The organism is Brevundimonas sp. FG128, from assembly GCF_057809775.1.
Map to the genome: position 1 here is coordinate 1 of NZ_JBMDKP010000004.1, position 112,357 is coordinate 112,357.

At 67.2% G+C, this 112,357-nt stretch carries 107 protein-coding genes, 3 tRNA genes and 1 pseudogene (1 of these 111 cut by a window edge); 36 read left to right on the forward strand and 75 right to left on the reverse strand.

Going from position 1 to position 112,357, the window contains the following annotated elements:
• Positions 1-7 precede the first annotated feature (7 nt).
• The 10 genes from ACODSC_RS11515 to ACODSC_RS11560 all read right to left on the reverse strand — a co-directional run bounded on the left by ACODSC_RS11515 (position 8) and on the right by ACODSC_RS11560 (position 10,283).
• The gene (locus ACODSC_RS11515) at positions 8-1,429 is read right to left on the reverse strand and encodes a sensor histidine kinase (RefSeq protein ID WP_488814069.1); all 1,422 of its coding nucleotides are present in this window, start codon (positions 1,427-1,429) and stop codon (positions 8-10) included.
• Positions 1,430-1,828: an endonuclease domain-containing protein gene (locus ACODSC_RS11520; RefSeq protein WP_488814070.1), complete on the reverse strand. Its 399-nt coding sequence runs from the start codon at positions 1,826-1,828 to the stop codon at positions 1,430-1,432.
• A gap of 63 nt (positions 1,829-1,891) precedes the next feature.
• Complete coding sequence (locus ACODSC_RS11525) at positions 1,892-2,563, reverse strand: response regulator transcription factor (RefSeq protein WP_488814071.1); 672 nt, start codon at positions 2,561-2,563, stop codon at positions 1,892-1,894.
• An 81-nt stretch (positions 2,564-2,644) separates the two neighbouring features.
• Positions 2,645-2,827: a hypothetical protein gene (locus tag ACODSC_RS11530; protein WP_488814072.1), complete on the reverse strand. Its 183-nt coding sequence runs from the start codon at positions 2,825-2,827 to the stop codon at positions 2,645-2,647.
• A 532-nt stretch (positions 2,828-3,359) separates the two neighbouring features.
• Complete coding sequence (locus tag ACODSC_RS11535) at positions 3,360-4,904, reverse strand: Do family serine endopeptidase (RefSeq protein ID WP_488814073.1); 1,545 nt, start codon at positions 4,902-4,904, stop codon at positions 3,360-3,362.
• A 107-nt stretch (positions 4,905-5,011) separates the two neighbouring features.
• Positions 5,012-5,518: a cytochrome c-type biogenesis protein gene (locus tag ACODSC_RS11540; protein WP_488814074.1), complete on the reverse strand. Its 507-nt coding sequence runs from the start codon at positions 5,516-5,518 to the stop codon at positions 5,012-5,014.
• Positions 5,515-7,500, reverse strand: a complete 1,986-nt coding sequence (locus ACODSC_RS11545) for a heme lyase CcmF/NrfE family subunit (protein ID WP_488814075.1) — start codon at positions 7,498-7,500, stop codon at positions 5,515-5,517. Before ACODSC_RS11545 ends, ACODSC_RS11540 begins: the two co-directional genes overlap by 4 nt.
• The gene (gene ccmE / locus ACODSC_RS11550; protein WP_488814076.1) at positions 7,497-7,973 is read right to left on the reverse strand and encodes a cytochrome c maturation protein CcmE; all 477 of its coding nucleotides are present in this window, start codon (positions 7,971-7,973) and stop codon (positions 7,497-7,499) included. Before ccmE ends, ACODSC_RS11545 begins: the two co-directional genes overlap by 4 nt.
• Positions 7,974-8,043: 70 nt before the next feature.
• Positions 8,044-8,877: a c-type cytochrome biogenesis protein CcmI gene (gene ccmI / locus ACODSC_RS11555; protein WP_488814077.1), complete on the reverse strand. Its 834-nt coding sequence runs from the start codon at positions 8,875-8,877 to the stop codon at positions 8,044-8,046.
• A 17-nt stretch (positions 8,878-8,894) separates the two neighbouring features.
• Complete coding sequence (locus tag ACODSC_RS11560; protein WP_488814078.1) at positions 8,895-10,283, reverse strand: hypothetical protein; 1,389 nt, start codon at positions 10,281-10,283, stop codon at positions 8,895-8,897.
• Between the two features lie 164 nt (positions 10,284-10,447).
• Between ACODSC_RS11560 and ACODSC_RS11565 the strand changes: the two genes are divergently transcribed.
• From ACODSC_RS11565 to ACODSC_RS11585, 5 genes are all read left to right on the forward strand, one after another.
• On the forward strand, positions 10,448-11,380 hold the full coding sequence (locus tag ACODSC_RS11565) for an ABC transporter ATP-binding protein (RefSeq protein WP_488814079.1): 933 nt from the start codon (positions 10,448-10,450) through the stop codon (positions 11,378-11,380).
• A complete protein-coding gene (locus tag ACODSC_RS11570) occupies positions 11,377-12,144 on the forward strand; it encodes an ABC transporter permease (protein WP_488814080.1) in 768 nt (255 codons plus the stop codon). Before ACODSC_RS11565 ends, ACODSC_RS11570 begins: the two co-directional genes overlap by 4 nt.
• A gap of 41 nt (positions 12,145-12,185) precedes the next feature.
• Positions 12,186-13,223 (forward strand): hypothetical protein, encoded by a 1,038-nt coding sequence (locus ACODSC_RS11575; RefSeq protein ID WP_488814081.1) that lies wholly within the window; start codon positions 12,186-12,188, stop codon positions 13,221-13,223.
• A gap of 84 nt (positions 13,224-13,307) precedes the next feature.
• Positions 13,308-14,738, forward strand: coding sequence for a metalloprotease TldD (tldD, locus tag ACODSC_RS11580; protein ID WP_488814083.1), 1,431 nt, complete (start codon positions 13,308-13,310; stop codon positions 14,736-14,738).
• Positions 14,739-14,799: 61 nt separating this feature from the next.
• Positions 14,800-15,096, forward strand: a complete 297-nt coding sequence (locus ACODSC_RS11585) for a hypothetical protein (protein ID WP_488814084.1) — start codon at positions 14,800-14,802, stop codon at positions 15,094-15,096.
• A 7-nt stretch (positions 15,097-15,103) separates the two neighbouring features.
• Here the strand turns inward: ACODSC_RS11585 and ACODSC_RS11590 are convergent, their stop codons facing one another.
• A complete protein-coding gene (locus ACODSC_RS11590; RefSeq protein WP_488814085.1) occupies positions 15,104-15,991 on the reverse strand; it encodes a TraB/GumN family protein in 888 nt (295 codons plus the stop codon).
• 196 nt (positions 15,992-16,187) lie between these two features.
• Here ACODSC_RS11590 and ACODSC_RS11595 point away from each other — a divergent pair, with 196 nt between their 5' ends.
• Positions 16,188-18,260, forward strand: coding sequence for a TonB-dependent receptor plug domain-containing protein (locus ACODSC_RS11595; RefSeq protein ID WP_488814086.1), 2,073 nt, complete (start codon positions 16,188-16,190; stop codon positions 18,258-18,260).
• Between the two features lie 61 nt (positions 18,261-18,321).
• Here the strand turns inward: ACODSC_RS11595 and ACODSC_RS11600 are convergent, their stop codons facing one another.
• A complete protein-coding gene (locus ACODSC_RS11600) occupies positions 18,322-20,256 on the reverse strand; it encodes a peptide MFS transporter (protein ID WP_488814087.1) in 1,935 nt (644 codons plus the stop codon).
• A gap of 254 nt (positions 20,257-20,510) precedes the next feature.
• On the opposite strand from ACODSC_RS11600, the gene ACODSC_RS11605 reads away from it, so the two are divergent.
• Positions 20,511-21,662 (forward strand): N-acetyltransferase, encoded by a 1,152-nt coding sequence (locus ACODSC_RS11605; protein ID WP_488814088.1) that lies wholly within the window; start codon positions 20,511-20,513, stop codon positions 21,660-21,662.
• Here the strand turns inward: ACODSC_RS11605 and mscL are convergent, their stop codons facing one another.
• From mscL to aroA, 6 genes are all read right to left on the reverse strand, one after another.
• Positions 21,663-22,085 carry a large-conductance mechanosensitive channel protein MscL gene (gene mscL, locus ACODSC_RS11610; protein ID WP_488814089.1) on the reverse strand — a complete coding sequence of 141 codons (423 nt, stop codon included), beginning with the start codon at positions 22,083-22,085 and terminating at the stop codon, positions 21,663-21,665.
• Between the two features lie 35 nt (positions 22,086-22,120).
• Positions 22,121-22,411: an integration host factor subunit beta gene (locus ACODSC_RS11615; protein ID WP_488814091.1), complete on the reverse strand. Its 291-nt coding sequence runs from the start codon at positions 22,409-22,411 to the stop codon at positions 22,121-22,123.
• A 197-nt stretch (positions 22,412-22,608) separates the two neighbouring features.
• A complete protein-coding gene (rpsA, locus tag ACODSC_RS11620; protein ID WP_135193711.1) occupies positions 22,609-24,312 on the reverse strand; it encodes a 30S ribosomal protein S1 in 1,704 nt (567 codons plus the stop codon).
• Between the two features lie 194 nt (positions 24,313-24,506).
• A complete protein-coding gene (gene cmk, locus ACODSC_RS11625; protein WP_488814092.1) occupies positions 24,507-25,151 on the reverse strand; it encodes a (d)CMP kinase in 645 nt (214 codons plus the stop codon).
• Between the two features lie 123 nt (positions 25,152-25,274).
• Positions 25,275-25,556, reverse strand: a complete 282-nt coding sequence (locus ACODSC_RS11630; RefSeq protein WP_488814093.1) for a hypothetical protein — start codon at positions 25,554-25,556, stop codon at positions 25,275-25,277.
• Positions 25,556-26,878 carry a 3-phosphoshikimate 1-carboxyvinyltransferase gene (gene aroA, locus ACODSC_RS11635; protein WP_488814094.1) on the reverse strand — a complete coding sequence of 441 codons (1,323 nt, stop codon included), beginning with the start codon at positions 26,876-26,878 and terminating at the stop codon, positions 25,556-25,558. Before aroA ends, ACODSC_RS11630 begins: the two co-directional genes overlap by 1 nt.
• A 122-nt stretch (positions 26,879-27,000) precedes the next feature.
• On the opposite strand from aroA, the gene ACODSC_RS11640 reads away from it, so the two are divergent.
• The 3 genes from ACODSC_RS11640 to ACODSC_RS11650 all read left to right on the forward strand — a co-directional run bounded on the left by ACODSC_RS11640 (position 27,001) and on the right by ACODSC_RS11650 (position 28,143).
• Entirely contained in the window at positions 27,001-27,456 is a 456-nt protein-coding gene (locus ACODSC_RS11640; protein WP_488814096.1) for a TIGR02300 family protein, read from the forward strand.
• Between the two features lie 219 nt (positions 27,457-27,675).
• A tRNA-Ala gene (locus ACODSC_RS11645) sits at positions 27,676-27,751 on the forward strand.
• 140 nt (positions 27,752-27,891) lie between these two features.
• Positions 27,892-28,143: a DUF2171 domain-containing protein gene (locus ACODSC_RS11650; protein WP_488814097.1), complete on the forward strand. Its 252-nt coding sequence runs from the start codon at positions 27,892-27,894 to the stop codon at positions 28,141-28,143.
• Positions 28,144-28,162: 19 nt separating this feature from the next.
• Here ACODSC_RS11650 and ACODSC_RS11655 read toward each other — a convergent pair whose 3' ends face one another.
• The 7 genes from ACODSC_RS11655 to ACODSC_RS11685 all read right to left on the reverse strand — a co-directional run bounded on the left by ACODSC_RS11655 (position 28,163) and on the right by ACODSC_RS11685 (position 37,749).
• On the reverse strand, positions 28,163-28,813 hold the full coding sequence (locus ACODSC_RS11655; RefSeq protein WP_488814099.1) for a DUF1345 domain-containing protein: 651 nt from the start codon (positions 28,811-28,813) through the stop codon (positions 28,163-28,165).
• Between the two features lie 69 nt (positions 28,814-28,882).
• Entirely contained in the window at positions 28,883-30,544 is a 1,662-nt protein-coding gene (locus tag ACODSC_RS11660) for a carboxylesterase/lipase family protein (protein ID WP_488814100.1), read from the reverse strand.
• On the reverse strand, positions 30,541-31,869 hold the full coding sequence (locus tag ACODSC_RS11665) for a spinster family MFS transporter (RefSeq protein WP_488814101.1): 1,329 nt from the start codon (positions 31,867-31,869) through the stop codon (positions 30,541-30,543). Before ACODSC_RS11665 ends, ACODSC_RS11660 begins: the two co-directional genes overlap by 4 nt.
• A 32-nt stretch (positions 31,870-31,901) precedes the next feature.
• Complete coding sequence (locus ACODSC_RS11670) at positions 31,902-33,152, reverse strand: serine hydrolase domain-containing protein (RefSeq protein WP_488814102.1); 1,251 nt, start codon at positions 33,150-33,152, stop codon at positions 31,902-31,904.
• A complete protein-coding gene (locus ACODSC_RS11675; RefSeq protein WP_488814103.1) occupies positions 33,145-33,846 on the reverse strand; it encodes a TetR/AcrR family transcriptional regulator in 702 nt (233 codons plus the stop codon). Before ACODSC_RS11675 ends, ACODSC_RS11670 begins: the two co-directional genes overlap by 8 nt.
• 73 nt (positions 33,847-33,919) lie before the next feature.
• Positions 33,920-35,509, reverse strand: a complete 1,590-nt coding sequence (locus tag ACODSC_RS11680; protein WP_488814104.1) for an AMP-binding protein — start codon at positions 35,507-35,509, stop codon at positions 33,920-33,922.
• 65 nt (positions 35,510-35,574) lie between these two features.
• The gene (locus tag ACODSC_RS11685) at positions 35,575-37,749 is read right to left on the reverse strand and encodes a TonB-dependent receptor (RefSeq protein ID WP_488814105.1); all 2,175 of its coding nucleotides are present in this window, start codon (positions 37,747-37,749) and stop codon (positions 35,575-35,577) included.
• A 182-nt stretch (positions 37,750-37,931) separates the two neighbouring features.
• Between ACODSC_RS11685 and ACODSC_RS11690 the strand changes: the two genes are divergently transcribed.
• Positions 37,932-38,810, forward strand: coding sequence for an SDR family NAD(P)-dependent oxidoreductase (locus tag ACODSC_RS11690; RefSeq protein ID WP_488814106.1), 879 nt, complete (start codon positions 37,932-37,934; stop codon positions 38,808-38,810).
• A gap of 13 nt (positions 38,811-38,823) precedes the next feature.
• Here ACODSC_RS11690 and ACODSC_RS11695 read toward each other — a convergent pair whose 3' ends face one another.
• Genes ACODSC_RS11695 through ACODSC_RS11710 form a run of 4 tightly spaced genes read right to left on the reverse strand, consistent with a single transcriptional unit; the run spans position 38,824 to position 42,943 of the window.
• Positions 38,824-39,078 carry a hypothetical protein gene (locus tag ACODSC_RS11695; protein WP_488814107.1) on the reverse strand — a complete coding sequence of 85 codons (255 nt, stop codon included), beginning with the start codon at positions 39,076-39,078 and terminating at the stop codon, positions 38,824-38,826.
• A 55-nt stretch (positions 39,079-39,133) separates the two neighbouring features.
• Positions 39,134-41,674, reverse strand: coding sequence for a cytochrome c oxidase subunit I (gene ctaD, locus ACODSC_RS11700; RefSeq protein ID WP_488814108.1), 2,541 nt, complete (start codon positions 41,672-41,674; stop codon positions 39,134-39,136).
• Complete coding sequence (gene coxB / locus ACODSC_RS11705; RefSeq protein WP_488814109.1) at positions 41,671-42,648, reverse strand: cytochrome c oxidase subunit II; 978 nt, start codon at positions 42,646-42,648, stop codon at positions 41,671-41,673. Before coxB ends, ctaD begins: the two co-directional genes overlap by 4 nt.
• Positions 42,638-42,943 (reverse strand): c-type cytochrome, encoded by a 306-nt coding sequence (locus ACODSC_RS11710; RefSeq protein WP_488814110.1) that lies wholly within the window; start codon positions 42,941-42,943, stop codon positions 42,638-42,640. Before ACODSC_RS11710 ends, coxB begins: the two co-directional genes overlap by 11 nt.
• A gap of 328 nt (positions 42,944-43,271) precedes the next feature.
• Here ACODSC_RS11710 and ACODSC_RS11715 point away from each other — a divergent pair.
• A pseudogene (locus ACODSC_RS11715) lies at positions 43,272-43,730 on the forward strand (c-type cytochrome); the annotation flags it as partial.
• Between the two features lie 10 nt (positions 43,731-43,740).
• On the opposite strand, the gene ACODSC_RS11720 reads toward ACODSC_RS11715, so the two are convergent.
• The 11 genes from ACODSC_RS11720 to ACODSC_RS11770 form a co-directional block, all read right to left on the reverse strand.
• Positions 43,741-44,460, reverse strand: coding sequence for a cytochrome b (locus ACODSC_RS11720; RefSeq protein ID WP_488814111.1), 720 nt, complete (start codon positions 44,458-44,460; stop codon positions 43,741-43,743).
• Positions 44,457-45,185, reverse strand: a complete 729-nt coding sequence (locus ACODSC_RS11725) for a cytochrome c oxidase assembly protein (RefSeq protein WP_488814112.1) — start codon at positions 45,183-45,185, stop codon at positions 44,457-44,459. Before ACODSC_RS11725 ends, ACODSC_RS11720 begins: the two co-directional genes overlap by 4 nt.
• 3 nt (positions 45,186-45,188) lie before the next feature.
• Positions 45,189-46,481, reverse strand: a complete 1,293-nt coding sequence (locus ACODSC_RS11730) for a PQQ-dependent sugar dehydrogenase (RefSeq protein WP_488814114.1) — start codon at positions 46,479-46,481, stop codon at positions 45,189-45,191.
• On the reverse strand, positions 46,481-46,909 hold the full coding sequence (locus ACODSC_RS11735) for a DUF2231 domain-containing protein (RefSeq protein ID WP_488814115.1): 429 nt from the start codon (positions 46,907-46,909) through the stop codon (positions 46,481-46,483). The genes ACODSC_RS11730 and ACODSC_RS11735 overlap by 1 nt, the downstream gene beginning before the upstream one ends.
• A 110-nt stretch (positions 46,910-47,019) precedes the next feature.
• Positions 47,020-47,622 (reverse strand): response regulator transcription factor, encoded by a 603-nt coding sequence (locus ACODSC_RS11740; protein ID WP_488814117.1) that lies wholly within the window; start codon positions 47,620-47,622, stop codon positions 47,020-47,022.
• A gap of 27 nt (positions 47,623-47,649) precedes the next feature.
• Complete coding sequence (locus ACODSC_RS11745; RefSeq protein WP_488814118.1) at positions 47,650-50,394, reverse strand: M16 family metallopeptidase; 2,745 nt, start codon at positions 50,392-50,394, stop codon at positions 47,650-47,652.
• A gap of 70 nt (positions 50,395-50,464) precedes the next feature.
• Positions 50,465-53,911, reverse strand: coding sequence for a TonB-dependent receptor (locus ACODSC_RS11750; protein ID WP_488814119.1), 3,447 nt, complete (start codon positions 53,909-53,911; stop codon positions 50,465-50,467).
• Between the two features lie 106 nt (positions 53,912-54,017).
• Positions 54,018-54,971 (reverse strand): FecR family protein, encoded by a 954-nt coding sequence (locus ACODSC_RS11755; RefSeq protein WP_488814120.1) that lies wholly within the window; start codon positions 54,969-54,971, stop codon positions 54,018-54,020.
• Positions 54,968-55,444, reverse strand: coding sequence for an RNA polymerase sigma factor (locus tag ACODSC_RS11760; RefSeq protein ID WP_488814121.1), 477 nt, complete (start codon positions 55,442-55,444; stop codon positions 54,968-54,970). The genes ACODSC_RS11755 and ACODSC_RS11760 overlap by 4 nt, the downstream gene beginning before the upstream one ends.
• Positions 55,445-55,677: 233 nt before the next feature.
• Positions 55,678-56,415, reverse strand: coding sequence for a hypothetical protein (locus ACODSC_RS11765; protein WP_488814122.1), 738 nt, complete (start codon positions 56,413-56,415; stop codon positions 55,678-55,680).
• Positions 56,416-56,607: 192 nt separating this feature from the next.
• Positions 56,608-57,267, reverse strand: coding sequence for a hypothetical protein (locus ACODSC_RS11770; protein WP_488814124.1), 660 nt, complete (start codon positions 57,265-57,267; stop codon positions 56,608-56,610).
• A 237-nt stretch (positions 57,268-57,504) separates the two neighbouring features.
• Between ACODSC_RS11770 and ACODSC_RS11775 the strand changes: the two genes are divergently transcribed.
• The 4 genes from ACODSC_RS11775 to ACODSC_RS11790 all read left to right on the forward strand — a co-directional run bounded on the left by ACODSC_RS11775 (position 57,505) and on the right by ACODSC_RS11790 (position 60,819).
• On the forward strand, positions 57,505-58,584 hold the full coding sequence (locus ACODSC_RS11775) for a hypothetical protein (protein WP_488814125.1): 1,080 nt from the start codon (positions 57,505-57,507) through the stop codon (positions 58,582-58,584).
• The gene (locus ACODSC_RS11780; RefSeq protein WP_488814126.1) at positions 58,581-59,354 is read left to right on the forward strand and encodes a CPBP family glutamic-type intramembrane protease; all 774 of its coding nucleotides are present in this window, start codon (positions 58,581-58,583) and stop codon (positions 59,352-59,354) included. The genes ACODSC_RS11775 and ACODSC_RS11780 overlap by 4 nt, the downstream gene beginning before the upstream one ends.
• Positions 59,355-59,495: 141 nt before the next feature.
• On the forward strand, positions 59,496-60,215 hold the full coding sequence (locus ACODSC_RS11785; protein WP_488814127.1) for a hypothetical protein: 720 nt from the start codon (positions 59,496-59,498) through the stop codon (positions 60,213-60,215).
• 49 nt (positions 60,216-60,264) lie between these two features.
• Complete coding sequence (locus ACODSC_RS11790) at positions 60,265-60,819, forward strand: lysozyme inhibitor LprI family protein (protein WP_488814128.1); 555 nt, start codon at positions 60,265-60,267, stop codon at positions 60,817-60,819.
• Positions 60,820-60,830: 11 nt separating this feature from the next.
• On the opposite strand, the gene ACODSC_RS11795 is transcribed toward ACODSC_RS11790, so the two are convergent.
• The 14 genes from ACODSC_RS11795 to ACODSC_RS11860 form a co-directional block, all read right to left on the reverse strand.
• Positions 60,831-60,907 (reverse strand) — tRNA-Arg (locus ACODSC_RS11795).
• A 218-nt stretch (positions 60,908-61,125) separates the two neighbouring features.
• Positions 61,126-61,584: a chemotaxis protein CheE gene (locus tag ACODSC_RS11800; protein WP_488814129.1), complete on the reverse strand. Its 459-nt coding sequence runs from the start codon at positions 61,582-61,584 to the stop codon at positions 61,126-61,128.
• Between the two features lie 10 nt (positions 61,585-61,594).
• Positions 61,595-62,185 carry a response regulator gene (locus ACODSC_RS11805; RefSeq protein WP_488814130.1) on the reverse strand — a complete coding sequence of 197 codons (591 nt, stop codon included), beginning with the start codon at positions 62,183-62,185 and terminating at the stop codon, positions 61,595-61,597.
• 4 nt (positions 62,186-62,189) lie between these two features.
• Positions 62,190-62,531, reverse strand: a complete 342-nt coding sequence (locus tag ACODSC_RS11810; protein ID WP_488814131.1) for a DUF8776 family protein — start codon at positions 62,529-62,531, stop codon at positions 62,190-62,192.
• A gap of 1 nt (position 62,532) precedes the next feature.
• Complete coding sequence (locus ACODSC_RS11815) at positions 62,533-63,075, reverse strand: chemotaxis protein CheD (protein ID WP_488814132.1); 543 nt, start codon at positions 63,073-63,075, stop codon at positions 62,533-62,535.
• Positions 63,072-63,461, reverse strand: a complete 390-nt coding sequence (locus tag ACODSC_RS11820; RefSeq protein WP_488814133.1) for a response regulator — start codon at positions 63,459-63,461, stop codon at positions 63,072-63,074. The genes ACODSC_RS11815 and ACODSC_RS11820 overlap by 4 nt, the downstream gene beginning before the upstream one ends.
• Positions 63,462-63,475: 14 nt before the next feature.
• Positions 63,476-64,513 carry a protein-glutamate methylesterase/protein-glutamine glutaminase gene (locus tag ACODSC_RS11825; protein WP_488814134.1) on the reverse strand — a complete coding sequence of 346 codons (1,038 nt, stop codon included), beginning with the start codon at positions 64,511-64,513 and terminating at the stop codon, positions 63,476-63,478.
• Positions 64,510-65,373, reverse strand: coding sequence for a CheR family methyltransferase (locus ACODSC_RS11830; RefSeq protein WP_488814135.1), 864 nt, complete (start codon positions 65,371-65,373; stop codon positions 64,510-64,512). The genes ACODSC_RS11825 and ACODSC_RS11830 overlap by 4 nt, the downstream gene beginning before the upstream one ends.
• Positions 65,370-65,825 carry a chemotaxis protein CheW gene (locus tag ACODSC_RS11835; RefSeq protein WP_488814136.1) on the reverse strand — a complete coding sequence of 152 codons (456 nt, stop codon included), beginning with the start codon at positions 65,823-65,825 and terminating at the stop codon, positions 65,370-65,372. The genes ACODSC_RS11830 and ACODSC_RS11835 overlap by 4 nt, the downstream gene beginning before the upstream one ends.
• Before the next feature lie 2 nt (positions 65,826-65,827).
• Positions 65,828-68,035, reverse strand: coding sequence for a chemotaxis protein CheA (locus ACODSC_RS11840; RefSeq protein WP_488814137.1), 2,208 nt, complete (start codon positions 68,033-68,035; stop codon positions 65,828-65,830).
• Between the two features lie 23 nt (positions 68,036-68,058).
• Positions 68,059-68,424: a response regulator gene (locus tag ACODSC_RS11845; RefSeq protein WP_488814138.1), complete on the reverse strand. Its 366-nt coding sequence runs from the start codon at positions 68,422-68,424 to the stop codon at positions 68,059-68,061.
• Positions 68,421-68,696 (reverse strand): STAS domain-containing protein, encoded by a 276-nt coding sequence (locus ACODSC_RS11850; protein ID WP_488814139.1) that lies wholly within the window; start codon positions 68,694-68,696, stop codon positions 68,421-68,423. Before ACODSC_RS11850 ends, ACODSC_RS11845 begins: the two co-directional genes overlap by 4 nt.
• Entirely contained in the window at positions 68,696-70,624 is a 1,929-nt protein-coding gene (locus tag ACODSC_RS11855) for a methyl-accepting chemotaxis protein (RefSeq protein WP_488814473.1), read from the reverse strand. Before ACODSC_RS11855 ends, ACODSC_RS11850 begins: the two co-directional genes overlap by 1 nt.
• A gap of 37 nt (positions 70,625-70,661) precedes the next feature.
• Positions 70,662-71,594, reverse strand: a complete 933-nt coding sequence (locus tag ACODSC_RS11860; RefSeq protein ID WP_488814140.1) for a TorF family putative porin — start codon at positions 71,592-71,594, stop codon at positions 70,662-70,664.
• Positions 71,595-71,863: 269 nt separating this feature from the next.
• On the opposite strand from ACODSC_RS11860, the gene ACODSC_RS11865 reads away from it, so the two are divergent.
• The 4 genes from ACODSC_RS11865 (at position 71,864) to ACODSC_RS11880 (ending at position 76,676) form a co-directional block, all read left to right on the forward strand.
• Positions 71,864-73,084, forward strand: coding sequence for a two-component system sensor histidine kinase NtrB (locus ACODSC_RS11865; RefSeq protein WP_488814141.1), 1,221 nt, complete (start codon positions 71,864-71,866; stop codon positions 73,082-73,084).
• Entirely contained in the window at positions 73,081-73,692 is a 612-nt protein-coding gene (gene fixJ / locus ACODSC_RS11870; protein WP_488814142.1) for a response regulator FixJ, read from the forward strand. The genes ACODSC_RS11865 and fixJ overlap by 4 nt, the downstream gene beginning before the upstream one ends.
• A gap of 34 nt (positions 73,693-73,726) precedes the next feature.
• On the forward strand, positions 73,727-76,216 hold the full coding sequence (locus tag ACODSC_RS11875; protein ID WP_488814143.1) for a helicase-related protein: 2,490 nt from the start codon (positions 73,727-73,729) through the stop codon (positions 76,214-76,216).
• 184 nt (positions 76,217-76,400) lie between these two features.
• A complete protein-coding gene (locus ACODSC_RS11880) occupies positions 76,401-76,676 on the forward strand; it encodes an RNA-binding S4 domain-containing protein (protein ID WP_488814145.1) in 276 nt (91 codons plus the stop codon).
• Here the strand turns inward: ACODSC_RS11880 and ACODSC_RS11885 are convergent.
• The gene (locus tag ACODSC_RS11885) at positions 76,666-77,307 is read right to left on the reverse strand and encodes a YceI family protein (protein WP_488814146.1); all 642 of its coding nucleotides are present in this window, start codon (positions 77,305-77,307) and stop codon (positions 76,666-76,668) included. The two genes, ACODSC_RS11880 and ACODSC_RS11885, sit on opposite strands and share 11 nt — an antisense overlap.
• A 176-nt stretch (positions 77,308-77,483) precedes the next feature.
• On the opposite strand from ACODSC_RS11885, the gene fdxA reads away from it, so the two are divergent.
• Together fdxA and ACODSC_RS11895 are read left to right on the forward strand one after the other, a co-directional pair.
• The gene (gene fdxA, locus ACODSC_RS11890; protein WP_159846606.1) at positions 77,484-77,825 is read left to right on the forward strand and encodes a ferredoxin FdxA; all 342 of its coding nucleotides are present in this window, start codon (positions 77,484-77,486) and stop codon (positions 77,823-77,825) included.
• Positions 77,826-78,126: 301 nt separating this feature from the next.
• Complete coding sequence (locus ACODSC_RS11895; protein WP_008260268.1) at positions 78,127-78,657, forward strand: CarD family transcriptional regulator; 531 nt, start codon at positions 78,127-78,129, stop codon at positions 78,655-78,657.
• A gap of 69 nt (positions 78,658-78,726) precedes the next feature.
• Here ACODSC_RS11895 and ACODSC_RS11900 read toward each other — a convergent pair whose 3' ends face one another.
• Entirely contained in the window at positions 78,727-79,248 is a 522-nt protein-coding gene (locus ACODSC_RS11900) for a DUF3617 domain-containing protein (protein ID WP_488814148.1), read from the reverse strand.
• A gap of 206 nt (positions 79,249-79,454) precedes the next feature.
• Between ACODSC_RS11900 and rpmB the strand changes: the two genes are divergently transcribed.
• Both rpmB and ACODSC_RS11910 read left to right on the forward strand, forming a co-directional pair.
• Entirely contained in the window at positions 79,455-79,754 is a 300-nt protein-coding gene (gene rpmB / locus ACODSC_RS11905; protein ID WP_488814149.1) for a 50S ribosomal protein L28, read from the forward strand.
• 106 nt (positions 79,755-79,860) lie between these two features.
• Positions 79,861-81,588 (forward strand): M1 family metallopeptidase, encoded by a 1,728-nt coding sequence (locus tag ACODSC_RS11910; RefSeq protein ID WP_488814150.1) that lies wholly within the window; start codon positions 79,861-79,863, stop codon positions 81,586-81,588.
• Positions 81,589-81,592: 4 nt separating this feature from the next.
• On the opposite strand, the gene ACODSC_RS11915 is transcribed toward ACODSC_RS11910, so the two are convergent.
• Positions 81,593-82,369: a transglutaminase-like domain-containing protein gene (locus tag ACODSC_RS11915; RefSeq protein WP_488814151.1), complete on the reverse strand. Its 777-nt coding sequence runs from the start codon at positions 82,367-82,369 to the stop codon at positions 81,593-81,595.
• A gap of 158 nt (positions 82,370-82,527) precedes the next feature.
• Between ACODSC_RS11915 and ACODSC_RS11920 the strand changes: the two genes are divergently transcribed.
• The gene (locus tag ACODSC_RS11920; RefSeq protein ID WP_488814152.1) at positions 82,528-83,445 is read left to right on the forward strand and encodes a DMT family transporter; all 918 of its coding nucleotides are present in this window, start codon (positions 82,528-82,530) and stop codon (positions 83,443-83,445) included.
• 66 nt (positions 83,446-83,511) lie between these two features.
• On the opposite strand, the gene ACODSC_RS11925 is transcribed toward ACODSC_RS11920, so the two are convergent.
• Together ACODSC_RS11925 and ACODSC_RS11930 are read right to left on the reverse strand one after the other, a co-directional pair.
• Positions 83,512-83,715: a cold-shock protein gene (locus tag ACODSC_RS11925; protein ID WP_488814153.1), complete on the reverse strand. Its 204-nt coding sequence runs from the start codon at positions 83,713-83,715 to the stop codon at positions 83,512-83,514.
• 196 nt (positions 83,716-83,911) lie between these two features.
• On the reverse strand, positions 83,912-84,673 hold the full coding sequence (locus ACODSC_RS11930; protein ID WP_488814154.1) for an extensin-like domain-containing protein: 762 nt from the start codon (positions 84,671-84,673) through the stop codon (positions 83,912-83,914).
• A gap of 112 nt (positions 84,674-84,785) precedes the next feature.
• Here ACODSC_RS11930 and ppk2 point away from each other — a divergent pair, with 112 nt between their 5' ends.
• Positions 84,786-85,535 carry a polyphosphate kinase 2 gene (gene ppk2 / locus ACODSC_RS11935; protein WP_488814155.1) on the forward strand — a complete coding sequence of 250 codons (750 nt, stop codon included), beginning with the start codon at positions 84,786-84,788 and terminating at the stop codon, positions 85,533-85,535.
• Between the two features lie 6 nt (positions 85,536-85,541).
• On the opposite strand, the gene ACODSC_RS11940 is transcribed toward ppk2, so the two are convergent.
• The 3 genes from ACODSC_RS11940 to tsaD form a co-directional block, all read right to left on the reverse strand.
• Complete coding sequence (locus ACODSC_RS11940) at positions 85,542-85,919, reverse strand: Rieske (2Fe-2S) protein (protein WP_488814157.1); 378 nt, start codon at positions 85,917-85,919, stop codon at positions 85,542-85,544.
• Entirely contained in the window at positions 85,912-86,910 is a 999-nt protein-coding gene (locus tag ACODSC_RS11945; protein ID WP_488814158.1) for an NAD(P)H-dependent glycerol-3-phosphate dehydrogenase, read from the reverse strand. The genes ACODSC_RS11940 and ACODSC_RS11945 overlap by 8 nt, the downstream gene beginning before the upstream one ends.
• A 160-nt stretch (positions 86,911-87,070) precedes the next feature.
• Positions 87,071-88,273, reverse strand: coding sequence for a tRNA (adenosine(37)-N6)-threonylcarbamoyltransferase complex transferase subunit TsaD (tsaD, locus tag ACODSC_RS11950; protein WP_488814159.1), 1,203 nt, complete (start codon positions 88,271-88,273; stop codon positions 87,071-87,073).
• Here tsaD and hemC point away from each other — a divergent pair.
• The 4 genes from hemC (at position 88,272) to ACODSC_RS11970 (ending at position 90,587) form a co-directional block, all read left to right on the forward strand.
• A complete protein-coding gene (hemC, locus tag ACODSC_RS11955; RefSeq protein WP_488814160.1) occupies positions 88,272-89,225 on the forward strand; it encodes a hydroxymethylbilane synthase in 954 nt (317 codons plus the stop codon). The two genes, tsaD and hemC, sit on opposite strands and share 2 nt — an antisense overlap.
• Positions 89,222-89,941, forward strand: a complete 720-nt coding sequence (locus tag ACODSC_RS11960; protein ID WP_488814162.1) for a uroporphyrinogen-III synthase — start codon at positions 89,222-89,224, stop codon at positions 89,939-89,941. Before hemC ends, ACODSC_RS11960 begins: the two co-directional genes overlap by 4 nt.
• A 43-nt stretch (positions 89,942-89,984) precedes the next feature.
• Positions 89,985-90,060: transfer RNA gene (locus tag ACODSC_RS11965), tRNA-Thr, on the forward strand.
• A gap of 173 nt (positions 90,061-90,233) precedes the next feature.
• Entirely contained in the window at positions 90,234-90,587 is a 354-nt protein-coding gene (locus ACODSC_RS11970) for a helix-turn-helix domain-containing protein (RefSeq protein WP_488814164.1), read from the forward strand.
• A gap of 36 nt (positions 90,588-90,623) precedes the next feature.
• On the opposite strand, the gene ACODSC_RS11975 is transcribed toward ACODSC_RS11970, so the two are convergent.
• Genes ACODSC_RS11975 through ACODSC_RS11990 form a run of 4 tightly spaced genes read right to left on the reverse strand, consistent with a single transcriptional unit; the run spans position 90,624 to position 92,276 of the window.
• On the reverse strand, positions 90,624-90,974 hold the full coding sequence (locus ACODSC_RS11975; protein WP_488814165.1) for a hypothetical protein: 351 nt from the start codon (positions 90,972-90,974) through the stop codon (positions 90,624-90,626).
• 2 nt (positions 90,975-90,976) lie between these two features.
• On the reverse strand, positions 90,977-91,441 hold the full coding sequence (locus ACODSC_RS11980) for a hypothetical protein (protein ID WP_488814166.1): 465 nt from the start codon (positions 91,439-91,441) through the stop codon (positions 90,977-90,979).
• Between the two features lie 14 nt (positions 91,442-91,455).
• Positions 91,456-91,842 carry a hypothetical protein gene (locus ACODSC_RS11985; protein WP_488814167.1) on the reverse strand — a complete coding sequence of 129 codons (387 nt, stop codon included), beginning with the start codon at positions 91,840-91,842 and terminating at the stop codon, positions 91,456-91,458.
• Positions 91,830-92,276, reverse strand: a complete 447-nt coding sequence (locus ACODSC_RS11990; RefSeq protein ID WP_488814169.1) for a helix-turn-helix domain-containing protein — start codon at positions 92,274-92,276, stop codon at positions 91,830-91,832. Before ACODSC_RS11990 ends, ACODSC_RS11985 begins: the two co-directional genes overlap by 13 nt.
• Before the next feature lie 155 nt (positions 92,277-92,431).
• On the opposite strand from ACODSC_RS11990, the gene metK reads away from it, so the two are divergent.
• Positions 92,432-93,637, forward strand: coding sequence for a methionine adenosyltransferase (gene metK, locus ACODSC_RS11995; protein ID WP_488814170.1), 1,206 nt, complete (start codon positions 92,432-92,434; stop codon positions 93,635-93,637).
• Between the two features lie 6 nt (positions 93,638-93,643).
• On the opposite strand, the gene ACODSC_RS12000 is transcribed toward metK, so the two are convergent.
• From ACODSC_RS12000 to ACODSC_RS12020, 5 genes are all read right to left on the reverse strand, one after another.
• On the reverse strand, positions 93,644-94,912 hold the full coding sequence (locus ACODSC_RS12000) for a pentapeptide repeat-containing protein (RefSeq protein WP_488814172.1): 1,269 nt from the start codon (positions 94,910-94,912) through the stop codon (positions 93,644-93,646).
• Positions 94,913-94,965: 53 nt separating this feature from the next.
• A complete protein-coding gene (locus tag ACODSC_RS12005; RefSeq protein ID WP_488814173.1) occupies positions 94,966-95,595 on the reverse strand; it encodes a bifunctional diaminohydroxyphosphoribosylaminopyrimidine deaminase/5-amino-6-(5-phosphoribosylamino)uracil reductase RibD in 630 nt (209 codons plus the stop codon).
• A complete protein-coding gene (gene gpmA / locus ACODSC_RS12010; protein WP_488814174.1) occupies positions 95,592-96,305 on the reverse strand; it encodes a 2,3-diphosphoglycerate-dependent phosphoglycerate mutase in 714 nt (237 codons plus the stop codon). The genes ACODSC_RS12005 and gpmA overlap by 4 nt, the downstream gene beginning before the upstream one ends.
• A gap of 253 nt (positions 96,306-96,558) precedes the next feature.
• Positions 96,559-99,201, reverse strand: a complete 2,643-nt coding sequence (locus ACODSC_RS12015) for a TonB-dependent receptor (protein ID WP_488814175.1) — start codon at positions 99,199-99,201, stop codon at positions 96,559-96,561.
• Positions 99,202-99,374: 173 nt separating this feature from the next.
• Positions 99,375-101,930: a hybrid sensor histidine kinase/response regulator gene (locus tag ACODSC_RS12020; protein WP_488814176.1), complete on the reverse strand. Its 2,556-nt coding sequence runs from the start codon at positions 101,928-101,930 to the stop codon at positions 99,375-99,377.
• Between the two features lie 206 nt (positions 101,931-102,136).
• Here ACODSC_RS12020 and rpsT point away from each other — a divergent pair, with 206 nt between their 5' ends.
• The 5 genes from rpsT to gyrB all read left to right on the forward strand — a co-directional run bounded on the left by rpsT (position 102,137) and on the right by gyrB (position 109,309).
• Positions 102,137-102,406 (forward strand): 30S ribosomal protein S20, encoded by a 270-nt coding sequence (gene rpsT, locus ACODSC_RS12025; protein WP_135194610.1) that lies wholly within the window; start codon positions 102,137-102,139, stop codon positions 102,404-102,406.
• Positions 102,407-102,861: 455 nt separating this feature from the next.
• A complete protein-coding gene (gene dnaA / locus ACODSC_RS12030) occupies positions 102,862-104,349 on the forward strand; it encodes a chromosomal replication initiator protein DnaA (protein WP_488814177.1) in 1,488 nt (495 codons plus the stop codon).
• A 108-nt stretch (positions 104,350-104,457) separates the two neighbouring features.
• Positions 104,458-105,576 carry a DNA polymerase III subunit beta gene (gene dnaN / locus ACODSC_RS12035; protein WP_488814178.1) on the forward strand — a complete coding sequence of 373 codons (1,119 nt, stop codon included), beginning with the start codon at positions 104,458-104,460 and terminating at the stop codon, positions 105,574-105,576.
• Between the two features lie 29 nt (positions 105,577-105,605).
• Entirely contained in the window at positions 105,606-106,739 is a 1,134-nt protein-coding gene (gene recF, locus ACODSC_RS12040; protein ID WP_488814179.1) for a DNA replication/repair protein RecF, read from the forward strand.
• 143 nt (positions 106,740-106,882) lie between these two features.
• Complete coding sequence (gene gyrB, locus ACODSC_RS12045; protein ID WP_488814180.1) at positions 106,883-109,309, forward strand: DNA topoisomerase (ATP-hydrolyzing) subunit B; 2,427 nt, start codon at positions 106,883-106,885, stop codon at positions 109,307-109,309.
• 18 nt (positions 109,310-109,327) lie between these two features.
• Here gyrB and ACODSC_RS12050 read toward each other — a convergent pair whose 3' ends face one another.
• From ACODSC_RS12050 to ACODSC_RS12065, 4 genes are all read right to left on the reverse strand, one after another.
• Positions 109,328-109,774 carry a hypothetical protein gene (locus ACODSC_RS12050; protein ID WP_488814181.1) on the reverse strand — a complete coding sequence of 149 codons (447 nt, stop codon included), beginning with the start codon at positions 109,772-109,774 and terminating at the stop codon, positions 109,328-109,330.
• 84 nt (positions 109,775-109,858) lie between these two features.
• On the reverse strand, positions 109,859-110,254 hold the full coding sequence (locus ACODSC_RS12055; RefSeq protein WP_488814182.1) for a DUF6491 family protein: 396 nt from the start codon (positions 110,252-110,254) through the stop codon (positions 109,859-109,861).
• A gap of 26 nt (positions 110,255-110,280) precedes the next feature.
• Positions 110,281-112,125: a tRNA (5-methylaminomethyl-2-thiouridine)(34)-methyltransferase MnmC2 gene (gene mnmC2 / locus ACODSC_RS12060; RefSeq protein ID WP_488814183.1), complete on the reverse strand. Its 1,845-nt coding sequence runs from the start codon at positions 112,123-112,125 to the stop codon at positions 110,281-110,283.
• An 83-nt stretch (positions 112,126-112,208) separates the two neighbouring features.
• On the reverse strand, positions 112,209-112,357 hold the 3' portion of the coding sequence (locus ACODSC_RS12065; RefSeq protein ID WP_488814184.1) for a hypothetical protein. Its footprint extends 160 nt past the window's final position; the window shows 149 of its 309 coding nt (coding positions 161-309); its start codon lies off the right edge, out of view; its stop codon occupies positions 112,209-112,211.

A 112,357-nucleotide genomic window follows, 5' to 3' on the forward strand; every position in this document is an offset into this window, starting at 1 on the left:
AGCGGATTTACTGAGAAACCGAAGCTGGCGGCAGAACCAGCGCGACCCGTAGCCCCGGCCCGAAGTCGCCATAGGCGCCGGGGCCTTCGTCCAGAACGACCCGGCCGCCATGGGCCTCGGCCACCGCCGTCACCAGCGACAGGCCCAGGCCCGAACCGGGTTCGGTGCGGCTGTTGTCCAGGCGCACGAAACGCTGGACCACCCGTTCGCGGTCCTCCTCGGGCACGCCGGGGCCGGTGTCGGTGACGGAGTATTCGATCTCGCCGGACGACCGCCTGCGCGCCCGCAGCTTCACCGCCCCGCCGGCCGGGGTGTATTTGATGGCGTTGTCGATCAGATTGGCCAGGGCCTGGGCCAGGAAGGGCTGGTTGCCCTCGATCATCAGGCCGGTCTCGACCTCGGCGGAGAAGTCGATGTCCTTGTCCTCGGCGGCCGGCTCGTAAAGCTCGGCCATGTCGGCGGCCAGTTCCGAGGCGTCCATCACCTTGGGGTCAGGCGCGCCGCCAGCCTGAAGCCGCGCGATGGCGAGGACGGTATTGAAGGTCTTCAGCAGATGATCGGCTTCATCCAGGGCGATGCCCAGGGCGTCGACGCCGTCGATCTTGCCGGCTCCCGCGTCGATCAGCGCCACCTCCAGCTTGGCCCGCATCCGGGTCAGGGGCGAACGCAGGTCGTGGGCGATCGCGTCGCCCGCGTGCCGGATCGAGGCCATCGACCCCTCCAGCCGATCCAGCATGGTGTTGAGACCCTGGCCCAGTTCGTCCAGTTCGTCGCCGGAATGGCGGATGGGGGCGCGCTGTTTCAGGTCGCCGTCCTGCACCGCCTGGACCACGCGGTTCAGCCCGCCCATCGCCGCCTCGACCCGGCGGCTGATGTAGAGGCCGCCCGCCAGGCCCAGCAGCATGACCAGCGCCATCGCCCCCCACAGCGCCTGGGTCAGCCGGTTCAGATATTCCTCGATCCCGCCGATATCCTCGCCGACGAACAGGGTGTCGCCGCCGGTCAGGGGCATGATGACGCCGATGGATCGGCGGTTCTCGACCCGGCCGTCCGGATCGGTGCTGGTCAGGCGGAAGGTGCTCCACTCACCCCGCCCCACCTGCGGCGCTTCCTTCAGGTCGAAGGGCATGACGGACAGGTTGCCGGTGACGATCTTTCCGTCCGGCCCCGTCAGAAGATACAGATAGGGCCCGCCCCGGATCGTGCGTTCCACCAATGCCTGGTTCAGGGCGTCGATCCCGCGCGTGCGGTGAATGGCGGTCAGGGCGGACAGCTCGACCTCGACATCCGCCTGCGCCCGTCCCTGCGCCTCCGACGCCGAGGCGAAATAGACATAGGCCAGCACCGCGCCCGCCGCCGCCACGAAAAGCGCCAGGAACAGCAGCGTCAGCCGAAAGGGCGTGCGACGAAGGAGGGAGGGGAGGCGCAACTATTCTCCCTCCCCTTCATGGGGAGGGACGGCGGCGCGCAGCGACGCCAGGGTGGGGGAGTTCTCGAGCCTGACCACGACGAAATCCATCACATCGCCGATATTGTCGCGTATGGCCGCATTGTCGAAGCGCAAGGTGACGAACCCCTCTTTCGCCGGGACCGCATCCCTGATCCGATCATGGCGTATCTGTTCATCCAACTGATGGACCTGTCCATCGACCTCGATCACCAGACGATGCGTGAAACAGACGAAATCCAGATAGTAGCCCTTGAACGGCGCCTGACGGCGAAAATGGAAACCCTCGCTGCGGAGCCGCTTGAGATTGGCCCACAGTCGGGCTTCAGGCGGCGTCATGATCTTGCGCATGGCGCGAGCGCGATCTGTCTCCGAAGACATCAACACTTCCCCACCCTGATCGCTACGCGATCGTCCCTCCCCATAAAGGGGAGGGAGAGTTGATCACGCCTCCAGCCGATACCCCGCGCCGCGCACGGTCTGGAGCATGGCCTTGTCGAAGCCCTTGTCGATCTTGGAGCGCAGGCGGCTGATGTGGACGTCGATGACGTTGGTCTGGGGGTCGAAATGGTATTCCCAGACCTTCTCCAACAGCATGGTGCGGGTCACCGACTGGCCGGCGTGGCGCATCAGGAATTCCAGCAGCTGGAACTCGCGCGGCTGGAGGTCGATCTCGGTCTCGCCGCGATGGACGGTGCGGGCGATCAGGTTCATCTCCAGGTCGCCGACCTTCAGCACGGTCTGGACGCCGCCGGTCTCGCGACGACGGGCCAGGGCCTCGACGCGCGCGATAAGTTCGGCGAAAGCGTAGGGCTTGACCAGATAGTCGTCGGCGCCGGCCTTCAGGCCCGTGACCCGGTCCTCGACCTCGCCCAGGGCCGACAGGAACAGGACCGGCGTCTGATCGCCGCCCTTGCGCACCGTCTCGACCATGCCGACGCCGTCCAGACGCGGCATCATCCGGTCCACCACATAGACGTCATAGCCGCCCTTCTGAGTCTCCAGCAGGCCGAAGGCCCCGTCCACGGCGTGGGTCACGTCATGTCCCGCTTCGGACAGGCCCCGCACCATGGCGGTCGCCGCCTCGGCGTCATCCTCGACCACCAGAATCCGCATGAAACCCCTCCCGGAATCAAAATCGCCGCCGATGGTAGCGCATCGGCGGCGATAGAGTGAGTTACTTGAAAGTAAGTCGGATCAAGCCTGCGTCCCATCGCCAAGAGGGGTGCAGCCGTAAGGTGAACAAATCATGCAGGTCGTCACCAGCTTGCTGGTCGTGCAAACGATGCCCGCGCTCGCAGAGGTGGCAGGGATGGTCGCCATCAAAACAGTCCCCGCGAATGTGCTTGCGGCAATAGAAAAACGAACGAGCTTTTTCATGATAACCTCCTACGCGTCCCAACAGCAGCACAATCAAACATACTCTTCAGATTGCGCAAAACAACACCCTAAGGCACGCGATTGGTGACATACGGCACATGTCATGACCTACGGTCCAGATCAGCAGAAATGCCTCCGGTTGGCCCAAGGCCATGAATTGCGGGAGGCGCATTTCCATGCCGTTGACCTCAAGCCATCAGACCGAAGCCAGCGCGATCAAACGTTGTCGCCGTCGGCGTCAGCAAAGCGACGGTAATGCCCCCGGCCTTTGCCGAGGTAACCGACGTGTGTTTGGCGTGCTAACCCCTCGCAGCCGGATGGTAAAGCCGATGCCGACCGAGACGTCAGCGGGCGAAAGAACCGCGAATTCCCGCCGATGTCGAAGCCGTGAATGGCTTAACGTTGGACCGCTGGGATTGCCTCGGTGATGGCAGGATCAATCCGCATGGGTCGGTGTTAGGGCTTCGACGCCGCCGATGTTGGCGCATCGGCGGCGATAAAGGGAGCTAAGGCTTGGTCAGAATGCCGCCGATCATTCGTCTTCAGACAATGGCAGGACGATTGGTGCGTTGCCCTGCGGGGTGCGCACCAACAGCAGAACACCAGGGCGACCCGCCGTTCTCACCGCAGCGACGGCGGCTTTCAGGTCGTCAGAGGACCTGACTGGCCGGCCGTTGGCCTGAACGATCACCATGCCCGGCTGGAAACGAAGACGCGCAGCTCGTGAAGAAGATTCAACGGCTGTCACGACGAGGCCTTCCACATCGGTTGGCAGACTGTAACGGCTTCGAAGTGCGGCGTTGACCGGCGCGATAGTCAGGCCTTCCACCGTATCGCCAGCAGCGGCCCCTGGCTTTCCAGGGCCCTGCATACCCTCATCATCAGACTGCGGGCTTGTGGTCAGATTGGCAGGACGGGTGCCTGAGCGAACGTTCAGCGTCTGACGACGCCCTTCACGCAAGACCTCCAAACGGAGGGTGTCGCCAGGTTTGGCGCTTCCCACCGCGCGAGTAAGCTGGGTGGAACTGTCGATGGCGACGCCATTGAGCGCGACTACGACATCGCCTGGACGCAGGCCGGCCTGTGCAGCAGGGGCATCCGCAGTAACGTCCGTAATGAACGCTCCCTTCGTTGCCTCAGGCAAGCCAAGGCTTTCGCGGTATTCGTCTGTCAAAGTGCCTATCGTGACACCCAAATAGCCCCGCTCAATAGCTTCGCCGCTCATGAGGCGCTGGGTGATCGACTTGGCGGTTTCGGCCGGGATGGCGAAGCCGATGCCGACCGATCCGCCGGTGGGCGAATAGATGGCCGAGTTCACGCCGATCACGCGACCGTAGATGTCGAAGGTCGGGCCGCCCGAGTTGCCCCGGTTGATGGCGGCGTCGATCTGGATGTAGTCGTTGTAGCCTGACGGGTCGATATCGCGCGCCTTGGCCGAGACGATGCCGGCGGTTGCGGTGCCGCCCAGGCCGAACGGGTTGCCCACGGCGATGACCCAGTCGCCGACGCGGGGCTGGGCCGTCTCTTCGAAGCTGACGTATTTGAAGTCGTCGCCCTCGACCTTGATGACGGCCAGGTCGGTGCCGGCGTCACGGCCGATCAGACGGGCCGGCAGCTCGCGCCCGTCCGACATCTTGACCTTGATCTCGGTCGCGTCGGCGACGACGTGGTTGTTGGTGACGATGAAGCCGTCCTGAGAGATGAAGAAGCCCGACCCGGCGCCCTGGGTCGTCTGAGGCTCGGCGTCCTCGCCCTGGTCGCCGCGACCTTGCGGCGGCACGAACTGGAACGGCAGGCCGGGGATGGTGAAGGCGCCGCCCTGGGGCTGTTCGACCGGCACCGTCACATCGATCTGGACCACCGCAGGGGCGACCTGTTCGAAGATGGTGGCGAAGCTGTTGGGCGCGCCGGGCGGGGGCGAGAAGCTGTCGCCGTTGGCCGGGACGGGCGTGATCCGGTTCACAGCCTGCGGCTCGGCGTGTGCGCCGGGCCAGCTTATGACACCGCCGGCGGTCGCGGCCGCCGCCAGAGTCAGGCCGGCCGCGGCCCCGAGAATGAACTCCTTGCGCTTCAGCATCGTGGTCCTTGCGATCCTCTGTTCGGCGCCGAGCGGGCGCCGCGTTCGCGTTTGATATAGGCCGAATGGGCTGAGCGCCAATTCCGGCGTTCGATGGTTGATCCCGACTAGCGCCCGTCGTGAGGCGAGGTTGCGTCAGGATCGCGGCGAAGCTTCTCATTTCGGAGAACTTCGTCCAGTCGCGCCTCCTCCTCGGGCGAAAGCGGCGCGGCCTCGACCGGACGGCGGCGCGCGCGGAGAACCAAGACCAGGCCCGCCAGCGCCGCCAGGCCGAACGGCCCGAACCACAGCAGCCAGGTCCCCGCCCGCACCGGCGGGGTGAACAGGATGTAGTCGCCGAACCGCCGCACCAGGTCGTCGCGCACCGCCTGATCGGTCGCGCCCGAGGCGATCTCCTCGCGGATCAGGCGGCGCATGTCGCCGGCCACGCCCGCCGGACTGTCGGCGATGGCCTCGTGCTGGCAAACGACGCAGCGCACGTCTTCGAACAGGGCCTGGGCCCGGGCTTCCTGGGCCGGATCCGCCAGGGGGCGGTCGGGCGCGGCGGGCGGTTCGGCCCCCATCAGCGTCACCGCCAGGACCGGCGCGGCCATCAGGACGACCAGCCGCCTCATGAGGATTTACGCCTGCGCGCGCCGACGCCGAGCCGAAGGCGACGGTCCAGCAGGGACAGAAGGCCCCCAAGCGCCATGATCATCGGTCCCAGGAAGATCAGCCGCGCCCAGGGGTTCCAGTACAGCCGCACGACCCAGGCCGGCTGGGCCGGGCTGCCCGCCCGCTCGCCGATCACCACATAGACGTCGTCCAGACCCCGGAAATCCAGCCCGACCTCGGTGGTCGTCTGCCCCCCAGCTGGAAAGAAGCGGCGCTCCGCCGTGACGGTCTGCGCCTGGCCGCCGTTCGACGGACGCACCGTCAGCCGGCCCTGTTCGGCCAGATAGTTCGGCCCCTCCACCACACGCACCTCGTCCAGGGTGACCGTCCAGGGACCGGCGGAGACGCTCTGGCCGATGGAGAGGGCGCGCGCCGTCTCGGCCTTGAAGCCGGTCTCGACCACCGCCCCCAGGATGAAGACGCCCAGGCCCAGGTGCGCCAGGGTCATGCCCCAGGCGCCCAGCGGCAGGCCCTTGAGGCGACGCAGGGTCTCGGCGCCCGAGGTCCGGAACAGGCGCGCCCGTTCGGCGACCTCGGACAGGGATCCCAGGATCAGCCAGGCGCCGATGCCAATGCCGGCGGCGGCGAAGGCCTTCTTCGGCTCCCAAAGGGCGTAGGCCGCCAGGGCGCAGACCAGGGCCAGGCCCGCCGCGACGGCCAGCCTCTGTATCGCGCCGGGCAGGTCCCCGCGCTTCCAGGCCAGCAGCGGCCCGGCGGGCAGGATGATGAAGGCGACGACCATCAGGGGCACGAAGGTGGCGGCGAAATAGGGCGGGCCGACCGAGATGGTGGCGCCGGACGCGGCCTCCAGGATCAGGGGATAGAGGGTGCCCAGCAGCACGGTCGCGGCCGCCGCCGTCAGGAACAGATTGTTCAGCACCAGGGCGCCCTCACGGCTCACCGGCGCGAACAGGCCGCCGCCCTTCAGCTGGGGCGCGCGCCAGGCGAACAGGGCGAAGGCGGCGCCGGCCGTGACCCCCAGGATGGCCAGCAGCATCAGCCCGCGCTGCGGATCGACGGCGAAGGCGTGAACGGAGGTCAGAACCCCGGACCGCACCAGAAAGGCGCCCAGCATGGAGAAGGTGAAGGCCAGCAGGGCCAGAAAGACGGTCCAGCCCGCCAGCGCGCCGCGCCGCTCGGTCACCACGGCGCTGTGCAGCAGGGCCGCGCCGGCCAGCCAGGGCATGAAGGACGCGTTCTCGACCGGATCCCAGAACCACCAGCCGCCCCAGCCCAGTTCGTAATAGGCCCAGAAAGAGCCGAGCGTGATGCCGACGGTCAGCAGGGCCCAGCTGGCCAAGGCCCAGGGGCGCACCCACCGCCCCCAGGCGGGCCAGAAGGCGGTCTGGGCTCGACCCTCGATCAGGGCCGCGACGGCCAGGGAGAAACAGACGGAGAAGCCCACATAGCCGGCGTAGAGCAGCGGCGGATGCACGGCCAGGGCCGGGTCCTGCAGCAGGGGGTTCAGCGATGCGCCCTGGAAGGGGGCCGGGTCCAGGCGGGTGAAGGGGCTGGAGGTGAAGACGGCGAAGGCCAGGAACAGCGAGCCCAGCGCGCCCTGCGTCGCCACGGCCGAGGCCTTCAGTCCGAACGGCAGGCCGCGCGCGCGGGCCAAGGCTCCACCGAAGACCGTCAGGACCAGGCACCACAGCAGCAGCGAGCCCTCGTGGCTGCCCCAGGCGCCGGCGACCTTGTACAGCATCGGTTTGTCGGTGTGGCTGTTGGCCGCGACATTGGAGACCGAAAAGTCCGAGACGACGAAGGCGTAGATCAGGGCGGCGAAGCTCAGGGCGATCGCCGCCGCCGCACCCAGGGCCGCCCCCTGGCCCGCGCCCGCCAGAACCGGGCTGCGCCGCAGCCGCCCCGCCGCCGACATCGCCGTCTGAAGGATCGACAGCGCCAGAGCCAGCGCCAGGGCGAAGGCCCCAAGCTCCGCAATCATAGTGGGGTGTTCTCGCCGGCGGTTTCAGGCCGCCATTCGCCCTTCGCCTTCAGGCGGTCGGCGACCTCACGCGGCATGTAGTTCTCGTCATGCTTGGCCAGGACCTGGCTGGCGCGGAAGGTGCGATCGGCGCCGAACGATCCTTGCGCCACGATCCCCTGCCCTTCGCGGAACAGGTCGGGCAGGTCGCCGTGATAGACGACGCGGGTCACGCCCACATTGTCGGTGATGGAGAAGGCGACCACGCCGTCGCCGGACTTGTGAACGCTGCCCGTCTCGACCAGACCGCCCAGGCGGATGTTGCGCCCCTCGGGCGCCTTGTCGGCCGTGGCCTCTGACGGGGAGTAGAAGAAGGTCACGCTGTCCTGCATCGCCCACAGCGACAGGCCGACCGCCAGGGCCAGGATCGGCGCCACGGCGGCGACGACCCACAGGCGACGACGCGCCTTCGGCGATTTGGGCAGCCAGCTCATGCGACGGACGATCCGGGTTCGGAGGACAGACCGGCGGCGTATACCGTCGTCGAAGGGCGAGACCAACGCGTCATCGCGCCCCCTCCCCTTGCGCGTTGACGGCGGGCAGGCGTCTTTCCAGGTCCTGACGGCGGGGATCGGCCGGGTCGAGCGCGGCGATCAGAGGCGTCCACAGGGCCCGGGCCGCCGCGCCGTCGCCGCGACGCAGCGCCGCCTCGCCCAGGAAGAAGCGGGCGCCCAGCTGGTCCGGGTCCAGATCCAGCGCCTCGCGGAAGGCGGCCTCGGCGTCGCCGCCGATCTGGTTGTCATTGGCGACCACCAGGCTTTCGCCCAGCCGCGCCCAAGCCTGGGCGTCCTTCGGATCCAGCGCAATCAAACGTCGGAAGGCCGAGGCGGCGCCCAGCGGATCGCCGGCGGCGAACCGCGCCGCGCCCAGCATGGCCAGGGCCTGGCGATCCTGGGGCCGCTGCTTGGCGATGCGGGCGGTCACGGCCGCAAGTTGCGCCGGCTCCAGGGTGTCGAGATTGGCCGCCCATTGATCGACGCGCCGCTCAAAGCCCTGGTCCGGCAGGCCGGGCGAGCCGGTGAAGACATAGAGGCCCAGCGCGCCCGCGACCGTCAGGCCGATCCCGCCCAGCACCCACAACCGGTCCCTGGCCCCTTCGGCCGGGCGCGGCGCGGCGGTCACGGCCAGAAGCCGTCGCCCGGCCTCGGCCCGCGCGCCGGCGTAGGCGGCGTCGTCCAGAAGACCGCGCGCCTTCAGCCGATCCAGCTCCTCGATCTCGCGCGAACCGGCCTGGGTCTCAGCCTCGACGGCGGGGTCGGCGCCGCGCCGCGCGCCGGCCAGCACCAGCAGGGCGGCCAAGGCCGCCGCCAGTCCCGTCATCATCCAGAAGGCGATCATCCTCGCCGTCTAGCCCATCAGTGAACCAGGGGCGAGGCCCCTCTGTCCGTGGGGCGCGACACCCGCGCGGTTTCCGCCGCCGCCGCCCGTCGCCGCACCGCCCGCGCGGCCTCCAGCGATTCCACCAGGGTCAGGAAGCGCGCCGCGACCCCGACCAGCCGCAGCACATGGTCGGGGTCCTCGGCCTCGCCGTCTGACACGCTGTCCAACGCCTCATTGGCCCAAGTGGACAGATAGTCGGTCAGTTCGATCTTCAGCGCCGAACGGTCGGCCTCACATCCGAAGGTGTTGGCCGCGCTGCGCAGGGCCGCGACCGCGCCCAGCAGGGCCGCCGCCGCCTCGATCGGCTCGCCCTGGCTGGGCGCCTCCAGCCAGGGACACAGCCGGGTCATGCGCCCGGTGATGGTCCGGCGCTTCATCGGCAGGGCCGCGTGGACGGCGGCCGAGGTGGATTTCATCAAGCCTGACAACTGGCCCGAGACCTGAACCCGCGCCATCCGCGCCGCCTTGCCCCACGAGGAGTCGGGCCGGATCTGAAGGCTCATGTCCATTTCGGCCAGCACCCCGGCGCACCAGGTCACGTCTTCGACCACGCCCAGCATGGCGGTCTCGCCGTCGGACGGCCGCACAGCGGCGATGCCGCGCACCCTGGCCTGGACCGACGCCAGCAGCCGCTCGACGAAGACGCCCATTTCGGAATGGCTGAGGATCACCTCATGATCGGCGAGGCGGCTGGTGCGCGTCACGACCCGCAGCATGCGCTCGGCGTCCGCGACATGGGCGAACAGGATGTCGATCATGCGCCGCCCGCCTTCGGGCGACAGGGCCAGACAGTCCTGGATCAGCAGCCGCAGGCCCGCCAGCTGATTGTCGTCGGGCCGCTCCAGCCACACCGGCAGACGCGGCAGGGCGCCGCGCGCCAGGGGCGTCAGGTCGAAACAGCCGGCCAGTTCGAACGGGGTCGAAGGCGGCTCTCCGTCCGCCGGGCGCTGATAGTCTGGCCAGACGTCGCCGGGGCGGTCGCGCAGCACCGCCGCCGCCTTGGCGCACAGCCGGTCGGCGGCCAGGGTCCACTCGCCGTCGAGGGAGACGGCGCCGTCCAGCAGCGGCAGAAAGGCCTCTTCGCCGAGACGCGCCCGGCGCCAGACGCGGGCCAGGACCTGGGGCGGAAAGGTCAGGGCGGGCGCACCGTCCGTGCGCGGATGGAACAGGGGCAGCAGGGGGGCGAAGGCGGTGGCGCGGCGGGCGCGGTCGCGGCTCTCGCTCGCCACGATGGCGCTCAGCTCTTCCGCCTTGGACCCGCCCAGCCCCATCGCGGCGATCGCCAGCTGCGCCAGGGTCGCATCGGGACAGGCCTCGACGACCGCCGTCAGGGCGGCGTGGTGGGCGGCGGACAGGGACGACACGAAAGCTCCCGCCAACGAAGGGACAGCCTGCACCGTGCGGCAATCGGGTTAACAACGACTTGGCGCCCTGCGAACGGCGCCGCCCCCTTGAGTCAGGCGGCCGGCACGCCATATTGCCGCCACACCCGGAGCCGGCGCCTCATCGCCCCCGGAGAGGAGCGCCCATGCCGGTAATCGAGATCGACGGCCTGACCAAGACCTACAAGTCGGGGCTTCAGGCGTTGAAACGTGTCGACCTGACCATCGACAAGGGCGAGATCTTCGCCCTGCTGGGTCCCAATGGGGCCGGCAAGACCACATTGATCTCCATCGTCTGCGGCATCGTCACGCCCACCACGGGGACGGTGACCGCCGACGGCCACGACATCCGATCCGACTTCCGCGCCGCGCGCAGCAAGATCGGCCTGGTGCCGCAGGAGCTGACCACCGACGCCTTCGAGACGGTGCTGGCCACCGTCACCTTCAGCCGGGGCCTGTTCGGCAAGGCGCCGAACCCCGCCTTCATCGAGGGGGTGCTGAAGGACCTGTCGCTGTGGGACAAGCGCGACGCCAAGATCATGACCCTGTCGGGCGGGATGAAGCGCCGGGTGATGATCGCCAAGGCCCTGAGCCACGAGCCGGACATCCTGTTCCTGGATGAACCCACCGCCGGGGTGGACGTCGAACTGCGCCGCGACATGTGGGCGATGGTCCGTAAGCTGCGCGAGCGCGGCGTCACCATTATCCTGACCACCCACTATATCGAGGAGGCCGAGGAGATGGCTGATCGGGTGGGCGTGATCCTGAAGGGCGAGCTGATCCTGGTCGAGGAAAAGTCGGCCCTGATGAAGAAGCTGGGCAAGAAGACCCTGACGCTGAACCTGGTCGAACCGCTTCAAGCCGTGCCCGCCGACCTGTCGGACTGGGATCTGACTTTGAAGGCCGAGGGGGGCGAGCTGGAATACAGTTTCGACGCCAACGCCGAGGACACCGGGGTGCCGTCGCTGATCCGCCGGCTTGAGGCGCTGAACATCGGCTTCAAGGACCTGAATACCCGCCAGAGCTCGCTGGAAGACATCTTCGTCAGCCTGGTTCACCAGAATGGAGCCGCGGCATGACCTTCAACGGATATGGCGTCTGGGCCATCTATCGTTTCGAGATGGCGCGCGCGCTGCGCACCGTCTGGCAGAGCATCGTCACGCCGGTCATCACCACGGCGCTTTATTTCGTCGTCTTCGGCGGCGCCATCGGCAGCCGGATGCAGGAGGTCGGCGGCGTGCCCTATGGCGCCTTCATCGTGCCGGGCCTGATCATGCTCAGCCTGTTCACCCAGTCGATCTTCAACGCCTCCTTCGGCATCTACTTCCCCAAATTCACCGGGACCATCTACGAAATCCTGTCCGCGCCGGTGTCGTCGCTGGAGATCGTGCTGGCCTATGTCGGCGCGGCGGCGACCAAGTCGGCGGTGCTGGGGCTGATCATTCTGGCCACGGCGGCCTTCTTCGTGCCGCTGCAGATCCTGCATCCGTTCTGGATGATGGCCTTTCTGATCCTGATCTCTGTGACGTTCAGCCTGTTCGGCTTCATCATCGGGGTGTGGGCGAACGGCTTCGAGCAGTTGCAGATGATCCCGATGCTGATCGTCACCCCCCTGACCTTCCTGGGCGGCGCCTTCTATTCGATCGACATGCTGCCGGACGGCTGGCGCACGGTGACGCTGTTCAACCCGGTGGTCTATTTGATCTCGGGCTTCCGCTGGGCCTTCTACGGCCAGGGGGACGTCGCCATCGGGATCAGCCTGGCGGCGACGCTGGCCTTCTTCGCCGTCTGCCTGGCCATCGTCATGTGGATGTTCAAGACCGGCTATCGGCTCAAGAACTGATCCGTCACGAAACCGGCCAGATCGCCAGCGAATAGATGACCATGTCCGACGACCAGAAGACCCCGACGCCGCAGCCGACGGCCCGACCCGAACCTTTTGCGCGCAAGCCCGCGCAATGGGGCCGCATGCCGGCGACCACCTTCCACGTCGGACCTGTGCCCGTCGCCTCCAATCCGCTGGATCGCATTCCCGATCCGCCCGCGCGCAAGGCCCCGGCGGCCCAGCCGCGCGGCATCCAGAACCAGAGCCTGGCGTCCGGCCTCGCGCCCGGCCGGGTTCCAGACCAGGGGCAGGCCCAGGCGCCGGCGGCCCCCGCGCGTGCGCCCCGCCAACCCCGGACCGCGCCGGGCGCCATCCTGTCCGGCTCGCTGATCCCGCAGGCCCGGCCGGCTGCGCCCGCGACGCCGCCCCAGCCGACCCCGGCCGCGCCCAGGCCCGCCGCCGACCTGACGGTTCGCCCCCTGCCCGAGGCGTCCAGGCCGGTCGTCGCCGACGTCGCCCCGACGGCGTCGCCGCGCCCTGTCGCGCCTGTCGTCGAAAGCCCGGTGATCGAGCCTGCCGCGCCCGCCTATGCCCGCGCCTCGGCCAGGCCGGCGCGCCTGCCGCTTTACGCAGGTGCAGGATTGGCGGCGGTCCTGGTGATCGGCGGCGGCCTTTGGTTCGCGATGCGCCCCACGCCTGCGTCCACACCCGCGCCTGCGCCCGCATCCAGCGCCCCGCTGACGGCGCCTCCAGTCGAAACCGTCCCCGCCGACGCCGCGCCGGTCGAGGCCGCCACGGCGCCTGAACCCACGACGGAAAGTGTGACGCCCGCTGCACCGCCGGCCACGGCGTCCCCGGCGCCCTCCGCCGCCCGCCCGACGACGACCCCGCCGCGTTCGACGACGCGCGAGCCGGCGTCGTCTTCGGCCGCCGCGCCGCCGACGACCGCCGCACAATCCGCACCGACCCAGACCGCGCCGACGGTTACGACCGAACCGCTGGTGATCGTGCCGCCCGCCCCGGCGCCGACGGCTGCGCGGCCTGCGAGCAGCGATCCCGACGCCCCGGTCGTGACCCGGCCCCAGCCGCTGGACTGATCCCGGCGGCGGCGCGAAGGGCGGCTGCCGCCTTTCGCCGTCGGGGCAGGTGACGAAACGGTCCGCAGCCCCTACCTATCGCCCATGACCGTTCACGCCTCCCCGCCGCCCATCCTCGACACCGCCGGCGTCGATACCGACGAAGCCCTGTCGATCCTGAAGACGGCCCTGGCCGGCGCCGACGACGGCGAACTGTTCCTGGAGCGGTCCGAGAGCGAGAGCCTGGTGTTCGACGACGGCCGGCTGAAGTCCGCAGCCTATGACGCCACCGAGGGCTTCGGCCTGCGGGTCGTGGCGGGCGAGACCGCCGGCTACGCCCACGCCAACGAGATCTCGGCCGCCGCCCTGCGCCGCGCCGCCGACAGCGCCGCCCTGGCCAAACAGGGCCACGCCGCCCGCGTCGCCGAAGGGCCGCGCGCCACCAATCAGAAACTGTATGGCGAGGTCGATCCCCTCGCCTCGCCCGCCTTCTCCGACAAGATCGCGCTGCTGGCCGAGATCGACGCCTGGGCGCGCGCCCGCGATCCTCGCGTGGTCCAGGTCTCGGCGTCGCTGGTCGGCGAACGCCGCGCCATCGAGATCCTGCGCGCCGACGAACGGGTGGTGCGCGACGTGCGGCCCCTGGTCCGGCTGAACGTCTCCGTCACTGTCGAACAGAACGGCAAGCGTGAGAGCGCCTCGTCCGGCGCCGGCGGACGGGCCGGTTTCGAGACCTGGGTCGCCCCCGAACGCTGGCAGGCCCAGGTGGACGAGGCCCTGCGTCAGGCCCTGGTCAATCTGGACGCCATCGACTGCCCGGCGGGCGAGATGGACGTGGTCCTGGGCGCCGGCTGGCCCGGCGTCCTGCTGCATGAGGCCATCGGCCATGGCTTCGAGGGCGACTTCCACAGGAAGGGTTCGTCCGTCTTCAACGGCATGATGGGCAAGCGGGTCGCTGCTCCCGGCGTCACCGTGGTCGATGACGGCTCCATCGCCGGGCGTCGCGGCTCCCTGTCGGTCGATGACGAGGGCACGCCGAGCTCGCGCACCGTCCTGATCGAGGACGGGATCATGGTCGGGCTGATGCACGACCGGCTGTCGGCGCGCGAGATGGGCGTCACCGCCACCGGCAACGGCCGTCGCCAGTCCTTCGCCCACATGCCGATGCCGCGCATGACCAACACCTTCATGGAGGCCGGCCGGGACTCCAAGGCCGACATGATCGCCAACACCAAGCGCGGCCTCTACGCCGCCAATTTCTCGGGCGGCCAGGTGGACATCACCAACGGCAAGTTCGTCTTCCAGTGCAACGAGGCCTATCTGATCGAGGACGGGGTGATCACCGCACCCGTCCGCGGCGCGACCCTGATCGGCGACGGCGCCACGGCCCTGACCAAGATCCAGATGGTCGGCGACGATTTCGCCTTCGATCCCGGCGTCGGCGTCTGCGGCAAGGCCGGCCAGGGCGTGCCCGTAGGCATCGGCCAGCCGTCGCTCAAGATCGGCGGCCTGACCGTTGGCGGCACCGCCGTCTGAGCCAAAGCGGAACCGTATAGCGACGCAGGGTGTTTCCCCGCCACACTGGAGAGGAAACACCATGCCGACCGAACGTGAAGTCCAACATCCCGATGGCCGGGTTGAACGCATCACCGAAACCACCGCCGCCCCCACGACCGTAGTGGAGCGCCGCAGCGGCAGCGGCATGGGCGCCATCGTCGCCCTGGTCGTCGGCCTGCTGGCCGTGCTGGTGATCGGCTACTTCCTGTTGAACATGAGCCGTAGCGAAGAAGTCGAGTCCAACGCCATCGCTGGTGCGGCCGAAAGCGTCGGCAACGCCGCCGATAATGTGGGCGATGCGGCCCGCGACGCGGTTCCGTCGGCCCCGGCCGACTAAGACCCCGTCAGGGGGCGGATGGGCGCCAATCGGGACCCAGCGGTTCCAGCCCATCCGCCTCAAGACGATCCAGCACGCCGCCCGGCTCGGCCAACAGCCGCAAAGGCGCGATGGCGACCGTGACGCCGGTTTCGGCGAGGGCCTCGTCCACCGCCGTTTTCCAAATGGCGCGCAGGGTTTCACCCTGTCCCATAACCGACCAGTAGGAACAGGCGTTGGTCGCTCGGTCGAGCGGCGAAGCCAGAACGTCTGGCACCCTCCTCAGACGCCAAGCTTCTGCACGCTGTGCGGCTTCTTCCGGATCAGCCTCCGCAGCCGTCACCGCCGCCGTGATGCAATCGATATAGGCTTCGGGCGGGGTGGTCAGGATCTTGTCCACCATCTCGTCGCCACGAAAGACACCCACCGGCTCGGCCGGCTTACGGTTGGTCCGGGCGGCGCGACGCACCACCTCCGACACCGGCCGCGCCCGACGCGCATAGCCGCCATGTTCCATCAGATCCGCCGACAGCATCAGCATGCTCTGGCGGCTGGGGCCCTCGCCCGTCGCCTGTTCCACCCGAGCCTCAAGTTCTGGCGACAGATAGTCCGCGCTGGTGCGGTCGTCCGGCAGCCGGGTCAGGGTCCGCATCCGCCACAGCAGCCGCCCCACGTCCGCCAGCGACGCCCGCCCCTCGACCGGAAACAGCACCCGATCCGCGCGTTCCACGGCGGTGACCAGAGCGTCGGTGCGCCATTCCATGTCGCGCGGCAGACCGTCGATCGAGCCCACCAGGATCAGTACGCTGTCGCCGCGACGCACCTCCCACATCGGCCCTTCAATCCGGCGCGCCGTGACGACGATGTCCTCGACCTCAGCCGCAGGCGCGTCCTGTGCCGCAGCCGGCCAAATCAAGACCGTCCCCGCAAGCAAAGCCAACAATAGAGAAGATGCGAGCCTGATCATTACATCTCTGTAAGACGCATTACTGTCCAATGCGTAATGAAATCCCTGTAATGATGTCGTCGATTTAATCCACCTTGCCGCCTTGTAACTGGAGATGAAGACGCCGGATCGGCACACCTCTCGCCAACAACCCGAGGGGAAACCGATGACCAAGACCTTGCTGCTGGCCAGCACCGCCCTGCTCTTTACCGCCAGCGCCGCCTTCGCCGGGGACGAGCCCCAGGTCGCCCAGGCCCCGATCCCGACCGGCCCCACCGCCCAGGCGCCGCTGGCCGACGCCAGCCAGCAGGGCGTGCTGGTCTTCACCCCGGACTTCTTCGCCGCCCAGCGGCCCAACACCGCCCTGGACATGGTCAATCGGGTGCCGGGCTTCTCCGTGGACGACGGCTCTGGCGCGCGGGGCTTCGAGGGCGCGGTCGGCAATGTGCTGATCAACAATGCGCGGCCCGCCTCCAAGAGCGACACCGGCTCCAATGTCCTGAGCCGCACCCCGGCGGCGCAGGTCGAGCGGATCGAGCTGATCCGAGGCGGGGCGCCGGGCATCGACATGCAGGGCTTTTCGGTGGTGGCGAACGTCATCCTGAAGACCGAGAACAGCCATGAATCGATCCTGACCTGGAACACCACCCAGTTCGAGGGCGCCGGGCGGAACCTGTACGGCGGCAGCTATCAGTTCACCGCCAGAAACGGCGCCCGCAGCTGGGGCGTCACCCTGTCCGACGGCATCGGCATGAGCGATTCCAACGGCCCCGGCCGTCTGATCCGCCGCGACGCCGCCGGAAACCTCCTGCGCGACGAGGTCACCAACACCGACGGTTACGGCGGCGGAAACTCGATCCGCGGCACCTACGCCGGGCCTCTGGCCGGAGGCAAGATCGACCTGACGGCCCGCTACGGCATAATCGACTGGCAGGGCTACAACACCAACCGCTCGGCCATCGCCTTCCGCGAAAGCCTGGACAGCGAGGACAGCGACGGGGGCGAGTTCGGCGTGACCTGGGAACGGCCGCTGAACGCCCGTTTCAAGCTGGAAACGCGTTTCATGCACGACTTCGGCAGCTGGGACGGCGTCTCCACCTACAATGTCCGCGACGACGGCGTGGATCAGCCCGAGCAGATCTTCGATTATTCGGGCGAAAGCTCGGAAACCATCCTGCGCGCCCTCATCCGCCACGAACGCTCGCCCAAACTGACCCTCGAGACCGGCGGCGAGGTGGCCTACAACATGCGCGAGACCGACCAGGCCTTCACTGTCGGCGGCGAGAGCATTCCCCTGCCCAGCGCCTCGGTCAAGGTCGAGGAGACGCGCGGCGAGCTTTTCTCCAAGGGCACATGGCGCGCGCACAAGGATCTGACGCTGGAGTTCGGTCTGCGGCTGGAAGCCTCGACCATCAGCCAGTCGGGCGACGCGAACCAGGAGAAGAGCTTCTTCTTCGCCAAGCCCCGCTTTCTGGCCACCTGGACGCCGATGCCGAACAACCAACTGCGTTTCCGCTTCGAGCGGGAGCTGGGCCAGCTGGACTTTTCGGATTTCGCGGCCTCGGCGGACCTGGAGGAGGAACACGTCTATGGCGGCAACGTCAATCTGGAACCCGAGCAGCGCTGGATCTCGGAACTGACCTATGAGCGTCGCTTCTGGGGCGAGGGGATCGTATCCATCGGCTATCGCCACGACGAGATCGTGGACGCCATCGACCAGATCCCGCTGGACGACGACCTGTCGGCCGTGGGCAACATCGGCGACGGGACGCTGGATCAACTGTCGCTGAACGTCGTCGTGCCGCTGGACAAGCTGGGCGTGTCGGGCGCGCGCTTCACCTTCCGCAACGACTGGAACAAGACGGCGGTCACCGACCCGACCACCGGCGAGGAGCGCGAAATCTCAGGCGTTCGCGGCAGCCAGGCCAACATCGGCATCGAACAGGACATCACCAGCTGGAAACTGCAGTGGGGCCTCAACTGGCTGCCGCGCCTGCGTCAGCCGACCTACAGCCCGGACCAGACCTTCGTCTGGCGCGGCTCGCGCTATTACGAAATGTTCGCCGAGTACAAGCCGACCCCGACCCTGGCGATCCGCGCCCAGCTGAACCTGTGGGACGACTTCACCCAGCGGCGCACCGTCTATGCCGACCGCGACACGCGGGCCGTGGCCTTCGTCGAGGACGGCGTGATCGACCCGCGCACCTTCTTCTCGCTGCGGGTCAGGAAGACCTTCTGAAGCCAAAGAAAAAGGGCGGCGTCCGCACGGACGCCGCCCTTCTGTCGTCTTCACCGAAGGATCAACCGGCGGTGGAGGTACGGGGTGCGGCGATGTTGCCGTCCTCTTGGCCCCGGTCGGTCAGATCGGGTCCGGGGTGGTTGTCGGGATCGTTCGCCCCGTTCGCCCAGCCCTTGATGAAGAAGCTGGCGATCAGGAACAGGACGCCGGCGGCCATGCCGCCCCAGCCCAGCTTCTCGAACACGTCTAGCGAGGTCTGCAGCGCCAGCGCGGGGTTCAGGACCTCGCCGCCGACGGTCTCGGTGCCCGCCAGACCGGCGATCCAGCCGCCGACATACTGGGCGATGGACGAGGCCAGGAACCAGACCGCCATCATGAAGCTGACCACCTGGGCCATCGACAGTTTGGTGATCTCGGACAGGCCCACCGGGGACAGGAACAGCTCGCCCGTCGTGTGGAACATGTAGAGCAGGGCCAGCAGAATGATGGGCATCTGGAAGGCCGAATTGGCCAGGCCTGCGCCCCACACCACGACCATGAAGCCCAGACCGACCTGAAGCAGACCCAGGCCGAACTTGAAGGTGGGATCCGGATCACGCTTGGCGCGGCCCAGCTTGACCCACATCGCCGCAAAGATCGGCGCGAAGATCAGGATGAAGCCGGCGTTGAACGACTGGGTCTGGGAGGCGGTCATGGTGGTGTCGATGAACAGACCCTGGCCGACCAGACCGGCGGCGGCCACCTGGGCCGGGGTGCCGAAGGTCAGCGGGCCGAACTGCACCGCTGCGGACAGCAGGTTCAGATCGACGTTACGGTCGGCGAACAGGTTCAGCGACGTGCCGGCCTGTTCGAACAGGGTGAAGAACAGGACCGAGCCGAAGATCAGCACCACGGCCAGCATCATGCGCTGGCGCTGCGCCCAGGTCTTGCAGATGGCCACCATCACATAGCCGATGAAGGCCAGCGACAGGACGGTCGAAATACCCAGCACGGTGCCGACCAGAGCGTTGCGCTGGACCAGGAACCAGACCGGTATCACGCCCAACAGGCCGAAGAGATAGATCGAATATTCGCGGTTGATCGGTCCCAACAGCTTGGCTTTCAGCTTGGCCGTCACCGGCGGTTCGCCCTTGCCCTGAAGCAGAGGCTTGCCCAGCACGAAGACGATCAGGCCCGCCAACATGCCGACCCCGGCCAGGCCGAAGCCCGCCCACCAGCCGATCGTCTGACCCAGGAGGCCGCACAGCACCGCCGCCCAGAACGAGCCCAGGTTGATGCCGTAATAGTAGAGGGTGAAGCCGGAATCCCGGCGCGGATCGCCCTGCGGATACAGTTGGCCGACCAGGGTGGAGATATTCGGCTTCAGGAAGCCCACGCCCATGATGATCAGCGAGATGGCCAGGAAGAAGACGTTCTCGCCCACGGGATCGCGCTGGGCTTCCAACTGGTAGGAGCCGGTCGGCAGGGTCGCCGGAATGGCGGCGTTCGCAGGCAGGCCCTCGATCGCCAGGCCGCCGCCTTCGGCGGGGCTGAAGGCGTAGGTCTGACCGCCGACGACGATGCCGGTCGAGCCGCTGTCGCCGCGTCCTTCTGTGGCGACCTGATAGGTCTGGCCCGCATAGCTCAGGGTCTGGGTGGTGTCGCGGCCTTCATAGGCCATCATCCCGTGGCCGGCGACCAGCAGGACTGCGCCGAAGGCGATGGCTTTGCGCGTGCCGATGAACCGGTCCGCCAGGATGCCGCCGATCAGCGGCAGCAGATAGACCAGCGAGGTGTAGGAGCCGTAGATCGAGCCCGCCGCCCCGTCCGAAAACAGGAAGTGCTGGGTGAGGTAGAAGATCAGAAGCCCGCGCATGCCGTAGTAGGAAAACCGCTCCCACATCTCGGCGAAGAAGCAGATCATCAGGCCACGCGGGTGGTTCCTGAGAATCTGGAGAAGCACGGGAATCCCCGTGGCCAGGGTGATGACCACCCCCAAAAGAACGACGATGTTCATGCCTACCCTTTGTACTCGGGACCGTTTTTGGTCCGCGGTCGCAATGAGAGGAGGCGAAACGTCGCCTCCCCGCCCCCGTGGCGAAGCGGTGAAAAAACCACCGGGTCCGTGGGTTTACAAGCGCTAACGCGGCGTGACCGTAGGCCGCAGCCCAGCCGAAAGCCGAAATGCAATCTATGCGGGCATTATATGGCGTGTAATGTGCATTGCTGCGGTGAAGCCATGCAGCTGGTCCCAATAGGAGAAATCCGCCGATGCCCGTTCGGCCGATCCTCAGATCCGACTATGAGGCCATGAATGGCCTGCACCGCGCCGTGGGCTGGCCCGAGCGGTCGCCGGCGGGGTGGCGGTGGCTGGAGGCGAACCCGGCGCGTCAGGACATCGACGCCCCGACGGGATGGGTGGTCGTCGATGAGCAGGACGAGGCCGTGGCCATGCTGGGCAACTTCGTCCAGCGGTTTCATCACGGTTCTCGACGCCTGTATGGGGCGACCGGGTTTTCGATCATCGTGCCGCCCAGCCGCAAGGGCGCCAGTCGCCCGCTGATCCGCGCCTTCCTGAACCAGTCGGGGCTGTTCGCCCGCTACACCTTCAACGCCAACGCCCGGTCGGCGCCAATATACGGCCTGTTCGGGCTGAAGCCCTGGCCGGCAGAGACCCATGCGCTGAAGCTGTCGTGGGTGACGGATCGGCTGGCCTGCGCCAAGGGCCGGGTTCTGCGACGGCTGCTGGGGCGAACCTCGGCGCAGACCGCCGCCCGGTTCGGCGAGCAGTTGATGAATGGGCGGGTGTTTCGGCCCGGCGCCCTGACGCTGCCGGCCCAGGTGACGGTGCTGCGCGATCTTTCCGACGTCTCGCCCTATGGCGAGTTCTGGGCGCGCCTGTCGCAGCAGGATCAGTTGACGGCGGACCGCAGTCCGGCCGTCCTGCGCTGGCGAATGGCGGACCCGGACCTGACGCTGGTGCCGTTGCTGCTGGCCTGCGTGAAGGATGGGGCGGTGGTCGGCGTGGCCATGGCGCAGGTGACCAAGACCAGTCTGATCGAGCCCCCCTGCCTGGACATCATCGACCTGGTCGCGCTGGAAACGGCACCCGACGCCATCGAAACGCTCACCCGGACCCTGATCGACAACGCCCGCGCCATGGGCGCCGCCAAGGTCCGGTTGCAGACGGTGACGCCGCAGATGCTGGATCGACTAGGGGCGCTGGCGACGACCGCGCGGCGCGAAGGCGGCTGGGGCCATTGCCACGTCATCGTCGATGATCCGGCGCTGGCCGCCGCCTGGGCCCCGACGCCGTTCGACGGCGACTATGGCATCTGTTCGCGCACGCCGCCGGCGCCGCGACAGCACCGCCGTTGGTCTGCAGCGCCTTCTCCAGCGCCGGGCCAGGCGTCGAAGGCCTGATCAGGCGTTCGGACGCGCCTTCAGTTCGTCGCGGATTTCAGTCAGCAGGGTTTCGGTCGCCGTCGGCGCGGCCGGCGTCGAATCGGGCTGGGCCGCCTGTTGGCGACGTAGGGCGTTGATGCCCTTGACCACCATGAACACCACCCAGGCCACGATCAGGAACTGAATCACGGTGTTCAGGAAGGCGCCGTACTGGATGGCGACCTTCTCGATCGCCTCGGTGGCGGGGTTTTCGGGCCGCAACACCCATTCCAGTTCGGAAAAGTCGATCCCGCCCGTGACCAGACCGATGGGCGGCATCACCACCTGATCCACCAGGCTTTTCACGATGCCGTTGAAGGCCGCGCCGATGATCACGCCGACGGCGAGGTCGACGACATTGCCCTTGACCGCGAACTCGCGGAATTCAGACAGCAGGCTCATGGGTGCTCCTCGGACCTAGACGGTGTGTTTGGGGCTCAGGCGTCCCCGGAAGCGTTCAACCGCTCGCGCAGTTCCTTGCCGCTCTTGAAGAAGGGGACCGCCTTGGCGGGAACCTCGACCGTTTCGCCGGTGCGCGGATTGCGTCCCGCCCGCGCAGGTCGCGACCGGACCGAAAAGGCGCCGAAGCCGCGCAACTCGACCCGACCGCCGTCCGCCAGGGCCTCGGTCATCGTGCCGAGGATGACATTCACCAGCCGCTCCACCTCCGCATGGGTCAGGTGGGTGTTCTCGGTCGCCAGCTTCTCGATCAATTCGGACTTGATCATTACGGCCCCTGCCATCTCGAGATCGGCGAGCGAGCGCCCCCCGGTTCAAGCGGCAGTCTAACGACCACACGGCGCGTGAAAACCCCCTATCCACGCCTGATGCGCTTCGCTCGCAAGAAATATGTACGGTAGCCGACACGAAAAGGGCGGCGGGATCGCTCCCGCCGCCCTTCAGGCCTCACCGTTGAAGGTAAGATTTAGTCCTTGGTGCCGGCGTTCTTCAACGCGGCGCCCAGGATGTCGCCCAGCGAAGCACCGGAGTCGGACGAGCCGAACTGTTCGATGGCTTCCTGTTCGTCCTTCATTTCCAGCGCCTTGATCGACACCGAGACGCGGCGCGAGGCCTTGTCGACGGCGGTGATCATGGCGTCGATGCGATCGCCGACGGCGAAGCGTTCCGGACGTTGCTCGTTGCGATCGCGCGACAGGTCCGACTTGCGGACGAAGGCCGTGACCGGCGCGTCGTCTTCACCGAACTTGACCTCGATGCCGCCCGACTCGATCGACGAGACGGTGACGGTGATCTGCTGGCCGCGGCGATAGGTGTCGCCCTCGCCGATCGGATCGCCGCCCAGCTGCTTGATGCCCAGCGAGACGCGTTCCTTCTCGACGTCGACGTCCAGAACCTTGGCCTTGACCATCTCGCCCTTGCGGTAACGCTGGATGGCTTCTTCACCCGACACCGACCAGTCGAGGTCGGACAGGTGGACCATGCCGTCGATGTCGTTGTCCAGGCCGATGAACAGGCCGAACTCGGTGGCGTTCTTGACTTCGCCCTCGACGGTCGAGCCGATCGGGTTGTTGGCGACGAAGGCGTCCCACGGATTGTCCTGAGCCTGCTTCAGGCCCAGCGAGATGCGGCGCTTGGAGGCGTCGACATCCAGAACCACGACGTCGACTTCCTGCGAGGTCGAGACGATCTTGCCGGGGTGGACGTTCTTCTTGGTCCAGGACATTTCCGAGACGTGCACCAGGCCCTCGACACCGGCTTCCAGCTCCACGAAGGCGCCGTAATCGGTGATGTTGGTGATGCGGCCCGTGTATTTGGCGCCGACCGGATATTTGGCTTCCACGCCGTCCCAGGGGTCCGACTGCAGTTGCTTCATGCCAAGCGAGATACGTTGGGTGTCCGGGTTGATCTTGACGATCTGGACCTTGACGGTGTCGCCGACGGCGAGAACCTGCGACGGGTGCGAGACGCGCTTCCACGACATGTCGGTGACGTGCAGCAGGCCGTCGATGCCGCCCAGATCCACGAACGCACCGTAGTCGGTGATGTTCTTGACGACGCCTTCGCGGACTTCACCCTCGGCCAGCTGACCGACCAGTTCCGTGCGCTGTTCGGCGCGGGCTTCTTCCAGGATGGCGCGACGCGACACGACGATGTTGCCGCGCGGACGGTCCATTTTCAGGATGGCGAAGGGCTGTTCCTTGCCCATCAGCGGACCGACGTCGCGGACTGGACGGATGTCCACTTGCGAACCGGGCAGGAAGGCCGAGGCGCCGCCCAGGTCGACGGTGAAGCCGCCCTTGACGCGACCGACGATGGCGCCGTTGACCGGCTGGCCTTCGGCGAACACGACTTCCAGACGGGTCCAGGCTTCTTCGCGGCGAGCCTTGTCGCGGCTGATGACGGCTTCGCCCAGGGCGTTCTCGACGCGCTCCAGATAAACCTCGACGTTGTCGCCGACCTTGGGCAGGGCGCCGTCGTCGCCTTGGCCGAACTCGCGCATGGCGATGCGGCCTTCGGTCTTCAGACCGACGTCGATGATGACGATATCTTTTTCGATGCCGACGACGCGGCCGTGAACGACCTGGCCTTCGCCGAAGTCGCGACCCTGAAGTTGTTCGTCGAGCAGCGCCGAGAAGTCGTCGCGCGTGGGATTAAGAGTATCAGACATGAAGCTCTGGTGTTTCCGGTAGGGCTGTGGCGCGCGACCGAACGGCCCCGCGCGAGGTGGACCCCTGACGCAGCGAGACGCCGCGCACGAGGCGATAGGAGAAGATGAGGCAGGTCGTCAGGATGCGAGGCCGTTCAGAACGATCAAAACGCCCGCGGAAGCCGAGGATGGGAGCGTTGGATTTGCGAAATCGGTCAGAGACCCTGTTTCGCGCGCGCCGCCTCGACGATACGGCGGGCCGCATCGAAGGCCGCCTCTATACCCATGTCGGTCGTATCCAGCAAGACCGCGTCGTCGGCCTGGACCATGGGAGCGGAGCCACGCCCCGCATCGCGTTCGTCGCGACGCTGAATATCGGCCAGCATGGCCTCGAAGGCGATGTCCGATCCGCGCGCTGTCAGTTGCTTCCAGCGGCGGGTCGCACGGACCTGCGGCGTCGCGGTGACGAATAGTTTGGCCTGGGCGTCCGGCGCGATCACCGTGCCGATGTCGCGCCCGTCCAGCACCGCCCCGCCCGCCTGGGCCGCGAACGCCTGCTGCAGTTCCAGCAACGCCGCCCGCACGCCCGGATGGCTGGCGACGCGGCTGGCCGCCTCGCCTGCCTCGCCCGTCGTCAGACGCTCGTCTTCCGACAGGGCCGACGCATCCAGCCGCCTCGCCGCCTCGGCCGCCGCCGCCTCGTCATCCAGCGACCCGCCGTCCTCCAGCAGCGTCACCCCCACCGCCCGGTACAGCAGCCCCGTGTCCAGATGCGGCAGTCCATAGGTCTGGGCCAGGCGCGCGGCGATGGTCCCCTTGCCAGAGGCGGCCGGTCCGTCGACGGCGATGATCAGGGTCAAGCAGGTCTCCGCAGCGCGTGGCGCTTTCAATCTTGGTCCCGAACGCACGGGAGGGCGAACCTGATAGCGAGGATCGCCGAACCAATCCAGCCGCAGGTCTTCAGTTGAAACCCGCCAACCGGCTCACGTCCAGTCGTTCCAGCGCGCCAGAACGACGACCGCGAACGCCGCCAGGCCCAACCAAACAAGACAGGCGACGCCGTTCAGCGTCACTGTCGAATAAAAGAAGAAATCGCCCTCCGCCCTCAGATGGACGGCGCCGTGCTTGCCCGAGACCCTGCCGGTCATCATCCCCTGCCACACGGTCCAGGCCGTCCAGCCGCTCCCGCCCAGGCAGGTCAGAAGCGCGAGGACCGCGACGCCGCGATAGAAGACGTCGCGATAGAAGACGTCGTGCGTCGACATCAGTCGATCCGCCCGCCCAGCCCGTTCATCATCTCGACGAAGCCGGGGAAGCTGGTGGCGATCATGCCGGGTTCGTCGACCGAGACCGGCTGTTCGGCGGCCAGGCCCAGGACCAGATGGCTCATGGCGATGCGGTGATCGTGGGCGGTGTGGACGGTTGCGCCGCCGCGAACTGACCCCCCTGTCACGATGAAGCCCTCCGGCTCCTCCTCGACCTGGACGCCGCAGGCGCGCAGGCCCTCGACCATCAGCGAGATCCGGTCGCTTTCCTTGACCCGCATTTCGCCCACGCCGCGCATGACCGTGACGCCGTCGGCGAACGCCGCCGTCGCCGCCAGGATCGGATATTCGTCGATCATCGAGGCGGCGCGCGCCTCAGGCACCACCACGCCCTTCAGCGCCGAATGCCGGGCGGTGATGTCGCCGACATCCTCGCCACCGGCCTCACGCCGGTTCGAAATCGTCAGATCCGCGCCCATTTCGATCCAGGTGTCGAACAGGCCGGTGCGGAGCGGGTTCAGCATCACCCCCTCGACCGTGACTTCCGACCCCGGCACGATCAGCCCCGCCGCCAGGGGAAAGGCCGCCGAGGACGGATCGCCCGGTACGGCGACGAAGGTTCCGGTCAGCGGCTGACCGCCCTTAAGCGTCACCTTCCAGCCCTCGCCCCCAGAAGCATCCAAGTCTTTCACGCCGACCTCGGCGCCGAAGGCCCGCAGCATCCGCTCGGTATGGTCGCGACTCTTTTCCGGCTCGACCACCGAGGTGACGCCCTCGGCGTTCAGGCCGGCCAGCAGAATGGCCGACTTCACCTGGGCCGAGGCTACGGTCTGCACATAGTCGACGGCCTTCAGCGTTCCGCCCATCAGCGTCACCGGCAGCCGATCCTCGGCCGCCTGCCAATCGAACGCCGCGCCCATGTCGGCCAGCGGCCCGGTCACCCGTTTCATCGGCCGCTTCCTCAGCGAAACGTCGCCGTCGAAGGTCGCCGTCAGAGCATAGCCCGCGGCTGCCCCCATCAGCAGGCGAACCCCAGTTCCCGCGTTGCCGCAGTCGATCACCGACAGCGGCGTCCTGAAGCCGCCCGCGCCCTCGATCCGCCATTTGCCGTCGCCGGTCCGTTCGACCTTGGCGCCGAAGGCCTCGACCGCGCGGCCGGTGGCCAGCACGTCGTCGCCTTCCAGCAGACCTTCGACCTCGGTCACGCCCGACGCCATTCCACCCAGGATCATGGACCGGTGCGACATGGATTTATCGCCGGGCGCGCGCACGGTCCCAGCAAGGGCGGAAGATCGTCTGGCGGTCAGTTGGGACGGCATCATCACCCGCTTCAGGCTGTAGGGAACGAGGGCGCGCGCGGGCGGCGCGAAAGATGGCTTTTGACAGCGGGTCAAAGGGGTGGCAAGGGACCGCCCCGAATTCAACCCGTTGAAAGTGTCCTCACGTGGCCAATCCCGAACTGGGCGCCAAGCAGGTCTGCCCCAACTGCCAGGCGAAATTCTACGACCTGAACCGTCGCCCCGCCCACTGCCCCAAATGCGGCACGGACTTCGATCCGGAAGAAGCGCTGAAGCTGCGCAGCCGCCGCGCTCGCCCCGGCTATCCGGCCGACGACGAAGCCGAAGACCAGGTCAAGGACAAGAAGGTCGACGGCGACGAGGACGAGGAAGAAGACGTCAAGACGCCTGAGATCGACGAGGAAGGCCATGAGCCCATCCTGACGCCGGACGACGAAGACGAAGACGCGCCCGCCGACGCTTCGGAAGAAGCCGGCATGGGTTCGACCGACGGCGACGACGACCTGGGCGACGACGATGACGACTCCGTGCCGTTCATCGAGGACGACGACGATGACTCCATCGACGACGAGATCGCCAAGCCGTCGCGCGACGACGACTGATTTCGGTTGCGCCCGCCGCGTTTCGCTCTATGTGAAGCGCGGCGGGCAGCCGTAATTTCTTCCCGCTTGTGGTTGAAATGGTTGCAGGTTTTCGCCTCTGGAAGCGGGGCGAAAATAAATCTCGAAACGGGCTTGATCGCAGAAAAGGCCTGACCTAGTTTCCGCCGCCTCGCCGGGGGCCATCGCAAGATGAACCGGGCGATCCAGACCGACAGGTCCGGGGCTTTAGCTCAGTTGGTAGAGCGCTTGCATGGCATGCAAGAGGTCAGCGGTTCGACTCCGCTAAGCTCCACCATCAGCCTCCCTCTTTCACCGGTTCGACCGGGGAAGAGGGAGACTGGCCACCTCTCCCACATAACTTGACCATATCCGGGAACTGATCCCCGCTGGCCCGCGCTCATCCCTCGACATCATGTTCAACGAGGAGAGACGGCGATGAGCGAGATCAAGGAAGGCATGGAAGTCATCGGCGCGGACGGCGTCCACGTCGGCGTCGTGGACCGGGTCGAGAGCGACCGTATCAAGTTGACGCGGCGCGAAAGCTCCGGCGCCCACGCAGGGCACCACCACTATATCGAGAACGGCTTCGTCGCCGGGGTCGAGGGCGACAAGGTGCGCCTGTCGGCCAATGCCGATGTCGCCGTGACGCTGGAAGAAGAAGAATCCGGCCGACCCGTCGATCTGTAATCGAGACGGCGGCGACGCCTCAGAACAGCGTCGCCGCCAGATTGACCGTCAGCGCCAGGATGACGGCGTTGAAGAACCAGGCAACCAGAGAGTGGATGGTCGCCACTCGTCGCAGCCTGCGGCTGGATATCTGGATGTCTGCTGTCTGGTTCGCCACGCCGATGACCAGGCCGAAGTGCAGGAAGTCCCAGTAGGTGGCGTAATCCTCGCCCGGAAAGATCAGCCCGCCACGGTCGCCCCCTCCGTCTTCACGCGGCGCATAGAAGCCGTGCGCATAGTGAAGAGCGAAGATCACCTGCACATACAGCCAGGACAGGCCGACGGTGGCGATCGAAAACGCCGCCTGTCCCAAGGAAGATTGTGTCCCGTTCAGCGTGGCCATAACGATGACCAGAATACTGGCGATCGCGGCCGCCATACTGAGCGGCAAGACCAGCGCCCCCGCCTGGTCCAGCTCTGCGGCCCGCCGACGTATGTCCTGCTGCGACCGCGCCCGGGCGATGTGCACAAGGGTGATGACCAAAAACACCACAACGCCCGCGTCCCACCCCGCCGCGAGCCTGAGCGGCAAGCCGGCGCGGGCCGGTGTCGCGGCCGCCACGACAATCAGCACCGCCAGCCCCAGCCACAGGGCGAAATGGATCCGAAACGACCGCGCGACAGACCCCATGCCTCCGGATCGCGCATTTGCCCCATGCGGTCCAGCGCTTTCCCTCCCGCCAGGCGGGAGGGATCGGCCTCAGTCGCAGCCCTGCGTCCTTGCAGGCAGGACGGGCGACGCGAGGCCGACGTTCCAGTTCCAGGGCGCCTGGCCGGCCGCGCGGCGGCGGCACATCGTCTGTTCGTGCAACGCATACATGCCGGGCAAGAGGTCCGCTGCGGCGCGCGGCGTAGCTTCAAGGGTCAAATAGGCCTTCGATACGCCATAGGGCGCCCAAGGCACGCCGGCGGTGGCTTGCGGCGCGCCAGAGCGGGCGAAGCTGGTCCAATAGTCGATCATGGCGTCGGAAAGCGCCGCCTCTTCGGCCGTGTCCGGGATCTTGGGCCACAGAGGCGGCGTGCGGTCGCGGGCGCCGAACATGAAGGGCAGTTCGCTGGCGTGGAAGGCGTGCAGGCCTGCGGCGTCAGCGGCCGGATAGCCATGGTCGAAATAGTAGAGGAAGGACTGCTGTCCCTGAGCCGTCTGAGCGCGCACGAGCCGTTCGGAGGTCCAGCCGTAGAGGGCGTCCCGCGTCGTCGCCAGGATGCTCTCGGCCATGTCTGATGACGGATAGAGGCGGAGGAATTCATCCGCCAGATCGCCGTAGCGCTCGCGAATGGTCTGTTCATACGCGGCGGGGCTGGCCGGCGTGGGCGGCGCCAGGATCTTCAGCGAGCGGATCTCGCCGCTGTTGAACCCGGCCAGAATGGGAACGGGGGCCTGTTCGCCGCGATCGAAGATGTCGACGAGTTGACCCGGCAGAACCTTGCCGTCCACGGCGCCGAAGGGCGAGAACCCGGCGACGGCAGCGGAATCGGTCAGGGTCTGGGCGTCCATCGCCCGCAACACCCTGGGGCTCGGCGCCTGGAGCGCGCGCGCCAGTCGGGTACCGGCGCCGTCGGCCGCGGGCGCGCCGTATTTGGCCGCCTTCAGCTCGGGGGTGGAGATCATATAGGCGCTCTGGGCGATGGCCTTGGCGAACAAGCCCCGCGCCGGCGGGGAAGCCATCAGATACATGACGCTGAGGCCCCCCGCGGATTCTCCGGCGATGGTGACGTTGGCGGGGTCGCCGCCGAAGGCCGCGATGTTGCGCTGAACCCACCGCAGGGCCTCGATCTGGTCCAGCAGGCCGTAGTTGCCGGATATGCCGTCGGGCGATTCCGCGCTCAGGGCGGGATGCGCCAGATAGCCCAGGACGCCGAGGCGGTAGTTGATCGAGACCACCACCACGCCCTCGGACGCCAGACGGGCGCCGTCATAGAGGGGCTCTCGGCTGGAGCCCGCCACCAGCGCCCCGCCGTGGATCCAGACGATCACCGGCGCCTTGTCCGCGTTCGGGGCGCCCCAAATGTTGAGCGTCAGGCAGTCCTCGCTGGTCCGCCCCAGATCGGTCGAATAGATCGTGGCCATGCGCGGCGTGGGCTGAACGCAGGCTGGACCGAAAGCCCCGGCGTCGCGGACGCCCGCCCAGTGGGGCGCCGCCACCGGCGGTCTCCACCGCCCCTGCCCGACCGGCGGAACGGCATAGGGCACCCCTTTGAAGGCGCGCACGCCCTCTTCGATCCATCCCCGGAGATCGCCGGCCGGCGCGTGCACGGCGGCGTCGGCCTCGACCGGGACGGTCGCCTGCGCACCGGTCGCGCCGCAGAGCGATGCGGCGACGAGGGCCAGGCCGGCGAGGCGGTTGAAGGCGCGGATCATTGGCTGGCTCCAGTTTGCTGCGTTCTGCGGCCCAGCACGCGGGCCAGCCAGAAGAAGAGGCCGATGGCGAGAAGGTAGAAGGGCACCAGGGTGTACAACGCCATCTGAAGCGAATTGTCCGGATGGGTGGCGCGGAAGAAGTCGCTGGCCGCGCCGACATAGGTGGGGCCGAGCCCCAGGCCGATGAAGTTCATCACCAACAGCAGCAAGGCGCCCGACATCACCCGCTGGTTCGGACGGACCTCGGCTTGCACCAGGGCCACGGAGGAGGACAGATAGAAGTAGTTCAGGAAGGTCGGACCGGTCAGGAACACCAGCGCCAGAGGCCAGGTCGGGGCCCAGACGAAGGCGCAATAGAAGGGAATGGCCAGGATCAGGGAGATGGCGGGCACCAGGCCGTAGGCCTGTTTGGAGACGCGGGTGAACCGATCGATGGCCCAGCCCGAGCAGAAGATGCCCGCGCTCATGCCGATGCCGACGACAAGAGCGTACCAGATCGCCACATCGCCCAGGGCCATGCCCTTTTCACGCATCAGGAACAGGGTGGCGAAGTTGCCCAGGCCGTAGGTGATGAACTGGGTGGCCCCGCTGCCGAACGAGGCGAGCAACAACGCCGGGCTGGTGAAGAACATCTTCAGCGTTTCCAGGAAACCCGCGCGCGCCTGGACTGCGCCCACGGCGACCCCGTCCAGTCCGCCGCGACGCGGCTCGCGCACGACGAAGACGACGGCGATGGCCGCCACGATGCCGACAGCGCCTACCACCAGGAAGGCGTCACGCCAGCTGAAGGCCGCAGCGATCGAGGCCCCGAAGGCGATGCCGAGCGCCGCGCCGATGGGCGGCCCCAGATTGTAGAGGCCCAGCGCCATGCCGCGACGATGGGGCGGAAAATAGTCGGCGATGATGGCGTAGGACGGCGGCACCCCGCCGGCTTCACCGAAGCCCACCGTCATGCGCGCCACCGCCAGCTGGGTGTAGGTCCGCGACAGGCCGCACGCCACGGTCGCCGCGCTCCAGATACCGCAGGCGATCGCCAGGACCCGCACCCGATTGGTCCGGTCGGCCAGCCAGCCCACGGGAATGGCGATGAAACAGTAGAACATCGCGAAATACAGACCGCCCAGCAGGCCCAGCTGGCTGTCGGTGATCTGCAGGCTGTCCTGAATGGGCTTGGCCAGGATCGACAGCAGCTGCCGGTCGAGGAAGTTCAGCACATAGATGAACCACAGGGCGCCCAGCGCGACCCAGGCGCGGCCTCCGACCGACTGGCCGGCGGGCGGGGCTTCGATCGCGCCATCGGGAACGGTCGCTTCGGAGTGGCTCATGGTCGTTTCCTCCTGCGGACCTGATGGTCCGTCTATTTTTCGGGGTGGGTCAGGGCCTGGTAGACAAGGGTTCGCGCCCGGTTCCGGAATTCACTGCTGATGGGGTCGGCCATCCGCTGGATCATGCCGACGAAGACCAGATCGTTCTCGGGGTCGATCCAGAACCAGGTGCCGCCGCCCCCGCCCCAGCTCAGGGTTCCGCGTCCCTCGACCATGCCGATCCGGCGCGGGTCCATGGCCACGGACAGGTTCAATCCAAAGCCGAAGGCGGGGTTGAAGGGCAGCAGCCGCAGGGGATTGGTCACGGCCAAAATCGCGTCCGGAATGACGTTCGTGGACATAAGCGCGACCGCGACCGGCGACAGGATGCGCACCCCGTCCAGCGCGCCGCGATTCAGGATCATCTGACAGAAGCGGGCGTAGTCGCCGGCGGTCGATACCAGTCCCCCACCCCCGCCCTCGAAACGCGGCGGTCGGGTGAAGTCGTTGATGGGCATGTCGAAGGCCTCGGTCGCAGGCTTCAGCCCCCCGGCGCCGTCATCGAGATACATGGTCGCCAGGCGATGGGCGTTGTCCGCCCGCGTCTGGAACGCCGTATCGACCATGCCGAGCGGGCCGAAGATTCGCGACTGCAGGAAGTCGCCGAACGACTGGCCGGAAATCCTCTGGACGATCAGCCCCTGCAGATCCGTGGCGACCGAATAGAACCATTCGCTTCCCGGCTGGAACAGCAGCGGCAGCGAGGCGACGCGAGCGACCATTTCTTCGAGACTGTCGGAGGCCAGAACCCCTGCCTGGCGATAGGCGCGCTCGACCGGATGGATGTCGAACAGGCCATAGCCAAACCCGGCCGTGTGGCTCATCAGCTCGCGCATGGTAGGCGACCGGGCGGCGGCCGTGGTGCGCAGCGTCCCATCGCCTTCGGCGCCGTCGAATACCCGCAGGTTCGCCAGCTCGGGTAGGAAGCGGGTCACCGGATCGTCCAGACTCCAGCGGCCCTCCTCGAACAGGATCATCAGGGCGACGCCGGTCACCGGCTTGGTCATGGAATATATGCGGAAGATCGCATCGCGCGTCAGCGGGTCAGGACTGTCGAGGTCCGCCTTGCCGAAGGTGTCGAAGGCCACGATCTGACCATGCCGCATCAGCAGCGTCGAGGCGCCCGCAACATGACCGGCCTCGACCATGCCCGCCATATAGGCGTCGAGCCGGGCCAGCCGTCCCGCGTCGAAACCAACGGCCTCGGGGCTGTCGGCGAAGGGAAGGCCGCCGACGTCAGGCATCGCCCGGTCCCGCGCGCGCCGCTGCGCGGTTCTTGCAGATGCCGATGAAGCCGTGAGCCATGAACTCGGCCATGCGCGCCTTGATGGCCTCGAAGTCGTCCGAGCGGCACAGGCCGTCCGACAGCCGGTCGATCCGCCCCGTCCGCGCCAGGGTCAGCGTCAGGGCGCCGGTGACGAAATGGTAGCCCCAGAAGACGTCCTCGTCCGAACAGTCGGGCATGGCCTTCTTCAGCAGACCGATCAGGCGCAGCACGACCGGATCATAAAGCCGATCCATGATTTCGGCGCCCCAGGCCGGGGTGTTGTTGATCTGGGCGCTGAGCGCGCCGAAATTGCGCCACCCCTCCCCGCCCGTCGAATAGGTGTCAAGGTCGGTGTCGAGGAAGGCCCTCAGCGCGCCCTCGACCGTGGGCTTGCCGTCGACCGACCGCTCATAGGCGTCCAGGGCCTTCATGCGTCGACCGCTGGTGACCGGCGCGCGGCGCGCCATCACCTTGTCGAACACCTCCTGCTTGTCGGTGAAATAGTAGTGGACCAGCGACTTGTGGACCCCGACGCGGTCGGCGATGTCCTTGATGGTGACGGCTGAAAATCCGTGCTGGGAAAACAGCGCCTCGGCCGCGTCGAGCAACTGCTCCAGGGTTTCGGCGCGTTGCTCGGCCTTGCTGCGCGGCTTGCGGGGCGATTTCGACATGACCAGAACCTCGAGACGGTTCGGCGCGCACCCAAATCGACGCGCCGACTCCACAACGGAAACGGCGCTCATCCTATGCGCCTCCGTAGGTGGCGCGAAGCTGCGTCTTGTTGATCTTTCCCGTCGCCGCCAGCGGCATGGTTTCGACGCGAACGATGCGGTCGGGGATCCACCAGTCCGCGACCCGGCCTTTCAGACTGGCCTTCAGATCGCCGTCGTCGATGGCTGACCCCAGGGCGGGTTCGATGACCATCAGCGGCCGCTCGCCCCATTTCGGATCCGCGCGGCCGATCACCGCGACCAGGCCGACCGCCGGAAGGGCGCCGACGATGTCCTCGATCTCGACCGGGTTGATCCATTCGCCGCCCGACTTGATCAGGTCCTTGGACCGACCGGCCAGCGTCAGATTGCCTTCGTCGTCCAGCACGGCGAGATCGCCCGTATCGAACCAGCCGTCGGCGTCGACCGCATCGACCTCCGCGCCGAAATAGCGGCGGGTGACGCTGTGCCCGCGCACCTTCAGCCGCCCCACGGCGTTGCGCTGCTCCGGCAGGGGGGCGCCGGCCTCGTCCGTCAGCAGCAGGTCCAGCCCCATCGGCGGTCGTCCCGACGCCTTGGCCGCACCGGGGCGGTCGCTGCGGGGCGAAATGGTCCCTTGCGGCGACAGCTCCGTCATGCCCCAGCTGGTCTGTACCGTGGCGCCGAGGCGGCTCTCCATCCGCCGCAGCAGGGCGTCGGGGCAGCTGGAGCCGCCGATGATGACCCGCTCCAGGCTGGGCGTGTCCTCGCCCGCCGCGTCGAGGTGGTCCAGCAGGCCCAGCCAGACGGTGGGCACGCCGACGGCGACGGTGGCTTGATGTCGGTTGATCAGCCGCGCCAGTTCCCGGCCCTCGGTCACGCGACCGGGCAGGATGAGGCCGGCGCCGACGGCAGGCGCGGCGAAGGGCAGGCCCCAGGCGTTGGCGTGGAACATGGGCACGGCGACGAGGACCCGGTCGTCCGAGGTCAGCGCCATGGCGTCCGCCTGCAGCGAGCGAATGGTGTGCAGATAGTTGGACCGGTGGGTGTAGGCGACGCCCTTGGGCGCCCCCGTCGTCCCCGAGGTGAAGCAAAGCCCCGCCAGCTCCCGCTCGTCGAAACGGCCCCAGTCCGTCGCACGGCCTTGGCTGGACAACAGGGTCTCCAGGTCGTCGCTCGGCAGAGCGGCGTCGTGTGCGGGCTGATCTCCATCCAGCAGGATCAGGCGTTCCAGACACGGACAGGCGGCCGCCAGTTGCTCGGCCATGGCCGTCAGACCGGCGCCAACGACCAGAACCCGATCCTCGGCCTGGGTGATCATGGCCGACAGGTGCGCCACCGTCAGACGGGGGTTCAGGGTGTGGCAGACCAGGCCGACGCCCATGGCGCCATACCAGACCTCAAGATGGTGCTGGGTGTTCCAGGCCAGGGTCGCGATCCGCTCGCCGGGCGCGAGGCCCAGATCCAGAAGCGCGCCCGACAGCCGGTTCGCCCGATCCCGCAGATCGGCGTAGCCGACCACTGCGTCCTCCGCTCCGCCGGCCGTCGCCACCGTCTGGGTCCCATGCCATTTCGCGCCGTGATCGAGAAAGCGATCCACCGTCAGGGCGTAGTCTTGCATGGGACTGAAGGCGGAAAACGACATGCGGCGGGATGGTCCAGGCGACAGGGGCGGCAAAGACGACGACAGGCGCCGTCCTCGCCTGCAGACTAGAAGGTGCGGGTCAGGTTCAGGCCGTACTGCCGGGGCGGGCCGGCGTAGCGCAGGCCCGAGTTGATGGCGGCGATATAGGTCTGGTCCGTCAGGTTGGTGGAATAGGCGGCCAGCTTCCAGTCGCCCTTGGCGTAGGTGATCAGGGCGTTGACGATGTTGCGCTCTTCGAGCTGATCGCCCAGCGCCGCGTTGTTGAAGATGGTCGTATAGGCCTCGCCGATATGGGCGTAGTCCACACGCGGCGTCAGGGTCGCGCCGCCGCCCAGATCGAAGGCGTACTGCGCCCCGATATGGAAGGTGAACTCCGGCGCATAGCTCTGGCGGTTGCCGCTCAGGTCGCGGCAGTTGGCGCTGGATGGACCGGCATCGGCGTCGCACAGACCGGTGCGTCCCAGGCGCGGATCGGCGGCGAAGAAGTCGCCCAGTTCCGAGCTGGAGACCGAGGCCGCCACGTCCAGCGACAGCGGGCCGAAGACCGCCTGGGCTGAACCCTCGACGCCGGCCAGAATGGTGTCGCCGCCCACGTTCATGATCGAGGTGATCTGGGGATATTCCGGATCACCGATGTTGACCTGGAAGTCCTTGTAGATGGTGTAGTAGGCGCCCAGCTGGGTGCGCAGACGCCCGCCCAGCATGGTCGATTTCCAGCCGGCCTCGATGTCGGTCAGGTCCTCGGGCTCGAAGCTGCGCGCAGGGCGATACAGGTTGGCGGTGTTCAGCCCGCCCATCTTGTGACCCGTCGCCACGAAGCCGTAGACGAAGTTGTCGTCGTTCAGCTTCCAGTTCAGCGTGACCTTGCCGGTCACCTTGTCGTCCTCGATCTCGGCGTTCTGCAACAGGTCGATGCCGAACTGCGGATAGGTCGTGTGGACATCGTCATTGGTCGAGGTCGAGCGGGCGTAGCGCGCCCCCACCTGCAGCTGCAGCCGGTCGCTGATGTCGTAACTGGCCTGACCGAAGATCGCCGTCGTCTCCTTGGGCGTGACGCCCCACAGGTAGATGTCCAGCACGTTCTCGGGGAAGCCGATGTGGTAGTCCGCCGTCGGATACGGTCCGGCCGGGAACTCGACGCGATCATATTGGTAGTAGAGGCCCAAGAGCCAGGTCAGCCGCTGGTCGTCCGGCGAGATCAGGTTGAACTCCTGCGACCAGACCTGTTCCTCCACCGTGTCGTAGAAGGTGTTGTTCAACAGGCTCGTGCCGTCCAGATCGGTGGCGAACTTGGCCGTGCCGTTCTGATAGCCGGTGATCGACCGCACGGTCAGGCCGTTATCGAACACATAGCTGACGTTCAACGAAGAGCGGACGAACTCGTCGTGCGCCTCGTTCGGACCGTTGCTGGTGATCTCGAACGGATCGTTGGACGACAGGGCCGGATCGGCCGGATAGCCACCCATGTCGATGTTGTTGTAATCGGTCTTGAACAGCACCCGCAGCGCGTCGCTGGGCGTCCACAGCAGGCTCGCGCGCACGCTGTTGGAATCGATGTCGCCGGGCGTGCCCTCATAGGGGCCGGTGATGTCCCAGAAGCTGTCGCGGGTCTCATGGTTGAAGGCCAGGCGCGCCGCCAGGGTCTCGCTCAGCGGCAGATTGATCGCGCCCTGAAGCCGGATGTCGTCATAGTTGCCGGCCTGGGCGGACACATAGCCGTTGATGCCGCTGAAGTTCGGATTGGCGGCGGTAATGAAGACCGCGCCCCCGGTCGCATTCGCGCCGGCGAACGTGCCTTGCGGCCCGCGCAGGATTTCGAGGCTGGCGATGTCGTAATAGGGCTCGGTCTGGAAATAGCCGGGGAAGGCCGCGACGCCGTCGCGGTAGGTGATGACGCCCACGCCGACCGCCGTCGTCGCCTCGGACTTGCCGATGCCGCGCACGTTGAAGAAGTTGCCCTGGCCGAAGTTCTGGACCGTGACGGCGGGGGCGGCGAACTGGAGCTGGTCCAGCGAGGTGACGCCCTTGTTCTCCAGATCCTGGCCGCTCAGCACTGTGGCCGCGACGGCCGTCGTCTGCAGATTGCTGGTGCGGCGTTCGGCGGTCACGACCACCTCGCCCAACACCGTTGCGCCGTCGGTGTTCGCGTCCGTCTGCCGATCGTCGGCCTGCTGGGCCTGCGCGGCGCCGGCCCACAACAACACGGCTGCGGATGTCGATATCCAGAGCTTGCGGCCCATGGTCAGTCCTCCCTCGATGTTTCCTCGGCGCTCTTCGTCGCCATCGCAGCAAGGTCACACCGATTGCACGCGGAGTCAACTTCACTAGTCGCCGAGTGAATATTGACCTTTTGGCCAATGTCGCGCCAGGATGAGGAAACGTCGGCGCGCGTCCGGCGACCTGTGCCTCTGGAGGAAGTCTCATGACCATCGATCTATCCGGCCGCGTCGCCATCGTAACGGGGGCCGGCGGCGGTCTGGGCCGCACCCATGCCCTGGCCCTGGCCCGCTACGGCGCCAAGGTCGTGGTCAACGACATGTCGCCCGCCGGCGCTGATGCCGTCGCCGAGGAGATCAAGGACGCCGGCGGCGAGGCCCTGCCCTGGACCTGCAGCGTGACGGATCGTCAGGCCGTCGCCGCCATGGTCGATGGCGCGGTCGAACGTTGGGGATCCATCGACATCCTGGTCGCCAATGCCGGCATCCTGCGCGACCGGACCTTCGCCAAGATGGAGCTGGACGACTTCGCCGCCGTGATCGACGTCCACCTGATGGGTTCCGTCAACGTCGCCAAGGCCGCCTGGCCGCATATGCGCGAGAAAAACTACGGCCGCATCATCTTCACGACCTCGTCGTCCGGCCTTTATGGCAACTTCGGCCAGTCGAACTATTCCGCCGCCAAGATGGCGCTGGTCGGGCTGATGCAAACCCTGGCGCTCGAAGGCGAACGCAACGGCATCCGGGTAAACTGCCTGGCGCCCAGCGCCGCCACCCAGATGACGGAAGGCCTCTATTCCGCGGAAGATCTGAAGGGCCTGTCATCCGATCTGGTCAGCCCCGGCGTCGTCGCCCTGGCCGCCGAGACCGCACCGACCCGCGTCGTCCTTCTCGCCGGCGCCGGCGCCTTCGAACAAGCCCACATCACCATGACCCAGGGCATCTACATCGGCCCCGCCGCGGACGCCGCGGACCAGATTTCCGCGCAATGGCCCCAGATCGGCGACCGTACCGACGAGCAGGTCCCCGCCTCCGGCGCCGCCCAGTACAACCACGAGGTCCAGCATCCGGGGCGGTCCGCCTAACCCCGGGGACGCCCTATCGCACGATCAGCGGCAGGGTCTGGAAGCCGACGCCGATGCCGGCGATGACGCAGGCGCCGAGGGCGACGTGAAGCTCGAACCGCTCGCGCGCGTCTGCGGGGTGGCGGCGCAGCATCGTCGTCACAAGTAGACCCAGTCCCACCACGCCCGCCAGGCAGGTCAGGCTGAAGACGATCCCCGCCAGCACCCAGGCGGGGTCGTCGGCCGTTGCCGCGACGTCCGCCATGGAGGTGATCAGATAGACGCCCATGAACTGGGTCGCCCAGATCAGCAGTCCGCCCGTCAGGATCAGCCAGCGCCTGATGTCAGCCTCCCGGGAACAGGTGGGTCAGGACGGCGGCGTAGACGCCCTGGGCCGCCGAGAAGCCGATGAACAGGGCGATCAACTGATAGGTGGACGGCCGCTGGGGCGACAGCAAACCAGAACTCCAACGCGCCAAGGCGAACAGCCCCATCAGGCCGCAGATGCCGGCGAACATACCCTGCCAAGCCAGCAGGGCGAAGACGGTCGCCCCCTGGCTGTTGACGTCGGGCCGCAAGCCCGTGTCCCACCAGGCGGTGAAATCGACGCCCCAACCGGCCAAGATCGCCAGGCTGGCCGACAGCATCAAGCCGGCGGCGATCATCCCACTGCGGGGCCGATTAAAGGCCAGGGCCTTGACCGACAGCCAGGCCAAAAGCCCCGCCGCCGCCATCAGGGCGACCACCAGGAACAGCGACATCATCTCGGGCGGCGCCTGCCACAGGTCGGGACGTCGGCTCCACAGGAAGATGTAGGAGAAGCCCGCCATGACGGCGACCATGCCCGCCACGATCAGGGTGATGACCATGGCCCACCAGCCGTGGCTGCGAGGGCCGGAAACATAGGTAGGCACGCGCACGCCACCGCCGATGTCGATCGTGGTCTCGGCGTTCGGCAGATCCAGCCGCCAGCACCATTTCAGAATGCAGTACAGCGCCAGCAGGCCGCTGATCACCGACGCCAGATAGGCCTGGATGGTCAGGATCAGGAAGAAGCCGGCCGTAAACACGGCCGCCCAGACATACCAGCTGGAGGGGCGCGGCATCCGCAGCAGATACTGCGGTTCGGCGTTCAGGGGGCTGGTGACGATGGTCTCGCGTTCGCCACGCGGGGCGCCCGGCAAGAAATAGCGGCCGGCCACGACGTCGCGCGCCAGGGTCTTCTGATCCCAGCCGGGATAGAGGGATTTGATCACCGGAATGGAGCGCAGCGAATACAGCCCCGAGGGCAGCCACTCCAGCCCCGGTCCGTCGAAGACATTGCCCGCCTCCTTCTTTCCGAACGGACGGAAGTTGCGGATCATGTCGATGACCCACAGCAGCACGGCCAGCCCGAACATGAAGGAGCCGATGGTCGAGATCATGTTGGGCAGCTCCCAGCCCCGGTCCGGCAGATAGGTGTAGACCCGGCGCGGCATGCCCATCAGCCCGGTCAGGTGCATGGGCATGAAGGTGACGTTGTGGCCGACGAACATCAGCCAGAAGATCCACTTGCCCCACCGCTCGCTGAGCGGCCGGCGACTGGACATCGGGGTCCAGTAGTAGATGGCCGCGAACAGCGGGAAAACCATGCCGCCGATCAGGACGTAGTGCAGATGGGCGACAATGAAATAGCTGTCGTGGGCCTGCCAGTCGAACGGCACCATGGCGACCATGACCCCAGTCAGTCCGCCCATGACGAAAATCACCAGCCCCCCGACCGCGAACAGGCCGGGCGTGTTGAACCGCATCCTGCCCGCCGCCAGGGTGGCGATCCAAGCGAAGACCTGCACCCCCGCCGGCACGCTGACGGCCATGGAGGCGGCGCTGAAATAGTTGATGGAAATCTGCGGCATGCCCGTGGTGAACATGTGGTGCGCCCAGACGCCGAAGCTGATGAAGCCGGTCGCCAGCATGGCCAGAACCACCAACCGGTAGCCGACCAGTTTCGTCTGGGCGACGGCGGGAATAATCGTCGACATCGCCCCCGCCGCCGGCAGAAAGATGATGTAGACCTCCGGGTGGCCGAAGAACCAGAAAAGGTGCTGCCACAGCATGGGGTCGCCGCCCTTGGCCGCATCGAAGAAGGGCCAGCCCAGGGCGCGTTCCAACTCCAGCAGCAGGGTCGACAGGATGATCGACGGGAAGGCGATGATGATCATGCAGGCGAAGATCAGCATGGCCCAGGCGAAGATCGGCAGCTTGTCCAGCGTCATGCCCGGCGCGCGGGTCTTCAGCACCCCGACGATGATCTCAATGGCGCCGGCGATGGCCGAAATCTCGATGAAGCCGATGCCCAGCAGCCAGAAGTCGGCGTTGATGCCTGGCGAATAGGTCATGCTGGTCAGCGGCGGATACATGAACCAGCCGCCGTTGGGCGCCAGGCCGAAGAACAGCGAACAGAAGAAGGCCAGCCCGCCGATCAGATAGGCCCAGAAGGCGTAGGCGCTTAGGCGCGGAAACGGCAGATCGCGCGCGCCGAGCATCTGCGGCAGCAGGGCCACGCCCAGCGCCTCGACCGCCGGCACGGCGAACAGGAACATCATCACCGTGCCGTGCATGGTGAAGATCTGGTTGTAGGTTTCCTGCGCCAGGAAGCCCGTCATCGGCAGGGCCAGCTGGGTCCGCATCAGCAGGGCGAGCACCCCCGCCAGCACGAAGAACAGCATGGCCGCGCCGACGTAGTAGATGCCGATGAAGTTGTTGTTGATCGCCGTGATCCACTCCCACGGACGACGTGGGCCGCACCAGACCTCTTCGAGCTGTTCCAGCTCGCCTTCGGGCCTGGGCTCGGCGGTGGGGAAGCGTTTGTAGAGTTCGGGATCGAAGCCGGTTTCCGAACTCATTTCAGACTGTCCAGATAGGCGGCGACGGCGCGCAGATCCTGGCCCGTCAGCACGGGATAGGCGGGCATGCGATTGCCGGGCTTCAGGCTCTGGCTGTCGGAAATCCAGCCGGCCATGGTTCCCTGATTATTGGGCAGTATGCCCGCGCCTAACGTCTGACGCGATCCGACATGTGTCAGATCAGGCCCCGCCAGGCCGTTCGCCTCGGTCCCGCGAATGGTGTGGCAGGCGGCGCAGCCCGAGGCGGCGAAGACGTTTCGGCCCTGATCGATCAAGGCCATCGGGGCATGGGGCGACGCCACGGCGGCGACCGGACGGGCCTGTTTCTCGCGCCAGACGGCGTAGTCCTGCGGCGCATGGGCCACGACCACCAGCCCCATCAGGGCGTGCGGCCCGCCGCAGTATTCGGCGCACTGACCGCCATAGGTCCCCGCCTGATCGGCTTGCAGCCGCATGAAGTTCCGACGGCCAGGGATCATGTCGGTCTTGCCGCCCAGACGCGGGACCCAGAAGCTGTGGATCACGTCGGCGCTTTCCAGTTCGAACACCACCGGCTGTCCCACCGGAATATGAACCTCGTTGGCGTCTTGGATGATCTCGCGGCCCTGGTCGTCCAGATAGGCGACCCGCCACCACCACATTTCGCCGGTCACACGCACCCGCATCTCGCCGGGTCTGGGCGCATCCGCCACCCGCGCCGTCGTGGTCAGGCCATAGATCAGCAGGCCCGTCAGCACGACGACCGGAAAGACCAGGCCGGCGATCCAGACCAGCCGCTCGCCCCCGACCCGCCGCTTCCACTTGCGCGGCCCGAACAGGGCGACGCCCAGCGCGACCAGCACCACGACCATCACCACCGCCGCCATGACGAACAGCACCCAGGCCACCGTCTGGATCGGCCCGGCGAAGGGGCCGGCCGGGTCTAGCACGGGCGGTGGCCAACCGGCGGTTCCGGGCGTGGGGTCAGTCGTCATCGAGCGTATACAGATAGGCCGCGACATCGCGGGCTTGGTCTTGCGTCAGGGGCATGGGCGGCATGGCGGTTCCGGGGTCCAGCGACGGCGCGTCGATCAACCAGCGGATCAGGACATCGGGCTGGTTCGGCAGTCGCCCGGCGATCAGGGGGCGGGCGCCGAAGCCGGCCAGGTCTCCGCCGGTTCGCCCCTCGGGCCAGGCCACGCCCGGCGTCTTGTGACAGGCCGCGCACCCGACCGTTTCGATAAGGACCAGGCCGTGTGCGGGATCGCCCTGGGCCACGGGACGGGGCATATCCGCCTTGTCTGCGCAAGCGCCAAGCACCGGAGGCGCGAGCGCGAGCACGGCCAGCACGGCCGCCCTCATCCTGTCGCGTCCGTCGCCGAACCCATTCGTCCCCACCCTGAAGCTTCGGCTGTCCAATCCCTCGCCCGGACGGAGGTTCCGCCCTGCGACATGGCGACCTAGCGCAAGGGGCGCAGGAACCTTCGCCATACCGACGGGTTCGTTGGGCGTGCGCGCGCCCCTTTCGACCCTCGCGATCCTGATCCTGCTGGCTGGATGCGACTCCACAGCAGGCCAGACGGATCGCGCCTTTGCGGCCGACGGCGAGATCATCGCCATGAGCGGCGGCGCCGGCGGGGCCGCCAACGCCTGTTTCACCTGCCACGGTCTGGACGGCGGCGGAGATGGAGTGGCGGCGCCGCGTCTGGCGGGGCTGGATGTCGGCTATCTGCAAAAACAGATGGAGGATTACGCCTCAGGCCTGCGCCCCGACGACGCGATGACGCGGATCGCCAAGGCGCTGGATCAGAAGGGCCGGAGAGACGTCGCCGCCTGGTATGCGGCCATGCCGGCGCCGCCCGCCACCCCGGCGTCCGGCGCACCTGCGCCCTCGATCTATCTGACCGGCGACGCCTCACGCGGGATCGTCGCCTGCGCCTCATGCCATGGCGCGAACGGCGAAGGATCGGGCCAGGGCGGCAATCCGCAGATCGCCGCCCAGCCGTTCGCCTATACGCTGGAGCAGATCGATCGCTGGAAGTCGGGCGACCGCCGCAACGATCCGCGCGGCGTCATGGCCGCCGCCGTCAAATCGCTTTCGGACCCAGAAGCCCGCGCCATAGCGTCCTGGCTGTCGATGCAACCCGCTTCTCCAGCGCCCGCCAGCGCCGCTGCCACCGGGTCCGCTTCCGTTGACGCAGCGGCACGACCGGCAGCATCGCGTGAAACACGTCGTCCCTATCGATCAGATGGTGCTTGAGTGCGGCGCCCGCATGGATCGGGATCATCAGCAACAGGGTCACGACCAGGCCCCAGTGCATCCATTCCGCCGCCGCCTCGATCGCCCATAGCTGAGTGTTTGACAGGTCCTGAAGCGGCAGCAGCGGCCATTTGATGAAACCCAAGGTCTCCAATTGCCGCGTCCGATCCGTCGCCGAAATCATGGCCCAGCCCGACAGCGGCAAGCCGAACAGACAGATGTAGAAGACATAGTGGGTCACATGGGCGGCCATGCTCTCCCACCCCGGCTTGTCCGCATCGTTGATAAGATTGGGCGCCAGCAGCCGCCATGACAGCCGGCCGATCACCAGGATCAGCATCAGCACCCCGACCGCGAAATGCAGGTCATAGGCCGCCATCATCGCGCCGCCCACCGGCTGACGTCCCATCCACCAGCCCCAGCCGAGCTGGAAGATCACCAGCCCCGCCATGACCCAGTGAAACAGGATGCCGACGGGCGAATACCGCCCCTCGTCATGGTGCCCCGCCGCCCACTCCAGCAGCTGTCTGAACAGCCGTTCGATCATGCGGCGTTCGCCTGCACGTCGGGTCCCAGCATCTTGCCAAACCGCCACAGGGCGGCGAACAGATAGAGCGCCGACGCCGGAGCCCACATGATCAGACCCGCCGCCTGCTGATCCTCCAGCGGGGTCAAGCCCCAGGCGAGGGTCGAATAGGCGTGGGGAGCATAGACGGCCTGGCCGGCGAACGTCAGCACCGCCCCCAGCAGCCCCATGGCCAGCATGGCCGCCAGAAGCCCGCCGACCGCCGCAGGCGCGGTTGATCCTCGCACCACGGCCCAGAACCACGTGGCGCTGGCCAGTAGACTGATCTGCATGATCCAGTAGAGCGCGTCGTTGGACAGGGCGGCGGCATAGGCGTCGGGGGCATGCCAGCCCCAGAAGACAACTGCCTGCACCAAGGTCGCCAGCGCGAGAGACCCATAGGCGCGCCGTGGCAAGGCGGCGGCGATCAGGGGTGCGGCGACGGCGACCAGCAGGACATGGTGCACGGTCCGGGCCGAGAACAGCGCCGAACTGAGCGCGCACAGGGGCGAGACGAAGCCGACCCCCAGCACCGCCATCGCCGCCAGCCCATAGGTTCGCCGCGCCCCTTGAAGCCGGAACGCGATCAACACCGTGGCCGCCGCCATCAGCATCAGAAGCACCGGGTCAAGGTTCCAGCGCCAGTCGCCCGCCTCCGGCGCCGGGCCGCAATAGGGCGACCATATCATCGCAGGGTCGGTCACCATGGCCTACCTCTGCGGCGCGATCCGCCAGACGGTGTTGGACAGGTCGTCGGCCACCAGCAGGATGCGACGCTGGGCGTCGAAGGTCACGCCGACCGGGCGACCGCGCGCCTCGCCGTCCTTGATGAAGCCGGTGACGAAATCGACCGGCGGACCGGCCGGGCGGCCATTGGCGAAGGGCACCCAGGCGACCTTGTAGCCGGACAGGTCCTGGCGGTTCCAGCTGCCGTGTTCGCCAATGAAGGCGCCTTGGCTGAAGCCGCCGCCAAAGCCGCCGGCCGTGGCGAAGCTGAGCCCCAGAGCCGCGACGTGCGAGCCCAGCGCATAGTCGGGCGCAATGGCGCGCTCCACCATGTCCGGCTTCTGCGGGTGAACGCGCGGATCAAGGTTCTTGCCCCAGTAGCTGTAGGGCCAGCCATAGAAGGCGCCTTCGCGAACCGAAGTCAGATAGTCGGGCACCAGTTGCGGGCCCAGTTCGTCGCGCTCGTTGGCCACCGCCCATAGTGCGCTGGTGGTCGGCTCGATCGCCAGGGCGGTCGGATTGCGGATGCCGGTGGCGAAGGTGCGATGCGCGCCGGTCTGGCGATCGACGGCCCAGACGACCGCGCGATCCTGCTCGACGTCCATCCCGCGCTCGCCGATATTGCTGTTCGAGCCGATGCCGACATACAGGGTCAGGCCGTCGGCGCTGGCCGTCAGGGACTTGGTCCAGTGGTGGTTGATGGCCGACGGCAGCTTGGTCAATTCCTGACGCGGCGCGGTGATGCGCGTCTGACCCGGCTGATAGTCGAAACGCACCAGCGCGCCCTGTTCGGCGACATAGAGGGCGCCGTCCACGAACGCCATGCCGTACGGGGCGTCCAGATCGTCGATGAAGGTGGTGCGGACCTCGGGCCGGCCGTCGCCATTGGCGTCACGCAACAGGGTGATGCGGTTGCCGCCCTTCACGGAGGTTTTGCCTTTCGCCTTGATGACGCCGGCGATGATGTCCTTGGGCCGCAGTTTGGGCGCATGGCCGCCAGATCCTTCGGCGATTAGGATGTCGCCATTGGGCAGGACCAGGATCTGGCGCGGAATCTTGAGGTCGGTCGCCATCGGCGTGACCATGAAACCGGCCGGGACGGTGGGGGCCTCGCCGTTCCAACCGACCGGGGTGGCGATCTTCATCGGCGGGACCAGGGTCTCGTTGCGGCCGGGGAGATCGGGATTGGCGCCCGTCTGGTTCAGATTGGGGTCGCTGCGGCTGCAACCGGCCAGGGCCAGGACGACAGCGGTCGTGCAAAGGAGCTTGTTGATCATCACGCGATCTCCCGCACGGTCGATGTGGAATAGGCCAGCCAGCCGGCGATCAGCACCAGAATGGTCGACAGGATCGACAGGGTCAGACCAAAACCGCCCACGGAGCTCCAGGCGTCCTGGCTGTGTTTGAAGGCGTTGATCAGTCCGAAGATCCAGGCCAGCGCCAGGGCGACGACGTGGATGAGCGCTGACCGCTTCTGGCGGCTGCGCCATGACAGGGCCAGGTCGATGAGGGCGAACACGCCGGCCACGCCGCCGAACACCAGGGCGCCGACGATCAGCCAGGCGGAGAAGTTCGACCACTGCATCTGCGCCGTCCGCAAATAGGCGATGTCGCTGATCAGGGCCGAGCTGAACAGGGCGATGGGAAACGCCAGCAGAAGCCCGCGTAACGGATTAAGGCCCGCACGGATGTTGGACGCATGCATGATCGGCTCCCCCGACATCGCCAACGACAGCGACCCCGATCCAACTCACAGCTGAGCCGTTGGTTCATCGTCGCCGTTTCGAGCGACCTTTTGACGCCGAACGGATGTCCTCAGCGGCCCAGCAGCAGCGCCAAGCGGACGAGGGCGGACATGTCGCCAGCCGCCATCTTGGTCATGACCTTGCCGCGAAAGATTTCGACGGTCCGTGCGCTGATCTGGAGATCGAAGGCGATCGAACTGGTGGTTTGGCCTTGAACCAGGCCGTCGAAGACCTGCCGTTCGCGCGCCGTCAGGCTTTCGAAACGGAGGCGGGCCTGCTCCCGCTCGATGCGCCGTGGCGTTTCGCGGTCCAGAGCCAGGAGGCCGGCCTGGACCGTTTCGATCAGAAGGTCCGGATCAAGCGGCTTTGCCATGAAGTCGAGCACGCCCAGCTTCATCATCTTCACGGCGAAGGGCACGCTCGCTGACGCAGAGACGGCGATCATGTTCCAGGCCCTGCCCCTCAGGCTGGACAGACGCCGGACGAGGTCGGGCACGCCCTCATCGTCCGGCGACACATCGACGACCACGCAGGCGACGGCTTCATCAGGAAGGGCAGCGAACAACGTCGCCGCCTCTCCAAACCCTCGCGCACGCAGCCCCGCCTCCCTGGACCGCTGCACCAGGGTTTCCCTCCATGCGGCGTCCGTATCGACAACAAAGACCGAAGACATCCCGGCGTGTCCGGCTGGACCGTGGGTTCAGCGCAGCCGCGTTCCCTGTGCGTCCCACACCTCCACCTCGCCGAGCCCCAGAGCGCGCACGCCCGCCTCGATCTTGGACAGGTCGCCGACCACGACCCACGTCATGGCGTCGGGGTGCAGCATCGACGACATGGCGGTGACCGATTCCGGCGTGGCGCTGGCATATCGCTCGGGCAGGGTCGTGATCCAGTTGTACGGATGTTCGAAACGGGTGACGTAGCGCAGGTAGTTGACCATCGCGTTGTTGGTCTCGAACTGGTCCGGCAGGGTCAGCACCTCGCCGCGCCGCACCAGATCGAGTTCCTTCGCCGTCGCCGGTCGGGCGCCGCCGATATCGTGCAGCTCCTTGGAGATTTCGCTCAGCGCCTGGGCGGTCCGATCAGTCTGGATGCTGGTGGCGACGGAGAAGACCTGCGGTCCCCGCGCATCGCCCACGCCGCTGTTGGCCCCATAGGTCCAGCCCTTTTCCTCACGCAGGTTCATGTTCAGACGCGCGGTGAAACCGCCGCCCAGCACGCCGTTCAGCAGGCCGAAGTCGAAGTTTCGGGCATCCAGACCGTCCGGCATCACCTGCCCGACCCGGATCACCGACTGGATCGCGCCGGGTTTGTCGACCAGCACGATGCGCGGCGCGGTCTGGTCGGCCACGGCGGCGATTGTCTTCGTCCCCTTCGGCGTCGCCGGCGCCTGCCAGTCGCCGAAATTCTTCTCCAGCGTGGCCATCAACGTCGTGAAGTCTTCGTCGCCGGCGGCCAGGATCACGGCGTTGTCAGGCCGGATATAGCGCTGATGGAAGGCCACGAGATCGTCGCGGGTGTAGGAAGCGATGGTCTCCACACGCCCCGCCAGCGGCGCGCCATAGGCGTGATCGGCGCCGTAGATCAGATTGTTGAAGACGCTGCCTGCGATGCTGTCGGGATCGACCAGGGCCTGCTGCAGGCCTGAGAGCGACGCCGTCCGCTCGCGCTGCAGGTCGCTCTCGCGGAAACCGGGATCGCGGATATAGTCGGCCCACAGGGCGACCGTGTCCTCGAAGGACCGGCTCAGCGCCGAGACGGCGAAGTCGGTGGTGTCGGAATCGCTGTAGGCGTAGATGCGAGCGCCCAGCATTTCCTGCGCCTGGGCGAACTCCTGACCGGTCATGGTCTTGGTGCCGTCGTCCATCAGGCCGACGGTGAAGCCTTGCAGCCCCTCCTTCATGCCCAGATCGGCCGAACCGCCGGCGTCGAACGCCATGACCATGTCGACGGTCGGCACGCCCTCGCGATGCGAATAGAGCACCCGCATGCCGTTCGACAGGCGCCCTTCCTCCAGCGGGGGCAAGGCCAGGTCCGGCATCGGCCCCATGCCCGGCAGTTGGCTGCGGTCCGCCCCGTCAGGGCCGGCGGCGAACTGGGCCTGCGGGACCACGGTCAGGCGATAGTTCGGGCGCGCCAGCCAGGCCTTCGAGGCCGCCTTCACCTGATCGGCTGTCAGGGCGTCGAACTTCTCCTGGTCGATCTGGAATTGACCCGGATTGTCGTCGAACACGGTGCCGCCCGACAGCATCATCGCCCGGACGAACAGGGATTCGAGCGAACGGACGTTGTCGCCATAGGCGCCGATCTTGTAGCGCTGAAGCTCCTCGGCCGTCGGGCCCTGGTCGATGAAGCGGGTCAGCTCCTGTTGCAGCAGGGCTTCCGCCTCGGCGCGGTCGGCGTCAGGCTTGAGGCGGATGTCGATGGTGAAGGCGCCCGAGATCGCCGAGCTTTCATAGTTGGCCGACACGCTGGTCGCGAGCTGACGGTCGAGCACCAGCGCCTGGTGCAGGCGAGACAGCCGCCCGCGCCCCAGGATGGACGAGGCCATGCGCAATGCAGGACCTTCCTCCGCGCCGTGACCGGGCACCGGCCAGCTCCAGGCCAGCGCCGCCTGGGGCACATTGTCGGCGACGACCTCGGTCTTGACCCGGTCCAGCACGGGGGTCCAGTCGGTCATGCGACCGACCGGCGGACCTGCGGGCACGCTGGCGAAATAGCGGGTCATCAGCTCACGCGCCTGCTCCACCGTCACGTCGCCGGCCAAGGTCACCACGGCGTTCGACGCCCCGTAATAGCGGCGGAACCAGTCCTTCACGTCCTCCAGCGAGGCGTCGTTGAGGTCGTCCATCGAACCGATGACCGTGTGATGATAAGGGTGGTCGGACGGATACAGCGCCTCGCCGCGCAGCTCCGGCATCATCGCATAGGGGCGGTTTTCGTAGGTGCGCTTCTCGTTCTGGACGACGCCCCGCTGCTCATCCAGCTTGGCCTGGGTCACGGCGCCGAGCAGATAGCCCATCCGGTCGGACTCCAGCCACAACACGCGTTCCAGCCCCCCGGTCGGAACGACTTCATAGTAGTAGGTCTGATCCTGAGACGTGGCGCCGTTGACGGCCGAGACGCCGATCTCCTGCAGCGGCGGCATGTATTCATCGTCGCGGTGTTCCGAACCGTTGAACATCAGATGTTCGAATAGATGCGCGAAGCCCGACTTGCCCTGAGGCTCGTTCATCGACCCGACGTGATACCAGACGGCCACCGCCACCTTGGGCGCGGAATGGTCTTCGTGCACCACCACGCGAAGGCCGTTCGGGAGGGTAAAGCGCTCATAGGGCACCAGCGCCTGCCCCTGCGGGGCGGCCTGGGGAGCGGTTTGGGCGACGCTTGCGCTCGAGGCGGCGAGCACCGCCGCGACCGACGCCAGCAGCAGCATCTTCTTCATCGGGTATCCTGACATGCAAGGTAAGGTCGGCCGGCGCGCTCAGGCGCCGGCCGTGAACTGAAGGCGTCGATCAGAAGGTCGCGGACAGACCGATCTTGATGTTGCGACCGCCCAGATAGGTCCCCTGGGTGTAGTATTTGGGCGAACCGTTCTCGCCGCCGAACGTCTGTTCCAGATCCGGATCATCCGTCCCGTTGAGCAGGTCGTTCGCCTCGACATAGACGCGGAAGCTGCCGAAGGCCGGCCTCAGATAGTATTCGGCGCGGAAGTCCAGCGTCTGAACCCCTTCGGTATAAACGCTGAGGCCGCGCGGCTGGAACAAGGACAACGACCGCGACTGATAACCGTAAGTCAGCGTCGCATCGATGTCGTACTTGTTATAGGTCAGCGCCGCCGTGCCCGAATAATCGGGCTGCTGGGTGAACGGCAGGCCGCTGAACTCATAAACATGATCCGGGTCCGGATCGTAGGCCCAGTTGTAGCGGTCCGTCCGCGAGCTGTGCGTATAGGTGTGGTTGGTGAACACGCCGAACCCGCCCCAGAAGCCCGGTAAGAAGTCGAACCGCCGCTCGGCCTGGGCCTCAATACCCCACAGTTCGGCGATCTCGTCGCTGTTCACCGGACTGCCGCCGATGATGAAGGCCGAACTCGGATTGTTCGGATCGAAATAGGGCGCGCCGTTGAAATACGGGTGGTCCGGCAGGGTGACGGACGCCAGCACGGCCGGCCCGTTGGTGATGTTGGTCTGCAGCAGATTGTCGATCCGCTTGTAGAAGGCGCTGACCTTGAAGATGCCGACGCCGGAATAGTATTCGGCGCTGATGTCGAAATTGTCCGTCGTCGCCGGCTTCAGATTGGGGTTGCCGCTGTTGATCTGCAGGATCGGCTTGACCCCTTCCGGACCAGGGATCGGGAAATTGATGAAGGAGATGCGGGTCTCGCTGGACAGCTGACCGATCGAAGGCCGGGCCACGGACAGGAAGTAGCCGCCCCGGAAGATCAGGTCGTCGTTCCAGCGATAGTTGAACAGCACCCGCGGCAGGATGTCCTCGGCCGTCGTCTCTTCGGTCACCAACTTGGTGAATTCGTTCTGGAAGGTCAGATCGACGCCGATACCGCCGCCGTTCTCGGGCAGGATCGGGCCCGTATAGACGGGGAAGCTGAGGTTGGTCGCCGCCAGCTTGGTGCGATTGTAACGCAGGCCGCCGATGATCTCGAGCTTGCCGATGTCCACGCGCGCCTGGATGTAGCCGGCGAAGTTGTCCTCTACGGTTTTCTGATTGCCCTGATCGGGATGCGGCACGATGGGCGTGAGCGTCAGGCCGGACGGCCCGCCCGCGATGCTGTCCAGATTGTCGACGAGGTTGCGCAGGGCGCCTTCGCTCAAGGTCGAGAAGCCCGCGCCCGACAGGCCGATGCGCGACAGGTCCGACGGCACGAAGTCGAAGCCCAGCGCCGAGACCGGAATGCCGCCCCCGATCTGACTGCGGACCAGATCGCTGCGGAACTCGGTGCTTTCGTAAAAGGCGCCGACCTCGACGTAGTTCAGGAAGCCGCTGCCCCGCGTCCAGCGTGCGCTGCCGCTGGCGGTGTAGCGATCATTGCTGCCTTCGGTCTCGTCGAGCTGACCGCTCGCATTTTCGATGGTGAAGGCTGACGGGTCGTTGACCAGCGCCCAGCCCGCTGCGCTGAGCAGGGGCAAGGGGATGCCCTTGCCATTTCGCGGACCGAAGCCGGTGACGATATTGCCGGTTTCAGGATCGAAGGCCTCAGGCAGGAACAGCGCCGCGGTGGCGTCGGTGTCGGGCATACGCAGCTGGGTGCTGAAGCTGGCCGGATGGGTTTCGGTGCCGTGCGCGTAGCCGGCGAGGTATTTGAACTCGAACGCGCCCAGGGTGGTCTTGCCGTTCAGACTGTAGGTGTCGGTGATCTTCTCGACGTCGCGATCATAGCCATAGTTCTGGGATCGCTGGATGCCGGCGTTGCCCGGCGTCAGGTCCAGCATCAGTTGGGCGTTGGGACCCTGCCCCTGCACGACCGCATAGTCGGCCCCGGTTGAGAAGGTATCCGACAGGGAGAAGAAGTCGGTCGTCGCTTGCGAATGCTGAATGTCGAACTTCAGGTTGGTGTGGCTGGCGATCTGCCATTCGGCCGACAGGGTCAGCGCCAGGTTCTCGGTGTCGTCGTGATAGAAGTTGGTGTTGACGCCACGCGGATAGGCCCCGCTCTCGCCGTCGATGAAGGGGAAGTTCAGCAGGGGATCAACCGCATCCAGCGTCAGGATCGGATCGCCGTTGGCGTCCAGCGGCAGGTAGCGGCCGAAGCTCAGCGCACCGCCGTTGCTGCCCGCGTCGTAGGAGATCGAGCGGGTGCTCTTGTTGCGATACTGAACCGAGGCGCTCAGGCCGAAATTCTCGCCGAAGGTGCCGGCGATGGTGCCGGAGGCCAGGAAGTCCTCGTTGAACTCCTTGGGCGTGCGCCCGCCCTCGATCAGGAAGTTGGCGTAGCGATGCGGCCGGTCGAGCGGCGACATCGTCTCGATCTCGATCAGACCGCCCGTGCCGGAACTGTCCTGGCTGGGCAGCAGGGACTTGTTGATGGTGATGCGGCTGACGGAATCCGCCAGCAGGTTCGACAGGTCGGCGGAGCGGCCGACGCCGTTGCCGACGGCCAGGTTGACGCCGTTCAGCTTGACCGCGTTCATGTCGGGCTCCAGCCCGCGCACGATCACATTGGTGCCGTCGCCGGTCACCGAGTTGCGCTGGAAGGCGATGCCGGGCGCACGACGCAAAGCTTCGGCGAAGGTCGTGCCGGTGAAGTTGCCCAGGTCATCGGCCGAGATCACGTCGGCGCTGTTCTCGGCGGTGCGTTGCAGGTTCAGAGCGTTGGCGCGGGCGCTGCGCGAGCCGAAGACGACGATGTCGTCCACCGTGCCAGCGAGGGCTTCGCTCAGGGCGAAGTTCTGTTCCCGCGTTCCGCCGGCGGGAATGTTCACCGTCTCGGTAAGCGGCTCATAGCCCAGAAAGGTGATTTCGACCGTGTGATCTCCGGCGGTCAGTCCAGAGAAACGAAAGTTGCCGTAGCCGTCGACAACCGCCGTCTGATCGGTGTCCACCAAGCGCACCAGCGCTCCATCCAGTCCGCGCGAGTTGGAGGCGGCCGAGACACGGCCGACCAGAACGCCTTGACCCTGTCCGGCCGTCTGTGCAGCGGCGGGGCCGCTGACGATGAATGATCCGCCGTCGGTGACGCCCAGCCGTAGGCCCGAGCCGCGCAACAGGGTCTCGTAGGCGGTCTGCGCCGAATAGCTGCCCTGCAGCGCTGCGGCGGCCTTTCCGCGCACGAGGTCGCCGGAAAAGACCACATTGGTGTCCGTCTGCGACGCGACGGCGCGAAGCGACGCCTCTAGCGGCTGGGCGGGAAGACTGAATGTGTAAAGCGCCTGCGCATTGGCGCTGGTCGCCGACAAGACAAGAACGCTGGCGCTAGCGGCCAGGGCGAACGAACGTGAAAACATAGATCCCCCAGTGTCGGGAGCGCGATCCCCCGCCTCCCACTAGGGTAGACGCGTTTCAACCCGGAAACTGACACTATAGGGACATAAAAAGTTTAACTTTGCGCAATCATCGCACGACGTGCAAAGTTTGACCCTGTTTTTCGATGTGCAAGCCATGCAGAGCTGCCGCCGCCTCTGCGAAATCCGCGGCATTGGTCGAGAAGACGCCGGACACCGGAAGCGCCGCGACCCGAGGATCGTCGACCACGATCGGCGGCCCTCCATAGCGGTTGAGTTCGTTCACGGCCGAGCCCAGCGGCGTATCACGAAACACCGTCTGCCCCCGCCGCCATGCGGTCGCGACCTCGACGGACTCGGGCTCGATCCTTGACGATCCTTGCGCAGGTTCGGTCAGTTTTTCACCGGGGCTCAGCATAACGACACGGTTCAACCCCGCCTTACCGCGCGGCCCCTCGTGCGACACCGCCACCCTGCCCTTGATCAGGGTCACGACGACGTCGTCGCCCGTTCGCCGGACCGTGAAGACGGTGCCGATGGCCAGGACCTTGGTATCGCCCGCGACCACGACGAAGGGCCGATCCGCGTCATGGGCGACTTCGAACATCGCCTCGCCCCGATCCAGCTCGATCCGGCGCCGGTCTGCGTCGAACCGCACATTCACCTGGGTGTCGGTATTGAGCGCGATACGGCTGCCGTCTCGCAGGGTCGCGACCTTCTGCTCGCCCAATCTGGTGGCGTAATCCCCGGCGTCCTTCATCGACACCCAGATGACGCCGAGGCCGACCAGCAACGACAGACAGGCTGCGACGGCGAACGCGGGCAATGCGCGACGACGCGGAGCCGGGGCATGCATGAGCGGCTCATCCGCAACATGGGCGGCGGCGCGCGGCAGGATCGCCCAGACCTCGCTCGCCCGCTCAAAGGCCGCCGCATGCAGGGGATCCTCCTCAAGCCAGGCGTCCAGCGCCGGTTGGGCGGCGCCCCCCCGGTCGGCGTGCAACCGCGCCATCCAGGCGGCGGCCTCGGCGTCGACGCCGCGTGTGAACGCAGGGCCGCTCATGACTTCGCCATCCAGGCCATTAGCTGTAGCGTCGCGCGGGCGACCAGCTTCTCAACGGCGGCGACGCTCATGTCTTCCGAAGCCGCGATTTCGGAATAGCTCATATTGTCCAGCCGCCGCTTCAGCAGGATGCGCCGCGTGCGTTCCGATAGTTGATCCAGACCTGCCGCCACCTGCCGCAGCCGAACCCGCGCCTCAACGATCCGGGCGGGATCGGGCGCGGCGTCGGGGATTTCATATAGTTCGACGCCTTCGGAGATCGGCATGCGCGACCGGCTGCGCTGTCGATCGATCGACAGATTGACCGCCGCCTTGACCAACAGCGCTTCCTGCGACTGGACCTCGTGCGTCCGCTGATATTTCTCGACCTTCAAAAACGCCTCGTGCACCAGCTCGTCGGCATCCTGATCGGCGATCCCCTGCCGAAGCACGGCTCGCCGGGCCTTTGCCAGAATGTCTGCGAGCGTCGCCATGGATACCCCTGCCCTACTCTTCAGACGGCCGAGCACGCCAAACCTGACACGCAAGGCGAGTGGCGGGACGTATTTCTGAGTTCAACGAACAGGAAACGGCCGAACGGGATCATGACCCGACGCCATCCACGTTCCGGCCGCCGAAGTCCACCTCTGACGAGCGCGACCAGCGCTTGAATCGATCAGGGGCGGATAGACCGGACGTGTTCGCCGGATCGCGCCGCCGTCACGGCCTAGTTCGCCGGCTCCACATAAAGGACCTCGCCCGACCCGCTTACGCGGCAGGTCGTCCGGTAGCTGCCCGTGGCCATGGTGAGCGAATATTCGTTGCGACCCAGTTCGCGCATGCTGATCGGGACGCTCGATCCCGGCGCGCGGTTCAGATAGCTGTCGGCTCGGCGCACACAGGCCTCCTGCGCGGCGTCGGGCACGCCGCGCACCCAACGGCTGTTGGAATAGCGACGATTGGAGGCTTCGGTCTCTCCCGCCAGATACCCCTCGTGGTAGCCCTCGGTTTCGTGCCGATCGTCATAGGCCGCGCCATAGAGGGCCGCCTGGTAGCCGCGCTGATATTCGCGGTCGTGGTTGTCGTCCGCGTCATTGTGATGACTGTTGTGGGCCGCCAGCGCCGCAGCCAGACCCACCAGCGCCACGCCGGCGACGATGGCGCCGGTGTTGGACGAGGACGATCGTCCACCGCATTCGTCGCGCCCGGCCTGGTTGATGGACTGGTATCGGCCGTCTCGAGTCATGATCGACACGCATTCGTCGCCCCGACGCCAATAGGTCATGCGACCGTCGCCGACGACCTCGCTGCGATCCGTCGCCTGATAGCCGCGTCGCTGCAGTTCAGCCTCGGACTGTCCGGCCCTTGCGCCGACCAGATCGCTCAATCGCGACGGGGTCTGAGCCAGGACCGGCGTCGCCGCCAGGGTGAAAACCAGTGCGGCCTTGATCAGGCGAGACGTCATGGCATCCTCCGTTCAGGTGCGGTCGTCGATCCATGTCGCAGCCGCAGAGACAAAACCGTTGGTGTTGGAAACTGACACGGAAAATCGCGTTACGCGAGAGACGGTTCCCCATCCAACCGCCATTAAGGCTGAATTTTGGTTTCGAAGGCCTGCAAGACCGCGCGGCGTCCCCCGCCTATGGCCGACGACCCGTCAGATGTAGCCGACCGGGATGATCACCAGGAGCATATAGACGATCGCCCTCAGCGTGGCCCAGACGGCGATGACGGCCGCCTTCGGTCTGGAGATGTTGAGCTTCATTGAGAACCAGGCGGACTGAACCACCAGGAACCACAGCACGCCGCCGCAGATGATTGCGGTGCCGATGGCGTTGTTGAGTTCGGGCCGCCGCAGGAAGACATCCCCGGCCGCGACGAAGGCGGCGCAGAAGGCGGCCAGATAGCATTGCGCATAGAAGGGCGCTCTCAGCGTCTGGCGGCTCAACTTCTTGCCCTGTCGCGTCACCACGCTGGACGCCGCGATCAGGGGCACCAGGCTGAATATCAGGGTGCGGAACAGGGTCAGGTTCTGCTGGGTCGCGGTGATCGTCTTCAGCATCGACGTGGTCGCGTCCGGCGGAGCGACGTGGGCGGCCGCCGAGATCAGGTTGGACAGAAGGATCGTCACCATCAGCAGCAGCGGCGGGCTGAGCGCGTCGTCGTAACGATGCTCGTTATCGTCGCTCTGCTCCCGATCGGAATATTCCATCGCCTTCAGCGGGTGCAGCATGATGCGGCCGAGCGTCAGCGGATAGAAAATCAGCCAGCTTGCGGCTTCGAAGATAAAATCCTCGAAGCTCTTCAGGAGCTTCATGAAGTCCATGATCGCCTCGGATCGCCGGTCGATGGCCTGGGGCGAGCACAGTCGCAGAGCCGGGGCGGTTTCACAATCCAGAGACGATCGGCGCCGGCAGAGGGCGACGCTCACGGCCGCGGTTGACGCCAATCCAGAGATAGGGGCTACTGTTCGCTGAACGGCGACCGCTCATGCACGAGCGGCCAACCGTGACCTGACTGAGACAGATCGGCTGACGGTGTTCAGGAGAGCAGGATGAAGGGTTCGACCGAGGTCTGGCTGATCCGGCTTTCCGCGATCCTGTGGTTCCTGATCCTGGTCGGGATGCTGCTGAGCCTGCCGATCCTGTCCGATGTCGGCTGGTGGGCGGCGCCGGCCCTGGCGGTCGTCGCGGCGGTTCTGGCCTTCCCCATCGCCTGGGGCGTGCGGCGACTGTTTTCCGGACAGCGGCGACAGACGTGGCGAGCCTCGCTGCTGAAGACCGCTCTTGCGACCTTCGCCCTGCTGTCGATCCTGGCGGCGACCCCGATCTATTACCTGGCGTTCAACGCCGCCCTGCGCCCCGCGACCGTACCGCTGGCCACCCTGTCGAACGGCAGGAAGACGGTCGTCTTCCAGGGCATGATGCATATCGGCGCCGAGAGCTTCTACAAGGGCGTGGTCTACGACCTGGAACGCGCGCTGACCGAAGGCTACGTCCTCTTCTACGAAGGGGTCCAGCCGGACCCCAGCGCGGACGCCTGGTTCAGCCAGACCTTGGCCGGCGGCGGCGACCTGTCGGCCAACTACACCGCCCTGGGCAAGGCCTGCGGTCTGGATTTCCAGCTCAACTATTTCACCCTGCTGGACGTGGACAAGGCGGCGCACCCCGAGCGTCACGTCACCGCCGACGTCACCACCGGCGACATGAAGCGCGAATACGAGCGGCTCGTCCAAACAGATCCCGACTTCGCCGCCTACGCCCGATCCAGGGAGGTGAAGGCGGACGAAACATCAGGAGCCAAGATCGCGCAGGCTCTGGACTGGCTGAACCGCGCGACGCCGGGACAGCAGGCGCTGATCGGCACGGCCTGCCGAGGCGTCCTGACCATCGTCACATCCAACGATGATGCGAGCGATCCGATCAACAGGGTCGTGCTCGACTATCGCAATCGCGCGCTTGCGGCGAGGATCGCCCAGAGCCCGGCGAACAAGATCTATGTGACCTACGGCGCCGGACACCTGCCCGGCCTGCTGCGCGACCTGAAGGCGATGGACCCCGCCTGGGAGATCAAGTCCATCAAATGGGAGCGGACTATCGAAACGCCCGAAACCCTGAGCGGACAGTTGAAATGAACACTGCGATCCATGTGCGCAAGCGGCGAAGATCGCGGGCGCGCGACTTCCCCTACTACGCTGGTGATCCGGTCCAGATCGGCGCGCGCGGCTGGTTGGTCATCATGCTGGCCCTGGCGGTGGCCTTCGCGCAGTTGGAGCTGCTGCCGCTGAAGACCTTCCCCCTCGACTTCATCCCGACGCTGCTGTTCACCGGCCTTCCGCTGCTGGCCGTGATGGCGGTGACCGGATGGCGAGCCCCCGCCCTCTTTCGTCCGTTGGGATTCAGGGGTCTTTTCATAGCCCTGGGGTTCGCCGTCCTGACCATCGTCAGTTCGATGATCGCCGGCCTGCTGCTCACCCGCATAATGGAATTATCGTCGAACACGGCGGTGGCCGACCTTGCGGCGGCCGGCGTCGCCGATCTGCTGCTTTTCCTGGCGCGCACCTTCATTCAGCTCATCGGCGAAGAACTGATCACCATCCTGCCGCTGCTCGCCATCCTCTGGCTCTGCGTCTCCAGGTTCGGCATGTCGAGGCGTTGGGCGCTCGCTATCGCCGTCATCGTGTCCACTCTGTTGTTCGCGGCCCTGCACCTGCCGACCTATGACTGGAACGTCGTGCAGTGCCTCGGGACGATCGGCACGGCGCGCCTGGTCCTGACGCTGGCCTATGTCGTCACCCGCAATCTGTGGGTCTCGGCGACCGCGCACATCGCCAACGACTGGTCGCTGTTTCTCATGTCGTTCGCCGGCGGACATCTGCCCATCGGCACGGACGACCCGATTTAGAATCCAAGTGGCGCGCGGAACTCCTGCGCGTCATCGCCGCTCTAGCCTTGGGCCTGGACGCCATCCGCCTCCGCGCCGCCGGTGCAAGTGTTTTTCAGCGTCATCCGTCGCCCCAGCGCGGCCTTTGCAGGAGACTTTGAGATGCGACCTTCAGCCCTTGTCATGAGCCTGGCCCTGCTTTCGCCGCTCGCCCTTCCAGACGCGGCCTCGGCGCAGACCGCCCCGTCCGACGTTCGGGATCTGGTCGGCGCCCGAGGCAGCAGCGGGGAGACCGCTCTGGGCGCGCGCGGCTACGCCAATGTGGGGGCGGAAACCGGCGACGACCGGACTTGGACCTACTGGTGGAACGAGCGGCGCGGCGTGTGTCTGTCGGTCGTGACCATGAACGGCCGCTACGACTCCATCATGGCGACGCCGGCGCCCGACTGTCGGCGATCCCGCCCGACGACGCTTCCGGGGCCTGTCGGCGGCCCCGTCGACGGGCGTCCCACTACCTTGCCGGGCCCGGTAGGCGGCCCGGTAGCCAGCGGCCGGACCGAGACCATCCGCTTTGCGCGCGGCGCCTCGTCGGCGACCCGCCAGGGAACCGTGTCAGGCTATGAGACGGTGACCTATCTGGTCGATCTTCGAGCCGGCCAGATGCTGAACGTGGCGATGCGGACGTCGAACCGGTCGAGCTATTTCAACGTCACCGCGCCCGGCGCGAACCAGGCCCTGTTCATCGGATCGACCAGCGGCGCCCGGTATCAGGGGCGCACGACCGCCAGCGGAACCTACAAGATCGAAGTCTATTTGATGCGCAACGCCGCTCGTCGCGGCGAACGCGCCAACTATTCGATCGAGGTGGGCGCGCGTCGGTGACGACTGACCGCGGGCCCCGCCAGTCTGAGACGGCCGGTCGGACAACCCTATGAGCATCCTTCTCTGGGCGGTAGGACTGTGGATGACGGCGCAAGCGGTCCCGCCGCCGATGGAGCAGACGACGGCGGACTGCGAACACTCCGTCTATGCCTCCGACCAGTTCATTTGCGACGATCCCGCCCTGTCTGCACAGGAGCGCGACATCGCCGCGCGTTGGGCGGCGCTGGCGACCACTATGCCTTCAAGCGCCTGGATCGAGGATCAGCCCGCCTGGTTCAAGCGTCGCGCGCTTTGCGCCTTCCAGGCCGACCAGCGCGCCTGCTTGCGCGGAGCAAACCAAGAGCGTCTGACCGTCTTCGCCTCAACTTCTCGCCCCGCAAATGACGCCCTCAGCGCCGCTCGCTGCGTCGGCCCCCGTGTTCGCCAGACGCTGCAACTCCACCTCGGCGACGGAGCAATCTCGGCCTACGACGACACGGGCCTGGTCTGGATCGCCGGCCGACGAACAGCAGCCTGGTCACCGTTCAACGCCGTTATTTCTGAAAAGCACCTGACCATCCAGCGACAGGACGGCGCCCGGCTTTCGTGCCGGTGGTCACGCTGATCAGGAGGCTATGGCGACCCCGGCAGGACTCCAACCTGCGACCTCGGCTTTAGGAAAGCCTTGCTCTATGCAGCTGAGCTACGGGGCCACGGGATCGACCTAGCGGCTTGTGGCGATTTGGAAAAGCTTTCGCCGTGACGATGGGGGAATTTTTGGCGGTTGAGGCGTTCGCCAATCCTAGGGGCGGTTTGTGGTTAAGGGGCCTTAACCTACCAGATGTCGCAGTGAACAAAGGACGAATCAGCGGGTGTCGGCGATTCGGTCCTGATTCGTTTCGCGCTTGTTCCGCAGCCCGTCGGCGGGCCGTTAACCTGCGGGAGGGACGTGCGCGGTCAGGGTGCGCAGGCCCTCGAGCAGGCGTTCGGAAGCGGCCGTAACGCGGCCTTCGTCGGCCAGGGTCAGGGTCAGGACGCGGACGTGCACCTCGACCGAGGGCCAGGACCAGACCCCGGCCGCGCGCATCCGGTCGGCGATCTCGCACAGGCTGAACGCCGCCTCGAAGAAGGCCGGCACGTCCAGATAACCCGCCATGTCCACCATGGCGGAGGCGAGGGCATAGATCTGGGGTCCGGCGTCGGCGGGGCGCGTGGCGCACAGGGCGCCGACGGCTTCGACATTGGCGGCGAGCAGGGCGAGGACATGGTCGCGCTGGCCATCCAGCGCCTGTTGCGCGCGACTTTCGGCCTCGACCACCAGGCGCCCGCCGGGGCGGGCCATCTGGCGCTGAAGCGAGGTGCGAACCTTGCGGATCGTGGGCTGGGTCATTGATCGCCCTTCACAGGTTCACTCTTGTCGGCTTCATCAGCATGTCGATGGCGGCCTGGTCCATGTTTTCCTCGACGGCTGCGCCCAGTTCTCCGGACAGGTCGCTTTCGCGTCTTCCATCGGCGCCGGCCGGAGGCCCATAGTTGCGTACCCGGCGATCCGGGCCGACGTATTGATCGGCGTCGACGAAGTCGCGATCCTCTCCGCCCAGCCAGACGATCCGTTTCAGCAGGACGGAGGGCGACAGCGGCTTGGCGACGATGAAGCTGGCCCCGCAGTCGCGACCCTGATGAACCTTGGCCTGAGAGGCGTGGCCGAGGATCATGATGACGGGCAGGTAGCGGGCCGGCGTCGGCGCGTCGCGGCGCAGCCAGCGGACGAACTCATAACCGTCCATGTCCGGCATGATGCAGTCGATCAGGATCAGGTCCACGGCTCTGCGCGCCAGCAGTTCCGTGGCGGCCTGGGCCGACTGGCATTTGATCTGTTCCTTGACGCCGAAGCCCTGGACGATCGAGCCGAGCATATCCAGGGAGGTGGGCTGATCGTCGATCAGAAGCACCGTGGTGTGCGCCAGATTGACCCTGTCGCCCCCGGCCATTTGGTCAGAACAGCATCAGGTCGCCCGACGCGGCGGGAGCGGATGGCGGCTCCCCTGCGGCGGGGCGAAGGCGGCCGGCCATGTCGGCCAGGGCCAGGCGGCTGACGGCCTCGGAGGGACTGGCGCCGCCGCCCAGCATGCGCAGTACGCCGGACAACGCTTCCAGCCGCTGGGTCAGGGCGTCCAGCGCCTGGGCTTGGGTCAGAGCGTCGGGGCGCTCCTCGGGCGGAACGCGGCGGACCAGGTCGCTGACCAGGGCCTCGACCCCGTCGATGCCTTCGCGCACGCGCATCAGCTCATCGGCGACGGCGGCCAGAAGCTCGGCGTGTTCGGGCGGGGCGCTCATCTCAGAACAGCTCCAGAGCGCCGGTGTCGACGGGCGGGGCGACGGGAACCGGTTTGGGCGCGACGGTGTCCGTCACGGCGCGCTGAAGGGCGCGACCGGTGACGGGCCAATAGTGCAGACGGCGTCCGCCGTCGCCGCGCAGGCTGCCGCCCACGACCGGGATGGCTTCGTCGCGCAGGAAGCGTTCGGCGAAATCGGCGTTGGCGCGGCCCACGTCGCGCAAGGAATCGAACATGCGGCCGCCGCCGAACAGCTTGGCCTCAAGCCGTTCGCGCCGACCGCCGGCCTTCAGCACGTCGTTGATCAGAAGCTCCATCGCATAGGCGCCGTAGCGGCGGCCCGCGTCGGTGCCCGCCCCCGCCCCCTCGGGCAGCAGGAAGTGGTTCATCCCGCCGATCCCGGCGACCGGGTCGCGCAGGCACATGGCCACGCAGGACCCCAGGATGGTGCTGAGCACGACATTGGGATCGGACGTGATGTGGTGCTCGCCCTGACCGACGTGAACGCGCTTCTCCGCGCTGTCTCTCAGGGCGGCGAAACTCATGTCAGGGGACCGAAGACGGCTTCCAGCTTGCCTTTCAGCTGGGCGACCGTGAAGGGTTTGACCAGGTAGTTGTTGACGCCGAACTGCACGGCGCGCTGCACCAGCTCGCGGTCGGCACGGCCCGTCAGCATGATGAAGGCGGTCTTGGCCGTCGGCGGGTGGGCCCGCACGGCGCGCAGCAGGCCCAGCCCATCCAGATTGGGCATGTTGTAGTCCGAGATGATCAGATGCGCGGGCTTGGTGATGATGTCGCGCAGGGCGATTTCACCGTCGGCGGCTTCGCGGATCTCGCGCACGCCGAGCTGTTGCAGACTGGTGCGGACCAGTGAGCGCATCGTCATCTGATCGTCGACGACCAGGCAGTGGAGAGAGGCGGCGGCGGGCATATGTACGCTCCCGGTTAGGCGACTGGCCGCGCCGCCGGGGCGGCGCACAGCTCGAGGATGGCGGGGGACAGGCGGTGCAACGGCAACTGCCGCTCCACGGCGCCCAATTCGAAGGCGGCTTTCGGCATGCCGTAGACGACGCTGGTGGCCTCATCCTGACCGAGCGTATGGCCGCCGGCGTCGCGCATGGCCTTCAGGCCCTTGGCGCCGTCTCGGCCCATGCCCGTCAGGATCACGCCCGTCATCGGGCGTTTCAGGCGGATGACGGACTCGAACATGACATCGACGGACGGACGGTGACCGTTGACCGGATCGCTCGGAACCAGGCGGCAACGCGGCGTCATGCCGGACGAGACCTCCAGATGGGTCGCGCCGCCGGGCGCCACATAGATATGGCCCGGCTGCAGCGGAGCGCCCTCCACGGCCTCGGTCACGGTCGGCGCGCACACGCGGTCTAGACGGGCGGCGAAGCTGGCGGTGAAGGTCGCCGGCATATGCTGGGTGATCAGGGTGGCGGGGCAGTTGGCCGGAAAGCCGCTGAGCACCGTCAGCAGGGCTTCGACCCCGCCGGTGGACGAGCCGATGGCCAGGACGTGGCTGGGATCGGGACGATAGGCGCCGGGGGCCTGGGCGGCGGCGGGGGTGTCGCCGCGGGCGCGGACCCGCGAGCGGGCGGCCGTCTTCACCTTGCCGATCAGGTCATGGAAGGCGTCCACGCTGGCGACCGCCGGCTTGGCCACCGCATCGACGGCGCCCATTTCCAGCGCCGCAAGCGTCACGTCGGTGCCAGCCGCCGTCAGGGTCGAGACCATGACCACGGGCATGGGCCGCAGGCGCATGATCTTTTCCAGGAACTCCAGCCCGTTCATATTGGGCATCTCGACGTCCAGGGTGATGACGTCGGGGTTCAGGGCCTTGATGGCGGCGCGCGCCTCGATGGGATCGGCGGCGGTGCCGACAACCTCGATCTCAGGGTCCGACTTCAGCGCGGCCGAGATCAGGCCGCGCATGGTCAGGCTGTCGTCCACGACCAGGACACGGACCAGGCTCATGCTGCGCCTCCCAGTCGATAGGTGGTCAGGCCGGCGGTCTGAAGCTGGCTGGTCGCGGCGCCTGAGACGCGCTCGGAATGGCCGATATACAGGGTCGCGCCGGGGTTCATCAGCGGGGTGAACCGTTTCCACACGCGCTCCTGGGTCGCGTCGTCGAAATAGATCACGACGTTGCGGCAAAAGATGACGTCGAACCTGCCCTTCATCGGCCAGTCGCCGATCAGGTTCAGTTCCTTGAACGCCACCAAGCGCTTCAACTGCTGACCCGCAGTCCACTGGCCGCGATCCGCACGGTCGAAATATTTGCGCCACAGGGTGACCGGCGCCGGCTCCAGCGCCTCTTCGGAATAGGTGCCGTCGCGGCCCTGGGCGACCATGTTCGGGTCGATGTCGGTGGCCAGGATGCGCACATCCAGATCTGCCGCCTCGGGCAGGACGGACAGCAGGGTCAGGCCCATCGAATAGGGCTCCTGGCCATTCGAACAGGCCGCCGACCACAGGCGCACCCGGCCGCCGGCGCGCGCGCGGGCGGCCAGTTCGGGCATGACGCGGTCGTGCAGGTCGTCGAAATGGTGCGGCTCACGATAGAAACGGGTGACATTGGTCGTGAGGGCCGCCGTCATCTTCTGGCGCTCGTCCACGCCGTCCACGCCCTCGACCAGGGCGCAGTAGTCGCGGAAGCTGGTCAGGCCCAGGGTGCGCAGGCGTTTGGCCAGGCGCGAATAGACCAGCGCGGCCTTGCCCTCGTTCAGGGCGATGCCGGCGTGGGCGTGCAGCATTTCGGCGATGTGGCGGAAATCCTCGGCGGTGAAGACGAACTCGCCTTCAACGATGGATCCCCGGCCGGCTGCGGCTGTCATGCGGCTTCGGCCTCGACCTGCGGCAGGATGTGATCCAGTTCGATCAGGCTGATCATGCGGCCGTCGATCGAGAAGATGCCCTTGACGAAGGTCTTCACGTGATCGCTCGCTACGTCGGGCGTCGGCTGCACCGAGGCCTCGCTCATCTGCAGGATGTCGGACACGGCGTCGACCAGCAGACCGACCATCCGGCCGCCGATGTGGGCGACCATGATGACGTGGCGGGCCGTCGGCTCCGACGTCTCGAGCCCGAAGCGCGAGCCCAGGTCGATGATCGGCAGGACGGTGCCGCGCAGGTTGATGACGCCCTTCATATAGCCGGGCGAGCGCGGCAGGGGCGTCGCCGGGGTCCAGCCGCGGATTTCCCGCACCGACATGATGTCGACGCAGAATTCCTGACTGCCGATACGGAAGGCGATGAGTTCGCGCTGGGGGTCTTTGGCTTCGGTCATGTTCAGCTCGCGAGCTTGAGATCGGGGCGGATCGCCTTGCGGCGCATGTCGGTGACGAGGACGTCGACGTCGAGGATCAGGGCCACGCGGCCGTCGCCAAGAATGGTGGCGGCGGCGACGCCCTCGACCTGCTGGTAGTTGGTCTCGAGGCTCTTGATGACGACCTGGCGCTGGCCCTGGATGGCGTCGAACAGAAGAGCCGCCTGCTGGCCGCTCTCGGTCTCGACGACCACGGCGACGCCGTCGGTCGGGTTCATCGGCTGCTCGCGGAAGCCCATGATCAGGGCCACATCGATCAGCGGCAGGAAGCGGTCGCGGAAGCGGATCACCGGATCGACCCCCCCGACGAAATGCAGGTCGGCGGCCTGAGGCGTCAGGCTCTCGACGATGGCCGGCAGGGGCGCGATCAGCGTCTGTTCGGCGGCGGCGACGACCATGCCGTCCAGCACCGCCAGGGTCAGAGGCAGGCTGAGGGTAAAGGTCGAACCCTTGCCCGGAACCGAGCTGATGGAGATGCGGCCGCCCAGGGCCTGGATCGAGCGCTTGACCACGTCCATGCCCACGCCCCGCCCCGAGATGTCGGACACCACGGCGGCGGTGGAGAAGCCGGGCGCAAAGATCAGATTGTCGATCTGCTCGTCGGTCAGGGGAGCGTCGGCCGGGATCAGCCCCTTGTCGATGGCGATCTTCTTGACGCGTTCGCGGTTGATGCCGCGACCGTCGTCGGAAATCTCGATCACGATCCGTCCCGAGCGGTGCAGGGCGGCGAGGCGCACCGTGCCTTCGGCCGACTTGCCGGCGGCGATACGCTCGTCGGGCGTTTCCAGCCCGTGGTCGATGGCGTTGCGCAGCATGTGGGTGATCGGCTCGGCCAGGCGTTCGACCACGGTCTTGTCGACCTCGGTGTCCTCGCCGACGGTGACCAGACGCACCTGTTTGGAGACCATGTCGGCGACTTCGCGGACCAGGCGCGGCATGCGCTGGAACACCGACTTCACCGGCTGGGCGCGGATGGCCATGACGCTGTCCTGGATCTCACGCGTCAGGAGCTCGAGGTCCTCGAGACCGAGCGCGATGCCGGACGACCGGGCCAGGCCGCTCTCCAGCACGCGTTGCGACAGCATGGCCTGCTGGATCACCAGTTCGCCGACGACATTGATCAGGCGATCGACGCGGTCCAGATCCACGCGGATCGTCACCGGAGCCTGAGCGACCGGCGCATTGGCCGGCGCGGCGGGGGCGGGGGCGGGGGCCGGGGCCGGGGCTGGCGCGATCACAGGCGTGGGAATGGACTCGGGTTCGGGGGCGGCTGCGACGGCGAGTGCGGCTTCCGGAACCCCGCCGCTGGCCTTGGCCAGGAGGGCGGCGATGTCGAGATCGTCGCTGGCCGGCATGACCGCCGCAGGTTCGTCCTCGAACTCAAGGGTGTCGGGGCTGGGGTCGGATGCGCCACCCAGAGGCGTGATGGTCAGTTCGCAATCGCTCTCGACGAAGTCGAACACGTCGCGCACGGCGGCCTCGTCCACGTCTGCGTCCAGTTCAATGGTCCAGGTCAGGCAGCCGTCTTCGACCGACAGGGCGTCCAGCGTCGGGACCTCGCCTTCATCCAGCGTGACCGTGGTGGGACCCAGACGACCCAGCTCGCGCAGCAGAAGGCCGGTCTCGTTTGCGTTGGTGTACATCCGCCCCAGCGGCTTGAACACGATGCGCCAACCAGCGGCCGGGGCCCCGAGCGGCGCGGGCTCGTCCAGCGCCATGTCGAAGGCCATCGGCATGAAGCCGAAGTCGTCGTCGTCCTCCTCGACCACGGGCGGCGCCTCGCCGCCGTGGGTCAGCAGCTCCATCTCGGCGACAAGACCGGCGGAGCGGGCCTCATCGACGGGCGGAACCAGGCCTTGGGCCGCCTGGATATGGTCGGCCAGCACGTCGGAGGCGCGCAGCAGGGTCTTGATCGTGACGGTGTCGCAAGGCTTACGCCCGGCGCGCAGTTCGTCCATCAGCGTCTCGAAGACGTGGGCGAACCGGACCAGGGCCTCCAGACCGAAGGCCCCTGCCCCGCCCTTGACGGAATGGACGGCGCGGAAGACGGCGTTGATCGTCTCCAGATCGGTCTGACCTTGCTCGAGCAGCATCAACTTCGATTCCAGGTCGGCGATCAGCTCGTCGCACTCCTGGAAGAAGGTGGCTTTGATGGCTTCGAAGGCGTCCATGCGGCGGGGTTCCGGCGTTGGGATCAGGCGGCGACGCGGCGAACGGCGTCCACCAGCTTGACGGGGTCGAAGGGTTTGACGATCCAGCCGGTCGCGCCGGCGGCCCGGGCGCGCGATTTCTTCTCGGCGTCGCTCTCGGTCGTCAGCACCAGCACCGGCGTGGTGCGATGGTTCGGGTCGGCGCGAACGCCCTCGATAACGCCGAAACCGTCCATGCGGGGCATGTTGATGTCGGTGATGATGACGTCGGCGCCCCGGGCGGCCAGGGTCTCCAGGCCGTCCACGCCGTCGACGGCCTGGATCACGGTGTATCCCGCGTCCTCCAGCGCCATCAGCAGCATGTCGCGCATGGTGCGCGAGTCGTCGATCGTAAGAACGGTCTTGGTCATGCTGACGCCCCATCGATATTGAAGTCGGGCGCCCCATAGGCGGCCCATTGCTCAGCCAAGTCTTGCGACATAGAACCTAACCTGAGGTTGACGCCGTCAGCGGCCCAGGTCTGGCGCGCGGACAACAGAACCTGAAGACACAGGCCTCCCAGTCGCTGGACGGCGGAACCGTCCAGCGTCAGGTCCTGGCCGCGCAAGGCCAACAGTGCGTCCCGCAGCGGCTCGGCCGCGTTCAGGTCCAGGACCGGACCCAGGGCGAGGGCTTCGCTCATCAGAACTCCTCCCAGCCATCTTCGACGGCGGTGGTCTGCGGCTTGAGGGCAGCGCCCCCGCGGCCGACCGTTTTCAGGGCCTCGACCATCCGGTTGGCCGGGCGGGCGGCGGGCGTGGGCATGCGGACCGGCGCGGACGCGGCGGCAGGTTGGGCGGCGCCGACCCGGAACTGCGAGACCGAGGCCTGCAGGCTTTCGGCCTCCTGGGCCAGCGAATGGCTGGCTGCGGTCGATTCCTCGACCATCGCAGCATTCTGTTGCGTGACCTGGTCCATCTGGTTCACGGCCGTGTTGACCTGGGCCAGGCCGACCGCCTGTTCTTGAGCCGAGGCCGCGATTTCCGTGACCAGGCTGTCGATCTCGGCGACCCGATCGACGATCCGTTGCAGGGCCTCGCCGGTCTCGCCGACCAGTTTTACGCCAGCGCCCACCTGGCCGGTGGAGGCGGAGATTAGCGTCTTGATCTCTTTCGCCGCTTCCGCAGACCGCTGGGCCAGGGCCCGGACTTCCGAGGCCACGACCGCAAAGCCGCGACCGGCCTCGCCTGCACGGGCGGCCTCGACCCCGGCGTTCAGGGCCAGCAGGTTGGTTTGGAAGGCGATTTCGTCGATGACGCCGATAATCTGGCTGATTTGCGACGAGGACTGTTCGATGGCGGTCATGGCCGACACGGCGTCGCGAACGACGACGCCGCTCTTCTCGGCGTCGCCGCGCGCGGCCTGGACCACGTCGGAGGCCTGACGCGCGCCCGAGGCGGTTTTGTTCACCGTGGCGGTGATCTCGTCCAGGGCGGCGGCGGTCTCCTCCAGAGAAGCGGCCTGCTGCTCGGTGCGCCGCGACAGGTCGTCGGCGGCCTGGCTGATTTCGCTCGCGCCCGAGCGGATGCCCGACACATTGGCGACGACCACCGACACGGCCTGCTGCAGTTGGGAAATGGCGGCGTTGAAGTCTGTCTTCAGGGTTTCGGCGCGCGGGGCGACATCGGCGGTGAAACGATGGGTCAGGTCCCCGTTGGCCATGGCCGAGAGGCCGGCGGCCAGGGCATCCAGCGCCACCATGTCCTCGGCCGCCGTGCGGGCTTTTTCGGCTTCGTTGGCGGCGCGTTCCTGTTCGCTCATCGAACGGTTCGCGGCGGCTTCGTTCTCGACGCGGACCTTGTCCACGGCGGCGTCGCGGAAAGCGACGATGGCCTGCCCCATCCGACCGAACTCGTCCTTGCGCTCGGCGCCGACGACCTGGATGGCCGTGTCCCCAGCCATCAGCTTCTGCATATAGCCGATCATGGTGAAGATCGGCCGCACGATGGCGCGGGTCACGCTCCAGCCGGCGGCGAAGGCGATCAGCAGCGCCGCCGCCAGTCCAACGATCAGGCTGATCGTCGCAGTCCGGTTCGCGGCCTCCTGGCTCACCCGCGTCCCGTCTAGCGCGATGTCGTTGGCGTCTTTGAAACTTGCGATCGCCGTTTCAACGGGATCGATATAGGCGTCTGCGGCGCCGCTGCGACCGACCATCGCGACCGCCTCTGCGGTCCGTCCCGCCTTCACCAATTCCTGGCCGCGCACGACGATGTTGTCGTACCAACCGTCGGCCGCGGTTTCAGCGGCGTCGATCTGACCTTCGCGATCAGCCTCCAGCTCTGTGCGCAGTTCGTTCATCTCGGCCTTGAACTTGGCGCGGTGCGCGTCCAGGCGCTCGATGTAATAGGGGTCGCCCGACAGCAGATAGCCGCGGAAACTGTTCTCCTGACGCGCCATATAGAACTCGGCGTCCGCCGTTGCCCGGTTGACGCGATTCTCGGCGCTTCGCGCCTCGCCGGCCTGCGACAGCGCCATCAGGCTTGTGAACACGACAGCGCCCATGACGCCGATCGCCAGCAGCACTACGGCGAAGGCTGCGAACAGCTTGCGCCCCACCGGCAGGTTTTCCATCAGTTTCAACTCAACATCCCCCGACTGGATCGGTTATTCAGAACGAATAGGTGGCGGCGGCGACCAGGCGACCCTCATAGGGTTCGCCCAGGCTGTGGCGGTCGGTGTCGTACCAGCGCAGATCGACGGCGACGGCGTCGGTGAGGGCGTGTTTGGCGCCCACGTTCCAGGCGTTGTAGTCGGCGCCCCCGTCGGCCATGCGATTGGCGACCGCCGCCGAAAGCTTGGTCTTGTCGGCGACCGCGACCGTACCCTGAAGTTCGACCCACCAGGCCTCCTTGGTGGCGGCGAAGCCGTCGGGCGAATAGTTGACGCGCAGGCGCGTGGCGACCGCGCCCAGCTTGCGTGTCGCGTCGGCCTGATATTCCCAGTAGTTGGCGTCGATCCCGGCGCGCGCGCCGGGCAGGTCGCGGTTCACGACACCCAGATCGAAGGCGAAGCCCGCCGCCTTGGGCCGCCAGCCGGCCATGCTGACGATCTCCAGATCATACCCTTGCGACCCGGAAGCATCTGACACGAAGACGCTGGCGTAGCCGTCGCCAAACCCGACCTCGGCCTTGGCGAAGGGCGCAACCTTCTCATCGCTCTTGCCCAGTCCCTTGCCGGTGTACTGGCTGGCCACGCCGACATCCAAGCCGAGCGACTGAGCCGCGACAGGGCCGGCGAGACATACTGCCGCAGCAGTGATGGAGGTTGAGAGGAACGACGAGAGAGACATGGTGGTCCTTGAAGCTTCTGCATTCTGAAGCCCAAGGGTGAGGCGATGATTAATATTATTTCTGAACCACGCCTTAGGTAGGAATGCGTAAGAACGGCAAAGCTTTTCGCGGGTTGCGGATCGCTGGCCTGAAGCAAGCGAGTGCGGCGACTGGCGAGGCCGGAAATTACGTATTTCCACGCATCGAATAGCTGTTATACAAAATGGGTCGAAAAAGCGGCGGATGATCAGTGATAACTGATCCCATGCCATCGAGTTGAGCCATAGTGCAGTCACTAAACGCGACCTTATTGCGAGCGGTTCGCTTGAATCACGTGCTGCGATGCACAACAACCTTGCGTGGCGGTGTTTTTGTCGCGTGCTTATCCGTGCTTTTGGCTGTTGGCATCAGGGCAGCGCTCGAACCCTTCGGCCAGTTCTATTATCTACCGATGATTCTGGCGGTAATGGCCACCGCGTTACTCGCGGGCCGCCCGGCTATATTACTGGCGATCATACTCTCCGTCAGCATCAACCTTTGGTTGGTACGCCGGGAAGATGCGCTGGACGCCGCGATCAACGCCGCTCTGTTCGCCGTCACGGCCTGGTTCATCGGCGAGGTGTGCAGGCGGCTGATTATCGCTCTTCGCGCCGCCACTGCCCTGACCCGAAATCTGGCGATCCGCGAAGCCCTGTTGGACGCCATTCTGAGATCGGTCCCGGTCGTGACGCTGGACGATCACGGCCTGATCCAGCGCGTCACGCCCGCTGCGGCCAAAATTCTGGGGGCCGATAAGGAGGCGATGGACCGGCCTTTTCGATCCTTCGTGCAGGATTTCGATGAGGCCGCCCTGCTCAAGGCGCAGGAGGGTGGCGATGCGCCGCCCCCTCCCGGTTGCTGGACCGCGACGCGGCCGGACGGGGTCCGCGTTCCGCTGACGATCCACGCCAACGTCCTGCCCGACGACATCTCACCCGAACGCATCGTGTTGGCGCTCACCGATCAGACCCGGGCCGATGCAGTGCGCAAGCACGAGCGCGATCTGAACGAACAGCTCAGCAGCGTATGGAGGCTGAACTCCATGGGCGAGATGGCGGCGACCTTGGCGCATGAGCTGAACCAGCCGCTGACGGCCGCCGGTGTATATCTGCACGCCGGCCAGACGGACTTGGCGAGAGCAGGACCATTCGGCGACAGCGCAGGCCGCGCGCTCGATCTGGCCAAGACCCAGTTGCTGCGCGCCGGAGACATCATTCGCCGGATGCGCGAGCTGATCTCCACCGGCGCGCGTACCTTCACGGACGAACGCGCCACGCTGATGATCGCGGACCTGAACCCGGTCTTCGCCCTGATCAGCCGCGACACCGACGTCGCTATCGACATCCGGATGGATGATGGCGACGACCGCGTGCTGGCCGACCGCATCCAGTTCCAGCAGGCCATCGCCAATCTGGTCCGCAACGCCGTGGACGCCGCCGCCGGGCGAGCGGGTGGTCAAGTCGCGGTGACTGGCCGTTCCCTGGCCGCCGAAGGCTACGAAATCACCGTAGAGGACAATGGCGCGGGCATAGCCGACGATCAGTTGGACCGCATCTTCCAGCCGATGATCACCTCCAAGGCGGGGGGCATGGGGCTGGGGCTGTCGGTGACCCGGTCCATCGTCGAGAGCCACGGCGCCGCCCTGGTCGTCGGCCGCAGCCCCTTGGGGGGCGCCGCCTTCGCCTTCCGCCTGTCCCGCGTTCCGGAGCTTGAGATCGCATGACCCAGCATTCCGTCTTCGTCGTCGATGACGACCCGGCCATGCGGGACGCGCTCTTGCTGATGTTGCGGGCTGAAGGTTTCCGGGCGCGCGCCTTTTCCAGCGCGGGCGATTTTCTCGAAGCCCTGCCGCTCGACAAGAGCGCCTGCGTCGTCACCGACATGCGGATGCCCGGCGTGCATGGGACGGAGCTGGTGCGCAGGGTGCGGGAGTTACGAGGCGACAGCTGGCCCGTGATCGTCATCACCGGCCATGCCGACGTGCCGCTGGCGGTTCAACTGATGAAGGCCGGGGTCGTCGATTTCATCGAAAAGCCTTTCGATCCCAATCGGCTGCTGGAGTCGGTGCGGGGCTGCGTCATGTCGCTGAACAGCCGGGAAGCCGACCGTGAGGCGCGCGAGGCGGCGACGTCGCGACTGGCCACCCTGACCACGCGCGAACGTCAGGTCTTCGACGCCCTGATCGAGGGCTGTTCCAACAAGGAGATCGCGCTGCGGCTGGAGATCAGCCCGCGAACCGTAGAGATTTTCCGCGCCAAGGTCATGACCAAGATGCAGGCCGCGAGCCTGTCCGCCCTGGTTCGTATGGGAATGCGCGTCAGCGACGCTTGAGCCCGAGCAGAATCGTCTCCACCTTAAGGCGGCAATGAGCGACTGGTCCGCAGGCCTCGCCCCGTCCCGCGTCACCGCGGTTCTGGGGCCCACCAACACCGGCAAGACCCATCTGGCGGTCGAGCGGATGCTGGGTCACGCCTCGGGCATGATCGGCCTGCCGCTGCGTCTTCTGGCCCGCGAGATCTACGAGCGGATCGTCCGACAGCGCGGCGCCGCCGCCGTCGCCCTGATCACCGGCGAGGAAAAGATCGTCCCCCCGCGCCCCCACTATTTCGTCTGCACCGTCGAGGCCATGCCGCTGGAGCGGTCGGTCGAGTTCCTGGCCATCGACGAGATCCAGCTGGTCGCAGATCCCGAGCGCGGCCACGTCTTCACCCAGCGCCTGCTGCACGCACGGGGCCGGTTCGAGACCATGTTCCTGGGCGCGGGGACCATGGAGCCCCTGATCCGCCGCCTGGTCCCGGACGTGGAGATCGTGACGCGGGACCGGCTGTCGACCCTGTCCTACGCCGGATCCAAGAAGCTGACCCGCCTGCCCCGCCGCAGCGCCATCGTCGCGTTCAGCACCGAGCGGGTCTACGCCATCGCCGAACTGATCCGGCGTCAGAGGGGCGGGGCGGCCGTGGTCATGGGCAGCCTGTCGCCCCGAACCCGCAACGCCCAGGTCGCCCTGTATCAGTCGGGCGAGGTCGACTTCCTGGTCGCCACCGACGCCATCGGCATGGGGCTGAACATGGATGTGGACCATGTGGCCTTTGCAGGTCTGAGGAAGTTCGACGGGCGGCGGACCCGCTGGCTGCACGCGCACGAGATCGGCCAGATCGCCGGGCGCGCCGGGCGTCACCTTCGCGACGGGACGTTCGGCGTCACAGCCGAGGCCGAGGATCTGGATCCCGACCTGGTCGAACAGGTGGTCGAGCATCGGTTCGATCCGGTCGAGGCGGCCGAATGGCGCAACGCCAAGCTGGATTTCGACACCCTGCCCGACCTGCTACGATCGCTGACCGTCACGCCTCAGCGCATCGGTCTGAACCTGACCGGCGAGGCTCTGGACGAAACCCTGCTGCGGCGTCTGATCAAGGACGAAGAGGTGGCCCGCATCGGTCGCTCGCGCGGCGCCATCATGCGGCTGTGGGAAGCCTGCCAGTTGCCGGACTTCCAGAAGACGACGCTGGACGAACACGCGCGGCTGGCCAAGGACGTCTTTCATGCCCTGACCGGCAAGCGCGGCCGTCTGACCGACGACTGGATGGCGCCGCGCTTCGCCTTCGTGGACCGTGACGACGGCCAGATCGATCAGCTGTCGGCCCGGCTCTCGGCCGTACGCACCCTGTCCTACATCGCCAACCGGCCCGACTGGGTTCACGACGCGCAAGGCTGGCGCGACAGGACCCGCGCGTTGGAGGACCGGCTGTCTGACGTGCTGCACGAACGTTTGACCGCCCGGTTCGTGGACCGCCGCACGACCGCCCTGATGCGGGCCCTGAACGTCCGCGAGGATACGTTCGCGGGCGTCGCCGACGACGGCGAGGTCACCGTTGAGGGTCAGGTGGTGGGCCAACTGGAGGGCGTCCGCTTTCAGATGGAGAAGGGCGCCTCGGCGCTGGAGGACCGCACCCTGCGTCAGGCGGCGGTCCGCGCCGTCACCCCCGAGATCAACCGTCGGCTGGGCCGGCTGGCGGCCGAGACCGACGAGGCCTTCGCCGTGACGCCGGACGGCGCCGTCCTGTGGCGCGGCGTCCTGACGGCCCAGATTCAGGCCACGCCGACCAGCGCCGATCCGTTCTCGCCCGTCGTCCGCCTGTTGGGCGAACTGGGTCCGACGCCCGCCCGCGAGCGCGCCAAACGCCGGATCGAGGCCTGGCTGGCGTTCGAGGCGGGCCGTGCGCTTCGGGATCTGCGCCGCCTGCGCCAGGCGGTGGAATCGGGGACGCTGAAGGGCCTGCCGCGCGGCATCGCCTTCCGCCTGATCGAGGCCGGGGGCCTGATCGACCGGCGCGACGTGGAGCGCGACCTGGCGGCGCTCAGCCAGGTGGAGCGACGCACGCTGAAAAGCTTCGCCATTCGCGTCGGGGTTCATTCGGTCTGGTTGCTGGGCCTGCAAAAGCCCCGCGCCCGCCATTTCGCCCAGGCCTTCCTGGACGCGCCGCTGATCCCCGCGACGCCCGACCTGATCCCCGCGCCCCCCGAACCGCCCTCGCCGCGTCTGCTCTCGGCCCACGGCCTGCGCGTCGCCGGCCGCTGGCTGGCGCCCGTCGAGACCCTGGAGAAGATGGCCGACCTGCGCGCCGTCAACCACGGTCGGCTCTCCGACGAAGCCCTGACCGACCTGGGCTGGAGCGCCGATCAGGCCAAACAGGTCATCGCCGCCCTGAAGACCGAACGCGCCCGCCTGCCCGATAAGCCCGGCGCGGCGCCCAGACCGGTGAAGGATTCGCCATTCGCAGCGCTTGCGGTTCTGACGGAAGCACCGCCTGCACGACCCAAGCGTCGTCGCCCACGTCGAAAGTCCGCCTCTTGATGCCCCGTCCTTTCGTCATTTTCTGGCGAAGCGAAGCGGAGACCGGGGAACCCAGCGGCGCGCGCGAGCGCGAACATGTCGCGTATGAGATGCTTCCAACATTATGCGGCGGACAGATCGCCTTCGGCGCCGCTGGCTCCCCCGGTCTGCGCCGCAAGCGGCTTGCCGGAGGATGACGAAAGGGATGGAGACGGACGCCTGTCGCATCGATCTGTGGCTGTGGCGCGCGCGGTTCGTGAAGACGCGGGGGCTGGCCGCCGATCTGGTCGAGCGGGGCGCGGTGCGGCTGACGCATCATGGGCGGGAGACACGGCTGGACAAGCCCAGCCGCTGCGTCCGCCCCGGCGACTTGCTGACCTTCGCCCAGAACGGCCGCGTCACCAGCCTGATGGTCGAGGCGCTGGGCGAAAGGCGCGGACCGCCCGAGGAGGCCCGCGCCCTTTACTCGGTTATTGCTTAAGAACGAACTCGCCCTCGATGTGCAGCTTCACCTCGTCGGAGACGGCTGGCAGGGCGTAGTTGATGCCGAAGTCCGAACGCTTGATCACAGCCTCGCCGTCGAAGCCGGCCTTGTAGGCGCCCATGGCGGTTCCGGCCTGATTGAACTCGACCTCTATGGTGACGGGCTTGGTCACGCCGCGCAGAGTCAGGTCGCCGACCACGGTCCCCTCATTGGCGTCATCGGCGTCCACCGTCACCGAACGCGAGACGAATGTCGCGGTCGGGTGGTTGGCGGTGTCGAAGAAATCGGCGGTCTGCAGGTGGGCTTTCAGACGGTCGTCGTTGGGCGCCACGTCGGTCAGGGGGATGGTGGCGGTCAGAGTGCTGGCCGACGGATTGGCGACGTCCAGCTTCAGCTCCGCCTTCACGTTCACGAACTGGCCCGTGTAGGTCGAGAAACCGAGGTGATTGACCGACCAGGTGATCTTGCCGTGGCTGGGATCGAGGTCGTAGGCGCCGGCGGTCACTTCCGACGGGGTCTGGGTCAGGGCGGCCTGGGCCACGACGGCCCCGCCTGCGGCCAGGCTGAGCGCGAGAGCGCCCGCTATTGCGTATTTGGCGACGGCGTATTTCATGAAGGGCGTGCGCATGGAGGTGATCCTGTGATCGAGGGGATATATGCAATCATTACAGTTGCGAATAAGCGCGACCGTTGTCAAGCCAGGCTTTAGCGACGGACAAGGGTCTAAGCCCCGGTGTTGACAGTTGGTTGCCGTGCCGCCATGTCGCAGGCCTCCCGCCCACAACCGCGCCCGACCTCCGCCCCATGACCTACATCGTCACCGACGCCTGCGTGAAATGTAAGTTCATGGACTGCGTCGAGGTGTGCCCCGTCGACTGCTTCTACGAGGGCGAGAACTTCCTGGTCATCGCGCCCGACGAATGCATCGACTGCGGCGTGTGCGAGCCGGAATGCCCCGTCGACGCCATCGTGCCCGACACCGAGGACGAGCCCGACGGCAAGTGGCTTCAGGTCAACGCCGAATACGCCAAGGTCTGGCCCAACATCACCGTCAAGGGCACGCCCCCTGCCGACCGCGAACAGTACGAACGTGAAACCGGCAAATACGAGAAATACTTCAGCACCAAGCCCGGCAAGGGTTCCTGACTTTCGGCCCTGCCGCGCGCAAGCCTTGCCGCATTTCCACGTCCGCCCTGTGGACGTTTTGAAATTCCGCAAATTTGTGATAGGTTCTGTTTCATTGGATCGGGCGGTCCGCGAAACCTTCGCGCCGCCCGTGTTTGCGACAGAATCCCGCCCATAGACGGGATCGGCCAGAGGTTTGGTGATCCGTTTCCGCATTTGACGTCCAGCATCATCCCCTCCGACGGCGCGATCCGGCGGATGAGATTCTGTTTGCGTTTACTGCGCCTTCGCGTCGCCCGGCCCTGACCGGGAAAGGACGATTATGACGAGCAAGACTGGTCTGGAGTTCAAGGTTGGCGACGCGGTCGTCTATCCGGCGCACGGCGTCGGAAAAGTCGCGGCGGTCGAGACCCAGGAAGTCGCGGGCATGTCGCTGGAAGTCTATGTCGTGACCTTCGACCACGAGAAGATGACCCTGCGCGTCCCGACCAAGAAGGCCGCCACGGCCGGCCTGCGTTCGCTGGCCGCCGACGACGTCGTGACCAAGGCCTTGACCACGCTGAAGGGTCGCGCCCGCATCAAGCGCACCATGTGGTCGCGTCGCGCCCAGGAATACGAAGCCAAGATCAACTCCGGCGACCTGATCTCCATCGCCGAAGTGGTCCGCGACCTGCACCGCGCCGACACCCAGCCGGAACAGTCCTATTCGGAGCGCCAGCTCTATGAATCGGCCCTGGACCGCATGGCGCGCGAAGTCGCCGCCGCCAACAAGATCGACAAGGACGCCGCCGTCGAGTTGCTCGCCAAGTCGCTCAGCGCCAAGAAGCCGATCCCGACCGCCGAAGCCGCTTAATCTTCGGCATCGGACAAACGAAAAGGCCCTGGAGCAATCCGGGGCCTTTTTGCTGCTCGCTATACGGCCTCAGAAATACTCGGCATTGGCCGGGCACTGGGCGCTGATGCGGCGCGCGGTGATGCTGGCGGGGATGTAGGGGGTGCCTCGCACGATCTGGGCGCCGCCCCGGAAGGTGAAGCTGGTCTGCGTATAGTCGCCGCTGAGGCGCACGTTCACGCTGCGCCCCTTGTGGTCTTGGCAACTGCCCTCGAAGCGGGCGTCGCCGCCGCCCACCACGCGGGTGGGATAGGTGCAGCGCCACTTGCGGGTCGACAGGCCGCCAAAGAAGCGGTTGATCTCGCTGGGGCGCACGCACTTCTGTTGCGTGTCGCGCTGGCCCAGAGCGCTGGTCGTATATTCCCAGTAGCCAGGCAGGACCTCGGTCTGGGCGGCGGCCTGGCCGGCGGTCTGTGCGGGCGCCAGCGCCGGCGCGGCCAGCATGAAGCCGCCGGCGGCCAGCGGCGCCAGAACGGCCAGCGTCTTCATGGGCAGACGATCGATCAGGGACGGACGGGACATGGCGGCCTTCTGTTGAGCGTTGGTCTTCATGATATGATCATGCGGCGCTTCATTTGAACGACGCCTGAACGGCGGCAAGACACGCTTCGTTCGCCGGACGCGCCAGACTCGGCTTGACGCCGAACCGCCTTGTCCCTTATACGGCCCCCTCTCGCGCGGGACACCCTCCCGCGCGCACTTGTTTCATGCGTCTTCTCCCATGCTCGGGATGGACGCCGCACCTTAAGGATCTGACGATGTCGCGTCGTTGCGAACTCACCGGTATCGGCCCCATGGTCGGCCACAACGTGAGCCACTCGAACATCAAGACCAAGCGCCGCTTCCTGCCGTCGCTGAAGACGGTCAAGGTCACGTCGGACTCGCTGGGTCAGACCTTCAGCCTGCGTATCTCGAACGCCGCGCTGCGCACCCTCGACTACAAGGGCGGCCTGGACGCCTTCATCGTCAAGGCCCGCGACGAGCAGCTGTCGATCGCCGCCCAGCGCATCAAGCGCCAGGTCCGCGCCAAGATCGCCGAGCAGGCCGCCGCCGCCTGATAGGCGACGACGAAACGTTCTGGAAAAGGCCGGCGGAAACGCCGGCCTTTTTCTTTGCGCCTTCGGCGGACGGGAGCTAATCCCCAGGTCTGACCGGAGGGAAATCATGGCCGTCGTCCGCACCCTGAGCCTGGCCGCCGCGCTGGCGCTATCCGCCTGCGCCACCGACGGACTGCCCGCGCAGACGCCGCCGCGCGAATCGACGCCCTTCACCCTGGGCACCGATCAGCCGCGCGCGCCCGAGCAGCTGTCCATGCAGTTCGACAAGGCCGACCTGTCGATCAAGGTCCTGCCCGACGCCAAGGCCATCGAGGCCGTGGCCGTTCTGGACTTCACCGCGACCGCCCCGCTGGAGCAGTTGGTGGTCGAACTGGACACTCTACTGACCATCGCCTCCATACAGGTGGACGATGTCGAGGTCCCCGCCGATCGGTGGCGCAATCCCGAGGGGCGACTGACGGTCGATCTGCCCCGCCCCCTCGTCGCCGGACAGTCGGTCGCCCTGCGGATCGCCTATGGCGGCCAGCCGCGCGTCGCCCCGCGCGCGCCGTGGGACGGCGGCTTCGTCTGGTCCACCGCCCCGTCTGGCGAGCCGTGGATCGCCACCGCCGTCCAGGGCGAGGGCTGCGACATCTTCTGGCCGTGCATCGACCATCCGCATGGCGAGCCGGGCCGCGTGGATCTGCACATCACCGCGCCGTCGAATCTGGCCGCGCCCTCCAACGGCCGCTTCCTGGGCAAGACGGACCGCGGCGATGGCTGGACGACCTGGAACTGGTCGGCGGCCCGCCCCAACACCTATGCGATCGCCCTGAACATCGGCCCCTACGAAGAAGTTTCGGGCCTGTACGAGAGCCGGTTCGGCAATGTCGTGCCGATGAGCTACTGGCATCTGAAATCGGACGAGCCTGCCAAGGTCCAGGCCCTGTTCTCCGAGTTTCCCCAGATGCTGAACTTCTTCGAGGCGACCGTCGGACCCTATCCGTTCGCCGACGAGAAGATGGGGGTGGTCGAGACGCCGCACCTGGGCATGGAGCACCAGACCATCAACGCCTATGGCAACGGCTACAAGATCGATGGTCGCGGCTATGACTGGCTGTTGCAGCACGAGTTCGCCCACGAGTGGTTTGGCAACCAACTGACCAACCAGAACGCCGACGACATGTGGCTGCACGAAGGGTTGGGCAGCTATATGCAGCCCCTCTATGCGCGCTGGCTGCTGGGCGACCGCTACATGCAACGCGAGCTGGCCGACCAGCGCGAGGGACTGGCCAACAAATTCCCCGTCGTCTCGGGGACGCCCAAGAGCGAGGACGAGGTCTACAAGGGCGACGTCGGCCCCGGCAACGACATCTACACCAAGGGATCGCTGATCAGCCATTCGCTGCGCCTGCTGATTGGGGACGCCGCCTTCCACGAGGCGCTGACGCGGCTGGTCTATGGCCGGCCCGATCCCCGACCGGGCAATTTTGAGCCGCTGTATCGCTCGACGCAGGACTTTCTGGACATCGTCAACCAGGTGACGGGCGGCGACTACAGCTGGTTCTTCCGCGGCTACCTCTACAACGCCGACCTGCCGGTGCTTGAGGAGACGCACGAGGACGGTCGACTGCTGCTGCAGTGGACCACGGGCGACGGCGAGGTCTTTCCCATGCCGGTGGAGGTCGAGATCGGCGGGCGCGTCCAGACCGTGCCCATGACCGGCGGACGCGGCGAGGTCGCCGTGCCTCGCGGCGCCCATGTCCTGATCGATCCGCAGAACAAGGTCCTGCGCCAGATGGACGTGATCGACGCCCTGCAGGCCTACAAGGCAGAGCAGACGTCCAAACCCTAGGCCGTCAGGCCGCCTCCACCGTCACCAACTGTCGCACGAAGGTGCAGCGTTCCTGGGTGGTCAGGAAGGCGATGTCGGCGGCGTCGCGCCCGCAGGCGATCCGCACCAGGCCCTCGACCGGCGCCAGGCCCGTGGCGTCCACCAGCCACCAGCCGTTGTCCAGCCAGACCTCGAAGATGGCGTGGAAATCCGGCGGCTCCAACTGGTGGGCGAAGGCGCTGACGGCGCGCGCCGGAATCCCGGACGCCCGACACAGGGTCATGCCCAGATGGGTGAAGTCGCGGCACACCCCGGCCCGGTCGATAAAGGTCCGCGCCGCCGTCGTCTCGGTGTCGGACACGCCGTGCTCGTAATCCACGTTCTCGGTGATCCAGTTCAGGATCGCCAGCACACGGGCGCCGCCCGAGGTGTCGCCAAACTCGCGTGTGACGAAACGGCCGAACTGGTCCGACGGGCAATACCGGCTGGGCTGGAGGTAGGGCAGGACCTCGGCGGGCAGTTCGCCCCAGTCGTGCTGGGACACGCTGGGCGGCAGGCCCTTCAGCACGCCGTTCTCGACCACCGCCTCATAGGTCAGGGTTACGTCGCCCCCGACGTGGCACCGCAGGGTGCGGGCGCCGAAATCGACGTCCTGATCCTCGTGAAACTCCACCGGCGGATCGAATGTCAGGGTTTCTTCCAGAATGTCCTGGCCCGGCCAGTGCGCGACCTGAATCTTGTAGATGGCGTCCGTCGGCGGATCGAAACGATAGACGAGTTCGGCGCGCACGCGCAGTTTCATGAAGGACGACCGATCGGGCGAGAGGTGAGAACGACGAGGCTGCTCAACGCCATGCGACTTAGGCCGTTCCGTGTCCAGCGAGACGGGCCCTCGACATCGGCCGCCGCCTTCGACGTCTGATGTGGCGCAAGGTCGCAGGGCGGCGTAAGAGCCGCGCCATGTCCGCCCTCGTCTCGCGCGTCTCCCCTCGCGCCTTCGCCCTGATCGTGCTGCTGATCGCCGCCTGCGTGCTGGGGCTGGCTCCCATTCTGGTGCGTCTGGCCGAGACAGGACCGGCGGCGGGGGGGTTCTGGCGCTTCGTCTTCGCCCTGCCCCTGCTGACCATCCTGGCGTCGCGGGAGCCCGGCGCTATGTCGGCGCCGTCGAAATGGGCGCTGCTGGCGGGCCTGTTCTTCGCCCTGGACCTCAGCTTCTGGCACTACGGCATCGTCATGACGTCGGTCGCCAATGCGACGGTGCTGTGCAACCTGACGCCGGTCGTGGTGACCCTGTTCGGCTGGTTCGTCCTGAAGGAGACGCCGCACCGGCTGTTCCTGCTTGCCCTGGCCCTGGCCATGGGTGGGGCCTTCGCCATGGCGGCGGGCGCCGACGGCGGACAGGGGACCAATCCGCCGCTGGGCGACGCCTTCTCCCTGTCGGTGGCGGTCTGGTATTCGGGCTATTTCCTAGCGGTGAAGGCCGCCAGAAGGACTGCCGGCGCCATGCAGGTGACCTTCTGGGCGACTTTGCTCGGCGCCCCCCTGCTGCTGGCCGTCGCCCTGGCGCTGGGCGAGACCATTATCCCCGCCAGCCCGTCCGGCTGGGGCGCCTGTATCGCCATGGGGGTGATGCATGTGTTCGGCCAAGGGGGCGTGGCCTGGGCCCTGGGCCGACTGCCTGCCTCGGTCACCGCCGTCACAATCCTGATCCAGCCGGTGGTCGCAGGTCTGCTGGGCTGGTGGATCTTCGGCGAGACCCTGACGCCGATCCAGGCCCTGGGCGGCGCCCTGGTGCTGGCCGCCATCGTTCTGGCGCAGCGGTCGCAGCGGGTGAAGTCTTCGCCGGATAACGGGCTCAAGCAGCGCGAAACGCGGTAGCCCAAACAAAACAAGCGCGGAAGCCGAAGCCGCCGCGCCTGTCTCTGAGCTTCAAAGCTGATCGGCTTAAAGGACCTTGAGGTCGATCGCCGAGGTCTTGCCGCGCTGGCTTTCCAGCTCGTATTCGACCTTGGCGTTCTCATCGAGGCCTTGAAGTCCGGCCTTCTGAACGGCGGTGATGTGGACGAAAACGTCCTGACCGCCGGTATCGGGTTGGATGAAGCCGAAGCCCTTTGTGGGGTTGAACCACTTGACCGTGCCGGTCGCCATGTCTGCGTCTCCGTCAACGCGCTTTTCCAGGCGGATCCCCATCAGAGTGACCCGACAATCCATCTGGACAGCTCGTTCAGGCGAAGGAGCGAAACGCGGGTGTGGACCCCACGCAAAATCCGGACTGCATCGATGTTGTCACCCGGCTTTTCGAAGCGGTCAACAGCAAAGCGATTCGTACTGGGCGCATTGAAGATTAACGGCAGATACCCTGCCGGGCGCCGTCGATGTGAAGGTGGTTCTCGTGCGCGGCGTTGTAGTCGGGCGTCAGCACGGTCGAGAAAAGACGGCAGGCCCCGTCGCGGACGGCATGTAGAAAGCGCGATCCGGGCTCTCCAGCCGGGCCCTGACCTCGCCAATCTCTCAGTACACTGACGGTTCGCCCGTCCTTCAGAGTGATGGCGGCCACGTCCAGCGCATTGGCCCTGGCGTGCTCGCTGGGGCGCTCCTGGCTATCCTGCGAGCCATATATGCGGCGGCACGAATAGGTCCCGTAATTCTCGACCCGCGCCGGAGCCGATCCCAGGATGTCGCGCGACGCCGGCCGCAGAACCTGCCGATCCCAGATGACATAGCGCACCGCCAACGGGCACTGCATGACGACGTCCGCCGGGGCCAGCGGCGTCACCTCGCCGCCTGTGATCCGCACCGCGCCGCGCACGACGCAGAACCCGCCGTCGTCGCGGTCCGCAGCGCGCTCGACCTTAACACCCGCGTTGCGCAAGGCCTGCATGCAGGCTTCGGTCGCGCTCTCCACCGCCTGTGGCGACGCGGCGGCCGGCACGTCGAAGGCGGCCACCTTGGCGGTCGTCGCGCGTCCCAGGGGCCGATCCAGATCCAACGGCTTCCACGGCAGGTCCTGCGCCGGAGCGAAGACGTTCAACAGTGCAAAACCCGCGCAGACCAGCAGCGCGAGCTCCCACACCAGATTCCACATGTCCGCCAGATCGCGCTTCATTCCGCCCCGTCACGGGCCGGCAGGCCCCGCGCCTTAACGCCCAGCTTCGCCGTAGGCTCCCTGCGAACGCACACCCCTTGCCCGCAGGCCCCGTCCGGCCCACTCTTTCATCATGGGAAAGAAATCAGACGCCTATGACGCCGAGCTGGAGCAGATCCAGCTCGCCATCGTCCAGACCCAGGCCTGGAGCATCCAGCATGGGTCACGCGTGGTCATCGTGCTGGAGGGTCGCGACACCGCCGGCAAGGACGGGGCCATCAAGCGGCTGACCGAACACATGTCGCCGCGCCAAACCCGCGTCATCGCCCTGCCCAAGCCCAGCGACCGGGAGACCAGCCAGTGGTATTTCCAGCGCTATGTGCCCCACCTGCCGGGCGCGGGCGAGACGGTGATCTTCAACCGCTCCTGGTACAACCGCGCCGGGGTCGAGCCGGTGATGGGGTATTGCACGCCGGAACAGTACGCCCAGTTCATGACCGACGCCCCGCGTTTCGAGCGGATGCTGACCGACGACGGCATCATCCTGATCAAGATCTGGCTGGACATCTCGCGTGAGGAACAGGCCGAGCGGCTCAAGGCCCGCCGGGATGATCCGTTGAAGAAGTTCAAGCTGTCGTCGCTGGACGCCGAGGCCGAAGCGCGGTTCGACGCCTATTCCGACGCGCGCGACCGGATGCTGGATGAGACCGACCGCCCCTTCGCGCCCTGGACCGTCGTTGCGACCGACGACAAGAAGACGGCGCGGCTGAACATCGGCCGCTACATCCTGTCGATCCTGAACCACACCAGCGTCGAGGTGAAGAAGCCGGACCCGGACGTGGTCTTCAGCGCCGCCAAGGCCAAGGGCAAGCTGGCGCGCTGATCGGCTTCACGCCGTCCTGACGATCCCGCCCGTCGCCGCCACCGGCCACGGCGTCAGCCGCCCGCCCGCGCAGGGGCCGCCCTCGCACTCGCCGGTCAGTGGCTCGAACACCGCCCCATGCCAGCCGCACAGGATCAGCGAGCCGTCGGGCGTCAGATAGCGGTCGATCTCCATGGCGATGGGAAAGCCCGCATGGGGGCAGCGGTCGATCCAGCCGGCGACCTGGCCGTCCTTGCGCACGACGAAGCCGTGGAAGAAGGCCTCGCCGATCTGAAGAACGAAGCCGCGAGAGCCGGGGTCGGCGATGTCGCCCTCGGCGCACAGAGCCACACCCGGCGGCGTCTTCCAGACCCGTTTGCGCTCGGCCGGGACCTCCTCAGACACGTTCGGCCTTCAGCGGACGCGACAGCAAACCGTCGATCAGGCCGTCCACGTCGATCTCGCCGGCCAGCAGGGCGGCGACGCCTTCGGAGATCGGGATTTCCACGCCCAGACCCGCAGCCAATTCGCGCACGGCGGGCGCGCTTTCGTAACCCTCGGCCACCGACCGCTTGCCGGCAAGGGCCTGTTCCACCGTCTGCCCCTGCCCCAGGGCCAGACCCAGGCTCATGTTGCGCGACTGGGGGCTGGAGCACGTCAGGACCAGGTCGCCCAGGCCGCACAGGCCCGCCACCGTCTCGGCCTGCCCGCCCATGGCGACGGCGAGACGGGTCATTTCCGCAAAGCCGCGCGTGATCAGGGCGGCGTGGGCGCTGCGCCCCAACTGCCGTCCCTCGGAAATGCCGCAGGCGATGGCCAGCACGTTCTTCAGCGCCCCGCCCGCCTCGGCGCCCACCAGATCGGTCGCCAGATAGGGCCGGAAGCCCGGCGCCGACAGGGTGTTCAACAGGACCTGGCCCAGCGCCGCATCGGCGCAAGCCAGGGTGACGGCGGTGGGCAGGCCGCGTGATACCTCGCCCGCGAAACTGGGGCCGGACAGAACGGCGGCGGGGGCGTCCGGCAGGGTCTCGGCCAGCACCTCGGTCATCAGCTTCATCGTGCCGCGCTCGACCCCCTTGGAGCAAAGCACCACCGGCACGCCAGCGCGGTGATGGGGCGCAAAGGCCGTCAGGGTGGCGCGCATGTGCTGGGCCGGCGGCACCGCCAGGATCACGTCGCAGTGTGCCAGATCGGCCAAGTCCGCCGTGAACTTCAACGCCTCCTCCAGCGGCACGCCGGGCAGATACAGGTCATTGGCCCGCGTCGCCCGCAACGTCTCGACCAGCTTCTGCTCGCGCGCCTGCAGCGTCGTATCCAGCCCTGCCCGGACGCAGACCTGCGCCAGGGCCGTGCCCCAGGCGCCCGCGCCGATGACCCCTGCCGTGCGGAATTCCATACGCCCTCCCGAGGCTTTTTTATCGTTCACGCCTTGAGCCTGATCGGCTGAAGAGGAATCGCTTCGCGATTCCGCTGATGCCGTGAATCAGGCTCACGATTAATGCGAAAGCATGATTCACGTTTCTGTTTGAACCGCGAAGCGGTTCTCACAAAAACGATCATGCTTTTGCGCCCTTGCGGCCCGGCTTGTGCGAAGGATCGGACAGGGCGCGCGCCTCGTCCAGCGGCCATCGCGGCCGGGCGACCACGTCGATGTCGCTGGTCAGCCCCAAGGCCAGCCGCTCAGCCCCCGCCAGGGCGATCATCGCCGCATTGTCGGTGCAATAGGCCATGGGCGGCGCCAGGAAGTCGAAGCCGTGCCGAGTCGCCGTCACCTCCAGCGTCGCGCGGATGGTCTTGTTGGCGGCGACCCCGCCCGCGACGACGAACAGCCGGTGCTCATGCGTCTGGGCATAGGCCGCCAAAGCGCGCTCCGACCGATCCGACAGCTGGCGCGCGATGGCGTTTTGGACTGCGTCGGCCAGGTCGGCCTTGTCCTGATCGGTCTCGCACGTCTGGGCGATGCGGAAGGCGGCCGTCTTCAGGCCCGAGAAAGAGAAATCGCAATCCTTGCGGCCCAGCAGCGCGCGAGGCAGGTCGAATCGCGACCCATCGCCCTGCATCGCCAGCCGTTCCAGCGCCGGCCCGCCCGGATAACCCAGCCCCAAGGCCTTGGCGATCTTGTCGAAGGCCTCGCCGGCTGCATCGTCGATGGTGGCGCCGATCCGGCTCATGTCGCCGATGCCGCGCACCTCCAGGAGCTGGCAATGGCCGCCCGACACCAGGAGCAGCAGGAAGGGATAGGCGACCTCCGCCCCCAGCCGCGCCGACACCGCATGACCTTCCAGATGGTTGACCGCCACCAGGGGCAGGCCGCGCGCCAAGGCCGCCGCCTTGCCGAAGCTGAGGCCGACCATGACCCCGCCGACCAGGCCCGGCCCGGCCGTCGCAGCGATCGCGTCCAGCCCGTCATAGCCCATGTCCGCCTCGGCCATCGCCCGGCGCGTGACCTCGGCGATCATTTCGACATGGCTGCGCGCCGCGATCTCGGGGACGACGCCGCCGTAGGCCGCATGGTCGTCGATCTGGCTGTGAACCACGGAAGACAGGACCTCGGCCCGGCCGCCCATCTCAGAAGGGTGCAGGCGCACGACCGAGGCGGCGGTCTCGTCGCAACTGGTCTCCAGGCCCAGCACCGTCAGCGCATGACCGGGACGAGGGGGGACATCCCGTCCAGTTGCCGCATGGGCGCGGCTGCTATAGTCGGCGGAACTCTCCATCGGGTCGAGGTAGCGACCCGGCGACCGGTGCGCAACGCTCATGACCTTTCCTCTCCGCATCGGCACCCGGCGATCCAAGCTGGCCCTGGCCCAGTCCGGCATGATGCAGCGCGCCATCGGCCGCGCCCTGAACGTGCCCGAAGCCGAGATCGAGACCGCCATTCCCCTGGTCGAGATCGTCACCACCGGCGACCGCATCCAGGACCGCCGCCTACTGGAGCTGGGCGGCAAGGCCCTGTTCACCAAGGAGATCGAGGAGGCGCTGCTAGCCGGCCGGATCGACATCGCCATCCATTCGATGAAGGACGTGCCCGCCGAACAGCCGCAGGGCCTGTGCATCGCCGCCATTCCCGAGCGCGAGGACGCCCGCGACGCCTTCATCAGCCGCGACTTCGACAGTTTCGACGCCCTGCCCTTCGGCGCGCGCCTGGGCACCGCCAGCCTGCGTCGCCAGGCCCAGGCCCTGGCCCTGCGGCCCGACCTGAAGGTCGAGATGCTGCGGGGCAACATCGACACCCGCCTGCGCCGCGCGGCCGAGGGCGATTTCGACGCCATATTGCTGGCCGTCTCCGGCATGGCCCGGCTGGGCGTTTCCGAACATATCCGCGAAAAGCTGTCGCTGGACGCCTTCCTGCCCGCGCCGGGCCAGGGCGCCCTGGCGATCCAGACCCGCGCCGCCGACATCAACGCCCCCTGGGTCGTGGCCCTGAACCACCCCGAGACCGCCGTCTGCGTCGCCGCCGAGCGTGGGGCCATGACGGCGCTTGAGGGGTCGTGCCGCACCGCCGTCGGCGCCTACGCCCTGATCGCCAACGACACCCTGCACCTGACCACCGAAATGCTCAGCCCCGACGGATCCGCCCGCTGGCGCCGCGTCGGCGACCTGTCCCAACCCACCGAAGCCGACGCCCGCGCCCTGGGCCATCGGCTGGGATCCGAAGTCCACGCCTCCGCCGGCGATCAGGAGGTCGATCCCGCGACCCTGGACGGATGATCGCCCCCGACGCTGCAGCCAGGCCCGCCCGCGTCTGGATCACCCGCGCCGAGCCCGGCGCCTCACGCACCGCCGCGCGCCTGCGAGACAGGGGGTATGACCCCGTGGTCGCCCCTCTGCTGGCGATCGAATACCTGACCCCGTCCCTTCCCGACCTGACGGCGTTCGCCCTGGCCTTCACCAGCGTCAACGGCGTCGCCGCCTTCGCCGCCCTGACGCCCCGACGCGACTGCCCCGTCTTCTCGGTCGGCGACGCCACCGCCCAGGCCGCCCGCGACGCCGGTTTCGAGGTCGTGCGCTCCGCATCCGGCGACCTCGCCGCCCTCGCCCGCCTGATCGCGACGACGCTGAGCGACGCCGCTTTGCTGGTTCCGCAGGCCGAAACCCCCGCCGGGAACTTCGCGGCCTATCTGGCGGCGGCGGGCGCCGACGGCGTCTCGATCCAGCCGCTGACGATCTATCGCGCCACGCCTGCCGCGAGCGTCCCACCGGCGACGTTCGACGCGGTCCTTGTCCACTCGCCCCGAGCGGCGACGATCCTCGCGGCGTACGACGCCGCATCGCTAGACCGCGCCGTCATCGCCTGTATCTCGCCCGCCGCAGCGGCGCCCTTCGTGGCGTTGGGCCTGGCGCCAGCCGTGGCCGAAACGCCCGACGAAGCCTCATTGCTCGCGATCTTGCAAGCGGCGCTTGGCAAGCGCGATACGGCCGTATAAAGACCCCCTCTCGCGCGGGCGACTTTTAGTCCGTCGCAACCGGGCCGCTTTAGCTCAGCCGGTAGAGCACATCATTCGTAATGATGGGGTCAGGTGTTCGAGTCACCTAAGCGGCACCACTTCTTCCCGGCGCAAACGGCGTCAGGATGGGCCTGCACCGCTCCGGGGACATACCCCTGCGGTTGAATTTTCACTCACGGCGCACGTAGCACTCCCTAGACGGCCAGCTTTGTCTTGACGGCGCGGGCGTTTTGGGGCCATGGCGCCGCATTAGTCCTGTCCGTAGGCTCAAATGAACGACGCAGTAGATCCCGTAGACATCGCCATCGGCGGACGCATCCGCACCCGTCGTGAGGAACTTCGCATCACCCAGGCCCAACTGGCTGCGGGCGCGGGCGTGACGTTCCAGCAGATTCAAAAGTACGAACGCGGCGTCAATCGCGTCTCCGCCGCGCGCCTGCTGCAGATCGCCTCGGTGCTGAAGTCGACCGGCGCCGCCTTGCTGGGCGAGCTGGAGACCGCCGAGGGCGACGAGCTTGCGCTGGCCGCCCCGGGCGTCGCCGAACTGCTGGCCGCCTTCCGCGGCATCCAGGACCCCGCCCAACGCGACGCCCTGCTGACCGTGGCCAAGGGCCTGCGCGGCTGATCGGCTGACGGCTGATCGGCTGAGGCGTCTGACGCCTCAGATACGGGCCTGACGCAAGAGACGTTCGACGGGCTGAACGTCCTCGCCGCCCGAGGCGTGATCGGCAAGCCACCGTTGCACCGCCGACAGAGCCCTAAGGTCGAGGCCGTCCGAACGACCGGCGTCGACCATGTTCTGGCGCACGACTTCCAGCATGCAGGCCGCCTCGACCGCACTGTCAGGCGTGTGGTTGAGCAGACGAGGTTCGGCCTCGACCATCGGCCCCAGATCAAGTTCGGCCAGCAGATTTTCGGAACTGCCCGAAACCCCGACCTTTGCGGCCATGGTCGCGGTGTCGAACCACGAACGAAACAGCGGCAAGAAGCCCTTGTGAGAGTCGGTATTCATATTCATGTCCTTTGAGTTCTGACGCTGCGCGGTCTCGCCGACAGCGATGAATGAGATCGGGCGTAGGGAGCCGATCGCGCCTCCCAGACGCCGAAGATGGCCAGCAGCATGAGTTCGACCCAGATCGTCATCCGCGCGGTCACGATTGACCAGGTCAAGGCGCCGGGGCCGATCAGCGACGAGATGTGAGTGCCGAACGCCAGCAGTTGAGCGCCGGCGGCGAACAGCAGCCACCATCGGTCGTAACGCAGACTGAGGCGGACCAGCAGGACCAGAAGCCCCAGGGAAATCGCCGCGACAGCCCACCGGAACTGGCCGATGACCATATGGTCGACCCAGCCCGAGAACAGCTGAGCCAGGAAAAGCCCCACGCCGGCCTCGCGCTCGGGTCGCCTGCCCTGCCAGACCAGCAGGCCAAGCGCGATGACCGTCAGGCCCGTGCCGAATATCCACAGCGGCGAAGGCATTCGGTCGTGCTCCGTCAGGCGGCCAATCTTATCACATCAACGGGCAGAGCACCGGTCGGCTTGGCTTCCTTGCTTTCGCCCATGCCTTCCATGCGCCAACCAATCCCGTGGTTTTCGGCCACTGTTGCGAGGTCTGTATGGCCGGCGACGACGCTGGCGCGCACCGTCGCCAGTTGGCCCAATCCCGCCACGATGTTTTCGATCGCCGACTGGCCGACCTCGGCCGCGAGGCGGGATTCGACCCGTCCCTCGAGCGACGTCTGGATCAGTCGGCAAACTTCGATCATGGCCTGATCGATGGCGTGTTCCGCAGTCTGCACCTGACGCGCGACCCGGACCCCTACCTGCATGTTTCTCATTAGTTGGTCCTCCAGAATGATGCCCCGCGTCAGCGGGCCCATTCGGGAGAGATCCGGTCGAACAAGGAGGGAACCACCATGCCTGCCGTCACGATCCCGATGGCGAGCAGCAGGGCGACGACGGCGCCGGCGACCACGATCCCCACTCTCGCGCCGATCCCGCGAGGCGGGGGCGGCAAGAGCCAGGATGTCGGCGCCAGGGGACCGTCGTCGACCGACTGTCCAGCCGACGCCGGATCAACAAGCCTGTCTTGCGCCCGCTCTGGAATGAGTATCGGCGCCTCTGAGTAGTCGTTACTCAATCGGCGCGCCGCCAGTTTTCGATCCGACACGCCCAGTTTCGCATAGGCCCGGTGCAGGTGGTTGCCCACGGTGCGCGGCGAGATGCCCAGATGCGCGGCGATCTCCTTGTCCTCCAGCCCTTGACCGGCGAGGTGGACGCATTCGCTTTCTCTGGTCGTCAGGCTATCAGGCATCGGGTCCCCCGGACCTGTTTACCTCAAATTCCATCGGTGTCAGCCGATACGCTTGCGCCCGGACCACTTTCCGGGTCGCCGCCCAGCGTCAGATCACTTGAACATATAAGCATATCTTTATATGTCTGAACGCCTGACACAGACAGGAGCCTCTCTTGGCCGCTCGTTCCTCCTTCCTCTTCACCTCGGAAAGCGTTTCCGAAGGTCACCCCGACAAGGTCGCGGACCGCATATCCGACACCGTCGTGGACGCCTTCCTGGCCAAGGATCCCGAGGCGCGCGTGGCATGCGAGACCCTGGTGACGACCCAGCGCATCGTCCTGGCCGGTGAGGTCCGCGCGACCCAGCCGGGCAACACCAAGGAAGAGAACGAGGCCTTCACCCAGGGCATCATCGACAGCCTGGAGCCGCTGGTCCGGGCCGCGGTCAAGGACATCGGATACGAGCAGGAAGGCTTCCACTGGGAGACGGCCGAATACGCCTGCTACCTGCACGCCCAGTCGGCGGACATCGCCGTCGGCGTCGACTCGACCAATGAGAAGGACGAAGGCGCGGGCGATCAGGGCATCATGTTCGGCTATGCGTCGAACGAGACGCCGGAACTGATGCCGGCGACCCTGCAGTACAGCCACAATATCCTGAAGCGCCTGGCCGAGGTCCGCCACGCCGGCGGCTCCAAACTTGAGCCTGACGCCAAGAGCCAGGTGACGATCCAGTACGAGGACGGCAAGCCGGTGCGCGCCACCTCCATCGTCCTGTCGACCCAGCACGCCAAGGGGCTGAGCTCGGCCGAGGTCGCCGAAATCGTCAAACCTTACATTCTCGAGGTCCTGCCGGAAGGCTTCACGGACGAGAACACCGTCTGGCACATCAATCCGACCGGCGTCTTCGAGATCGGCGGACCGGACGGCGACGCCGGCCTGACCGGCCGCAAGATCATCGTCGACACCTACGGCGGCGCGGCGCCCCACGGCGGCGGCGCCTTCTCGGGCAAGGACCCGACCAAGGTGGACCGTTCGGCCGCCTACGCCTGTCGCTACCTGGCCAAGAACGTTGTCGCCGCCGGTTTGGCTGATCGCTGCACCATCCAGATCTCCTACGCCATCGGCGTGGCCAAGCCCCAGTCGATCCACGTCGATCTGCATCGCACCGGCAAGATCGACGAGGGCGTGCTTGAGGAAAAGTTGCTGGGCCTGATCGGCGGCGCGACCCCGCGCGCCATCCGCGAGCACCTTAGGTTAAACAAGCCGATCTACGCCCGCTCGGCCGCCTATGGCCACTTCGGGCGCGAACCCGATGCGGACGGCGGTTTCAGCTGGGAAAAGACCGACCTGGTCGATCAGCTCAAGGCCCTGGCCTAGGAGGCCTCAGGCGGCCTGGTCGATGACCAGGCCGCGCACGCCGGTCAGATTGGCGTCGGTCAGGTCGATCTGACGGGTGTGGGCGCCGTGCAGGATCGCCCGACCCAAGTCTGCGCCCACCAGGATCGCGCGCTTCAGATCGGCGCCCGACAGGTCCGCGCCACGCAGGATGGCGCCGGTCAAATCCGCCGGCATCAATCGATCGGCCGTGATCAGCAAGGGCCCCAACTGCGCCTCGCGCATGTCGGCCCCGTTGAGCTTGGCTCCGCGCAGTCGCGCGCCGCGCAGGTCTGCGCGACGCAGCTTGGCGGACCTTAAGTCGGCGTTCTCGAGCTGGGCGCCCTGAAGCTGCACCCCCTCCATGTCCAGGCCGTAGAAGACCGCGCCCTTGGCCGACAGGGCCGTCAGGTTCAGCCCCGTAATCGACTTCAACGGACGCAGATCGACGCCGTCGAACACCGAAGGCTGCCCCGCCGCCCCGCCCGTCTCGCACCAGCGCGCATGTTCGCGCAGCATTTCCGCCGCTGGCATCCGATCGACGGATTCGCAGGCGGACTTGTTGTCCGTCAGGGCGCCCTGCATGTCGGCGCCGTCGGCGCGCCACATGGTCATCTTGCAGCCCACCAGAATGGCGTCTCGCAGATCGGCCCCCGAAAGATCCGCCCCCGAAAGGTCCGCTCCGGCGAGATCGGCGCCCCGGAAGTCGGCCTGCTTCAGATTTGCGCGGACCAGCTTGCAGTCCTTCATCACAGCGCCGGAAAAATCGGCCTTCATGGCTATGACGCCCGACATCTTGGAGCGCTGAAGATTGGCGCCGGCCAGACAGGCGCCGTTGGCCTCGGTCTCCTCGCGGTGCCGGGGTTCGATGACCTTGAAGCCCAGCTTGGCGTCGGCGGCGGCGATGGTGCCCTCGCGCAGGTCGGCCTCGAACATGTCGGCGCCCGACAGGTCTGCCCCGCGCAGACAGGCCCCGCGCAGATCAGCGCGACGCAGGCTGGCCTCGGCCAGAACCGCGTCCTGCATGTCCGCGCCGAAGAAGTTGGCGTTGTCGAGCTTGGCGCCCGTCAGATCGCAGCCCTCCAGGCAGGCGGCGGCGAAATCGGCGTCGGAAAGGTTGCGGCCCTTCAGGCTGAGCCCCGAAAGATCCATCCAGGCGAAGACCGCGCGGGCGCCGCCGGGGCGGGCCTGAAACAGTCTGTCGTGCCGCGCACAGACCATGTCTAGCTCCGCCTGAGTCAGGCGTTTTCTCACGATTGGTTCTGCGGCCAGTGCCATTTCGACACAGTGCGCCCGCTGGACTTAAGAAAGCCTTGAGCAACAGGCGGTTGTCAGTCGTTCAACAGACCCTGGTCGCGCAGCGCGTCCGCCAGCTCTCCCGGCCCGGTCCACAACCGGGTGTAGCCCGCCTCGCCCAACCGTTTCAGCTCGGTGACCAGATCGGCCTTGGGCGACGCCACGAAGCGGCCGTCGAAACCGACGCCGCCTTCGCTGACCCGCACCATCGGGCGTCCGCTCTCCAGCCGGTGCAGGAAGCCTTCGCACAGGGCGGCGCCTTCGTCGCACATCAGGCCGGTCTCGACCGTCAGCCCCTGGGCGCGCAGGCGCTCCGTGCCGCGTCCGGCGGCGAAAGGCGAGGGGTCGAGGCAGGCGATGACGACCCGGGCCACCCCGGCCTCGGTCAGGAACTGGGCGCACGACTTGCGGCCGGACGACCGCGCGCCGCAGGGCTCCAGCGTGACATAGACGGTCGCGCCGACGACATCGGGGCCGGCGGCGGGGACGGCTTGTTCCTCGGCGTGCGGGCGGCCGCCCGGGGCCGTTGCGGCCTGGGCGATGACCCGACCGTCCTTGACGATGACGCAGCCGACCGCCGGATTGGGCCAGGTCTCGCCCATGCGGCCCGTCGCCAGCGCGATGGCCTGGGCCATGAAGGCCTGGTCGGCGTCGCTCCAGCTCATGAAATCGCCGGCAGCTCTTCGGCGCGGCCGGCGTCGAGATAGCGGGCGGCCGTGGGCTTCAGGTCCGCATCCAAGTCGATCTCCAGCGGATTTCCGGTCGGGATCTCGACGCCGACGATCTTGTCGTCCGGGACCCCGAACAGCAGTTTGACGATGGCGCGCAGCGAGTTGCCGTGGGCGGCGATCAGCACGTCCTCCCCCGCCTTTAGGCGCGGGGCGATCTCGGCGTCCCAATAGGGTTTGACGCGGTCCAGGGTCGTCTTCAGGCTTTCGGTGTCGGGGATAGCCTTTCCGGCGTAGCGCGGGTCGGCGTTGAAATCGAACTCCCCGCCCGGCGCCAGCGGGGGCGGCGGCACATCATAGCTGCGGCGCCAGACCTTGACCTGGTCCTCGCCGTGCTTTTCGGCCGTCTCGGCCTTGTTGAGGCCCGTCAGCCCGCCGTAGTGGCGCTCGTTCAGTCGCCAGTCCTCGATCACCGGCACATCGCTCAGACCCGCCGATTGCAGGGCCAGGGCGCCGGTGCGCTTGGCGCGGGTCAGGACGGAGGTGAACATCACCGCCGGCGTGAATCCGGCCTCGGCGATCAGTTCGCCGCCGTGGCGCGCCTGAGCCTCGCCCTCCGCCGTCAGGTCGACATCGACCCAGCCGGTGAAACGGTTTTCGAGGTTCCATTGGCTCTGGCCATGGCGGAGAAGGATCAGGCGCGGCATTGGGTCGGTCCCTGGCAAACAGTCTGTCGGGGTAAGCCGCCGTCAGAAGCCGGTCAAGGGAGCCCCCGGTCAAGGAGCGCCAGAGAGGGACAGGGCGGCCCTTCCTTGTCGCCGGGCCCGAGCGCAGGTAACAGACAGGCCATGTCCGACCGTCTCTTCTTCATCCTGACCGGCGTCGTCGCCGTGGTGATGGTGGCGACGGCGGCCGTCTGGCCCTGACGCGAGGCGGGCCGCAACCCGCCTCGCCGGCTGATCAGAACAGGATCTTGCGCAGATTGATGCGGAACACCCGACCCTGCGGGTCGAGATAGTCCGCCTGGTAGTTGATCGGCGTGGAGCCGTCGCTGGCGGTCACCGAGACGCGATCGTCGAAGATGTTCTGAACCCCCACGCCGATCCGCGTGCCCTTCAGGATCGGGAAGCGTTCGACCCACGACGTGCGCTGGGTCAGGTCGGCGAAGGCGAACAGATTGACGGTGGTCCGGCCCGAGAAGTCCAGGTCGGGCGACCCGAAGGCGTCGCCGTTGACCGTGGTGCCCGAACTCCAGTTGGCGTTGACGAAGGCGCCCAGGCCGTTTCTGAACATGCCGGTCTGCAGCTGCACCTCATGGCGCGACTGCCCGCCCGAGCCGGAGATGGAGTCGCCGTCCAGCAGGTCCAGCGGCGCCAGGCCGTCGCTGATCACCACCTCGTCCTGAACGCGCCAGGTGTGGGTCAGCGACAGGTTGAACATCCCCTGACCGGGTTGCATGCCGGCTCCACGGGAGCCCCGCATCCGGCCGCCGCCGCCAGGACCGCCGGGACCGCCGCCCCTCATCATGCCTCCGCCGCCCGGTCCGCCTGAGCGCGCGGCGGAGGCGGGGGACGGTTGGCCGAAGGGCCGCGAGAAGTTGAACCCCCACTGCACGTCCTGCTGGTCGCGCTGGAAGAAGTTCAGCGGGCGGGCGTCGATCGAGATCAGATTGCCGTCGGCGTCACGAACGAACCGGTCCGGCAGGGCCGCTTCCAGGTCGGGCGTGATGGTCGGGAAGCTGGAAATTTCGTTTTCCGCCTCGGTGCGGGTGTAGGCGAGGTTCAGCCGGAAATCCTTCTCGGAGAAGGGCTGCCAGTTGACGCCCAGCTTCAGGATGCGGCGATCCTCGGCCTTCAGATTGGGGTCGCCCCCGGTGACCTGCGTGATCTCAACGGTCTGACCGGTGCTGAAGTCGTAAACGGGCGTATTGGGCGTCGCCACCGTCGGATCGTTCAATTGCTGGATGGTCGGCGCCTTGCCTTCGTCCGAATAGTTGGCCGAGAGCGACAGCCGCTCGACCGGCGACCAGTTCAGCCCCGCCCCCACGGCGCTGACCCCGCCGAAGTCGGACAGCTCGTCATAGGAAAGGTTCAGATTGGCCGACAGGTCGCCGATCTTGGACAGAACGCCGCGATCCATGTTCGAGATCGGCAGGTCGAAGTTGGCCTGCAGACTGCCCTGGTCGCGCGACTGCGAGCGATCCACGGCCTCGCCCGAACGTACGCTTTCGGAATCCAGCGAACGGTGGCTGGCCCCGACCTTGAAGGTCGAGGTCACGTCGCCTGCCGGCAGCTCGAACGGTCGGCCGTTCAGAACCAGTTCGCCCGTCGCGGTCTGGGCGATCGAATGGGCGGTGTCTCGCGCGCTGGGCGTCACGGCGTCGTCAAGGTCGCCGAACGGATTGATCGCCGGGTCCCCGGCGCTGATCACGGTCTGAAGCGCCGTCGCGTCCACGCCCCGCCCGGTCGAGGTGTCGGTCTCGACGCGGCTGTATTCCCCCGTCGCCGTCCAGCGCCAGTCGCCGAGATAGCCGTCGAAGACCGTGCCCAGCTCAGCGGTGCGCGTGTCGGTTTCGCGTGTCAGGGCGTCGGGCAGGTTCAGATAGCGATACAGCAGGACGTCGTTTCCGAACGGCGACCAGGGGCTGGTGTCCGGCAGGGTCAGGGTCACGCCGGGCAGGCCCAGGTAGCTGAAGCTGCTGGAGTCCTCCAGGCTGCCGCTCAGGGTCATGCCGACCTTGTCATTCAGGTCGTGCTTGTAGGTGCCTGCGATCGAGGCCTCAGCCGTCTTGGGCGACAGGGTGCGATAGGCGGTCAGGTCGCTGGAATTGGCGATTCCGGCCGTGGACATGAAGTCTGACAGGGCGGGCGCGCCGCCCGCCGCAGAGACGGGAACGCCGGCCAGGTTCACCGTCGATCCCGCCATAGCCGAAAGCGCCGGGTCGATCTCGCCGCCGTCCAGGCCCGTGATGTTGCCGGCCCGGTCGAACAGGGTGCCGGAGCTGCTGCGGTCGATGTTGCGCTCGGTCTCGAACAGGGTGTTGGCGGTCGAGCCGTTGATGTCCAGCGACCAGCGGTCGGCGCCGGCGATCTTGAGGACGTTGTTCTCGCTGGAGGTCGTCGTGCGCCCGCCCTGCTCGGGCCGGCTAACGTTCACCGAAGAGGTCAGGGACTTGAAGTCTGCCTTCAGGACGATGTTCACCACGCGCTGGTTGGCGCTGTAGCCATAAGACAGCGCGGTCTCTTCGGGCAGGACGTCGAAACGCTCGATCGCTTCCGGCGGAATGCCGCGAATTTCACGGAAGCCCGAGATGCGGCGTCCGTTGACCAGGAAGACCGGCGACCCGCCGCGCGCGCTGCGGGTCTGGGCCTCCAGCAAGGTGACCAGTTCGCCGATATTGGTCGCGCCGAAGGCCTGGATCTGGGCGGTGTCATAGGAGACGATCGGCTCCTGTCCGCCCAGGGCGACGCCCCGCCGCGCCGCCGTGACCTCGATCTCCGGCAGCAAGACGGCGGGATCGTCCTGTTGCGCCTGAGGCGCGGCAGGCTGTGCGACGCCCGCAGTGGGGGCCAGGGCGAGCAGCATAAGGGCGATCTGGGTCATGGAACGGCGGTCCGGGAAAAGATATCAGCCCCCTCTGGGACGCGAAAAACATGGCCGGAAAGCGACGCAATTCATGAAGATTTTGAAAGCGTTGCCGGCTTTCAACACCCTCTAAAAAGCGGCGACGGAAAACGCGGCCTGGGCCGTTTAATCCCTCGCCCTGCGTTCAAGGACTATCGGGCCGCCAGCGGTTGGCGCAGCGTTTCAGGCGACGCCGCCTTCTCCCACGCGCGCGCCTTGTCCATGGCGGCCGCTACCCCGTCCAGCAACGATACCATCGTGATGGGCTTGGAGAGATGGCCGTCCGCGCCAGCGACGCGCCCCGCCTCGACGTGTTCGGGCAGGGCGTTAGCCGTCAGCATGATGAGGGGCGTCCGGGCGCGGCCTTCGTCGGCTTCCAGGCGACGGATCGCGGCCGTGGCGCTGAGCCCGTCCATCACCGGCATCTGCATGTCCATCAGCACCAGGTCGATGCCGCCGTCGCGATACGCCGCCACAGCCTGCTCCCCGTCCTCGACCACAACCAGTTCGGTCGGCATTCCGCCCAGCATGATGGCCATGACCTTGCGGTTCGCCGGATGGTCGTCGGCCACCAGCACCCGCGCGGGAAAGGCGAGCTCCGCCGCAGATTCGGCCGGCGTCGCCGCCTGAGCCTCGACCGCCCGAGCGAGGGGGATTTCGAACCAGAAACAGGCGCCGGCGCCGGGCGCGCCTTCGCACTCCAGTTCGCCGCCCATCAGTTCGACCAGATCGCGCGAAATGGTCAGCCCCAGGCCGGTGCCGCCGAACCGACGCGTGATCGATCCGTCCGCCTGCTGGAAGCGGGAGAAGATGCGGCTCTTCTGCTCGGCGTCGAAGCCGCAGCCGGTGTCGGTCACGGAAAACCGCACACGCCCGTCGCCGCCCGGCGCCACGCCGACGGCCACATGGCCTTCGTCGGTGAACTTCAGCGCATTGGAAATCAGATTGGACAGGACCTGGCGCACCCGCACCACGTCGCCTTCGACTACAGCGTCCAGATCGGGCTCGATCTCCAGCCGCAGCGACACGCCCTTTTCTTCGGCGCGAGGACGATACAGCGCCGCCACCCCGCGCACGGCGTCGCCGAGGTCGAAGACCGCCCGCTCCAGGGAAACCTGTCCGGCCTCGATCTTGGCGGTGTCCAGAATGTCCGACAGCAGGCGTTCCAAGGTGACGCCCGAGGCGTGGATCACCTCCGCCATCTCATGCTCGCGCGGCGCCAGGCGCGCGCGGCACAGGGCGTCGGCCATCGCCACCACGCCGTTCAGCGGCGTGCGGATCTCGTGGCTCATATTGGCCAGAAATTCGGACTTCGACCGGCTGGCCTCTTCGGCACGACGCCGCGCGGCCCGCAGATGACCCGCCTGACGCCACAGCCACACCAGACCGGCGATGGACAGCAGGCCGAACACCACTGCGGCGCCGACGAGCCATTTCTGCGCCTTGATGACGTCGCCCTGCAGCGCGGTGTTGGCGCGCGCAGTCTCCAGCTGAGCGCGCCGCTGGCTCAGCTGTTGCTGCATGTCGCCGGTGACCTGGCGAATGCCGGCGCTGAAGCGGCGGGCGTCTGCGATCTTGTCGAGCCGGGCGTGTTCGCGCAGTTTTTCATAGGCCTCGTGCGGACGCCCTTCGGCGAACAGGATTTCCGCCTCGACGTGCGGCAGTTCTGAAATCCCTTCGCTTCGATAGGCGCCCTCGGCCTGACGACGGCGGATCTGGGCCAGGTCGCGGCGCGCGGCGGCGATCCGGCCGGTCTGGGCCCGTGCGATGGCGCGAGCGGGCAAAAGGTGCGCGGCCAGGAAGGAGGCCTCGCCAAGATCCTCGCCATAAGGCGCCAGGCATCGCAGCACGTCCGCCGGCGCCTGGCGCGCCTCGGCCGTCATGGCGCACAGATTGGCGTCATAGACCGCCAGGCTGGACAGGTCCGCGCGCTGGGTCAGGCGATGATGGATCAGATACAGGCGCTGCGCCTGGTCCGCGTCGCCGATCTGGGTCGACAGCCGCGCCAGATTATAAACCGCGTCGAAGTCCGGTCGCGGATAGGCCGGATTGGCGAAGTCGATCTCGAACCGGCCGAAGGCGGCCGTGGCCCCGTCGATGTCGTTCAGCTTCATCAGGCCGATGCCGGTCATCTCCCACAGGCCGGCCCGCGCTGCGTTCGCATAGGGGGCGTCATCGGGGATGAAGGCGTCCGCGTCCGTCAGCCGCTTCAGCCCCTCGCCGATCTTGTCCTCGTCCATCAGCGCCAGCGCCCACAGCCGCGTGGCGTGCGCCTTGGCGAACCAGTCCGCCTCCGTCTGGGCGATGCGGCGCATCTCCTCGGCGGCGGCCGTGTCGCCCTGATCGTAGCGCAGCGTCAGGGCGTTCAGACGGGCGATCTGCACATAGCGCATGTCCACCTGACGACGCGCCGCCTCGGCCAGTCGATCGTTCCACGCGGTGGCGCGCTCGAACTCGCCCTGGTTCAGCATGATCCACGCCACGTGATAAAGCCGGTTCAGCCCCTCGCGGTCTCGCCGCGCCATCGCTGCGCGCCCGAAAGCCTCCAGCTGGGCGAAGTCGGTGGCGCCGGCGCGACGCTCCACCGCCTGGGCCAGTTCCAGCGGCGAGCGCTGGGGACCCGCAACGTCTGTCTGGGCCAGGGCCGAGGATGCGACCATGCCCGCAACGACCCAGGCGACGAAAAGCGATACTGTAGATCTAAACATGCGGCTTCCGTTTCGCCGCAAGCTTGCCACGCCGTTCGTTGAATAAGCTTTATCAGCCGCGAGGATGTCGCCCGGCGCTCGCCGATGGTCGATCCAACCCAGACTCCGCGTTGACCGCCCCCGGGCTTTCGGCTATAGGCCCGCCCTCTTGAGATTTCCGCGCCGTGGACGTGTGCTCCGCGGCGTTTTCCGTTCGAAGGTTTGACATGGCCAACAACCCCGGCGCCCGCAAGGCGATCCGCAAGATCGAAGCGCGTACCGAAGTGAACAAGGCGCGCCGCTCGCGCGTCCGCACCTATCTGCGCAAGTTCCAGGAAGCTCTGGCCGGCGGCGACGCCGCCGTCGCCAAGACCGCTTTCGTCGAAGCTCAATCCGAGCTGATGCGCGCGGTCTCCAAGGGCGTCGTTCACAAGAACACCGGCTCGCGCAAGGTGTCGCGCCTGGCCGCCCAGCTGAAGAAGCTTTCGGCCGCCTGATCCACGGTTGATCCTGCAGTCAACGGAACAGCCGTCGCTGTTTCGTTGTGGGATTACATAGCAATATCAACGGCGAAGTGGCGCGTGCTCCTTCGCCGTTTTGCGTTTGGTCGCTAAGCTGTCTTACGCCCATTTCGCCGTCGTCGACCGACGATCATCTGAATTCTCCAAGCCGGATCAGGGTTTGACGGAGTCAAACAATTTAACTGCCGATCGACCAACGAATCAGCGTTGACCCACCCGGCTCGCAGCGTAAGTTTTGGCCTCTAACGCACTTCCATCCCAGCACGGATGAAGACGGCGCGGGACTTATGTTTCGCGTTGGCGGGAGATGTCTGTCCAGAGGTTCGACCCCGTCCGAAAAGCATCGCTTTTCGGCGCAGGAGAAGTCGTCCCTGAACCATCGCCCTGAAGCGCGGAAGGTCGGATTTGGTTTTGAAGCGGGCGGCGGCGAAATGGTTGGGGGTGTTACGGCGATGGCGGGCGGGACGAACGCGTCAGGAATGACGGACCCGGACCGTATCTGGAGCGAAGCGTCTCTGCGCCTGCGCGCCGAGATCGGCGACGGCCCCTTCTCGTCCTATATCGCCCCGTCGGCCGTGCGTATGGACGGCGCCGGCCATCTGATCTTGGTCACGCCCACCGCCTATGCCCGCGACTGGGTGCGCAAGAACGCCCTGCGTCGCATGAACGAACTGTGGCTAGGCCTGGACGGCCTGTCGCGCCGCCTGGACGTGCGCTGCCGCGCCGAAGTTGGATCAGCCCCGCCGGCCTCCGCCGTCCTGTCAGGCAAGGGGGCCGGCAATGTCGTCGACGCCGCGCCGCGCCTCGCCGCATTCGCCTCGACGCCCCAGATCGCCCCCGCCGCCCCCATCAGCGCCGACGGCGCCCGCGCCGTGCGTGCGGCCGGCCTGCAGGACCGCCTGACCTTCGACAGCTTCGTCGAGGGTCAGGGCAACGCCTTCGCCCTGGCCATCGCCAAACAGGTGGCCAGCTGGGCCGACGGCCATTTCAATCCCGTCTTCTTCTGCGGCCCCTACGGCTACGGCAAGACCCACCTGCTGAACGCCATCGCCTGGGAGGCCCAGCGTCTGCGGCCCGAGGCCAAGGTCGTCTATCTGACCGCCGAACGCTTCCTGTCCACCTTCGTCAAGGCGATGCAGGACCGCTCGACCGCCGCCTTCAAGGAAAGCTTGCGGAGCGCCGACATGCTGCTGCTGGACGACGTCCAGTTCGTGGGCGGCAAGGCGAGCACCCAGGAAGAGCTGCTCTCGACCCTGACCGCCCTGATCGAGGACGGCAAACGCATCGTCTTCTCGGCCGACCGCGCGCCGATGGCCCTGACCGAGGTCGAGCCGCGCCTGCGCAGCCACCTGGCCGCCGGCCTGACCTGCCCGGTCGAGGCGGGCGACCGCGAACTGAAGATCGCCGTGGCCCAGAACCGTCTCAAGGCCCTGTCGGCCCTGGGCGTGGTGCAGGGCGAGGCCAATCCCGAGGTCCTGGCCCAGCTGGTGGATCGCACCCCCGGCTCGATGCGCGAGCTTGAGGGCGCCGTGAACACCCTGGCCGCCGCCGCCGGTTCGCGTCTGGCGACCGTCTCGGTGGACGAGGCCTCGACCCTGCTGGGCGCCGCCATGCGCGGCGGGCCCGAGCGCCGCATCACGGTGGACGAGATCCAGAAGACGGTCGCCGACCACTTCAACATGAAACAGGCCGATCTGCTCAGCGAGCGCCGCACCCGTTCGGTCGCCCGCCCGCGCCAGATGGCCATGTATCTGTGCAAGCAGCACACGACCCGCTCCTATCCCGACATCGGCCGTCGCTTCGGCGGACGCGACCACACCACGGTCCTGCACGGCGTGCGCAAGATCGAGGAGCTGATGGGCCAGGACGACCAGATCGCCCGCGACGTCGAGGCCCTGACGCGCAAGCTTCGCGGCTGAAGCTGTGGAGCAGCGGGTCTGACCCGTTGCTCCCGCCGCGCAATCCGCTAGTGTCCCAGGTCACTTAACCGCGGCCATCTGCGAATCGGCCGCGCCGGGCGAGACGACATGCAGCTGACCATCGAACGATCCGCGCTCCTCAAGGCCCTGGGCCACGTGCAGAGCGTCGTCGAACGTCGAAACACCATTCCGATCCTGTCCAACGTCCTGCTGTCCGCAGGCCGCGACCGGCTGGCCTTCGCCGCCACCGATCTGGACATGGAGATGGTGGACGAGGCCGAGGCCCAGGTTCAGGTCGAGGGCCAGATCACGGCGCCCGCCCACACCCTGTACGAAATCGTCCGCAAACTGCCGGAGGGCGCCGAGGTCTCGCTGCTCTATTCGGGCGACGACCCCCGGCTGGTCGTTTCGGCCGGTCGGTCGCGCTTCAACCTGCCGGTCCTGCCGGCGGGCGATTTCCCCGTCATGTCCACCGACAGCGCCGGCGCCTCCTACGTCCTGCCCAAGGAGGATCTGGCCCGCCTGATCGACAAGACCCGGTTCGCGGTCTCGACCGAGGAAACCCGCTACTATCTGAACGGCCTTTATCTGCACACGGTGTCGGAGGCCGGCATTCCCCTGCTGCGCGCCGTCGCCACCGACGGCCACCGCCTGGCTCTGGCCGAGACGCCCGCGCCCGAAGGCGCCGCCGGCGGCCCCGGCGTCATCGTGCCGCGCAAGACCATCGATCAGGTCCGCCGCCTGCTGGACGACGCCGGCGGCCCGGTCGAGGTCACCGTCTCGGCCCAGAAGATCCGCTTCCAGATGGGCGAGGCGTCCCTGACGTCCAAGGTCATCGACGGCGCCTTCCCCGACTATCTGCGCGTCATTCCCAAGGGAAACGACAAACAGGCCGACATCGACAACGCCCTGTTCGCCAAGGCCGTCGACCGCGTCGCCACCATCTCGGCCGAGAAGAGCCGTTCGGTGAAACTGGCCTTCGACAACGACCGCGTGAAGCTGACCGTGCGCAACATGGAAGCCGGCCAGGCCGAAGAAGAGGTCGAGATCGGCTATTCCGACGAACCGTTCGAAATCGGCTTCAACGCCCGCTATCTGCTGGACGTCGCCGGCCAGATCACCGGCGAAAACGCCGCCTTCCGCTTCGCCGACCCGGCCAGCCCCACACTGGTCCTCGATCCGGGCGATCCCGGCGTCCAGTATGTGCTGATGCCGCTGCGGGTGTGATCCTGACCGCCGCGCGTTAAGGAGGGAGCGTGATCCGCTCCCTCACCCTCACCGATTTCCGCTCCTATTCGAGCGCAAGGCTGGAACTCGCCTCCGGGCCCGTGGTGCTGCATGGGCCGAACGGGGCGGGCAAGACCAATCTTCTGGAGGCGATCAGCCTGCTGACGCCGGGCAAGGGGCTGCGCGGAGCGACCGTCGCCGAAATGGGCCGGCGCGAGCCCGGCGAGGCGGCCGGCCGCGCCTGGGCCGTCATGGTCGAACTGGATGACGAGACGCGTCTGGGCACCGGCGTCCAGACGGCGGGCGCCGCACGGCGCATCGTCCGCATTGACGGCGAGACAGCCCAGCCGGGGCGGTTGCTGGATTATCTGCGCCCCGTCTGGGCCACGCCCGAGCAGGATCGGCTGTTCTCCGACGCCCGGGCCGAGCGGCTGAAGTTCTTCGACCGGCTGGTCTTCGCCGCCGATCCCGATCACGCCGCCAGCGTCTCCGTCTATGAAAAGGCCCTGCGCGAACGCTTGCGGCTGTTGAACGACGCACAGGACGGACGCGAGGCCGATCCCGTCTGGCTGGATGCGCTGGAGCTTCGCCTGGGCGAGGCCGGGGCCCGAGCCGCCATGGCCCGCGTCGCCGCCCTGCACGCCCTCCAGGCCGCCATCGACGCCCGCAGCGACCGCCCCTTCCCCCAGGCCGACCTGGGGCTAGATGGTCCTGCAGAACGGATGGCCGAGACGGGCGCCGAGGAGGACGAGATCGCCGCCGCGATCCGCGAGGGTCTGGTCAAGGCCCGCGCCCGCGATGGCGCCGCCGGACGCTCCCTGTTCGGCCCGCACCGCACCGACCTGACGGCGTTGCACCGTGAGAAGCAGCGGCCCGCCGCCGAGGGGTCGTCGGGCGAGCAGAAGGCCCTGGTCCTGAACCTGATCCTGGCCCAGATCACCCGCCTGTCAGATCAGGCCGTCGCTGGAGCCGCCCGCCCCGTCCTGCTGCTGGACGAAGCACCCGCCCATCTCGACGAACGCCGCCGCGCCGCCCTGTTCGACGAGATCGTAGCCCTCGATCTCCAGGCCTTCATGACCGGCACCGAACGCGACCTGTTCGCGGGTCTTGAAGGCCGCGCCCAGTTCGTCCGCGTCACCGGCGGCGCGCTGGAAAGCGACTAGGTTTTCATGCGGAAATCCTCGCTTTTTCGTCGCAAATTCCTATATGTTGCGGGCTTCGACGCGGTGCGATCCCGTGGTCGATTCGAGCGCCGGGTTTGGCGCTCCATCCCCGTCCCGGTCGGGACTTCAGAGCCAATGACTTCATGACCGATCCGATTGCCGACATGCCCGAATACGGCGCCGATTCCATCAAGGTTCTCAAAGGCCTGGACGCGGTGCGCAAACGTCCCGGCATGTACATCGGCGACACCGACGACGGCTCCGGCCTGCACCACATGGTCTATGAGGTGGTCGATAACGCCATCGACGAGGCCCTGGCCGGCCATGCCGACCTGGTCCAGGTCATCCTGAACGCCGACGGCTCGGTCACCGTGACCGACAACGGCCGCGGCATTCCCACCGGCATCCACGAGGGCGAAGGCGTCTCGGCGGCCGAGGTCATCATGACCCAGTTGCACGCCGGCGGCAAATTCGACCAGAACTCCTACAAGGTCTCGGGCGGCCTTCATGGCGTGGGCGTGTCCGTGGTCAACGCCCTGTCCGACTGGCTGGAGCTGAAGATCTATCGCGACGGCAAGGCGCACCAGATGCGGTTCGAGCGCGGCGACACGGTCAAGTCGCTGGTGATCACCGGCGACGCCCCGATCCGCGAGGACACCGGCAAGCCCCTGAGCGGCACCGAGGTCACCTTCTATCCGTCGGTCACGACCTTCAGCCACATCGACTTCGACCTGAAGACGCTGGAGCATCGCTTACGCGAACTGGCCTTCCTGAACTCGGGCGTGGTCATCAAACTGGCCGACCAGCGCCATGCCGAGCCAGTCGAGATGATCCTGCACTACGAGGGCGGCGTCGAAGCCTTCGTGCGTCACCTCGACAAATCCAAGACGCCGATCCTGAAGGACGTCATCGTCATTCGCGGCAAGAAGGAAGGGATCGAGCTTGATCTCGCCCTGTGGTGGAACGACAGCTACCACGAGACCATGCTGTGCTTCACCAACAACATCCCCCAACGGGATGGAGGCACCCACCTGTCGGCGTTCCGCGCCAGCCTGACGCGCGTCATGGGCGGCTATATCGAGAGCTCGGGCGCCGGCAAGAAGGAGAAGGTCTCCGTCACCGGCGAGGACGCCCGCGAGGGCCTGACCTGCGTCCTGTCGGTCAAGGTGCCGGACCCCAAATTCAGCAGCCAGACCAAGGACAAGCTGGTCTCGTCCGAAGTGCGTCCCGCCGTCGAGGCCCTGTGCTCCGAGGGGCTGGCCCAATGGTTCGAGGAACACCCGGTCGAGGCCAAACAGGTCGTCGCCAAGATCATCGAGGCGGCGTCCGCCCGTGAAGCCGCCCGCAAGGCCCGCGACCTCACCCGTCGCAAATCAGCGCTGGAAATCAGCAGCCTGCCGGGCAAGCTGGCTGATTGCCAGGAACGCGATCCCGCCAAGTCCGAACTGTTCATCGTCGAGGGCGATAGCGCCGGCGGTTCGGCCAAACAGGCGCGCAACCGCGAGAACCAGGCCGTCCTGCCCCTGCGCGGCAAGATCCTGAACGTCGAGCGCGCGCGGTTTGACCGGATGCTGTCGTCTGACCTGATCGGCACCCTGATCCTGGCGCTCGGCACCGGCATCGGCCGCGACGACTTCAACGCAGACAAGCTGCGCTATCACAAGATCATCCTGATGGCGGATGCCGACGTCGACGGCGCCCACATCCGCACCCTGCTGCTGACCTTCTTCTATCGTCAGATGCCCGAGCTGATCACGCGCGGCCACGTCTATATCGCCCAGCCGCCCCTCTATAAGGTCTCCAAGGGCAAGCAGTCGCGCTACCTGAAAGATCAGGCCGAGATGGACTCCTATCTGATCGAGGAAGGCTCGTCCGAGGCCGAGCTGGACCTGTCCACCGGCGAACGTCGCCTGGGTCTGGACCTTCAGGCCCTGGTGCGCGAGGCCAAGGCCTTCAAGGCCGGCGTGGATCGCCTAAGCCAGCGCGCGCCCGCCTTCGCTATCGAACAGGCGGCTCTGGCCGGCCTGTTCGCCGAGAACTCGGACATGGCTCAGACCTCGGCCGCCGCCGCCGTCCGCCTGAACCTCTACGCCGAAGAGGGCGACGGCGACTGGACCGGCGCGCCCGGCGAACAGGGCGCCGTGGTCTTCACCCGCACCCGTCGCGCGGTGCAGGAAACCATCGTGCTGGAAGAAACCTTGGTTCGGTCGCTGGACGCGCGTCGTCTGGCCGAGCGGGCCGCCGCCTTCGACGGCGTCTTCTCCGCCCCGGCTGCGTATCGCCGCAAGGAGAAGTCCACCACCATCCGCGGCCCGCTGGACCTGCTGAATGCGGTGCTGGACGCCGGCAAGAAGGGCCTGGCCATCCAGCGCTACAAGGGTCTGGGCGAGATGAACCCGGAACAGTTGTGGGAGACCACGCTGGATTCCAACGCCCGCACCCTGTTGCAGGTCTCCGTCGAGCACGAGGAAGACGCCAACGACCTGTTCGCTAAACTTATGGGCGACGTGGTCGAGCCGCGCCGCGAATTCATTCAGGAAAACGCCCTGGACGCCGCCGTCGACGTCTGACGGCGAAAGGGACGCGGCCTACTGGCCGCGTCCGCCGGCGATGAAGGCCGCGATGGTCGGGAAGGCAGCGCCCTGGGGCCGCATGTCGTCGCAGGCGAACGACTTGATGGACCCGTAGACGCCTCCGCTGGACGTGGCCTCCCACGGCGTGTCCTCGGAATACCGGTCGGTCTCCGCGCCGTCCGCCCCATAGGTCACCGTCGCGCCCGACCGCGACTGGCCGTCAGCGCACCGCACCATCACCTCCTCGGTCTCGTGGCTGAGATCGGTCGCGTCGCCCTGAGCCGGCACTCGCGCTAGCCGGGTCGTCACCACGCCATCGACCGACGCCAAGGCCTCCACGTCGACGAGATAGACGAGGGCGTCGCTTCGCGAGAACGCCGTCCACGCCTCGGCTGACGCCGGCGAGGCCAGCGCGAACCCCGCCGCCGCCATGGCCGCGATACCGAATGTTCTGATCATCATCTTCCCTCCCCAGGCAAGACGATCATTTCATACCCGAACGTGGAAAAGTTCAACCGCGCTCTGACGACCCTCGCGGGCCGGATTTCAAGGTCGATCGCGAGACGGCAGGGCGGCGAGTTCCTCGGCGGACAGTTTCTTCACAACGCGGACCCGGCACGGCTCCACGCCGCCTATCCGCAGGCGGGCCTGGTCGTTGACGCAAAGCGAACTCGAACCAGCCGTCGGCTCCAGAACGATGGACAAAGCGCTGGTCATGTCGCGGCAGAAGGCGGCGTCGATCTGAAACACGTCGTCATTCGACGTGCGGACATACAGGGTCTGGTCGCTGGACGTCCTGAAGTTACGCACCAGGCTGGGCCGAAAACATGGGCGAGCGCCCGCGTCGGCGGCGAGCCCGGCGGCGCCCGCAACGGGGCCGGCGGACGGGGCGCACCCCGCCAGGGCGGCGACGGCGGCTGAGAACACGATGAAGCGACGCATGTCTGGCTCCTGAACAAGCCCCCGTCTCAACCGTCGCTTCCGCCGGCCTGATTCACAAGCGAATTGTCGATGACGGCCGCACGGCGCGGCGACACGCGCGCCGCCAGGTCGCGCGGCAGGGGCGACGGGCGGTCGAGGACCAGGGCGGCGACATGCTCGCCCAGCAGAGGCGCGACGCAGAAGCCCCTCGATCCCAGCCCCCCCAAAATGAACAGGCGGCCGTCCGGCGTCGATCCCAACGCCCCGGCCAGCGGCAGACGGTCGGGCGTGGTGGCGCGGATGGCGGCGCGACTGTGCGGCGCCCCCATCGCCTCCAGACGCGCGGCCAGGGCCGGCAGGCGCGCGCGCAGGGTCGCCAGGTTCCGGCCGCTGTCTTCGCTGCGGGCGAGGGTTTCGACGTCGCCGCGATCATGGGTCGCGCCATACAGGACCCCTTGGCCCGTCGGCGCCGTATAGCCGCCCCAGGCCAGGGCGAAAGTCGTGACGTCGCCGTCCACCCAGTCCGCCTGTCCCCGGACCGGCGCGAGGCGTGGCGGCTGGGCCAGGCCGCCGAACAGTCCGTCCGCCCCCGAGCCGGCGGCGATCACCACCGCATCGACCTCGGCCAGCGCCGCGTCTGCGGCGTCCAGCAGACGCCAATGTCCCTCGGCGCGGACCAATCTCGTCACCCGCTCGAACCGCATCTCGGCCCCCGCCAGCCAGTCGGCCAGCACGGCCTGGGGCCGCACCGCGCAGGCCCCCTTCATCAGCAACGCCCCTTCCGTGACTGGCTCGCCGGCCAGGGCGGTCGCCGCCGGGGCGTCGAGCACGGTCATGGCGCCGTCGGCCCAGATCGGCTGGCGTTCGATCTTGCCGAACCGGGCGATGTCGCGCTCCGTCTGCGGGGCCTGCAGCACGCCCTCGCCGGTCATGGCCCCCGGAATGCGGCGATACAGGTGGACAGCCCGTTCCAGCGCCTGGGCGTGCAGGGCGGCGATGCCGGTGTCGCCGGCGTCCAGTCGGGGCGTGACCAGGGCGGCGGGAAAGCCCGAGGCGCCCGCGCCGGGTCGGTCGCCGTCGAACACCAGCGGCCGCGCTCCCTGGGCGTGCAGCGCGCGCGCTACGGCCGCCCCCGCCACCCCGGCGCCGATCACGGCGACGGTCGGCGCACGCCTCGGCGGTTCGTTCGTCGGCAGCCGCGCCTCCAGGCGTTCGCGCTTGCGGCCGTGCCCGGGGCGTTTTTCGACGACGAAGCCCTGTTCGGCCAGGCCGCGCCGCACGGCGCCCGCGACGGTGAAGGTGGCCAGGCGCGCGCCCGGCGCCGACCGGGCGGCGATCAGGGCCATCACCTCGGGGGACCACATGCCGGGGTTCAAGGCCGGTGAAAATCCGTCCAGAAACCAGGCGTCCGCCGCGCCCGACCATTGCTCCAGCGCCCAGGCCGCATCCCCGATCGCAAGGTCCAGCACGGTGTCGAAGGCGGGCAGGTCCACCCGGTGAAAGCCCGGCGTTCGAGACGGCCAGGCGTCGATCAAGGCCTGCGCCGCCTCCGACAGTTCCGGCCAGTTGGCCAGGGCCCGCCCCGCCTCATCCGCCGTCAGCGGAAAGCCCTCGATGGAAAAGATGTGCAGCCGCGCGCCTTCCGGCCGGGTCCGCCGCCACAGGTCCAGCAAGGCGGCGATGTTCAACCCCGTGCCGAACCCCAGCTCCGCCACCGTGAAAGCGGGCCGGTTCGCCCAGGCCTCGGGCAGGCCGCATCCGTCAAGGAACACCGCGCGTGTTTCCGCCAGTCCGTCGTCGCGCGAGAAATAGACGTCGCCGAACCGGCCCGAGCGCGGCTCGCCCTCATCGGTCCAGGTCAGTTGCGGCGAGGCGGCGTGGTCGGGGTTCATGGCCCGGCTCTAGCACCTTCGTCGCACAGACGAAAAAGGCCGCGTCGGTCGAGGCGGCCTGATCGATGGCTGGCGGCCGATCCCTAGTGGGCGGCGGGCGCGTGCGGCGGTTCGGCCGGGGCGGCGGGGGACGGCGCGGCGGCGGAGGCGTCCGCGCCCTGCATCGTCGTTGCAGCCGGGGCTGCGGCGGCGGTGTCGTTTTCGATGGCCTGGTTGGCGGCGGCTTCGGCGT

Coding starts and splice junctions, on each gene's coding strand:
- ACODSC_RS11520 (WP_488814070.1), bottom strand. CDS start 1,828: ATGTCTTCGGAGACAGATCGCGCTCGCGCCATGCGCAAGATCATGACG.
- ACODSC_RS11525 (WP_488814071.1), bottom strand. CDS start 2,563: ATGCGGATTCTGGTGGTCGAGGATGACGCCGAGGCGGCGACCGCCATG.
- ACODSC_RS11530 (WP_488814072.1), bottom strand. CDS start 2,827: ATGAAAAAGCTCGTTCGTTTTTCTATTGCCGCAAGCACATTCGCGGGG.
- ACODSC_RS11535 (WP_488814073.1), bottom strand. CDS start 4,904: ATGCTGAAGCGCAAGGAGTTCATTCTCGGGGCCGCGGCCGGCCTGACT.
- ACODSC_RS11540 (WP_488814074.1), bottom strand. CDS start 5,518: ATGAGGCGGCTGGTCGTCCTGATGGCCGCGCCGGTCCTGGCGGTGACG.
- ACODSC_RS11545 (WP_488814075.1), bottom strand. CDS start 7,500: ATGATTGCGGAGCTTGGGGCCTTCGCCCTGGCGCTGGCTCTGGCGCTG.
- ccmE (WP_488814076.1), bottom strand. CDS start 7,973: ATGAGCTGGCTGCCCAAATCGCCGAAGGCGCGTCGTCGCCTGTGGGTC.
- ccmI (WP_488814077.1), bottom strand. CDS start 8,877: ATGATCGCCTTCTGGATGATGACGGGACTGGCGGCGGCCTTGGCCGCC.
- ACODSC_RS11565 (WP_488814079.1), top strand. CDS start 10,448: ATGCCGGTAATCGAGATCGACGGCCTGACCAAGACCTACAAGTCGGGG.
- ACODSC_RS11570 (WP_488814080.1), top strand. CDS start 11,377: ATGACCTTCAACGGATATGGCGTCTGGGCCATCTATCGTTTCGAGATG.
- ACODSC_RS11575 (WP_488814081.1), top strand. CDS start 12,186: ATGTCCGACGACCAGAAGACCCCGACGCCGCAGCCGACGGCCCGACCC.
- tldD (WP_488814083.1), top strand. CDS start 13,308: ATGACCGTTCACGCCTCCCCGCCGCCCATCCTCGACACCGCCGGCGTC.
- ACODSC_RS11585 (WP_488814084.1), top strand. CDS start 14,800: ATGCCGACCGAACGTGAAGTCCAACATCCCGATGGCCGGGTTGAACGC.
- ACODSC_RS11595 (WP_488814086.1), top strand. CDS start 16,188: ATGACCAAGACCTTGCTGCTGGCCAGCACCGCCCTGCTCTTTACCGCC.
- ACODSC_RS11600 (WP_488814087.1), bottom strand. CDS start 20,256: ATGAACATCGTCGTTCTTTTGGGGGTGGTCATCACCCTGGCCACGGGG.
- ACODSC_RS11605 (WP_488814088.1), top strand. CDS start 20,511: ATGCCCGTTCGGCCGATCCTCAGATCCGACTATGAGGCCATGAATGGC.
- mscL (WP_488814089.1), bottom strand. CDS start 22,085: ATGAGCCTGCTGTCTGAATTCCGCGAGTTCGCGGTCAAGGGCAATGTC.
- ACODSC_RS11615 (WP_488814091.1), bottom strand. CDS start 22,411: ATGATCAAGTCCGAATTGATCGAGAAGCTGGCGACCGAGAACACCCAC.
- rpsA (WP_135193711.1), bottom strand. CDS start 24,312: ATGTCTGATACTCTTAATCCCACGCGCGACGACTTCTCGGCGCTGCTC.
- ACODSC_RS11630 (WP_488814093.1), bottom strand. CDS start 25,556: ATGTCGACGCACGACGTCTTCTATCGCGACGTCTTCTATCGCGGCGTC.
- aroA (WP_488814094.1), bottom strand. CDS start 26,878: ATGATGCCGTCCCAACTGACCGCCAGACGATCTTCCGCCCTTGCTGGG.
- ACODSC_RS11650 (WP_488814097.1), top strand. CDS start 27,892: ATGAGCGAGATCAAGGAAGGCATGGAAGTCATCGGCGCGGACGGCGTC.
- ACODSC_RS11655 (WP_488814099.1), bottom strand. CDS start 28,813: ATGGGGTCTGTCGCGCGGTCGTTTCGGATCCATTTCGCCCTGTGGCTG.
- ACODSC_RS11660 (WP_488814100.1), bottom strand. CDS start 30,544: ATGATCCGCGCCTTCAACCGCCTCGCCGGCCTGGCCCTCGTCGCCGCA.
- ACODSC_RS11665 (WP_488814101.1), bottom strand. CDS start 31,869: ATGAGCCACTCCGAAGCGACCGTTCCCGATGGCGCGATCGAAGCCCCG.
- ACODSC_RS11670 (WP_488814102.1), bottom strand. CDS start 33,152: ATGCCTGACGTCGGCGGCCTTCCCTTCGCCGACAGCCCCGAGGCCGTT.
- ACODSC_RS11675 (WP_488814103.1), bottom strand. CDS start 33,846: ATGTCGAAATCGCCCCGCAAGCCGCGCAGCAAGGCCGAGCAACGCGCC.
- ACODSC_RS11680 (WP_488814104.1), bottom strand. CDS start 35,509: ATGTCGTTTTCCGCCTTCAGTCCCATGCAAGACTACGCCCTGACGGTG.
- ACODSC_RS11685 (WP_488814105.1), bottom strand. CDS start 37,749: ATGGGCCGCAAGCTCTGGATATCGACATCCGCAGCCGTGTTGTTGTGG.
- ACODSC_RS11690 (WP_488814106.1), top strand. CDS start 37,932: ATGACCATCGATCTATCCGGCCGCGTCGCCATCGTAACGGGGGCCGGC.
- ACODSC_RS11695 (WP_488814107.1), bottom strand. CDS start 39,078: ATGGGCGTCTATCTGATCACCTCCATGGCGGACGTCGCGGCAACGGCC.
- ctaD (WP_488814108.1), bottom strand. CDS start 41,674: ATGAGTTCGGAAACCGGCTTCGATCCCGAACTCTACAAACGCTTCCCC.
- coxB (WP_488814109.1), bottom strand. CDS start 42,648: ATGACGACTGACCCCACGCCCGGAACCGCCGGTTGGCCACCGCCCGTG.
- ACODSC_RS11710 (WP_488814110.1), bottom strand. CDS start 42,943: ATGCCCCGTCCCGTGGCCCAGGGCGATCCCGCACACGGCCTGGTCCTT.
- ACODSC_RS11720 (WP_488814111.1), bottom strand. CDS start 44,460: ATGATCGAACGGCTGTTCAGACAGCTGCTGGAGTGGGCGGCGGGGCAC.
- ACODSC_RS11725 (WP_488814112.1), bottom strand. CDS start 45,185: ATGGTGACCGACCCTGCGATGATATGGTCGCCCTATTGCGGCCCGGCG.
- ACODSC_RS11730 (WP_488814114.1), bottom strand. CDS start 46,481: ATGATCAACAAGCTCCTTTGCACGACCGCTGTCGTCCTGGCCCTGGCC.
- ACODSC_RS11735 (WP_488814115.1), bottom strand. CDS start 46,909: ATGCATGCGTCCAACATCCGTGCGGGCCTTAATCCGTTACGCGGGCTT.
- ACODSC_RS11740 (WP_488814117.1), bottom strand. CDS start 47,622: ATGTCTTCGGTCTTTGTTGTCGATACGGACGCCGCATGGAGGGAAACC.
- ACODSC_RS11745 (WP_488814118.1), bottom strand. CDS start 50,394: ATGAAGAAGATGCTGCTGCTGGCGTCGGTCGCGGCGGTGCTCGCCGCC.
- ACODSC_RS11750 (WP_488814119.1), bottom strand. CDS start 53,911: ATGTTTTCACGTTCGTTCGCCCTGGCCGCTAGCGCCAGCGTTCTTGTC.
- ACODSC_RS11755 (WP_488814120.1), bottom strand. CDS start 54,971: ATGAGCGGCCCTGCGTTCACACGCGGCGTCGACGCCGAGGCCGCCGCC.
- ACODSC_RS11760 (WP_488814121.1), bottom strand. CDS start 55,444: ATGGCGACGCTCGCAGACATTCTGGCAAAGGCCCGGCGAGCCGTGCTT.
- ACODSC_RS11765 (WP_488814122.1), bottom strand. CDS start 56,415: ATGACGTCTCGCCTGATCAAGGCCGCACTGGTTTTCACCCTGGCGGCG.
- ACODSC_RS11770 (WP_488814124.1), bottom strand. CDS start 57,267: ATGAAGCTCCTGAAGAGCTTCGAGGATTTTATCTTCGAAGCCGCAAGC.
- ACODSC_RS11775 (WP_488814125.1), top strand. CDS start 57,505: ATGAAGGGTTCGACCGAGGTCTGGCTGATCCGGCTTTCCGCGATCCTG.
- ACODSC_RS11780 (WP_488814126.1), top strand. CDS start 58,581: ATGAACACTGCGATCCATGTGCGCAAGCGGCGAAGATCGCGGGCGCGC.
- ACODSC_RS11785 (WP_488814127.1), top strand. CDS start 59,496: ATGCGACCTTCAGCCCTTGTCATGAGCCTGGCCCTGCTTTCGCCGCTC.
- ACODSC_RS11790 (WP_488814128.1), top strand. CDS start 60,265: ATGAGCATCCTTCTCTGGGCGGTAGGACTGTGGATGACGGCGCAAGCG.
- ACODSC_RS11800 (WP_488814129.1), bottom strand. CDS start 61,584: ATGACCCAGCCCACGATCCGCAAGGTTCGCACCTCGCTTCAGCGCCAG.
- ACODSC_RS11805 (WP_488814130.1), bottom strand. CDS start 62,185: ATGGCCGGGGGCGACAGGGTCAATCTGGCGCACACCACGGTGCTTCTG.
- ACODSC_RS11810 (WP_488814131.1), bottom strand. CDS start 62,531: ATGAGCGCCCCGCCCGAACACGCCGAGCTTCTGGCCGCCGTCGCCGAT.
- ACODSC_RS11815 (WP_488814132.1), bottom strand. CDS start 63,075: ATGAGTTTCGCCGCCCTGAGAGACAGCGCGGAGAAGCGCGTTCACGTC.
- ACODSC_RS11820 (WP_488814133.1), bottom strand. CDS start 63,461: ATGCCCGCCGCCGCCTCTCTCCACTGCCTGGTCGTCGACGATCAGATG.
- ACODSC_RS11825 (WP_488814134.1), bottom strand. CDS start 64,513: ATGAGCCTGGTCCGTGTCCTGGTCGTGGACGACAGCCTGACCATGCGC.
- ACODSC_RS11830 (WP_488814135.1), bottom strand. CDS start 65,373: ATGACAGCCGCAGCCGGCCGGGGATCCATCGTTGAAGGCGAGTTCGTC.
- ACODSC_RS11835 (WP_488814136.1), bottom strand. CDS start 65,825: ATGACCGAAGCCAAAGACCCCCAGCGCGAACTCATCGCCTTCCGTATC.
- ACODSC_RS11840 (WP_488814137.1), bottom strand. CDS start 68,035: ATGGACGCCTTCGAAGCCATCAAAGCCACCTTCTTCCAGGAGTGCGAC.
- ACODSC_RS11845 (WP_488814138.1), bottom strand. CDS start 68,424: ATGACCAAGACCGTTCTTACGATCGACGACTCGCGCACCATGCGCGAC.
- ACODSC_RS11850 (WP_488814139.1), bottom strand. CDS start 68,696: ATGAGCGAAGCCCTCGCCCTGGGTCCGGTCCTGGACCTGAACGCGGCC.
- ACODSC_RS11855 (WP_488814473.1), bottom strand. CDS start 70,624: ATGGAAAACCTGCCGGTGGGGCGCAAGCTGTTCGCAGCCTTCGCCGTA.
- ACODSC_RS11860 (WP_488814140.1), bottom strand. CDS start 71,594: ATGGCATGGGATCAGTTATCACTGATCATCCGCCGCTTTTTCGACCCA.
- fixJ (WP_488814142.1), top strand. CDS start 73,081: ATGACCCAGCATTCCGTCTTCGTCGTCGATGACGACCCGGCCATGCGG.
- ACODSC_RS11875 (WP_488814143.1), top strand. CDS start 73,727: ATGAGCGACTGGTCCGCAGGCCTCGCCCCGTCCCGCGTCACCGCGGTT.
- ACODSC_RS11880 (WP_488814145.1), top strand. CDS start 76,401: ATGGAGACGGACGCCTGTCGCATCGATCTGTGGCTGTGGCGCGCGCGG.
- ACODSC_RS11885 (WP_488814146.1), bottom strand. CDS start 77,307: ATGCGCACGCCCTTCATGAAATACGCCGTCGCCAAATACGCAATAGCG.
- fdxA (WP_159846606.1), top strand. CDS start 77,484: ATGACCTACATCGTCACCGACGCCTGCGTGAAATGTAAGTTCATGGAC.
- ACODSC_RS11895 (WP_008260268.1), top strand. CDS start 78,127: ATGACGAGCAAGACTGGTCTGGAGTTCAAGGTTGGCGACGCGGTCGTC.
- ACODSC_RS11900 (WP_488814148.1), bottom strand. CDS start 79,248: ATGAAGACCAACGCTCAACAGAAGGCCGCCATGTCCCGTCCGTCCCTG.
- rpmB (WP_488814149.1), top strand. CDS start 79,455: ATGTCGCGTCGTTGCGAACTCACCGGTATCGGCCCCATGGTCGGCCAC.
- ACODSC_RS11910 (WP_488814150.1), top strand. CDS start 79,861: ATGGCCGTCGTCCGCACCCTGAGCCTGGCCGCCGCGCTGGCGCTATCC.
- ACODSC_RS11915 (WP_488814151.1), bottom strand. CDS start 82,369: ATGAAACTGCGCGTGCGCGCCGAACTCGTCTATCGTTTCGATCCGCCG.
- ACODSC_RS11920 (WP_488814152.1), top strand. CDS start 82,528: ATGTCCGCCCTCGTCTCGCGCGTCTCCCCTCGCGCCTTCGCCCTGATC.
- ACODSC_RS11925 (WP_488814153.1), bottom strand. CDS start 83,715: ATGGCGACCGGCACGGTCAAGTGGTTCAACCCCACAAAGGGCTTCGGC.
- ACODSC_RS11930 (WP_488814154.1), bottom strand. CDS start 84,673: ATGAAGCGCGATCTGGCGGACATGTGGAATCTGGTGTGGGAGCTCGCG.
- ppk2 (WP_488814155.1), top strand. CDS start 84,786: ATGGGAAAGAAATCAGACGCCTATGACGCCGAGCTGGAGCAGATCCAG.
- ACODSC_RS11945 (WP_488814158.1), bottom strand. CDS start 86,910: ATGGAATTCCGCACGGCAGGGGTCATCGGCGCGGGCGCCTGGGGCACG.
- hemC (WP_488814160.1), top strand. CDS start 88,272: ATGACCTTTCCTCTCCGCATCGGCACCCGGCGATCCAAGCTGGCCCTG.
- tsaD (WP_488814159.1), bottom strand. CDS start 88,273: ATGAGCGTTGCGCACCGGTCGCCGGGTCGCTACCTCGACCCGATGGAG.
- ACODSC_RS11960 (WP_488814162.1), top strand. CDS start 89,222: ATGATCGCCCCCGACGCTGCAGCCAGGCCCGCCCGCGTCTGGATCACC.
- ACODSC_RS11970 (WP_488814164.1), top strand. CDS start 90,234: ATGAACGACGCAGTAGATCCCGTAGACATCGCCATCGGCGGACGCATC.
- ACODSC_RS11975 (WP_488814165.1), bottom strand. CDS start 90,974: ATGAATACCGACTCTCACAAGGGCTTCTTGCCGCTGTTTCGTTCGTGG.
- ACODSC_RS11980 (WP_488814166.1), bottom strand. CDS start 91,441: ATGCCTTCGCCGCTGTGGATATTCGGCACGGGCCTGACGGTCATCGCG.
- ACODSC_RS11985 (WP_488814167.1), bottom strand. CDS start 91,842: ATGGGCCCGCTGACGCGGGGCATCATTCTGGAGGACCAACTAATGAGA.
- ACODSC_RS11990 (WP_488814169.1), bottom strand. CDS start 92,276: ATGCCTGATAGCCTGACGACCAGAGAAAGCGAATGCGTCCACCTCGCC.
- ACODSC_RS12000 (WP_488814172.1), bottom strand. CDS start 94,912: ATGGCACTGGCCGCAGAACCAATCGTGAGAAAACGCCTGACTCAGGCG.
- ACODSC_RS12005 (WP_488814173.1), bottom strand. CDS start 95,595: ATGAGCTGGAGCGACGCCGACCAGGCCTTCATGGCCCAGGCCATCGCG.
- gpmA (WP_488814174.1), bottom strand. CDS start 96,305: ATGCCGCGCCTGATCCTTCTCCGCCATGGCCAGAGCCAATGGAACCTC.
- ACODSC_RS12015 (WP_488814175.1), bottom strand. CDS start 99,201: ATGACCCAGATCGCCCTTATGCTGCTCGCCCTGGCCCCCACTGCGGGC.
- ACODSC_RS12020 (WP_488814176.1), bottom strand. CDS start 101,930: ATGTTTAGATCTACAGTATCGCTTTTCGTCGCCTGGGTCGTTGCGGGC.
- rpsT (WP_135194610.1), top strand. CDS start 102,137: ATGGCCAACAACCCCGGCGCCCGCAAGGCGATCCGCAAGATCGAAGCG.
- dnaA (WP_488814177.1), top strand. CDS start 102,862: ATGGTTGGGGGTGTTACGGCGATGGCGGGCGGGACGAACGCGTCAGGA.
- dnaN (WP_488814178.1), top strand. CDS start 104,458: ATGCAGCTGACCATCGAACGATCCGCGCTCCTCAAGGCCCTGGGCCAC.
- gyrB (WP_488814180.1), top strand. CDS start 106,883: ATGACCGATCCGATTGCCGACATGCCCGAATACGGCGCCGATTCCATC.
- ACODSC_RS12050 (WP_488814181.1), bottom strand. CDS start 109,774: ATGATGATCAGAACATTCGGTATCGCGGCCATGGCGGCGGCGGGGTTC.
- ACODSC_RS12055 (WP_488814182.1), bottom strand. CDS start 110,254: ATGCGTCGCTTCATCGTGTTCTCAGCCGCCGTCGCCGCCCTGGCGGGG.
- mnmC2 (WP_488814183.1), bottom strand. CDS start 112,125: ATGAACCCCGACCACGCCGCCTCGCCGCAACTGACCTGGACCGATGAG.